The sequence below is a fragment of the Pelotomaculum sp. FP genome, assembly GCF_004369245.1.
In the GTDB taxonomy this organism is placed as follows: domain Bacteria; phylum Bacillota; class Desulfotomaculia; order Desulfotomaculales; family Pelotomaculaceae; genus Pelotomaculum_C; species Pelotomaculum_C schinkii.
Genome location: NZ_QFGB01000002.1, coordinates 1 through 115343 on the forward strand (window position 1 = coordinate 1; position 115343 = coordinate 115343).

Consider the following 115343-nt stretch of genomic DNA (forward strand, 5'->3'; position numbering starts at 1 on the left):
CGGTGATGCCGGCAGCATCTCCACCTGCCGCTGCCAGGATTTGGGCGCCCCTGCCGCAGGCAGCCAGCTCCCTGGCGTCCCGGGCAATAGCAGTACCGGAAGCCAGCGCCTCCAGGCAGCCTCTGTTACCGCAGCCGCACAGAGGCCCGTCGGGGAAAACGGTCATGTGGCCGATCTCTCCGGCCACGTCCGCAAAACCACGGTAGAGCCTGCCGCCAAAGATCAGTCCCCCGCCAATGCCGGTGCTGACTGTTATGTAAACCATGTTATCCTCCCCCCGTCCGGCGCCGTAGACATGCTCTCCCAGCGCGGCCAGGTTGGCGTCGTTGTCCAGCAATACCGGTATGGAAAGCTGCCGCTCCAAAACCTGGCGGATTGGCAGATCATGCCAGGCCAGGTTTGGTGCGAAGTGGATGATGCCCTTACAGCTATCAAGCGGGCCGGGAGCGCCCAGGGCCAGGGCCGGCACTTGTTCAGGCTTCACCCCGGCTTTCTTACGGACTTGTTCGACGCTTTGGACGATCTGAGCGACCACATGCTGCTGCCCTTTGGCGGCTTCGGTGGGGATTTTTTGTTCAGCAAGCACGTGACCCTCTCTATTGGCCAGCGCGGTCAGGATTTTCGTCCCACCCAGGTCGACACCGATGACAAACTGCTCGGGCACTTCGGCCCCCCCTCGCTAATTGCAGTTAGTTGACCATGCCGCTGTTGCGACGCCGGCAGAGTATGAAAACAAATTCGCACCAACATCTTAGCCCCCATATGCGACGATCACAGGTTAGCTGCCCACGCTGCCAGCGGCGCCGCGTATTATGGATATACGAGGTGCGATTTTAATCGCACACGCGCGCCGGCGCCGTACTTGTGTGGCCAATGTAACTTTTGTGCGAATGAATTCGCACCTGCATTTTCAGGTTAGTTTTCCCTTGAGCCAGTTCAATCATGTACGGGGCTATTCAGGACATACTTTTCAAGAGCTTCCACGACACCATCACCGTATGATTGGGAGGTTACATAATCAGCGATCAGCTTGACATCATCCCGGGCGTTGGCCACGGCTACCCCCACTCCGGCATATTGCAGCATCTCTATATCGTTATAGCTATCTCCTATGGCCATGACCTCTTCTTTTGGCACGCCAAAATAGCGGGCCAGGTACGCCAGGGCGTCCCCTTTAGTCGCCTGGATATGGGAAAATTCCAAGTATCCCGGCAGTGATTTGGACAGGTGCACCTTCCCCTGGTAGGTTGGAGCCAATACGGCCAGCAACTGGGTTACCTGCTGCTCTTCAGCAATGACCACCAGCTTGGTCGGGTCATCATGGAAGTACTCGTTAAAATCGCCCACTACCACCATTTCCACGCCATTGTTGGCGGCGTAGCGACGTCCCAACTCATCGTCCCTTTCGACCAGCAACCGGTCCTCCAGGTAACCGTTCATATGGTAGCCCAGCTGGTGTACCCGGGTGATCAGTTCCCTGGCATAAACCTGCGGCAGCGGGCGGTAGCGCAGGACCTCATCGGATAATGAATTCTTCACCAGCGCCCCCTGGTAGGTGATGAGGGGCAGTTCAATATCCAGTTGACGGGCAAAATGTGCCGCCGCAGAGAACATGCGGCCCGTGGAAACAGTGAAATGAACACCCGCCGCGCGCACTGCCGCAACAGCGTCTTTAACCCGGCGGGTGATGATTCTGTCCCTGGATAATATGGTATCATCCAGGTCTGCTGCAATAAGTTTAATTTTTGTCATAAGCCCTCCCACCGGAAGCAAAGGGAAGCAAGGGGACGGTTCTTTTGCTTCCTTTTTTGCTTTAAACTTTAAATAGTAAATTATCGGATACTCCTAATATCCTTGCAGCCTGTCTCTGTGAGACTCCCTTGATTCTCTTCACCGCTCTGATTATTTCTTTTCTGTCTTTTTTGGGGAGATCCTGTACTTTATCCAAACCCCGTCCAACAACTATTTTCATAATCTCATGTTTTGCTTCTTCATCAGTCATCCTTTTGTTTTCTTCATCCAAACAGGCATCCTCATTAACTTGCTCGTTATACTCCTTGAACCTGCTTACTGCTATTGATTCATCCTCAGAAAACATACCGAGAATCATTTCCCTATCTGCAAAATCCACCTGATAATCACATTCTCCGTAGTATACCCCGCAACTACTCCATGGCCAATCCTTAGAATCCTTCACTAGCCCTGCTTTAACTGGGTTTTGGTGTATATAGCGGATAACCGTTAGCAAATACTCGTCTGTTTCTACCTTCTCACTCCTGTAACGATCTTGAAATAAGTGCCCCGTGCGCTTGTACTTACCATTGTAATACCAAACAAAGCCTACGCCTATCCTTTTCATGGAGATAGATATATCTTCTTTTCCTTCTCCCAAAAGTAGGTGGATATGATTTTCCATCAGACACCAACCATAAACCTTTATTTGACTCTCTCTTTTATTGCGCTTCAATATATTAATAAACTTTTCCCTATCTCCATCATCATGGAATATCTTCTGTTTGTTGATACCCCGCAGCATGACATGATAAATCCCGGTTTTACTCTTGTCTCTTGCTTGTCGAGGCATGTACAACCCTCCCCTCATTGTTTGTATTATTTTACCACATTACAACATATGAGGGGAGATAAGGAAACAATCATAGCTCCTTCCCCTTGCCTCCTTAGCAAAAAAAGGAAGCAAAAGAACCGTCCCTCTGCTTCGTTAGTGGTGGAAGAAGTCGTAGACGGCGCGGGCGGCTTTTCTGTTCATGCCCTCCACAGCGGCCAGCTGCTCCGGTGTCGCCTCTTCAATGTCGGCCAGTGAGCCAAAGGCCTTCAAGAGCGCCCGGCGGCGCACCTCGCCGATACCTTCCACCTCGTCCAGCAAAGACTTGAGTCCCGCCTTGCCGCGCAGGTTGCGGTGGTAGGTCACGGCGAAGCGGTGGGCTTCGTCGCGCAGGCGCTGCACCAGGTGGAGAGATGGGGACTCTTTTGGCAGAACAACGGGGTCGGGCGCCCCTTCGATAAAGAGCAGTTCCTCCTGTTTGGCCAGGCCGCAGGCAGGGATATGGGCAAAGCCCAGTTCTCGCATCACATGGCGGGCCGCCGAAAGCTGCCCCTTGCCCCCGTCCACAATAACCAGATCCGGCAGGCGGTGGAATTTTGCCTCCTTGCTGGACATTTGACCGGTGTTCAGCAGTTCCCGTTCCTCCCTGGCCCTGGTAAAGCGCCTGCGCAGAGCCTCCTGCATCGAAGCGAAGTCATCCGGTCCCTCCACCGTACTGATTTTAAAGCGGCGGTACTGGTCTTTGGCCGGTCTGCCGCCTTCGAGGACTGCCATTGACGCCACGCTTGCACGGCCCTGGGTGTTGGAGATGTCATAACACTCCAGGCGCTGCGGCGGTTGTTCCAGGCCCAGCGCCGCGGCCAGTCCGGCCAACGCCGCTTTCGTGTCGTCGCGGCGCGCGGCTTCCTCCGAGTGAATCTGATCCAGGGTGAGAACAGCGTTTTTGGCCACCATCTCCACCAGCTTCTTCTTCTCACCGCGCCTGGGGGTTTTCAGGTGAACCCTGGCGCCCCGTTTTCCGGTTAGCCACTTTTCAATAACGCCCGCCTCTTCTTTTAACTCTTCCGCCAGGAGGATTTCCCCCGGGATGATATCAACAGAACTGTAATACTGCTTGATAAAGGCGCCTGTTACATCCGCCCGGCTCAAGCCTTCCGTTCCTTTCAACATGAAATGTTCGCGCCCGATAAGCTTGCCGCCCCGTATAAAAAAAACCATCACGCAGGTCTCGTCCCGGACGCCGGCCATAGCGACCACATCACGGTCCTCAAATCCTCCTGAGATGATCTTTTGCTTTTCAACTACTTCGCGTACAGCCTGAATCTGGTCCCGCAGGCGGGCAGCCTTTTCAAACTCAAGCTTCCGGGCTGCCTCCTCCATCCTGGTCAGCAGACTCTTCAAGAGGTCTTCCTGCCTTCCCTCCAGGAACATGCAGACCTCCTGGATCATGGCGCGGTATTTTTCCCTGTCCACCAGCCCGCAGCAGGGTCCCAGGCAGCGGCTGATGTGCTGGTTCAGGCATGGCCGCTGCCTGGGGGGTGGTTCCTTTTGATTGCAGGCACGGAAGGGGAATAGCTTTTTCAGCAGGCGCAATGTCTCATTGACGGCGCCCACCCTGGTATAGGGCCCGAAATACCTGGAACCGTCCTTGACATGGCGCCGGGTAATCATGACCCTGGGAAAGTCTTCCCCCAGGGTTACCTTGAGGTAAGGGTAGCTTTTGTCGTCCTTGAGCAGGATGTTGTAGTGGGGGCGATACTCCTTGATCAGGTTTTGCTCCAGGATTAAGGCCTCAACTTCCGAATCGGTCACAATGAAATCCAGGTCGGCGATTTTCTCCACCATCACACGGGTTTTGGGAGGATGGCTGGCGCCTGTCTGGAAATAGGAGCGGACCCTGTTTTTTAGGGAAACGGCCTTGCCCACGTATATAATTTTCCCCTCGGCGTTCCGGTAAAGATAGACACCGGGCCTGGCTGGAAGGTTTTTCAGCTTTTCTTCAATCTGCATGTTTAATCACCATTGTACACATAGCTGAATATACAACTAGGATGACCCAAAAGTAGACGAAATCCAAAATTGCACAAACAATTTTATGGCAGCCCTTAGCTGTTTTTTCATGTGGTTATTATCAGTTGCCCACGCCGCTATCCCGGCGCCAGGTATCATGAAAACACCAGCCGAGGTAGGCGCCATTTCAATCGCACAACGGCGCGCCAGCGCCGAACTTGGGCATCTAAGGTAGCCTTTGTGCGAATGAATTCGCACCTGCATTTTTCAAGCGCTTTGTGTATATTTTCAGGGCACAAGCACAGCTAAGACGCCATTCCTCTAACTACCCGTTCTTTGGATCGCTTCAACAAAGACACCGGCCTCTTTTTCCCACAGCTCCATACCCTGCCGGGCGCCTTTTTCCAAAACCTTTTTCAAATACTGCCCCGTATATGAGCCGGGCACAGCCGCTATCTGCTCCGGCGTGCCGGTGGCGATTACCTGTCCGCCTTTATCCCCGCCCTCCGGCCCCAGGTCGATGATATAATCGGCGGTCTTGATCACATCCAGGTTGTGCTCGATTACCACCACCGTGTCGCCCGCCTCAACCAGCCGGTGCAAAACCTTAAGCAGCTTGTCGATATCGGCGGTATGCAGCCCAGTGGTGGGCTCGTCGAGGATATAAAAGGTCTTGCCGTTCGAACGCCTGGAAAGCTCGGTGGCCAGTTTCACCCGCTGGGCCTCGCCGCCGGAAAGAGTTGTAGCCGGCTGGCCCAGGCGGATGTAGCCCAGCCCGACGTCCTGCAGGGTCTTCAGCTTGCGGTGGATCTTGGGGATATGACGAAAGAACTCGACCGCCTGCTCCACAGTCATGTCCAGCACATCCGCGATGTTGCTGCCCTTATAGCGGACCTCCAGCGTCTCCCGGTTGTAGCGCAGACCTTTGCAGACCTCGCAGGGGACGTACACATCCGGCAGGAAGTGCATTTCGATCTTGATAATGCCGTCCCCCTGGCAGGCTTCACAGCGGCCTCCCTTGACATTGAAGCTGAAGCGGCCAAGCTTGTAGCCACGCATCTTCGCTTCCGGGGTCTGTGAAAATAGGTCTCGGATATCATTAAACACACCGGTGTAGGTGGCCGGGTTGGAACGTGGTGTGCGCCCGATGGGGGATTGGTTGACGTCAATAACCTTGTCCAGAAACTCGATACCCCGTACAGCCCGGCAGCTGCCGGGCTGGGTCCTGGCCCCGTGCAGTTCCTGGGATAGCTTGCGGTATAATATATCGTTGACCAGGGTGCTTTTACCCGACCCGGATACCCCTGTTACACAGGTGAAGACCCCCAGAGGAAAAGCCACATCAATACGCTTCAAGTTGTTTTCCACGGCGCCCAGCGCCTCCACCGCCTTGCCATTGGGCCTGCGGCGGATAGACGGCACCGGGATGAATTTCTTGCCGCTTAAGTACTGGCCGGTAATAGAATCCGGGTTATCCGAAATCTCACGGTAATTGCCCGCTGCTACCACCCGTCCGCCATGCACGCCTGCCCCAGGTCCGATATCGATGATATGATCGGCGGCGAGCATGGTATCCTCGTCGTGCTCGACCACGATCAAGGTGTTGCCCAGATCCCGCAGCCGCTCCAGCGTCTGCAGCAGGCGGTGGTTATCCCGCTGGTGCAGCCCGATGCTGGGCTCATCCAAAATGTACAGCACTCCCATCAGGCCGGAGCCGATCTGGGTAGCCAGCCGGATACGCTGGGCCTCGCCCCCTGATAGCGTCCCCGCCGCCCGGTCTAAAGTCAGGTAGTCCAGCCCTACGTTGACCAGGAACCCCAGTCGCTCGTTAATTTCCTTTAAAATCTGCCTGGCGATGAGCTGTTCACGGCTGGACAGCTCCAGCCCTTCGAAAAAAGACAAAGCTTCCACAACGGATAAGCGCGTCACAGCCGTGATAGACCGGTCGCCAATTTTAACTGCCAGGGCTTCCGGCTTGAGCCTCGCCCCCTGACAGGCGGGACAGGGCTTGCTGCTCATATACATTTCAAGATCTTCCCGCTGGCTCTCGGAAGAGGTTTCCTTGTAACGCCTGGCCAGGTTGTTTATGACGCCCTCAAAGGGCACGTACATCTCGTGCCGGCGGTTGTATATTTCACTCTCCAGGACAAAATGAAACTTCTTGCCGCCCGTCCCGTATAAAATAACGTCCAGGTGCTCGGGAGCGAGCTCTGCCACGGGAGTATCAAGGCTAAAGCCATAGTACCCGGCCAATCCTTCAAGGAATTGGTAGTAGTATCCCCCCTTGTTCATCCCCCCGATAGCCCCGCCGGCTATTGACCGGCGACGATCCGGTATAACCAGGTCCGGGTCAATTTCTTTTTTAATCCCCAGTCCGGTGCACTCCGGGCAGGCCCCGTAGGGGCTGTTAAAGGAGAACAGGCGGGGTGTGATCTCAGTGATGCTGATACCGCAGTCAACGCAGGCAAAGTTTTGGCTGAAGGTGATTTCTTCCCCTTCCAGCGCCGCCATGGCCACACCGTCACCCTGCTTTAAGGCCGTCTCCAGTGAGTCGGCCAGCCTCCTTTCAGAGCCTGGGCGCAGGATGACGCGGTCCACCACCACCTCGATGGTGTGCTTTTTGTTCTTGTCCAAACTGATTTCTTCAAAGGCGTCCAGCACCTCGCCGTCCACCCGGACCCGGGCAAACCCGTTGCGGCGGATCTCCTCCAGGATTTTGGCGTGCTCGCCCTTCTTGCCCCGTACCACCGGCGCCAGGATCTGCAGCCTGGTACCTTCTGGCCGGGAGGCCAGAAGGTCCACCATCTGTTCCACGGCCTGCCGGGTGATTGGCTTGCCGCATTTGGGACAGTGCGGCCGTCCCACCCTGGCAAAAAGCAGGCGCAGGTAGTCGTAAATCTCGGTAACCGTACCGACGGTGGAACGCGGGTTATGGCTGGTTGTTTTCTGGTCGATGGAAATGGCGGGAGAGAGTCCCTCAATGTAGTCCACATCGGGCTTGTCCATCTGCCCCAAGAACTGGCGGGCGTAAGAGGACAAAGACTCCACATAGCGCCTCTGGCCCTCGGCGTAGATGGTGTCAAAGGCCAGGGAGGACTTGCCCGAACCGGACAGCCCGGTAATGACCACCAGCTTGTCACGGGGGATTTCAACATCAATATTTTTAAGGTTGTGGGCGCGGGCGCCCTTGACTAAAATCTTGTCCAACATAAATACTCCTCAGTCATTTGTAGATATTTTAAGTTGTCGCAGTCCGTAGGTCACAAAGCAAGTAAATTTTTTGTCGTAGGTCGTAAGGCGGGAAGCAGGGGGACGGTTCTTTTGCTTCCAAATTTGGAAGCAAAAGAACCGTCCCCCTGCTTCCTAATCTAGCTTGGCTCTTCCGCCCCGGGAATTCCCGGGCCAAGCCCGTGCTCGCCCCTCAGTTGGAGGCGCAGCTCAATGATCATGTCCCTGAGCTGGGCCGCCCGTTCGAAGGCCAGCTCGCGGGCCGCCTCCCTCATCTCTTTTTCCAGTGAGGCTATGTGCTGCTTCAACTTGGCCTTGGTCATTTTTTTACCTGTAGAAGCGACTTCATAAACAGCCTTGGGTTCTGCGGCACGGGTGGCCTCGATCACCTCACGCACCGATTTGCGGACTGTCTCAGGCGTTATCCCATGCTTTCGGTTGTACTCCATTTGGATCTTGCGGCGGCGTTCGGTCTCATCTATCGCCCTCTGCATGGAATCCGTAATTTGATCGGCATACATGATCACCCTGCCGTCAACATTACGGGCCGCCCGGCCGATGGTCTGCACCAGGGAACGCTCGGAGCGAAGGAAGCCTTCCTTGTCGGCGTCCAGTATAGCCACCAGGCTGACCTCAGGCAGATCCAGGCCTTCCCTTAACAGATTTATACCCACCAGCACATCAAAGGTCCCCAGGCGCAAGTCCCGTAAGATTTCCATGCGCTCAATCGTTTTGATATCCGAGTGCAGGTAGCGGACTTTGACCGCCACCTCACGGAAGTAATCAGTGAGGTCTTCTGCCATCTTCTTGGTCAGAGTAGTCACGAGCACTCTTTCCCCACGGCTGACCCTTAAACGGATTTCACCTAAAAGGTCGTCGATCTGGCCGCGTGTGGGGCGGACGCTGACAGCGGGATCGACCAGGCCGGTGGGCCGGATAATCTGCTCCACCACCTGGCTGCTGTGCTTTTGCTCGTAGGGGCCGGGGGTGGCCGAGGTGTAAATAACCTGTTTGATCCGCTCCGCAAATTCCGGAAAGGTCAGCGGCCGGTTGTCAAACGCCGAGGGCAGCCGGAAACCGTACTCCACCAGCGTCTGCTTGCGGGAACGGTCACCCTCGTACATACCGCCCACCTGGGGTACTGCCACATGAGACTCGTCAACGAACAAGATAAAGTCATCCGGAAAATAATCCAGCAGCGTATAGGGCGGCTGGCCGGGCTGCCGCCCCGTGAGGTGGCGGGAATAGTTTTCAATCCCGCTGCAAAAACCCATTTCCCGCATCATTTCCATATCGTAGTTGGTCCGCTGCTCCAGTCGCTGGGCCTCTAAAAGTTTTCCTTCGGCGTTAAGTTCAGCCAGTCGCTCCGCCAGTTCGGCCTCAATAGATGCAAGCGCCCGCTCCATTTTTTCACGGGAGGTGGCGTAATGGCTGGCCGGAAAGATTGAGACGTGGCTGCGCCTGCCCAGGATTTCCCCGGTCAACACGTCGAACTCCAGCATCCTTTCCACCGTATCGCCGTTAAAATCCACTCTGATCGCTCTTTCGGTGTTGGAAACCGGAAAGATCTCGACGACGTCGCCCCTTACCCGGAACTTACCCCTGGTAAAGTTGATGTCATTGCGATCATACTGGATACTCACCAGCTTGCGCAGTACAGCGTCCCGGTCGTAGTTCTCCCCCTGGCGCAGGGAAAGCACCAGGGTACTGTACTCCTCCGGGTCACCCAAACCGTATATACAGGATACGCTGGCCACAATAATGACGTCCCGGCGCTCAAAAAGGGCGCAGGTGGCGGAGTGGCGCAGCTTGTCGATTTCGTCGTTGATGGAGGAGTCCTTCTCAATATAAGTGTCCGTGTGGGCGATATATGCCTCCGGCTGGTAGTAGTCATAATAGCTGACAAAGTACTCAACCGCGTTGTCGGGAAAAAACTCCTTAAACTCGCCGCACAGCTGAGCGGCCAGGGTTTTATTTGGCGCCAGCACCAGCGCCGGCCGCTGCACGGCCTGGATCACATTGGCCATGGTAAAGGTTTTACCCGTACCGGTGGCGCCCAGGAGCACCTGACCCCGGTAATCCTTAGTCAAGCCTTCCACCAGGGCGGCGATAGCCTCCGGCTGATCGCCCCGGGGGGTGTATTCCGATTTCAGTTGAAAAGCTCGCATAGCTTGACCTTTCTGGAAAGACATTAATACTAATAGTATATCATAAAGGCAAAGAGACCAAAAGTATGTTTGGTCTTGAGCAAGGATCCTGGATTTAAGATAAAACACTCATTGAAAAAAAACCTGCGCATCACATGGTAACCTGATAGCGGCACGTGGAACTACCAGGACTCACTTAGCGATGAAAGCGTTTTTCCGCTTTCCCTTGAATTACTTTAAAAAGCAAGTACAGGACCGCAGCTGTACCCAGACTGCCGGCAATAGCGGCCAGGCGGTTATTGTACCAAATCAGCAGATAGCCCGTGGAGATTACAATGGACATCAGCATCAGAGGGAAGGCTATTTTCATAAAACCCAGAAAACTGATATGGTGTCCTTTTCTTTCAGCGATACCAACCACTATTAAGTTGGCGGAGGCCCCAACAATCGTTCCGTTACCCCCCAGGCAGGCCCCAAGGGCCAGGGACCACCAGAGGAAGTTGATGTCGGTGATGCCACCCAGGCGGCTCATTTCCTGCAATAGAGGAATCATAGTGGCCACAAAGGGAATGTTGTCCACAAAGGAGGACGCTATGGCGGAAAGCCAGAGAATCAATATACCGGTGGGCAAAAGGCTGCCGCTGGTCACATCCAGGGTCCATTTGGCCATCGCCTGGATAATCCCCACCTCTTCCAGCGCCCCTACCACCACAAACAGGCCGATAAAGAAGAATATTACCGGCCACTCCACAGACTGCAGAGCATGCTCCGGGTCTTCCCGGGTCAGCAAAAGCAACAGGCTGGCGCCGGACAGGGCAATCACAGCAGATTCCAGGTGAATAAACTGGTGCAGTACGAAGCCGAGGATGGTCAGGGCGAGCACCAGCAGACATTTTCGCAGCAGCGCCGGATCCTTGATCTCATCCTGTTCATCCAGATCCATTAATTGGGCCTTTAAATCCGGCCGTACTGTTAGTTGCCGGCCATAAATCAAGCGAATAATAAAAAAAGTGATAAGATAAATTACTGCTACTACTGGAGCCAGATTGATTACAAAGTCCATGAAGCCAAGCCGTGTGGCGCTGCCAATCATAATGTTCGGAGGGTCCCCGATTAAAGTAGCAGTACCACCAATATTGGAAGCGATAATCTCTGAAATCAAGAATGGCAGGGGGCTGATTTTCAGCATGCCGGCAATAACCAGTGTCACCGGCGCAATCAGCAGGACGGTGGTAACATTATCCAACAAGGCCGATAAAATGGCGGTAACCAAGGCTAATGCTGCAATCAACCTCACAGGTTCTCCCCCCGCCCCTTTAGCGGCCTTAATGGATAGGAATTCAAAAACACCTGTGTTTCTGGTGATGCCGACGATAAGCATCATCCCCACCAGCAGCCCGATGGTATTGTAATCGACGGCATGCGCCGCCGCTTCAAACTTAATTACCCCCAACAGCAACAGCAGTCCCGCTCCGATAAAGGCCGCCACCATGCGGTGGATCTTTTCGGATACGATTACCACATAAGTGGCAATAAACACTACAGCTGCAACTATTACCTGATACTGTTCAGACACTAGAATGTACCCCTTAAGTTAGTTTGTCATTTATGAATAATGGATAAACAAAAAACGAGTACGGTTCATAAAACCATACCCGCCCCAGGCGCCTTTTTTTGTTTAAATAAACAAACCTTAACTTCCGCCCCCACCGGAACCTGACTGGCCTCCGCCGCCGTTTTGACCGCCGCCTGCTTGGGCGCCTGTTCCGTCGACGGTTTCAATTTTTTTGATTTCCCCATTAATTTGCATCTCAACTGTCTTTCCATCCTGGGTGGTTACCCGCAGGGTTGTTGTGCGTCCGCTTGGCCCTTGCTGCCCTTGCTGCCCTTGCTGTTGCTGTCCCTGTTGCTGTCCCTGTTGTTGTCCCTGTTGTTGTCCCTGTTGTTGTCCTTGCTGCTGTCCCTGCTGTTGACCACCTTGCTGCCCCTGCTGTCCCTCCTGGCCTGTCAGTTTGCCCCAGCGCTGCTCCAGCAGGTATGACTCGTCCTTTGTCACCAAACGCACCGGGGTAATCTTGGCAGGCACGTCAAAATCTCCGTTCTTGACCTGTTTCTCATACTGCCAGTGCCCGGTGGTGGCCAGGCCTACCGCGGCGTCGAAAGCATGCTGAGCCATGACCTCGGGCATGAGGTCCACCTCTGCTTTGTGGTCACCCGCCGCCAGCGCGCGGGAGGCCTGCTGGTCGGCGCCCACGCCCACGGTAATTACCCGCTGGCTCAAACCCCTGCTTTTCAACATCTCGGCGGCGGCGGCAGCCATCTTGCCGTCGGTGGCTAACACAGCGTCAATTTGGTTGTTGCTGCTCACCAGCGCCTGGTCAAGGGTTGCCGTTGCAAGCTGCGGATCGCCGCCATCGTGGTTTTTAGCCAGGACCACCCTTACTTGAGCCTGGCCATTGAGGTTAGCAAGTACCGAGGAGGCTATTTCCTTCGATGTCTGGTCGTTTTTATCTCCCATGAGCAGGACAGTATTCATCGGTGTTGATTTACCTTGTGCCGCTGCCAGGAGGTAGCGTGCTTCAAGCTCCCCGGCCCTGGCGTGGTCTGAAGCAATATAGCCGTCTACAGGGGAATTTGTTGGGAGTGTCTCAAAAGCAATCACCTTGATATTGGACTGGGCCAGCTTGCGCACAAGCCTGGGAGCCGCCGCCGGATCAACCGCCTGGAGGATGACAGCCTTAATATTCTGGCCGGCCAGTTGGTCCAGGTCTTTTTCTTGCTGTATGGGGTCGTTCCTGGCATCCAACCAGGTGATGCTGATCTTTTGCTGACCGCCGCCTTGATTCCCCTGGGCGCCTCCACCTTGGGTCTGGACCGGTACTACATCCTGCTCGTTCTTGCTGCTTTGTGTGCTCTGCTGTCCACTTTGCTGACCGTTTTGCCCGCCCTGCTGATCGGTCTGACCCGTACGCCCGTTCATGGTCTTCTTTATAATCTGATTGCCATCCCTCTCCATGCTGGCCAGGCTTACCGCTATCTTGATTTCCTGGCCGCCGCCGTTACTGGCCGGCTTTCTCTGCGCCTCCTTTTTGCCACACGCGTGAAGAAAAGGGATGATGGCCATGATGATAAGAATTAAAATTAATTTTCTTTTACCGCCACTATGTGAAGAACTTTCCAAACCAATCACCCCATTGTTTTTCTTGCTGATATTATGCTTAAAATGCTGTCTAAATATTGAATGAATGGTCGGATGAAATATATGGGAATTATTGTATATTACTGTAGAAGGCCCTTCTATTTCCATCTAGTAAAAAATATAATATAGGGGAGGTGATTGGGATGAATTTAATGTCAATCTTAAAAACAATACCTATAACAGAAATGTCCCGCATAAGGGAAATAATGGTGGAAAAGACATCGACACTTCAACTGGACGCCGCCGTGCAAAACGCTCGTGAGGAATGGCGGCAGGCCTTAAAGGAACTGGACTACATCGATGGAGACCTGGCCGAATATGCCATTTTTAAAATCAACGCAGCTGAGCGGCGCTATATCGCCCTGCTGAACCAGGCCAGAAAAGAGGGCATTACTGCATGGCCGGATACAGAGTTTTCTCCTGTCCAGGAAATTTGTGAAGGAATCTGTTCTACTGAGATAAAAAATGCTACGGCTTTGTAGCTGGTGGCATTGGGACCGCAAGGAAAAAATAACCTCCTGATACAAGGCTTTAACCGCAACCTTTTTTGTACCGGGAGGTTAAAATTAATTTTATTTGTAAAATCTAGGATTCCGCGAGTCTCAGGAATTCGTCCCTTACTTTCTGGAAATCTTCCCATACCGGACGCTTCTTGCCGGAATCCCGCAGGAGGGCGGAAGGGTGAAAGGTAGGCATGATTTTAATGCCGCTTTTACTCACCAGCCACTGACCTCGCATTGGTGTAATGCTGGTGTCCGGATCAACCAGGTTCCGCAAAGCGCTGTTTCCTAAAAGGACAATAATACCGGGGGAAACCAGCTCAATCTGCCGGTAGAGCCAGGGCAGGCAAGCTTGCGCCTCTTCCGGCCGCGGCGCCCTGTTGCCGGGCGGACGACATTTAACCACATTGGCTATATAGGTATGGGCAAACCTTTCCAGGCTGATGGCTTCCAGGATTTTATCAAGCAGCTGGCCCGCCCTACCCACAAAAGGCCGCCCTAGCCGGTCTTCATCCGCCCCGGGTCCCTCACCGATCAGCATTAAGCGCGCATTCGGATTTCCCTCTCCGAAAACTACCCTGGAACAGCCGTCCCGCAGTGCGCAGCGAGCGCATCGCACGGTCAGGTCTTTTAGTTCAGCTAAACTATTAATTTCGCTCAAGTTGTGGTCCGGGCGGTAAATTACCGGGTTCATCGTCGCTTCTTCCACCCTTTCCCAAATAAAAACCACGGCGCCGGCAAAACCCGGTATTCCGTGGAATTAAAGTCCGCCTGTTATGCCCGCTCCAGGATGATCTTGTGGTCTACCAGAGCCAGCTCCACGATCTTGGCCTTGATCATTTTCCTTTTGCCAAAGATATCCTCCAGCATCAGGCCATCTTCGTGGGGAAGTACACGGTCAACCATCTCCAGGAACAGTTCATCTTCTTCGCCCTGCTTTCTCAGGTAAGCATTCGCCTCGCACATCAAAGCACACCTCCCTTGAAAAAAACCACCAAGGTATATCCCAGGTGGGACAGAGCCTTCGTGGCTTTGTTTTTCAACCTGATGTCAACCCTGTCCAGGCCTCCTTGGCCTGCCTCTGTGATGATTATATCCCCATCTTTTTAAATGTGTCAACTTCTAATTTTACCCCACCATTGCTGCAGCCACCGCCCCAACGGCCCGGTCGTCATCATTTCGACGTACTGGTCCTCATCCTCCCCTGGTACCGGAAGCAGACCCCAGTTCAACCCCTGAACGGGCGGCCGGATGGTGGCCCGCCGGGGTTCTCTTGACGTGTGGCTGAAGTAATCTACCGTTACGGGGCAAAATGTCCCTTTCAGGCGCTGGAATAAAGCGTCGCGGCCAGCCACCGTTTCGCCGTTCAAAGCCAGGATTACATCTCCGGAACGCAAACCCGCCTGCCAGGCGGCCCCCCCGGGTTGCACGTCAAGCAGCCTGACTCCCTTTTCAGGCGGCACGTACAAGGGGGGCTTCACGATTTCAATCCTCCGGCCGGCAAAAATAACCGCCTCGTGGCCCAAAAATGAGAATACTGCCGCAGCCAGCGCCAATGTCTCACTATGCTGGGCCAGTACCGCCAAGACCAGCAGGGTCAGGCTGTAGGCGCCAAGAAATAGAGCGGTGAGACGGCTTTTTTCCTGAGGGCTCCTGGCCGTGGCGATGTCACCGTAACCAAGGCCCGCCACCACAGGCAGCAGCGCATAGATCAGGTCCTGAGGATTGCCTGGCACACCCGTCTTGAGCAGCGGCCACCATTCCGGCATATTGATACCGTTTTCTACCGTGCCGCCGGTCACAACCGCCAGTACAACTATAGGAATAGGCCAGAATTTTTGCAGCGTAAACCCACCGGTAACCTTACCGCCATGCCCTTTGATGTATGCCGGAACCGCCCCCAGGTGCCCGCTGGCCAGGATTAAAAAACTCTCCACCATATGCAGCACGGCAACCAGGGCTATAATCTGCGGCACGTTAATATCAGGAAAACCCAGGGTCAGGTTGGACAGCGCCAACACCCCGCCGGCGTAGGAAAAGCACAAAAACCGCATATTGATCAGCATCAACAAAATTGCCACCGGCCACAGGTAAATCAGCCCGGATTCGGAAAGCGTCAGGCCAATTACAACCATCACTATGCTGCCGGCCAACCCCCCCAGCAGCCCAAAGCCGGCGGCAACCAGGGTACTGGGGAAGATCCGCCCGGCGCCCCGCCCGAAAAAGCTTTCCCGTACTTTTTCCATACGTCTGTACTGAACGGCGATTAAGACCATTACCACCAGGAAAATAGATAAAAACTGCGGGTCCATAAAGGCGCCGAGAAAAGCTTGCAGGATTAGCGGGATTATCAGCAGGAAGGGAAACAACTCCTTCACCTCATCCAAGCTCAGGCAAAAATATTCAACCCTGAAAATAAGTGCTCCTAAATTTATCACAAGCAGCGAGTACTGACTTCAGGTCATGTTAAAAAGCCGCGGGGAAACCCACGGCCGTAAAAGTATTTATCCCGCAATCTTTTGCTTCATTAATTCAACAGCCCGGTCAAGCTGTACGTCAAGGACACTATTCTCCTCCGGTTGCACCAGCACGTCCGGCTGGATGCCTATTTCATGGATGTCGTTGCGGTTGGGCGTGAGGTAGCGGGCTGTGGTAAGTTTCAACCCGGCCCCGTTATCGAGGGGAAATACGGTTTGCACAATCCCCTTGCCGAAAGTTTTGACGCCGACCAGAGTCCCCGCGCCGGTGTCTTTTACCGCCCCGGCCAGAATCTCCGCCGCGCTGGCGCTGCCCCCGTTAATTAACACGATCAGGGGAAGCTGGGCCGTCCGGCCCTCGGAAGAGAACTCCTGATCCCTGCCAAAACGGTAGTCGATAAAGACAATGGGGCCCTTCGGGATAAAATTCTTGGCTACGTTAACCGCGGCGATAAGCTCCCCGCCGGGGTTGTCCCTGAGATCCAAAATTAGTCCTTTAACCTGCTCTTTTTGCAGCTTGGCCAGGTTTTCCTTCATCTCATCGGAGGTGTGCTCGGTAAACTGGCTGACCACAGCATAGCCAATAGCCGTGCCGGGGAGTACCTGGCTCTCTACCGTGGGAACGCTGATTTCCTCCCGGATTAACTCTCTGGTGAACTGTAGGGGCTCAGTCGTTTCTTTCCGGTCAATGGTTAGAGTCACTTTAGAGCCCACTTCCCCGCGCATGAGGCTGATCGCTGTTTCCAAATCAATCCCTCTGGCGTCACGGTCATCGATTTTAGTGATGACGTCTCCGGCAACAATGCCTGCTTTAGCAGCCGGTGTACCCTTATAGGCTCTGACCACCGTCAGGTACTGATCTTTGATTCCCACCAGAATGCCCAACCCCCCAAAGGACCCCTTAATCTGCTCATGAAGCTGGGCATAAGTTTTAGGGTCCAGATAAACCGAGTAGGGGTCGTTTAAAGAACCCACCATCCCTTTAATGGCGCCGTCCACCAACTGGGTCGTGTCAACCGTCTGGAGGTACTGCGTCCGGACCAGGGTAACCACCTTCACCAGGTTGCCCAGGTGTTTGTAATTGGTGGCCAGAAGAATTCCCCCGGCCAGAAAAACGATCACTATCAAAACCGCCAGGACCGAAAAGAGCCTGCCGCCCCTGCCCCTGAAGAAGGATTGCTTAGATTCCAAATAGATGCACCGCCCTATCTTTGTACATACGTTATTATACTACTACAATCTGGTAAACATGTCCAATATCAAGCCCGCGCGCTTAATATTTTGTTCTTGCAAAATAAAAACCACCCTGGAAGCGGCGGCCTCATCCTGTCGGGCGGTAATCCGGCAGGGCATAACCGCCTGACATCCCGAGCATTATATTATGAAAGGGCCGGCTTTGGTCCGGCCCTCCCATTTCAACCTTACAAGGCTAATTTACACTAAAAATAATTGAGCGGGTTCACCGGGTTCCCGTTCACCCGCACTGAGAAATCCAGGTGCGGCCCGGTGGAAAGACCTGTGCTGCCTATCTTGGCGATAGTGTCGCCTTTCCTGACTTCCTGCCCGTAGCTCACCAGTTGGGCGGACAGGTGGGAATAAAGTGTGGTCAGGCCGCCGCCGTGGTCAATCATCACAACATTGCCGTAACCGTCCATGGAACCCACGTCGATGACGGTACCGTCCTGTGCCGCCACCACCGCGGCTCCGTAGTTGCCCGGGATATCAATTCCGTTGTGCATGCGGCTGGTCCCAAGGATGGGATGGACACGGGGCCCGAAATAGGAGGATATCGAGCTGCAACTGGGTACCGGCCACGCAAAAGGGCCCTCGGATTGCGGCCGGTCAGGATTGGATTGGTTTCGGGCTATCTCTCTCAGGATTTCTTGTTCCTGCGCCTCCAGCCGGGCGGCCTCTGCCTCGAGGTCCCACATATTATCCTTGGCCTGGCTCAAAAGAGCATTTTTCTCCCCCTGTTTCATGGCCAGTTCCTGGCGGGCGGATTCCTGTTCCGCTATCAGCGACTGGAGTTCTTTTTGCTGTTGATCCTGTTCTTCCTTTTTGGTGTTCAACTTTTCACGGTCTGCTTTGACCAGGTCAATAGTGGAGACGTCCTGCTGGATCACCCTTCTCAGCAGTTCAAAGCGGTTTACAAAGTCACTAAAGTCCTTGGACTCAAATAGTACCTCCATATAACTGACATTGCCCGCCTCATAAATGTTGCGCACACGTTTGTTAAGCAGTTCGGTACTCTGGTTGAGCCTAACCTCGGCCTCTTCGAGCTCTTTCTCGGTCCTGGCCAGGTTATTCCTGACCTGTTCCAGGCTTACCTCAAGCTCGTTGATTTTTAAGTTTTTTTCATTGATTGACTGGTTAAGATACGCTACCTGGCTGGTATAATCACTTACCACACCTCTGGCCTTATTGGTCTCGACTCTTTTCTGCTCCAACTGCGTCCTGGTTTGTTGCAGCCGGTCTTCCAGTTCGTCGCCAAAGGCGATACCGGCCCCCAGTAGAAAAACCAGCGCCAGCGCCATCGGCAATACCCTCTTCTTAATCAAACCCGCGGCCACATCAATCACTCCTGATTCTTTTTAGGCGTTTAAAAACTTACGCAAACTGATCATACTGCCGGCCACCCCGATCCCCAGGCCCAGGCCCAGCAAAGCCTCTACAAGGGGAACAAGCACGCTGCGGTCACTAACCAGTTGGAAAAAAGGCAGGGATATCTCAATTCTGTCGATCAATGAGAGATACCCAAAATATACGGCGATAACGGCCAGTAAAGAGCCGGTCAGTCCCAGAAACATTCCTTCCAGCAGAAAGGGGAAGCGCACAAACCAGTTGGTGGCCCCCAGCATCTTCATAATCCCTATTTCTTTGCGCCTGGCAAAAACAGAAAGGCGGATGGTGGTGGCAATCAGGAAAACCGCCGCAATCCCCAACAGGAGCATGGTCACCAAACCGGCGGTCCGCACCCACTTGCTGAGGGCCAGTAGCTTTTCCACTACCCCTTGCCCGTACCGCACCTGGTCCACCTGTTCGAAGGATTCCAGTTGGCGGGCCAGGGGCTCCACCTGTTCAACAGAGATGGTTTTGATGCGTAAAGCATCCGGCAAGGGGTTCTTTTCCTCCAGCCCGGCCAGGACATCCTGGTTGTCGCCAAGGTTTTTTTTCATTTCTTCCAGGGCTTGCGCCTTGGAGACAAAATGAACTTCAGCCACTTCAGGCTGGCCCTTGATCCGGTTTTCCAGTTCCTTGATCTGGTCGGAGCTCGTCTCATCTTTTAAAAATACGGATATTTCAACACTGGATTCCAAATTGGCTGCGATGTTGTTGGCGTTCAGCACCAGCAAAAGGGAACTGCCCAAAATTAACAGGGACACGGCAACGACCCCAATTGAGGCTAATGACAGCCAACTGTTGCGCAAAACCGACTGGAAGGCTTCGCGAAAATAATATTTTATTGTGCTAAGCCTCACAGCGGTAAGCACCTTCTTTCTCGTCCCGCACCAGCTTGCCGCCGGCCAGCTCAATTACCCGTTTTTTCAAGGAGTCTACGATATCCCAGGCATGGGTGGCCATAATGATGGTGGTGCCGCGAAGGTTGATGTCCAAAAGCAGGTTCATCAGCTCCCAGGAGGTTTCCGGGTCCAGGTTCCCCGTAGGCTCGTCGGCGATAATTAAAAAAGGGTTATTAACGATAGCCCGCGCGATGGAAACCCGCTGCTGTTCACCACCCGAGAGGTGCTGGGGGAAAACATCGGCCTTGGCGTCCAACCCCACCATGGAAAGCACCGTTGGAACCGACCTTTTAATGTCCCGCCGCGCGGCTCCTATTACCTCAAGGGCAAACGCCACGTTCTCGAATACGGTTTTCTGGGGGAGCAGGCGGAAGTCTTGAAATATCATCCCGATTTTGCGGCGCAGGTAGGGAACTTCACCCGGCCGCATGCGCACCAGGCTTTTGCCGTCTAAAATGATCTGGCCGCGGCTGGGCAGTACCTCCCGGTAAAGCAGTTTGGTAAGAGTCGATTTACCGGCCCCGCTGGGACCAACCAGAAAAACAAATTCACCCTTGTGTATACGCAGGGTCACGTCTGAAAGAGCCTTAACTCCATTGTCGTAAGTCTTGGTCACATTGTACAACTGGATCAACCGCCGCACCTCGCTTTTCATTCACTGGCTTTTTGCTCGTCTGTAAATGGCGGTGTTTACCAGCGCTAAAATTTTTATGATATAAGGCGCCTGATCTGTACGCTTGGCGACGGCGCTCTACATATCACATGGATATTCGACTTAGGTATTCGACGGATATTGTGATAATCCTTCTCAAAAAGGCAGAAAATGAAAAATCTCAAAGCTTACTTGTACTCCTTAAAACCCTCGCCGAGGACCTCGTGCACATCAGCCAGAATTACAAAGGCTCGCGGGTCCACCCCATGCACAATTTCCTTGAGACGGGTAACCTCCGCACGGTCGACTACCGAAAGCAGGACCTCCCTCCGGGCACCGGTATAGACACCTTGGGCGGGCCAGGCGGTTGCTCCCCGGTCCAGGCCGGCCAGGATCGCCTCAGCTATCTCGTCCGGACGTTCGGAGATAATCAGGAAGGCCTTGGCATAGCTGATCCCTTCCTGCACCACGTCAATCAGCCAGGCGGTGATAAATATTGTGATCAGGGCATACATGGCCAACTCTGCCGAACGAAAGGCAACCCCCGCTGCTAAAACCACGGCGCCGTCCACCAGGAACAGCAGTTGACCGATGTTTACCCCGGTATATGTGCGCAGGACCGCAGCTGCCAGGTCGGTGCCCCCGGTAGTCCCCCTGTGTCTGAATACAAGGCCCATACCTAACCCCGTCAGAACTCCCCCGAAAAGGCTGGCCAGCAGGATATCATTGGTTGGTACCGGCAAGGCCGGGGCCAGCAGGTCCACAGCCAGTGAAAGCGTGATTGTGCCATACAGGGAACGAAAGCCAAAACGAAGTCCCAGGCGGTAAATACCCATGGCAAAGAGAGGTATGTTCAGAGCGAGGATGGCGGCCCCCACCGGCGCCCCGACCAGATAATGAAGAATGGTGGCGATACCGCTGACACCCCCGGCCGCGATTTTGTTGGGGATCAGGAACATATCCAGTCCCAGGGCGACCAGCAGAACTCCTAGAGTTACTCCCGCAATCTCGTAGACTGTTTTCATCAAGGCTCCATCCCGCATAGATGAACTTACTGTCAGCAACCTAAACTTTATCATGTGGAGAAAAGCATATTTTTAGACAATGACTTGGGAGTCCTAACCCCAAGCCCACTACCTCAGAGGCTTTTCGAGAACGTCAGAACACAGAACTGCCTTTTTTACTTATCACAAAACCTGTTCCCGAAAAGACCTAACTTGCGGGTTTGGGGTTAAAAATAGTCGTAGGCCGTAAGGCATAAGGCGTAAAAAATAATAGCACGAGATCATCTACCTACCTTTTTTAATAACCTTACACCCTACGCCTGACCCAGATACAAGTCAGTATAAGCCTACGCCCTACGACTGACCGGTAAGAAATGCAGTATAAGCCTGCACCTGGGTGCGTTCCGTAGCGCGTGCGTTGCTTGCAGTAAAGCCTAAATAGCGCGTAGCCAGCGGATGGCTGTCTGTAGATGCGGTCGATATGACGCTCTTGTTGCTCAGTCGATATGACGCTCTTGTTGCTCAAATGTAGAATTGCGAAGAGAGCGGAGGATAACCCCAAACCCACTACCCCAGAGGCTTTTTGAGAACCAGTTGTTCTTTAAATTTCCCGTAAAAAAAAGAAGCTCCCGCAGGAGCTTCTTCCAACAGCTATATTTTATTACTCGCGCCGCGGGCCTTTTCCCTCAGGTAGGCGGAGATGAAGGAGTCTATTTCACCGTCCATTACCGCATTGACATTGCCCACTTCTTCCCCGGTACGGTGGTCCTTGACCAGGCTGTACGGGTGAAAAACATAGGACCTGATCTGGCTGCCCCAGGCTATTTCCTGCTGGTCACTGCGCAGGGCGGCAATTTCAGCCTCTTTCTTGCGCAGCTCAATATCGATCAGTTTGGCCCTGAGCATCTTCATGGCCGCCAGACGGTTGGAGATCTGGGAGCGTTCATTCTGGCAGTTCACCACTATCCCCGTAGGGAGATGGGTAATCCGTACCGCCGAATCAGTCTTGTTAACGTGCTGGCCTCCCGCTCCGCCGGAACGAAAGGTGTCAATCTTTAAATCTTCCGGGTTAATCTCTACCTCTACGTCATCTTCCGCCTCAGGCAGGACATCCACGGATGCGAAAGAGGTATGGCGGCGTCCGGCCGCGTCAAAGGGGGAAATCCGCACCAGCCGGTGCACTCCTTTTTCCGAACGGAGATAACCGTAGGCATTGGGACCGCTGACCTCGATGGTGGCGCTCTTGGTACCGGCCTCATCTCCCGGCAGCAGATCCAGGATTTCCACCTTGAAGCGGCGCCGCTCGGCCCACCGGCTGTACATGCGCAGGAGCATTTCAACCCAGTCCTGCGCCTCGGTGCCCCCGGCCCCCGCGTGCAGGGCCAGGATAGCATTGCCACGGTCGTAAGGCCCGTTCAGGAGCACGGCCAGTTCCAAATCCGCTACCCTTTGCTGGACAGCGTTAAGCCCCTCCTCTACTTCCGCGGCGATTTCCTGGTCATCAGCCTCCTCGCCGAGTTCACAAAGTATTTCCAATTCCTCAAAGTCTCTGGCCAGCGTCTCAAAGACAGCGACCTTATCCCGCAATGCCGACACCTGCTGGACCACCTTCTGGGCCTTTTCGGGTTCGTCCCAAAAACCCCCGTCCAGCATTTGCTTTTCCAAACGCTCGATTTCGTTCCCTTTTTCAGCTATGTCAAAGAGAAACCCTCAAATCTTCAACTCGTCTGCCAAGGGGCTCCAGGTCCCGTTTTAATTCTGAAAACATGGCACACCTACCTTTTTGCTATTTAAACCGCTGCCGCCCGGCCGCAGCACTTCTTGTACTTCTTACCGCTGCCGCAGGGGCACGGGTCATTCCTTCCCACTTTGTCTTCCCGGCGGGCCGGTTGTTTCTGTCCCTCTTCCGCATAGCGGTTTTCCACCACCTGGCGGGCTTTTTCCTGCTGGGGCCGAACCAGGTTCACCCGGAAAATGTAGCGGACCACCTCGTCCTGGATGGTATCGATCATGTTTTGGAACATCTCGTAGCCTTCAAACTTGTACTCAATGAGGGGGTCCTTCTGTCCGTAGGCACGGAGGTTGATACCCTCACGCAGCTGGTCCATGGCGTCCAGGTGGTCCATCCACTTTTCGTCAACAATGCGGAGCATGACCGCCCGCTCAATCTCCCGCATGGTTTCCGGACCAAGTTCCTCTTCCCTGGCCTCATAAGCCTCACGTGACTTTTCCACCAGGAATTCCTGCAGTTCGTTGCGGCCCATGTCTTCCAGGTCATCCGGGGTAAACGTGTGGCCGGGCAGGAAATACTGTTCGGCATATTCCAGGAGTCCTTTTAAATCCCATTCCTCGGGTATAACCCCCTCCGGGGCATAGTTTCCAACAGCCCGCTGGACGCAGCTTTCAATCATGTCCCGGATATTGTCTTTCAAATTCTCTCCGGTAAGGACTTGGCGCCGCTGGGCGTAGATCAGTTCCCGCTGCTGGTTCATTACGTCGTCGTACTCGAGTACGTGCTTGCGGGTGTCGAAGTTGCGGTTCTCCACACGCTTCTGGGCTGTCTCGATTGACTTGGTGATCATGCTGTGCTCGATCGGCACGTCCTCTTCAATGCCGAGACGGTCCATGATACCCGAAATATTATCCGAACCGAACAGGCGCATCAGGTCATCTTCCAGAGAGCTGTAGAACTGGGTGGAGCCGGGATCGCCCTGCCGCCCGCAACGGCCGCGCAGCTGGTTGTCAATCCGCCTGCTTTCATGGCGCTCGGTCCCAAAGATGTGCAGGCCGCCAAGCGCCACCACGCGCTGCCGTTCCTCTTCAGTCTGCCGCTGGTATTTCTCAAGCAAGGACTGATAAGCCTGTTCATCTGTTTCGGCCGGAGCGCCCGTGAGTTCACCCGCTGTTTCGAAATTATGTTCCTGCTTTCTTAGCTCCTGGCGGGCCAGAAACTCGGGGTTGCCGCCCAGCACGATGTCGGTACCGCGTCCGGCCATGTTGGTGGCAATGGTTACGGCGCCGAGCCGCCCGGCTTGGGCCACGATCTCGGCCTCTTTATCGTGGTACTTGGCGTTGAGGACCTGGTGGGGAATACCTTTTCGCTTCAGCATACCGCTTAAGACTTCTGATTTTTCAATCGAGATGGTGCCGACCAGGACCGGCTGGCCCTTGGCGTGACGCTCGGCGATCTCATCGACCACCGCGCGGAACTTGGCCTGCTCCGTTTTATAGATCACGTCGGACAAATCTTTACGGATCATCGGCTTATTGGTCGGAACGACCACCACGTCCAGGCCGTAAATCTTTTTAAACTCCTGTTCCTCGGTTTCCGCGGTACCGGTCATACCGGCCAGTTTATCGTACATCCTGAAGTAATTCTGGAAGGTGATCGTTGCCAGGGTCTGGGACTCCCGCTCGATCTTGACGCCCTCCTTCGCTTCAATAGCCTGGTGCAGTCCATCGCTGTAACGGCGCCCGAACATCAGCCGGCCGGTAAACTCGTCGACGATAATGACCTCGCCGTCCTTCACCACGTAGTCCTTATCCCTCTTCATCAGCCCGTGAGCCTTAAGAGCCTGGTTTAAATGGTGGGTCAGCTCGATATTTTTATCATCATACAGGTTTTCCACGCCGAGGATTTTCTCCACCTTGGCCACTCCGGACTCGGTGATCGTGGCGCTGTGGGCCTTTTCATCCACGTTGTAGTCTACATCACGGCTTAGCCGCGGCACAATCTTCGCAAAAGTATAGTACAGGTCGTTCGATTTCTCCGCCTGGCCGGAGATAATCAGAGGAGTCCTGGCCTCGTCGACGAGGATGCTGTCCACCTCGTCCACGATGGCGTAGTTGAGTTCCCGCTGGACCAGGTGGTCCGGGTGATGGGCCATATTGTCACGCAGGTAGTCAAAACCAAACTCGTTGTTGGTCCCGTAGGTGACATCGGAAAGGTAAGAACGCCTGCGCTCATTCCAGTCCAGCCCGTGTACGATCAGTCCCACACTTAAACCCAGGTAGCGGTAAATCTGGCCCATCCACTCGCTGTCGCGGCGGGCCAGGTAGTCGTTCACCGTAACCACGTGGACCCCTTTGCCGGTCAGGGCGTTCAAGTAAACCGGCAATGTGGCCACCAGGGTTTTTCCTTCACCGGTCCTCATTTCGGCGATGCGGCCCTGATGCAGCACCATGCCGCCCATCAGCTGGACGTCAAAATGCCTCATTCCCAGCACCCGCCGGGAAGCCTCCCGCACTACGGCAAAGGCCTCGGGCTGGATCTCGTCCAGCGTTTCCCCCCGCTCCAGCCTGGCCTTAAAAGCCGGGGTCATGGCCTTAAGCTCGTCCTCCGATAAACGCATCATGGCAGGTTCATGCTGATTGGTTTCATCCACGACCCGCTGCAGCTTTTTGACCTCGCGGGCATTATCATCAAGCCAGTTCTTTATAAACCCGAGCATTTAAACCACCTCTTTCCAGCAAATCCTGTCAAAGCATCTTTAGTTCATTCCTAATAAGAGAGTACGGCGCGCGGAGCAATTCAACAACAATTGTGGTGCGATTGAAATCGCGCCTGCACGTTATATCTTTATCCTTTGCCGGCGGCACACCAGCGTTATGTGAACTACCCTGAACGCCCCTCCATCCGGAAAACCAGCCATGTAGGAAGTTCCCGGAAACAGGAGGCAGGCACAAAACGTTTAACTATATTAACTATCCAAATATTATACTTCATCCAACTGGAAATCGTCAATGTTTGGGAGACCAAGAACGGCGCACCCCAGGGCGCGCCGAAAAGTCTTACTGATTCCAACAGGTTGTAAAGATATAATTTTCCGGTTAAAACTCAGGCTCGATCAGGCCGTAGTTACCGTCCTTGCGTTTGTAAACTACGTTCACCTGCTCTGTCTCAGCATTGGAGAACACAAAGAAATTATGGCCCAAGAGGTTCATCTGGAGAACGGCCTCATCCACCGGCATAGGTTTGATGGCAAAGCGCTTGGTCCTTACCATCCTCGGTGTATCTTCCTCAAGCGCTGCCGGAACCCGCTGGTCGTTGACATACCGGACGCCCCTCTTTTGCAGCTTGCCCTTGTATTTACCAATCTGCTTCTCAAGCTTTTCCACCACCAGGTCGATGGAGGCATACATATCGCCGGTTGATTCTTCCCCCCGCAAAATCATCCCGTTAATGGGAATGGTTACTTCAATCCGGTGCGAATCCTTTTCAACCGTCATGGTCACCTGGGCGTCCCCCAGATTGTCAATGTATTTATCCAGCTTGCCGACTCGCTTACCGACGTATTCCTTTAATGCGCTCGTGACTTCAATGTTCCGGCCGCGTACTTGTACGTTCATCCACCAACACTCCTTCCACTCTCTATTAGTATATTATTACCCAAACAAGTAAAAAATCCTGCTAAATAAGGGCGGAGAAGCAAAAACCCCAGGCTTTAGCTGGGGCGTAGCGAACATTTATAATTTAACAACGTTGGCCGCCTGCGGCCCCCGCGCGCCTTCGACGATATCAAATTCAACCTTTTGACCCTCGTTTAAGGTCTTAAAGCCTTCTTCATTAATCGCCGAGAAGTGGACAAAAACATCTCCACCATCCTCCCGCTCGATGAAACCATAACCCTTTTCCTGGTTGAACCACTTGACCTTACCTAACACAAACATACCTCCTAAAGCTTGTTACTGCGAGCATTCAACCTAACTAAGGAAATAGTATCACAGGGAAAATATCATTGTCAAGCGTTGCCACTATTGATCCTGGTTTCTAAAATCGACGGGATCACGGCGACGGTATCACACCAGGTTGAAGTAAAGCATGCCGGCCATGGAATGTCGAAAAATTCCTTGTTGATCAGTGTTTGTGAAGAAAAGCCTGTGGATAATGTGGATAAACGTGTTAATAACTTATAAAATCAACAGCTGAAGTGTTGAATACTTCCTTAACGAACAAAATGTTTTGTCATAATATGTAAATCGCTGGCACGTTTCTTGTAGAATATTTGAAACAAAAGAATGCCTCAAGGGCAACACCCAAACACCTGTGCCAGGAGGTCCTGGCGAAAAGGACACACCCCTTGGCGATTGGTTTTCTCTTAGTGGTGAAAAACTGCAGATTCGTAAAAAACCAGGTGTAGAAAGCCATTATTTATACTGAAACCTCAAATATAACGACCTGTTGCCGCGAGTCAAGCCCAGGACCTGCCAGGCCTCTACTGCCGTAAAGTTGCGGCAACTGCAGACATAGCGCTGCCGGTGGTGAATATTCCAAAACGTCTCAAAGGCAAGTTCCGCTTCCTCTATGATGGACTGCTCTCACCGGGCTAATCTTACTTCACCTCAAAGTACCTCCAATTTGCAGGGTCCGATGGTTTCAACCATTTTAAAACAAAGCTACTTTCATTTGCGGGTACATAGAAACAAATCCCACCGGTAATTTCTTTCCCGTTGTATATTTCTCCGTACAGCTCCTTGAAGCGCCCGCTGTCAGGTAATTCAACAGATGCTTGATAGGATCTAAATACTTCATTTTCATCTAGGCGCCCCTCTAATTGGAAGTCATAAGAATTAACAAGTGGCGATTTTTTGCCGGAAATATTTTTTACGTTTATGGAAATTAGAATATACTTTTTCCCATCCTCAGGCGGTTCGTTAGATGTATTTACATTTTTAACCATCTTCCAGGCCTCAGTACCCTGGATACACCCTTTGACGCTTATCTGTAAGCCGTCTTGCGTGATAAGACTCTGGCCGGCCGGTAACGGATTGGCCCGGCTAAGACCTGCCGGCCCTGCAGGTGTGGAAGATACAGGGGCCGATGAGGTTGTAATAAGTACCGAGTTCGCGGCTTCATCCCAACCAACATTTGCCCCCAACGCCTCAGCGACGAACCGGGCCGGTATCATAGTCCTGCCGTCTATCACCTGCGCTGGAACATCCAGGTGAACGGGTGCGCCGTTTTTAAATGCCTGACCACCTATAACCAATTTTAATTCAGTATGATCCTTTTTTGCTGTCACAGTCTGTGTAGTATCGTCCCAATTGACTTCCGCACCCAGGGCTTCAAATATAGTCCTGAGAGGGACCAATGTTCTGCCGTTTTCAATAGTTGGTTGGACATCGAAGCTGAGGGTTTGCCCATCAAGAACCACCTGGGGCGCAGCTTGGGCAAAGCCGGCAAAGGAAAACTGTATATACAGAATAATAACGACGAAAAAATATTTACGCAAATTGATCTTCTCCCTTATAATCTCACTTTTTATCATAATTGCTTGATTATTCTTAGGCTTTCACATTAAGCAAAACATGCCGTATGGATATCGTCTTTTTGCTCATATAGGCCGGCTCGCACACAGCGCGTACCTGAACCTGTGTTTATAGACATATCCATCGTTCACCGATTATTAAACTCCTTAAATATAACGGCCCGTGGCCGCAGTCAGGCCGAGCGCCTGCCTGGCCCCGGCCCGCCTTAGTGCTGCCGCAGCCGCAGACATGGTGCTGCCGGTGGTGAAAACGTCGTCAATGATTAAAACCACCTGATCCCGGATTACATCAGGCCTCTTCACGCTAAACGCGCCTTTAAGGTTAGATTCTCTGGCAACCCGGTTCAGCCCGGCCTGGGGAAGAGTATCAAAGTCCTTGACCAGGCAACTCCCGTTAACAGGCATACCCAGCGCCCTGCCCACCTCAACAGCCAGCAGCTCTGCCTGGTTGAACCCCCTTAAGCGCAGCTTTTCCCTGGACAGGGGCACCGGTACAATAAGGCCGGCCGTCTGGTAGCGGGGTTCCAACCTGTACGCATCAACCATCAGCGCCGCCAGGTGGATGGCCAGGCTGCGGCGCCCGGCATACTTGAAGCGGTGGATAGCTTCTTTTAATACCCCTTCATATGGTCCGCCGGCCCGGGCCAGGGTAAAGGGCCACTCCCTTTTACGGCAGTCGTAACAAAGGTGTCCGGCGCCGTTATGCCTTAGCGCCGCCCCCTTTTCAGCCAGCCGGCCACAGCGGGTGCAAGGCCGTTCCCCATGATAGCTCCCCATAGTAGCCAGGCAACCGCCGCAGAGCTCTCCTCTTGGGCTGGCTGCGCCGCAAAACGGACATTCCGGCCTGCGAGGGAAAATCAAATCCAGCAGGTCTTTCCAGATGGTCAGCAAATAGTGTCTCCCTCCATCTGCTTACTGCTGCTTGCTACGATTTACTCGACAATGGAGACGGCGGCTGCAACGACCCGGTTCCCGCCAGCCTCCTTGGCCTTGTCCAGGGCGCGCTGGCCGGCCAGCAGCAGGCCGGTCAGGTCCCCGGCGTCCCGGGGAAATTCAGCCAATCCGACACTGACGGTAATCCTCGTACTCACACCCCCCGCACGCCGGAAAGCATGCTCGCGAACTCTTACTCTCAAGTCTTCTGCTATACCCATCAACCGCGCCCCCTCCGCGCCGGGCAGGAGGAGAACAAACTCGTCCCCGCCGTAGCGGGCAATCAGGTCGTCCCTGCGGGCGTCCTCTTCAACCAGCGCGGCCAGTTCGGCCAGAACCCTTTCCCCGGCCTGGCGCCCGTAACGCAGGTTATAGTTTTTAAAACGGTCTATGTCCACCAGGACCATCCCCACCGGATACCCGGCCTCACCAGCGCTATCACACAGTTCTGCCGCCAGTTCGGCAAAACTGCTGAAATTGATCAGCCCGGTGAGGGTATCATGGGATAACACCTGTCCCAACCGGTCATGCAAAACGGAGTTTTCAACCGCCACGGCTGCCTGGCTGCACAGTACGGCCACGATATGCAGGTGGTTTTGATCAAAGGCCAGCGGCCGCTTATCGCCCAGCACCACTACTCCCAGGGTTTCCCCCCCCGCACACAGCGGCGCCACGATTAACGAACGCATCACCTGGCACAGGCCGGTATCACTCCTTGTACGGGGATCGAGCCTGGCATCGTAAATGATTTCCGGCTCCCTGTTGGCAACTACCGACCCGGTTATACCCTCCCCGGTGTAAACTGCCGTGGAACCAAGCTGTTTAGCGTATGGCCCGTCAATGGCCGCCGGAAGGTAAGTATCCCTTTCGCCGGACCGGAAGTAGGCTGCCGCGCTATGGTAGTGAATAGCCTTCCTGGCGTTGGTCAGGACTTGCTCGAGAATTTTAACCGAGCCGGGGTTTTCTTCCAGGTAACGCGCGGTTTCATAAAAAGCTGTAAGTTCCTTATTGGTAACCTGGAGCCGCACGTAGAAACGTAGAATAACCTGCAGTCCCAGTACGGAAAAAAAGAGCATCAGCGCGCCGGCCATGCCGACAAACGGGTAAATCATGGCGACCAACAGGCCCAGGGGCACGGTAAAGAGGTAGGTCAACCCGTCCCACTTGATCGTGTCAAGCCAGGCCAGATGCGGCATACACCGCCTTTGCGGCAGTAAATACAAATATACCAGCAGGTGGTTAACAACAATATAGGCGACCGTAAAAGCTATCAGGGGCAGGGCATTGGGCAGGCTGACCATGCCCGGAGCGCCGCCGCATAAGTAAAAAGCCCAGCCGGCGGACACCGCTGCCAGAACGTACTGTCCGGTATTGAAAAGTGTGGTACGCAGGGGGTTGCCCCGGTTGGCAATGCCCTGACCAAAAACCGTGGCAAGCCCGCTAACCCAGGCCGTGGCTGCCGGGCCGTAAATCAAAAATGTTGCTATGATCAAGGTAAAGGAACCCGAAAGCTGCCCGTGCGGAAAGGACACGGCCAGCAATTCGGCCAGCACTCCCAGAAAAACAATTACCAGCAGCTCACCGGTCTGGTCTAAATCCAGGGACGGGAAAAGGCGGCAGAGCTGCCACACCGCCAGGATCACTACCAGCCAGCTAGTTGTAAAATGGAAAAAACCCTCTTTAGGGCGCAAGAAAATCCACCTCGCCTGGTTATTTCGACAAACCGGAGGATTTACCTGCGTTTAAAGCTTTAAGTTGGCAAAATACAGGCGCGTTGAGCAGGGCGCTCCCGGTCAGCCCTCTGGTGTCAAAAAAATGATCGCCGGCAGGGTTCCTTTCCGCCTCCATAGCATTTCGTTCGTGGGTAAGGCCAAAGGGATAGACCCTTTGCAGGCGCGCCAGCACTTCCCGCGTTTGGTCGCTGGACCCGTCGTCAACCACCAGGATTTTCAGGTAGGGCATCCCCCTTGTGAAACGAATGAGTTTGCGCATAAAGCCCTCCACCCATGGCTCCTGGTCTTTCATCATGATTATGAGCCTGACCGCTTCATTACTCGACTTACGATATCGCTCCACCCGTTTGCTTAAGCAGCAAACGCCTATCAGCAACAGCATTGCCAGTGTCAGCAAAAAGACATGCACGGGCTTACCCCCCCCGATTTTTTTTACTGCACCTTATGCAGTACGGGGTCCGGGGGTGATTTCGGTGCAAGCAGGAAATAATTTGCACCGCGATGGCGGCATATGGAACGAACTTTTTTTCTCCCTCACACCGTGATTGTCACGTCCATATGCTAGGTAAAAAGGGATTGCTAAACATGTTTATCTTTAACCCCTTTAGAAGAAAAAAACAGCCGGAGAAAAACGTTAAGTCTTCTCATGCCGGAGACAGCCAGAACGGCAAAATTGAAAACCAACTGGAAATCACCATAGGGGGCATCCGGGTTAAAATAAACCGCTGCTCAACTTTCCCGCCTACCAATGAGCTTAGCGCGATCATCCCGCGGGCTGAAATTCGCCGCCGGTACTACAGCAACGGCAGGATAACCGCTGAAGAAGAAATTATTTTAAACAGCATTACCCTGGTTGACTCCCCCCGGCACTCAGAAAAAACCGGCGGCCCCCCCGCAGGCCCTGCGTCAAACCTGCCGGGGCAATCTTCAAGGGCGTGACACGACCTAAAATGCACTCACTATGGGTTAGTTGAAATGTCTATCTAAAATAAAAATGCAGGCGCTAATTCTCCACCTGCATTGAAAAATGCTACAGTCCGGCCCCATGCCGGAGAGCTTCCGCTTTGTCGGTCCGCTCCCAGGGTAAATCCAGGTCGTTGCGCCCGAAATGCCCGTACGCGGCAACCTGCCGGTAGATGGGGCGGCGCAGGTCCAGTTCCTTGATAATGCCGGCCGGTCTCAGATCAAAGTGCTCGCGGACCAGGTTGACCAGGGTCTGTTCATCTACTTTGCCAGTTCCAAAAGTTTCTACGGAAATAGATACCGGGCGGGCCACGCCGATGGCGTAAGCGACCTGGAATTCACACCTGTCGGCCAGTCCCGCGGCTACTATATTTTTGGCCACATAGCGGGCGGCATAGCTGGCTGAGCGGTCAACTTTGGTGGGATCCTTGCCTGAAAAGGCCCCGCCGCCATGGCGGGCCATGCCGCCGTAAGTATCCACAATAATTTTACGGCCGGTCAGGCCGGTGTCACCCTGGGGACCGCCAATGACGAAGCGTCCGCTCGGGTTAACCAGGAAACGGGTATTCCCGTCGACATATTCAGGTGGAATTACCGGCATGATTACATGTTCTATAATGTCTTTTTGAATTTCCTCCAGGGTCATCTTGGCATCATGCTGGGTCGATACTACGATGGTGTCGACGCGTACCGGACGGTTGTCCTCATACTCAACGGTCACCTGGGTTTTACCGTCGGGGCGCAGGTATGGCAGCAATTTCGCCTTGCGGACTACGGCCAGCCGCCTGGATAGTTGGTGCGCCAGTGATATCGGCATCGGCATCAACTCCGGCGTCTCATTTACAGCGTAGCCGAACATCATCCCCTGGTCGCCGGCCCCGGTGGCTTCCAAAATATCTTCAAGGTCCCGGCCGTCACGGACCTCAAGAGCACGGTCTACACCCTGGGCGATATCACTGGACTGCTCATCTATGGAAGTCAAGACCGCGCAGGTATCGCAATCGAAGCCATACTTGGCTCGCGTGTAGCCAATCTCCCGCACCGTCTCGCGGGCTATTTTGGGAATATCCACATAGCAGTTGCAGGTAATCTCACCGCTGACCAGGATCAGTCCGGTGGTAACCAGAGTCTCACAGGCTACTCTGGCTGACGGGTCCTTTTCAAATATGGAATCCAGCACTCCATCGGAAATCTGGTCGGCAATTTTGTCGGGGTGCCCCTCAGTTACCGACTCAGAGGTAAAAAGTCGTCTGCTCACTTTAACTCCCCCTTATGTAAGACTAGCCCATCCATAAAATAAACCCCCTGGGCAGAGGTTTCGAATGGGGGGCAGTAGACTCCCTCTTAACACAACATAACAGGAATCACAGTAATTCTAACAAAAACGGGTAAACATTGTCAACAAAACGGTTTAACCGGATCGCTTTGTTAAAAATAGACGCGCGACTGGGTGTCGACCTCAACCAGCACGGTGTGCACTCCAAATTTTCTGATGTTTTCCCACGGAACCACTACATCCCTGCCTGCGTTCATGAGCCCGAAATATTTTCTTTCACCTGAGCCCAGAACCAGGGCAAGCACCTGTCCTGTTTCCAGGTCGATTTGGACATCTTTTACAGCTCCTAATTTAGCACCATCGCTAAGGTTGACAATATCTCGCTGGACGAGTTCTGAAATTCTAAAAGCCATGACTGACACCTCCTCCCCACACCCTATGCCGGAAGGAGCATTTTGGCGCCTGTCACCTTAAATATTTTGAGCTGGTTTATCAGCCGTCCGCCCTACCCCCCCTGGCTGTACGCCAGAAATACCGGACCTCGCGAGCCCCCAGCAGCAGGACGGCGGCCAGGTAAACCGCCAGACCGGCCGCGCCGGCCAGCCCAACCTGGAGAATCAGCCCGGCAGTACCGGAGAGCCAACCATCCAGTGCGCGGTTTGCCGCATAGGTGGCGGCAGCCATCAATCCGGCGGAGACCAGCACGGCCAGACCGAATTTAAGCAGTCCATTATGGTAAAGACCAGGTAATTTTTTTCCAAGGAACACCACCAACAGGGTCATGTTGGCCAGGCTGTACAGAGAACTGGCCAGGGCCAGCCCTCCCAGTTGCAGGGGGCTGATCAGGATCAAACTCATAACCAGGTTGAGTAGAACCGCAACAACGGCAATCTTTACCGGTGTTCGGGTATCCTGGAGAGAGTAAAAGACCCGTGTCAGCAAGAAAACGCCTGCTTGACCCAGCAAGCCGATAGCGTAGAAAAAGACGGCTATTGAAGTTATTTCTGCTGACCCTTCATTAAAAGCCCCTCTTTCAAAGGCCAGAGACACGATAGGCTTACTTAGAACCATCAAACCAACACTGGCGGGAACAGTGATCAGCGCTACGGCTTTGAGTGATTTACTCAAAATATCGGCAACCCCGTCCCGGTCCCCTGCCGCAGCCCGCGCCGACAGCGTAGGGAAAACAGCTGTACTCAAAGCCATACCGAATAACCCCAGGGGAAACTGGTTCAACCTGTCGGCATAACTAAGCGCTGAGAGACTTCCTACCGGCAGCCAGGTACCCAGCACCACATTAATCAGGATAGGCGCCTGGTTGATGGCTATGCCCAGTACGGACGGCAAAGCCAGGTAATAAACCTGCCGTACTCCAGGATGTTTGAAGTCAATATTTAAACTCAGCCGGAAGCCGGACTTGAGCAAGGCCGGCAGCTGGACCAGGGCCATCCCGACAGCGGCCAATACCGTACCCAGAGCCAGACCTTGAATATCGTAAAAAACCCCCAGGGTAAGCGCAAATATAATAATTAAAATATTGTTGACCGAAGTGCTGAAAGCCGGCAACCCGAAGGTATTATTGGCATTTAGAAGACCTGTAAAGAGGGAAGCCAGTCCGGTAAAAACCATCAGCGGCATCATGATGCGAAGCAGTTCCACGATCAACGGCCACTCACTCTGATAACTGGGCCCTAGAAGCTTAACCAGGAGCGGTGCCCCCAGGATACCGATCAAAGAAGCCCCCAGGTAGAACAGGGAAACGATAACCATGACTGTATTGAATACCTTCCAGGCCTCGCCTTTCTTCCCCTGGCTGGCATACTCAACAAATACCGGCACGATCACCGTAGCCAGTGCCCCACTGACGATAGCTAACAGCATATTGGGCATTTTTATAGCTATTTGATAGCAGTCATAGGACATGGTGGTACCAAACTGATGGGCTATCACCATATCGCGCGCCAGGCCCAGCACCTTGGACATTAAGCTAAAAAAGGCGATGATTAACGTCGCCTTGAAAATGAATTTACCTGTCGTCATATTTCAACACCGCATACTTCTTTCTACAATGGTCCGGCAAATCCTTCTTTATTTAATCTACAGCCCCAGCAAACTTCTTGTTGCCGCCTGGATTTCTTTGATTTCTTCATGGCTTTCGGCTTCCACGTAAATTCTAAACAACGGTTCGGTCCCTGAGGCCCGGATCAACAACCATGCGCCTCCCTCAAGCAGCAGCTTAACCCCGTCGACGGAGGAACTCCCGGTCACTTTTCGACCGGCAACCTCCTCCGGCATGAAACTTTGCAGAACACCCAATACTCTCTCCTTATCGGCTGGGGAAGTATGCACATCCAGGCGTTCGCTGTAGAGGTGGCCGTATTCTCCGGCGATATCTTCCAGCAGATCGGTCAGGCTCTTGCCGTGCACAGCCACCATTTCCGCTGCCAGCAACCCCGCCAGGATGCCGTCTTTTTCCGGAACGTGACCCTGTATGGATAAACCGCCGCTCTCCTCACCGCCCACTATTACGCCTTGCTCCAATATGCACTGCCCGATGTACTTAAAGCCCACCGGGGTTTCAAACACTTTGAGCCCCTTCCGATCAGCCATGCGGTCCAGCAGGTGGGTGGTGGCTACGGTCCGCGCCACAGGACCCTCCAGCCCCCGGAAGGTGAGCAGGTGGTAATACAAAAGCGGCAGGAACTGGTTGGGGGTAATGAATTCTCCGTTGGCGTCAATAATTCCAAAACGGTCGGCGTCGCCGTCCAGCGCCAGGCCCAGCCGGGCGCCTCCCTCTACCACTATTCGCCGCAGTTCCTGGAGAGACTTGGCGGTTGGCTCCGGCAGGCTTCCTCCAAATAGCGGGTCACGGTGGCAGTGGATGGCCACTACTTCCGCCCCGGCCCTGGTTAATAGGTCTTCCAGGTACCCCACGCCCGCTCCGCACATGGGATCTACCGCGATCTTCAGCCCGGCCTTGCCGATAGCGTTCAAATCCACCAGACTGGCCAGGTGCTCGGCATAATCGCTATGCGGATCGATAGTAATGACGGAGGCTTTGGAGGATACCGTCCGGCCGTCTTCACCGGTTGTACCCGTGCCCTGCAGTTGCCTGATGTTGTCTTCGATTTCCGCGGTAATATGGGGCAGCGCAGGCCCGGCGTATTCCGGAATGAATTTAAAACCGTTGTATTCCGGCGGGTTGTGGCTGGCTGTAAGCATCACAGCGCCTCCCGCCTGCTGCAGCCACACTGCCAGGGCAACTACCGGGGTAGGAGTTGAACGCGCGGTCAGATAAACGGTTATGCCCTGTTCAGCCAATACTCTCGCTATCTCAGATGCAAACCGCTCAGACATAAAGCGGTTGTCGTAACCCACCACAATGCCCTTCGCCGCCAGGTTGTGGGCGTTTATATAGCGGGCTACGGCCCGCGCCACCAGCCTCACGTTGTCAAAAGTGAAATCCTCGGCAAGAATGCCGCGCCAGCCATCAGTGCCAAACGATATCCTCTTCATCACAATCCTCCCGGTAACTAAGTAATTGGAATCCCTGTTTTAATCACTATGCTTAAAGCCTTTTATACAGTTCGTTTCTTAAATATATGCTGCCCGGGTAAAATTTTCCAGACGATGATTCATATTCTGCCGCTCCTCCCAGTATAATCTATAAAATGGCGCCGATCAAACATGCTCATAACTTTCCTTCATCCCAAAGCTAAGTTTTCCGGGGGGAGTTGTGATTATGCACAGCCGCGCGTCTCTTTGCCTTAAGGCAAATTTGAAGCAGGAGGGGTAACTGTGCGAAAGCAGGAAGTTATACATAAACTGGGAGAACGCAAAAAAATGTTTGAAGACTACCTGGAACTAGTCAGACGGCAACCCCGGCTACCGGTCCATAAGGACCGCCCATATCGCGTCAACACACCCAGGAAAGCCTGGAAATAATATTCCGGGGCGCCCACATGAACCCATAGGAAGACAAAAAAGCTGCCGGATTTAAGTCCCGCAGCCTGAATTATGCAAGAGTTGCTATCGCTAATACTACACTCCTGTTTTACTTGTTTTCCACCCGGTAATATTCCAACGTCCGCCGCAGTCCAGCCTCCAGGCTGACGCGGGGAGCCCAGTTCAGAGCCTCCCGGGCCCGGTTGTTGGCCAGGTAACTATGAGTAATATCACCGGGACGGGGCGGGCAATACTCGGGCTCCAGCGGGCTATTGGTCAATTCCTTCATAATCTTGAACAAGTTGTTGACGGAGATCCTGGTACCCGTACTGACGTTCAGTATTTTTCCGTGGCCCTGGAATAGCGCGGCCAGATTGGCTGAAGCCACGTCCCCCACATAGATAAAATCCCTGGTCTGCTCGCCGTCTCCAAAAATCTTGGGGCGCTTGCCGTTTAAAAAACGATCCGCAAATACCGCCACCACGCCGCCTTCCCCGGAGGCGTCCTGGCGGGGGCCGCAAACGTTGGAATAGCGCAGGACGGTGGTTTTAATCCCGTAAATCTCACTGTAGATTTTCAGGTAATGCTCCACGGTATGCTTTGAAGCCCCATATGGAGATTGGGGTTCAATCACGTGGTCCTCATCAACAGGCAGGTAGGCCGGCCTGCCGTACACGGCTGCGGAAGAGGCGTAAATAACTTTGCCGACACGATTGCGGCGGCAGGCTTCGAGCAGGTTGATGGCGCCCAGAATATTAATTCTGGCGTCGGCGAGAGGCTCCTGCAAAGAGCGCTGGACGTCAATTTGCGCGGCCTGGTGGATTACGGCGTCCGGTTTGACCCTCGCCAATACCTCGCCCAATTCCGCGTCCTCAACCTTGACATGGTAAAAATCAACCGCCGGGTTTATATTTTCAAACCGGCCGGTGGAAAGGTCGTCCACAACCGCAACCTGCATACCCGATTCCAACAATGTGTCTACAATATGGGAACCGATAAACCCGGCGCCCCCGGTTACCACAACTTTCAATCGACAGCCCCCTCACTGGAGAGCCGGCTGCCCAAGGCCAGCAGGTACTTCCTGAATTCGCCGGCAAGGTCCGGCCGGGCCAAAGCAAACTCCACCGTTGCTTTGAGAAACCCAAGCTTATCACCAACATCATAGCGCCTGCCCTGGAAAGCCAGCCCATAAATGGGCTTCTCACGGCACAGGACCCGCAGGGCGTCGGTAAGCTGAATTTCTCCTCCGGCTCCGGGCCTGGTTTCAGCCAAAACCGGAAATATGCGAGGTTCAATCACATAGCGTCCCATCACGGCCAGGCGGGAAGGAGCTTTATCCACAGGAGGCTTCTCCACCAAATCCTTAATCCGGTAGACCCCGGGGCTTTCCTCAACCGCATCCAGGATCCCGTACTTGCTCACGTCCTCTAAAGGCACTTCCATCACCGCGATCACCGAGGACTGTACCTCGTCGTAAAGGTCCGTCAACTGCCGCAGGCAGGGTGTGTCGCTCTGCACGATATCGTCACCCAACAGCACGCCAAAGGGTTCTTCACCGATAAACTGCCTGGCGTAATAAACGGCGTGGCCCAGACCCAGCTGCTCTTTTTGGCGTATGTAATGGAGGTCTACCAGATCACTGATGTCCCGAACCAGTTCCAGAAGATCTTTTTTCCCTTTTTCTTTCAGATGCGCCTCCAGCTCGAGGGCTTTATCGAAGTGATCCTCAATAGCACGCTTGTTACTTCCTGTTATGATCAGGAGCTGGTCTATACCGGAGCCAACTGCCTCCTCAATAATGTACTGAATGGCAGGCTTATCTACTATGGGAAGCATTTCCTTCGGCTGGGCCTTGGTGGCGGGCAAAAAACGCAGGCCCCTGCCCGCAGCCGGGATGATCGCTTTTCTTACTTTTTTTATCATAAAACCACTCCTTTTACGCTAATAAATGAGATACTTCGAGCAATTTAACTCCTGATGACCAAACAGCGGTCCTACATGTGTGAGGACCGCTGCTGTTTATTCGGTTGAGTTGTATAGGCCGCCCGGCTTCTCGCTCCGGTGACGCCCAGCTTGTTCGCCAATATCAGCACGGCGGTCGATAAAACCACCAGGAAGATAATGGCCTGTTTGGGAGTAAGCAGAGTCAGCAATATGGCGCTCAGGCCCAGCACGATGTTTACCCCGTAGATGCACAAAACGGCCTGACGGTGGTTGAGTCCCATTTTCATCAGGCGGTGGTGCAGGTGTTGCTTATCCGGCTGAAAGATTGGCTTTTGCCCGTTGAAACGCCTGATAATAGCGCAGATAGTATCCAGCAGGGGTATCCCCAGAATAACCACAGGTATGATAACTGAAATGAAGGTTGCGCTTTTTGCCAGACCCATCACAGACAGGACGGCTACACTGAACCCGAGGTACATCGAACCCGTGTCCCCGAGAAAGATCTTGGCCGGATAAAAATTGTAGCGCAGGAAACCAAGCACCGCGGCAGCCAGGATCAGCGCCAGGGCTATGGCCTCGTACTGTCCCGGGGAAGCGCCTGCAGCGTTTCTGTTCGTCTCAATCCAAACCACCGCGGCCAGGGTCAGACTGGCAATGCAAACGGTGCCCCCGGCCAGACCGTCCAACCCGTCGATAAGGTTCACCGCGTTGGTGACTGAAACAATCCACAGCACGGTTACCGGGATACTCAGCAGGCCGAGCGCAAAATATTCCTCGGAAAAGGGGTTGGTCAAAATTTCCACCCTGAGTCCGAAGAATGGTATAACGGCAACGGCACACGCGGCAACCAGCTGACCGGCCAGCTTGACTCTGGGACTGATCCCCCGGGTGTCGTCAACAAAGCCCAGAAGTATAATCAGACCCCCGCCCAGCAGCAAGCCTATGATGTGGCCGGAGATCTGCTGCGTCAGCAGGACCGCCGTTGTAAAGGCGATAAAAACAGCCAGGCCGCCAAGCCTGGGCATTACCTGCTGGTGCACTTTTCTCTGATTCGGACGATCCAGGGCGCCCCATTTAAAAGCCCACTTCCTGACCAGGGGGGTAATCAACAGGACCACCCCTAATGCCAGCAGGATAGCCGTGACCGGTATCTGCACGCAGGCATCACTCCAAAACCCATAGTACAAGCACGATATCATACGTATTTTATCGTAATACGTCCCTTGGTGACAATAATGAAAAGGAAATCTTTACGGTTAAATAATCGATTAATAAACGAAATAGGACAATTAGCACTAAAATGCTCTTTATATTTCCCTATTTCGCAAGATCTTACGTTTTCTCCAAAGGTATCGCAAACATCAGCTCGGCCTCGGCAGCCATTTCCTCATCCACATAAGCAGCGGCGTAACTTTTACCGACCCGCCCGCGCAGTTTGCGGATTTCCACTTCAATTCTCAGCCGGTCGCCCGGTACCACCTGCCGGCGAAAGCGCGCTTTGTCAATCCCGGCAAAAAGAGGAATCTTCCCGGCAAATTCAGGCATTAATAAAAGGAGCGTCGCTCCCACCTGGGCCATGGCCTCTATAATCAATACCCCCGGCATAACCGGATAACCGGGGTAATGTCCTTGAAAGAACGGTTCATTGACGCTGACGTTCTTAATCCCCACCACCTTGCGCCCTTCCTCCACGGCAACGATCCTGTCAACAAGAAGAAAAGGGTAGCGGTGGGGCAATATTGACTGAATCTGGTTAATATCCAACAAAAATACAACCCCTCCTTGTCTATATTATAAACCCGGTTGTTACAAAATAAAACATTTGTTTTGCCAGCACGGTCAATGTCTCCTCACACCAACTTCAAGTTGATCTGCCGGGAGAATTGATTTATATTGTAATAAGAAAGTGGAAAGGGGACAGACATGAAACTAGTTGACGAAAAAGGAAAACTTTTTGGGTTGATTAATATTGTTGACTTCCTGGTTCTGTTAGCTGTACTGCTGGTCCTGGGCGGGGCCGCCTACAAATTAAAGGGGGGGACCGGCGGCGACACTGCCAGCAAGACGGTCAGGGTGACTGTTCTCGCCCCAGGCATCAGGCCTGAAATGCTGACCAGCATCAAAGTAGGTGACAGGATGGCGTCAGGCTCCAGCTTCACCAACGTGGTTATCAAGGACATCAAAATCCGGCCGGCTTACAGTATTACCACGGACAGCGCCGGGCGGCGGGTGGAAGCGACCGACCCGTATTTAAAGGATTTGATTGTCGTAGTTGAGGGGAAAACCAACATCTCCGGCGCCACCATCAACCTCGGGGATCAGGAAATCCGCAGGAGCAAGGATTACTATATCAAGTCCCTTGACTACGAATTCAAGGGCATGATCCTGGACGTGACTATTGAATAAAAAGAAGCAGGGGGACGGTTCTTTTGCTTCCTAATTAGGAATAAAAAGAACCGTCCCCCTGCTTCCTACGCTCTACGCCCAATTTGCGGGCAATCTCCTCTTCAATGACCGCGGCTCTGGCCTGCCAGGAATTCTCCTCAGCCAGCCGCAGCCGCCCGGCTGCTTTTTGCGGTGAATCTTTGGCCAGTTCCTCCTCCATCTTTTTCAAAAACTCCGGCTGATTACGGTAAACCGCAATAGCAGGCTGGAAAGGACGCACCTCGGGCAAATCTGAGGAAACCACGGGTTTGCCGGCAGCAAGGTATTCATAAAGCTTAACCGGGTTCACTCCTCGCGTCAGTTCGTTGATTTTAAACGGGATCAAGGCCAGGTCCAGGCCTTTCAGGTAGGAAGGAAGGGTCGCGTAACTCTTGCGGCCCAGGAGGTGGACGTTGGGCAACGCCTTTAGAATCGTCACGTCGGTATCGACAGGCCCGATCAACACCAGCGACCATTCCGGGTGCGTACGGGCCGCCGCTGCCAGCAGCTCCTGATCCAGCCACCGGCTCACCGCCCCAACATAACCGGCGACCGGACGGGGCAGGGAGGCTATTTCCGGCGGGATCTCCAGTTCGGGCTGCAGGGCTTTGTTGAAATGCGTGACATCGGCGCCGTTGGGAGCCAATAACAGGTCCGGCGCCTGGTCTTTCTTACTCTGGTACAACTCGCCGGCGCTGGTTAGCGTGACGTTGGCGCGGCCAAACAGTTCCCTTTCCATGCCCGCCACGGTTTCCCTCTTAATGAGTCCGGGAAAGGCCGTGTGTTCATCCGCGCAATCATATACCAGCAGGAGGTCCCGCGACAGCGGCAGGTCCACCGTGTTGGGCAGGTAGGTCCAGTATATGGTGGGCTGCCACCCCAGTTCACGGCAGACTCTTTTCAGGCCGGCGGCAAGTATCCGCTGGTTGAAACGGTTTACTACCCGGTAGATGTTGCCGAACGGCAATAATACCGGAGGACTGTAAACCCGGATCCGGTCATCAACACTGCGTACATGGTCATGGGGCTGTTTGCGCAGTTCAGGATTCTTCAGGGGGGAGAGATACGTGATGGGAGGGTCAACGTAGAGCACCCGGTTGCCCTGGCCGGCAAAGATAGACATGAATTGTTGCGCCCTGGCCCACATGCCTTCCCAGTCGGCGGCCGAAAGGCAGACAATCGTTTCTCCTCTCAATTTTCACACCCCGCTACCCGGCGATATAACTCCTCCGTACGGCGCGCCATGACCTGGGCTGTGAATTTTTCGCCAACGACTTGACTTGCTTTTTTAGCCATTTCCGCGGCTGCCTGCGGATGTTCCAGCATCCAGATGATATTTTTGGCCAGGGCCGCCGAATTGGCAGGCGGCGACAACAAGCCGGTTTCCCCGTGCAATACCACCTCAGGCAGCCCGCCGGCTTCGGTTGAAACTACGGGTATGCCCAGCGCCATAGCCTCAACCGCTGTCAGGCCGAAGCCCTCCCAGAGCGACGAGATCACCAGCAGGTCCAGGTCCGCCATCAGAGGACGCACCTCAGATACAAATCCGGTAAACGCGACCTGGCCTGCTATGCCAAGTTGACCGGCCATCTCCTCAAGGGCCGGCCGCTGGGGCCCCTCGCCCACCACTACAAAGCGGACCTCCGGATGCTGCTCCAGGACAATCCTGGCCGCCTCCAAAAAATATTGATGTCCCTTGACAGGATGCAGGCGGGCCACGATACCCACCAGCGGCACGGCAGGACCATAGCCGAGCATGGTCCTCACGCCGGCTGTTTCTGATGAAGGACTGAAGTCCTCAATGACAATGCCGTTATAGATCACCGTAACCCGGTCGGCCGGAACGCCGCCGGCAACCAGCTTTGCCTTGAGCCCCTGGGAAACCGCGATAAATTGGTCGGTCCAGCCTCGCGTGGCCCGTTCGGTAATGCTGTTGACCTGCCGCCTGAAGAAACCCGGGTAATCCCTTTCCAGAAGGCTGTGCACGGTCGTCACCACCGGTTTTCTGTTGGCCTGGCGGGCGGCCAGCCTGCCCAGCAGGTTGGCTCTAACACCATGGGTATGGACGATATCAAAATTATTTTTGCGGATGATAGAAGCCAGCTTGCCCACCACACTCAAATCAGTCCTGTTTCTCATGGTCACGTCAAAGGCATTTATCCCGGCTTGAGCGGCAATCCCTACAAAGGGATCGCTGAAGAGACAGCAAACGGTGACCTCCACCATTTGCGGATTCAGAGCCCCGGCCAGATTAATAATATGTCTTTCGGCGCCGCCGAATTCACCGCCGCCGATAATATGGACAACTTTGATCAAACCCACAAAAAATAGCTCCCTTACTTTGCTTTTCCCATTTTATCAATTAACAGGCCTTTCCACAAGAACCCTGCCCCCAATCCTTCTGGATTTCCCCGGCGCTTTGCTTTATAATAATAAGGATTATTGTTTAAGGAGGATCCTTGTGGCCAAAGCACAGGTATGGCAGGAAAGTTTGGTTGGCCGCTTGACTGCGGGGACAATGCGGGCATGGCAGCAGAGCGCGGTTTACGGGTGGACTTACGGCACGCCGGCCTATAGCCGTCAGGAAGCGGTACGCCTTTCACTGCTGGGACGGATAACAACTGCCGCTGCCGGGACTTTAGGTCGCCCGCTTGAGATAACCGGCGCAGCAATCAGGCGCGGTCTGGCCGAAAGCCTGTTTTTTAAAATCAAATTCCCGCCCGTGTTCAATAACAGCATGGCCTTGCGCAGCCTCGCCGGTATCCGTGTGGAGACACTGCTGTGGCTGGTCTTTTCATATATCCTGGTTGACTACGCATTGCGCGAGTCACTGGGAACTACCTCCTCTTTGGCAAGCTACTGGGATGAGCTGCTGCTCGTCGCCACTTTCCTGGCCTGGCCTGTGCAGATGGCCTTGCGGGGAAAGCTGACCTACCGTCTTACCCCGCTGGATTTACCAATACTGCTTTACCTGGCGGCAGCGGCCTTCCTTTTCCTGGTCCGCTCACCACAGCTCGAAATAGCCGTGGAGGGAGTGCGGGTTTATGTGGAGTACCTGTTCTGGTTCTTCGTGGCCAGCAACCTCCTGCTTAACAAGAGGCAGGTCCGGGCGCTGGTGAACTGGCTGGTACTGCTTGGCACGCTGGTGGCGCTGCACGGTGTCTACCAGTACATCATCGGGGTTGAAATACCGTCCACCTGGCTGGACAGCACGGAAAGCGTCAGGACCAGGGTCTTTTCCATCGTCGGCAGCCCCAATGTCCTGGGCAGCTTCCTGGTGCTGGTCATCCCCATCACGGTGAGCCAGGTCCTGTCCGCCAGAGGCAGGTTGCTGAAGTATTTTTACGCCCTTTGTCTGGCGCCGATGGTGCTGAGTCTCTTCTTTACCTATTCCCGCGGGGCCTGGCTGGCCATGGCCGGCGCCCTGGCTATTTACGGTCTGCTTTACAACTGGCGCATCCTGCTGGCCCTGGCGGCGGCCGCCTACACGGCGCCAAAGGTTATTCCGGGTATCGCCTCCCGCATCGGCTACATGCTGTCCCCCGCTTACCTGCTCAGCAGCGCCCGGGCGGGACGTGTAGCCCGCTGGAACATGGCTCTGAACAAGCTGCAAAACCACCCGCTGGTTGGCGAGGGGTTCGGCCGTTTCGGCGGAGCGGTCGCGGCCCGCCATATTCCCAGCAGTAATTACGTGGACAACTTTTACCTCAAGACAGCCGCCGAATCAGGCTTACTGGGCGTTGCCGCCCTGCTCTGGCTTCTTCTGTGCGGTATCCGGTGCGCCCTGAACTCCTACCGGAGGCTCACCGATACCTACCTGAAGGGGCTTGCCATGGGCTTGATATCCGGTCTATTGGGCGTCCTCCTGCACAACGGCGTGGAAAACATCTTCGAAGTCCCGATGATGACCGTCTACTTCTGGCTGCTTTTAGGCATGACCGCCGCGCTGCCCTGCCTGGAAGGACAGGAGACCCCACCGGTAGATTAGAGGTGCATAAAGCCGCCTGGTGGTCACACCATGGCGGCTTTTTTAATCATCTTTTGTTGCTGCAGCTTCTTCAGGCGCCAACCCTATCTCTTCATCAATAATGGAAATGATCTGTTCTAACCAAAATCTATCTCTTGGCCTCTTCATTTTAACATCAAAAGAAAAGCAGACATTTCTGTCTGCATGTCGTGTCTTATGGGGCGCTACTTAGCGACTCCATCCTTCCATAGGACTGCCTCTTGGGCAAATGTCAGGTTCTCCGGCACAAAGCCTAGAGGCTACAGGTAGAGCCGTAACCGTCAACCTGGTGAGTGTCACCCCAACCGCCTGACTCTTCTAAGACATCCTTAATGCTTTAAATATATACCATACAAAAAGCACCAATGTCAATACGATATTGTACTTGGATTACATACATAACCATTTTGCCCAGTTTTGACCTGAGAACTATACTTATGGTAGTTGATATGGCTTGCATCACTAGAGGATTAAGTTCGCCCTGAACTGCTGGTTTTCGTTGTTCCCGGGATGCCCGGGTTATATCCCTCTGCGCTGTCGCCCTGGGAAACGCCGCTCTGGCCGGTCTTGCCCGTTCGTGAGCCTGTGCGGGGGTCACTGCTGCTCTCTGTTTCGCCTGAAGTTTCTTCCTCATCCTCCCCGTCTTCGTCAACGGGCGTAATGGTAACCGCACCGTCTGAAGCAGAGGCGCCTGAGGCGCCGTTTTTAGTCCCCTGCCCCGGCTTGGCCGGGGTTGTCTCCTTGTCTTCGCTTTGGTCCGGCGGGGAGGTGGAAGATGCCTGCTCAGTGGCCGGTGAGGCTTCCTCATCCTCAGGCTGTTCAGCCCGCCCGGAGGACCCGGCGCTGGCCGGCAGGCCGCTCAACGGGGTGGTCAGGACAACGTTGGTCACGGTCTCCCCATTGAAAAGATTGGCCAACATCTGCTTGGCTTCAGCCGGTTCAACCCCCCAGTAACTGACCCCGTCAATATTTACGGGCCGCCCCGGCAGGGTCTGGGCCACAATGCTGCCGTTTTCCAATTTTTTGCCGGCTGAGGCCAGGGTCATCATATCGCCGAGACTCAGGTTGGTTTTAACACACTTATTTATTTCCGGGACCAGCGTCGGCAGCTTAAAAATAGTGCTGGGCTGCAGCATCTCTTTGGCCAGGGCCACCAGGAACTTCTGCTGGTGCGCGGTGCGATCAATGTCACCCATGGCATAGTCCCGGTAGCGAACATACTGCAGCGCCTTATCCCCATCCAGGCGCTGGACGCCCTTTTTGAGGTTAATCGAGTAAACGCCGCCATCATCCGGGTCATAGTGGTTCATATCCTGCTCGACATCGAGTGTTACTCCACCGAGCGCGTCCACGATATCCTTAAAGCCGTTGAAATTGACCTGGACATAGTACTTGACCGGTATCCCCAGCAGGTCCGAAACCACCTTCATGGACATATCGGTACCGCCATACACGGAGGCGCTGTTGATTTTGTCCCAACCGTGCCTGGGGATATTTACCCTGGTGTCCCGCGGGATGGACAACAGGGACATCTGCTTGCTTTTGGGATCCACGCTGGCCAGGATTATGGTGTCGGACCGGGCCATATTTTCGCCGCTGCGGGCGTCATTGCCCAAAAGAAGGACATTAAGCCTGTTTCCCTTGTTAAAATCTGGGCTGTTCGGATCATCCATTACAGGCGGAAGGATATCATTTTTGAACAGCTCGTAGCCCCCTGCCGCCAGCAGGGCCACCAGCAACAGGCAGCATATGATGAAAGGCGCCTTGCGCTTGAGCCTTCGCCTTCTAACTTTCAACACGATTCACCCCATTCCATCAGCAGGTCTATTGGATGCTGGCGCCGCCACGGTACATGACCACCGCGAAATCTATTGCTTTGATGCCGCGGCCGTCTTCCCGCGGAATAATCAGCAGGTGATTGAGAGCTACTTTATCATTGGCGGCAATATCCACACCGGCAGTCACATCGGGGATACCGTTCCCGGAACTGTCAACAACCACAGCCTGCCCGCGCCTGACCAGCAGTTCCGTCCCGGCCTTGCCCTTTAACACCTGACCGGCTTTGAGGTCGGCTACTTTCCACTGCACGTACTGATCCACGTAACTCTGCGTTACCAGCGGGTCCCCACTGCCGCCGGGGTCAGCGTCCCCTGCAAAGGCTGTAAATCCCCATAATGCAAGTACCAGCGCAGCTGTAACCACAACTACTGCCGGCAAAATGATTCTGTGTAATTTCATCGTCCACTCCCCCTAGGCATAGAGTTCCACATGTTTCTCCCAAATCCTGCAGGCACGAACTGGCAAAACGGCTCCCTACTTATTAGACGCCGCAGCCGCGTAAAAGTTCAGCTGCCAGTTCAGCATTTTTCAGGGCTTCTTTTTGCAAAGGCGCAACCCGCTCCCGTAACTGAGAACCAAGTTTTGCCCGTTCCGCCAGTACTTGCGTGAGCCTCGCCGACAATTCCTTATAATCAAGCTGTTCGGCGCTGAGGCCGGGCGGCAGGCCGACTGATTGAAGAAAACGGTTGACTTTGGGATCGTAAGGGATGCCGACCAGGGGAACGCCAAAGAGCGAGCTGAAGATGAGAAAATGCAGCCTCATCCCGATGGCCAGGTCCAGGTTGGCCGTCAATGCCAGGATGTCCATATAATCGGCGCTTTTCTCCAGGAGAAAGGCGGGCTCGGACATGCGGGCCGCCACCTCGCGGCAACAGTCCAGGTCGACGTTGCGGTGCATGGGCACCAGAAGGACCTGCCATCCTAAAGCCGCCAGATCATCGGCGCCCCGCGCCAAAACCTCAAGATAACCCTTCGCATTTTTCCACGGCCGCACGGAAATGCCGGCCACCGGACCACTGCCCAGACCAAGCGAGGAGAGAATTTCCTTCCCCCTGGCAATGTCAATCTGAGCAGGGTCCAGGCCAAGGACGGGGTCTGCGGTGACTTCGATGGCCGGACGCGTCACGCCAAGGGCTGTCAGTTCCTCCCTGGAGTCGGTGTCACGGACGGTTATTGCGTCAACCCGGTTGGCTACAATCCTGACCATGTTTTTGCCCAAGGCGGTATGAACCGGACCGATACCCTGCGCGTAAAAGAATACAGGTCTGCCCAGAAGCCTGGCCATGGCCACAATACTGAGGTAATAGATGATGCTTTTGGGCCCGGTCACATCCTGCAAAAGCCCGCCGCCCCCACTGATTAAAAGGTCTGCCTCCCTCAACGCCCGCCATACCTGCCCAAGGTTGTCGCGCAAAACCGAGCGCACGCTGAACTGCCTGGCTGTGCAAACCGGGTCCTTCGACAGGACGGTCGCCTCCAGGCCGGGAACAGCAGCCCGCAAAGCCTGCAGCATGGCATGCAATACGGCCTCGTCGCCGATGTTGTCAAAACCGTAGTATCCTGATATAACCACCCTGGGCATGTATAGTCTCCCGCAAGATTGTGCCTTGGACCGGTTCATTAGGCGTCCGCCGGCATTTTATATAGAATAATACCGTGTTAAAAGATGTCGTAAGCCGTAGGGCGTAGGGCGTAATATATACTGCATTCCTTTGAGGTCTTTATTAGACCGTCAGAATCCTGAAGAAACGTAAACAAACCTTTATTTTACGCCTTACGCCCTACGACCTGCGACCTCAATCCAAACAGCTTCCATAATCCGGCAGCAGTACCGGACGACACTGAAGTCCTTTAGAGCCTGTACCTTTTTATTACCATCCAGACAAACCTGGGCAGGATCAGCTGGCGGCGCCAGCGGGAAGGCTCCCGGAGCAGGCGGGCCAGCCATTCCAGGCGCAGGCGCTGCAGCCATCGAGGAGCCCGCCGTACCTTTCCGGCAATAACGTCAAAGCTGCCTCCTACCCCTACCGCAACGGACGCGCCTGTTTGCTCCAGATAACGATCAATCCACTGTTCCTGTTTCGGCGCGCCCAGCGCCACAAAGATCAACTGGGGCCGGGTTTGCCGTACTATTTCGGCCACGCCGGCAGCCTCTTCATCGCTGAAATAACCGTGGTGGGTACCTGCCACCTGCAAGCCCGGGTAGCCTTGACACAGCCTGCCTGCAGCCTCTTCGGACACACCGGGCGCCGCGCCCAACAGGTAAACCCGCCAGCCTTCATTAGCGGCCCGGTGGACTAAAGAGAGCATCAGGTCTATACCGGTGACCCGTTCAACCACCCGGCGACCTGCCATCCGGCAAGCCCATACTATACCTATTCCATCAGGCGTGACCAGAGCAGCCCGCCTGGCAAGTTCCATCAGCTCAGGCTCAAACTGGGCCCGGTATAAAAATTCAGGGTTCAGCGTCAATACCCGGTGCGGTTGGCCGCTCTTTATGAAGCCGGCTACCTTCTCGACGCTTTCTTCCATGGTGAGCGCATCTATCGGCGCCCCAAGAAGAGTCGTTTTCATCGCCAAAGTCCTTTTTTCTCATTTATCATCTCTATTACGCCAATGCTTTGACTATTCTACCACAGATTTGCTTAATTCTCCAGATTGCCGGCTGTTATGCTGCAGAAAAGGTACAAAATTCACCCCATCGCTAAACTTCGTCCCCTAATAAAGAACCCGCCTGCAGGGCGGGAAAAGGCTACAATAAGTCAGCCCGGCTTAGCTTATGAAAAGTATAAACTAATTATTTATTAATCATCGCTCCATCCTAAATAGCCATTTAGAATAATCTTGCTTAACCCTCAAGGTTTTTTCTTTTTTTCTTCCGCGCGCATCGAGGTTAAGACTTTTTCGTAGATTTCCACCAGCTTTTCCATATCCTCCACGGTCAGCTGGCCAAAATACTTGTTCGAAACTTTTCTCCTGGCTTCTATACAATTGGCCAGGATCTCCTTGCCCCTGGCTGTTGCTTCCAGCCAGACCAGCCTGCGGTCCTGTTCATCGCGGGAACGCGACACCAGCCCTGCTTTAACCAGGCGGTTTACCAGGGCGGTAATGGCGCTGAGGGACACGCCAAGTTTCTCCGCTACCTCAGAAACGGTCAGGCGACCTGGATCCTGAATTGTTTTTAAAACGAAAAACTGGCTGCCAGTAATACCCGAAATCATCTGATCGGCCAGTTCAACGTGCAGCCTGCGGACCATCTCCATAAAGACTGCCTCAAGGCGAGAGTGATATTTTTCCAGGTTTGAATCTTCCATCGTGGACCTCCTCGCAACTCTTAAACAGCTAAATATTTTATTGGATTAAGTATATGTCGCTATTTTATGCTTGTCAAGAAATCGCCGAACCCAACTTCAGGTTTTTAAAAGCAGAACCCACCTTACACCGTTATAGTAAACGCGCTGCGTGAGCCGAAAGGACGCAGCGCGTTGATGTTTGCTCATCCCATGGGGAACCCGCTTCCGGCATGGTTAACTTTGGGCTAGTCAGAAAAAAACTTTAATTTATAGGACGCATAGTCAGGTCCTTTTTCCAAAGTTATCTTAAACTCCCCGTACTTTCGCTGTTCAAAATCATCCACGTCTCTTTCACCAAAGTTGACTAATTTACCATTTTTGTCAAACAACGCCGCCTGCACCAGCGGGTGATTGTATTCTCTTTTAAGGTCATCGTCAGCCCTTTCGATTTCCCCTGTTACATAGATGAAATCATTGTAAATATCCGGATCTCTGGAGAACCTTACTTCACTAAAACTCACTTCGGCAGGAGTTATATCTATTTCGCCTTTTGCTGAAAAGTTGAATTTCACTGAACTGACCAGATTTCTTTTATCCGAGTCGGACCGCATCTTGAAATAAGCGGTTTCTCCGGGGGTTATCCCCGGCGGCAAGGTGGCCGTCAGCTTTTCAATGACGTTTCCACCGGCGTCCAGTACTTCAGCCTTGACCTTGCCTTCGCTGTAAGTTTTATTGGACTCGTTTTTAACCTCCCCCAGGATCACATAGCCATACTCATCGTTAAGTTTCTGATATGAGACCAGGCTGTAAGGAGGCATATTCTCGGGTGTGGTCATCACTACCGTCCGGTTATCAGCATCCCAGCTGACGTTAATCCCCAGCGACTCAGCCACAAACCGCAGCGGCACAAAGGTACGGCCGTCGATAATCTGAGGCGGCGTATCCGGTTGAACTTCCTTACCGTTGAGGACTATCTTTACCGGGTCATCCGCCCCTGCTGCCATACCCGCCGAAGTGAGGATAATTCCTACGATCAGGCCAATGATAAACTTTTTCATGAAAACCCTCCCAAGCATGAATATTAATAGAAATATTCCATAACTGCTCAAAAAAACCTCCTATATCATCAATATTTTTATATTTTCCTCTTCATGCTTATCGTAGCAACAGCACTCTCTGGAAAATACCCGCATCTAATTTGCTGCATTCATAACTCTCCTTGGGCCATATATGATAAAAAAAAAGGCTTTTCCGCACCCTGCTGGCAGGGTATGAAAAAGCCATCTTCGATTTTCTGTTTTTAGTCCAACTGGTCCTTCCGGTTAGATTTGACCATTTTAACTATATGCCCACGGCTTCTCGAAGGCCAAAGCTAAAATCTGGTGCTTGGTGCTGATATTCAGTAGAGACTGCCTGGCCTCGGCAAGAGCCAGGTCAGCACTCAAAAGGTCGCTTTTGGTGGCCATACCGGCGTCATATTTAACTTGAGCCACGCGCTGGTTTTCTTCGGCCAGGCGCACCGCTTCCTTCGCTCCGGCATATTGTTCCTCCAATTGGGTTGCGGAATAGTAGATGGTGCGCACCAATTCGGCCACCTGGTCCTTGGTATCGCTGGCGCTGATTTCTTTCTGCTCGACATCGATTTTTTTGGCTTCGTAAGGTTCTCCGTTGCTGGTGCTGGTGAAATCATACAGGCTCTTGGTCAGTTTGGCCACGTCAACCTCCTGCTGGCTCAGCCAGACGGACGGGCTTGCGTTTACTTTCCTGTTAACCTCGTGTTCCAGGTCTTTTACGTCCATCGGCACTATCTCCGGAACATCCACCAGCACCGGCCGGTCCTCTGCCGACAAGCCCACCAGCTGGTTCAGCTGCTGGTAGGCGTCATCCAGTGCTTTTTTGTCCGCTTCCAGGGTAGTCTCGGCCGCAGTGTAGTTCGTTTCAGCCTGCACCATGGCGACGGGATCGATGGTACCCACCCTTAGACCCACTGTTGCAACGTACCTCAGCCACTGCTTGTTCTGTAAGGTTAATTCGTCCACCCTCACCTTTTCCTGCGCGTCCAGGATACTGTTATAGGCCTTGTATACGGACATTACCACCTTGTCTTGCTCAACGGCTAAAGACCGCTTGGCCATATTGCGGGATATATCCGCTGAGGTCACTTTAAGATAGGAGCTTATTGCCCCGGAAGAAGCTGAGGACGAGCCTGGCACATAATCAATCCTGTCAGCAAGATAGTCCCTTACTTCCTTCGAGCGTTCCAGATCGTTTTCGGCTTGTTTAAGACCCTTGTTAATACTCAGCGCTTTATCCACCGCCGCCTGTAACGTAAGTTCCGGCTGGGCGGTTTCAGGCTCGTCGGCCCAGACCGAGGCCGGAAACAGACCGGCGAGCAACGCCAGGATTACCAGTAATATTAACGGACGCTGCATGGTTACACCTCGCTTGTAGACAAATTAGTTAAGCTGGTTAATTATAAACTATTATAAGTATATTTCCCTTGATATGGGCTGTCAAGCATAAAAAGGGGATTCAGAAAATGTTATTGTTATTTGGTATTTGCTATCTTTTCTACCGTTATCGTATTAGACGCCGGGTCCCATTGGGCTTCGGCCTCAAACGCCCCGGTTACCCAGCTCAGAGGGACCATGACGCGTCCCGGCGTTAACAATTCAGGCGGGGCGTCCATGGTGATGGTCCGGTCATCCACCGTCATAGTTCCGCTGCCGACAGTCATCTTGACCCTGCGGCCTTCACTGGTTATCGCCACACTCTGGTCAGCCTCGTCCCACTCGATGCCGGATTCTTCAATACCCAGGGCTTGGGCGGCATACCTGATGGGAAGATAGGTCCGCCCGTCTTTCAGGTAAGGCGCAACATCCATGGAGGTCTCCACGCCTTTGAGGGTGAAGGCGGACTTGCCGACGGTGAAGACTGCCTGGACCTCATTCTCAACGGGCGGCTCATTTACTACCGGTGTTGGGGTGACTTCTACTGCCGGTTCCGGAGTGACTTCAGGAACCGTTGTAACTGACGGTTGTGAGGTTGTCCCGCTGGTCCGGCCGGAAGAAACGTTCCCGGCGGCAAATCCTGAACTGGAGGGCGCGTCAAACGTCACCTGTATCTGCCCGGTGAAACCGCCCGGAACATACACCCGCCTTGCATAAAGGTAAAATACGCATTCCTGGCCCGGGGTTATATTGCCGGCAATCTCCATCCTGACCTCGTTGCCGCTGAGAAGTGAAAAGCTGAGAACCGGCGTCTCCCCTTGGAACAAACCATTCTCGTCGCCTGAAATCCTCTTCGGCACTTCAATGTAATTAGCCGTACCGTACCGCACGTAATCGGATGTCGCGGTCATGGTGTTCCAGTCAGCTGTACCCTGCCGGGAGGAACCGGCCGCAGTCTGGCCCGCTTTCAGCGGCGCGGTGGTCCAGATAAAATCCTGGGGCAAACGGAAAGTGAGCACATCATTGGACTGCAGCTGCCCGGCTGTAAACCTGGCCATAATGGTCCCCAGTTCGTATACCGCATTGTCTTTAACCACGGGTGACTGGAGAACCTGGTAGGTACCATCCGAAGCCAGGGCGGTACCCGCCCCCGCAACCAGAAATACCGTGCAGCACAGCAGAGCGATAAGGAAAGTAATCCTGCGCCTGTTCTTAATGAACATAGACAATCCCCCTTTCTTAGCCTGGAATCTCCCGCACGCAGTTGTTCCGGGCTCTTACAAACATCATTATCCGGCCTTAAATGCTTCACTGGGTAAAGTATATCCTGGTGTTTTTTACTGTGTCAAGAACTAACTGGCACAACACCAAATACTCCGTAAAAAATGCCATGCCAAGTTGCAATCCCGTATACTAAAAAAGCTGTCAACAACTGTTCGTGCAGCTGGCTAAACCTGCACTATTTTACCAAGGGGAGGTAGATTTTTCTACTCATAGCTAAAACTTTTTGGAACCACCTGCATAGCAGGTAGTTTTCGTTATACAAAAAAACCGGGCTCTTCATGAGCCCGGTTTTTTGGTCAAGCTATATGGTGGTAACGGTCACGGTCTGGGTTGCAGCATCCCACTGGACGTCTGCACCTAAGGCCTGGGCAACCGCACGCAGGGGCAGCATGGTGCGGCCCGGGTCAACCAGCTCGGGAGCAACGTCCATGGTGAACGGCACGCCGTTAATCAGCATGATGTTGCTGTTCATGACGAGTTTGATCACACGGTCACCCTTGATGATAACCACGCTCTGCTCGTCTTGGTTCCACATAATGTTGGCATCCGCAACGCCCAGGGCGTTGGCTACGTACCGAACGGGCAGGAAGGTCCGGTCGTTCTTCAGGTACGGGGCCACGTCCATGGTTGCCTCATTGCCGTTGACTGTGTAGGTGGCGGCGCCAATCGTAAAGGTGGCAACAGCTGATGTACCCTCGGGGGCCGGGGTGACGACCTTGGCGTTGACGCAACTGGCGTTGGTGCCGCTCCTTGAGAAGATCGCATAACCACCGGTAACAGAGTCCGCTTTGAAAGCTTCCTGGGAGTCAATTGAAATGACGCCGGCAGCACTAATGTCAGCACTACCATAGTAGTCTTCAACTTCCTCCGGATCGTTTACATCCGCTACGGCGCTTCCCTTGACCTTGAAGACGATGTCTCCTTCGGCCACGGTCCGGTCAACAATGTAGTTGATATTGCTGACCTTGATTTTGCTGGCTTCGGAGCTTTCGCCGTCAATGTAGAAGGTCATCTGGTTGTCGTCTTCCTGGCTCTTCATGCTGCCGGTGTCGACGTTGAGGTCGCCCTCAACCACTTCTACCTTGGGTTTGTTGGCAAAGCGCACGCCCGTAGGCAGGTCGAGGACCACCCACTCGTCCTTGTTAATGGCGCCTGCTTCGGTTTCGCTTATGGTCACTTCGCCAATTTCGTTCACTGTGCCGATTTTCACTTCAGGCTTGCCGGTGGCTTCAACAGTAATCGGCGTGACGATTTTGGCCACGGTCAGTTCGTCGCTCAGGCCGGCGGTGCCGCCCACTTTAACTACCAGGTCGCCGGTAACGCCCGGCTCCAGAACCACTTCCAGGTCGTCCAAGACCAGTTCGGCGGCGTCCGTGGAACCAGTACCATTACTAGCTTTAAATTCAAACTTGACAGTTTTGCCGTCCTTCCCGGGGAAGTTCACGAGGTCTATCCTTAGACCGCTGTCATTATCATCGTCCAACGCGCCCCAGCGGGCGTTTTCCGGCAGTTCCAGGGTCAGGGTGCGGCCATTGATAAGGCTCTCTGCAACGGATTCACTGATGGTGATCGGCGCAATTGCCTGTTCGAGCATACCTGCGTACACGGTCGGGACGTCGCCGGCAGTAATCTCGACATCATAGGTCCCGTAGGCGCCGACTACTAATTCGGACGGCGTGACGTCGCTGTCACCGCTCAGCTTGGCCGTGATCTCGCCGGTCTTGGCATCGGTCTCGTCGTCCACGTTAATTTTAACATCGAACTCAAAGCTGGTAGCCTCATTGGATTCATTTTCAATGCCTATTGTCAGCTCATCTTCATCGCAGGTAATTGTAATGCCATCTAGGAAAGCAGCTCTCTCATCACCCCAGATGATATTATCAGCACTCACAGTTATATCATCGCCGCCGCCGGTGGCCGCCCATGTAAAGCCGCTGGGCAGCTTGATAATCAAGGATTCATCATCCTCACTCAGGGAGCCGGCGGTGTCCTCAGTAACGCGGAAAGTGATTTCATCGCTGTCGGTAAAGGAATCTTCACCGCTAACGGATACGGCAACCTCGCCACCGGTGACGTTACCGATGGTAACGGTGCCTTTCGGGAAGCCGGAATTGTTAGGCCTTGTTGCAACCAAGTCGATAGTTCCATCGTAGCCGTCTTCCACCCAGATTTTCTTGGGATAAACATACAGGAAATATTCATCTCCAGATGAAGGTTCGCCGTCAACGGTCACACTGATTTCTTTGTCGCTGATCTGTTTTACCTTCAAATCAACGCCATACAGGCCGTTATTATCGCCCGCGTATTTTTCGGGGATCTCAATGTAGTTACCGTTTTGTGCTTTTTGGCCGTAACTGTAAGTGCTGCCGCTTACAGTCCCACTCCAGTCACTACCTGTCATCACATCGTCACTGTCAGTGCCCGATGCTTTGACCCAGACAAAATCACTGGGCAGGCTAAAGTTAATGCTGTGACCCTCCTGCAGGGAGCCTGCAGTAATCTTGACCAAAACCCCGCCCAGAGCGGTAACGACGCCGTCGTCGACGTTAGGAGCCGATAGAGGCGTAAAATCACCGGACGCGAAGGCCGGTGTCGCGGTCGGCACGATCATTGCCGCCAGGAAGCATAGTGTCATCAGGATCGATAATGCTTTTCTTTTCAGCTTCAAACTAAATTCCCTCCTAAAAACCAAATATTTTACGATAACCCGTACCGCTTGCCAGCGGAGCCGTTATAAGACTCTTAATCATCTCCCTTCATATGGTAATCAACAAGTTCCTTGCTGTAGACCGGCTGAGAATACTAACTGGTTGATTGTAAGCAGCAATATGGACGTATTCAACCGGGAAGCCGGTTTTACGGGTCGGGTTTCTTCCCCGGCCTGTTTTTTCTCCCCTCGTTTGCCACCTGACTAATTAGACAGCCAGTCAGGCCCAAAAGTTCCACCGCCGGTGAAATTTTTCAAAAAACATTTTAAAACGGCAAAATTTTGCTCCAAAGACTCCGGCCTTAACGTCCGGCCATGCTGCCGGTCTTAGCGCGGGAACAATAAAAGCCGGCGCTTCAACCGGCTTTTGAACAGCTTGGCGTATGCGGTTATTTTCAGTTAGTTGCTTTCCAGCCGGACCATGACGACCCTCTTGCCCGCCTCTTCTTTCCAGCCGGCAAGCTGCTGCTCGTACGAAGCGGCCTGGGTTTCCATCTTTTGCTGTTCCGCGGGATCCTGTACCGTACTCTGACGAGCCAGTAAATCATTGTATTCAATTAGCGTCTTATTATAAAGAGGCGTTAAATCCGAGCTTTCGTCCTGCCGGTCAACCACCGCCCCCACCTGGCCAAGATTAGAGATCAACCCGGGAGCCTGATCGGAGGCGACCGTCATCCTCATCACCAACACCGGCCGGCCATTGTTCTGCTCCGAAAAAACCTGGCTGGCGGCGCCGGAAGCATCTGCTATTGAAACAGCTTTACCCCTGGCGGAATCCATGTCGTTGACTGTCAACATCAAAGACGTTTTGGTTACTTTCATGCTTTCATGGCAAAATTCGAATTCTCCGCCAGGCGCGGATTGAGCCACCTCGGTTTTGCCGGGAGCGCCTGCCGGCGGGCCGGCTTCTGTGCCGCCGGCTTCACTCTCGTGAATGTCGCCGGGCGAACTTCCTGAAGCGCCTCCATCCTGGAGAACTCCGGGACTGTCAACGGCGCCGCCCGGCCCTGCGCCGGCGGCTTCGTCAGGGTTGCCGGGAACCACGTGCTCACCACCGTCATCAGCCGAAACAGCAGGGGGAGATGGTTCCAGAACTACCGTTTTACCGCCATCGCCGGCCATTCTCCAAATCCCCGCCGTGACTCCCGCGGAGCTGCCTGCAATGAACAGCAGCGCCGCCGCTGCCGCCACAGACTTCCGCCAGGCGGCGGGAATATATTTCAACAGACTCCGGCGCTCCTGCTTGAGCCTGTTCATAACCGAACTGCGCAGCTCGACCGGGGCCTCGATCTCGGCCCGGCCAATTTCCCGCAGGGTTCTGGAAAGCCGCTCTTGCAGCAAATGTTCATATGCGCAAGCCCGGCAATTCGCAATATGCGCGGCCAACTCAAAACTCTCCGCTTGGGTAAGCTGGCCGTCCGGCTGCAGTGATATCAATCTTTCAGCCGTGCGGCAATCCATACGCCCTCACCTTCTCTCCCTGGCGGCAGCCACGTCTAAGTCGACATGCCGCCCCAATTCCGTCATCTCCCGTCGCAGCACCTCGCGTGCCCGGCTGAGGCGGGACTTTACGGTTCCCAGCGAACAGCCAAGCAGACACGCGACCTCTTCATAACTGTATCCCTCTATTTCCCGCAGCACCAGCACCGCCCGGTGCTCCTCGGTCAATTTATACAAAGCTGCTCGGACCAGCCCGCGAAATTCCTTCTCCTCAAGAGCCTCCAGCGGGTCGCCGTCCAAAGCGGCCACCTCGCGCTGCATATTGCCGCCGTCTCCGGACTCGTAGGGTTCATCCAGCGACACTATTTTGCGGCTGTTCTTTCGTTTAATATTCAACCAAATATTTAATGTAATCCGGTGCAACCAAGTACCGAAATCAGCCTCGTTGCGGAAACTGCCCAATGCCTTATAAGCCCTGATAAAGACTTCCTGAGACAAATCCTGAGCGTCATCCTGGTTCCCGGCAAGATGGTAGCACAGCTTATAAACCCTGTTCTGGTAAAAGCCCACCAACTCTTCGAAGGCACGGGGGTCATTTGATTGTGCTTTTCTTACCAGGGTACTGGTATCGTGCACGGAAGCCACTCCTGATAATGCAGAACCTCCCGCTTACCTTATTAGACACAGGCATACCGGAAAAGTTCCGGCCGCGCAGAGGCTCTGCAAAATTTTTTATATTCCCAAAAACAAAGAGGAACACTAATAGTTCCTCCTTGTGATTCTACCATATGCCTTCCCGTGGCGCAATCCTGCTCCGCGCCGGCATGGGGGATCCTGGAAAACCGATTGGTTTGAATTGAAGCGCCTCAAACCATGACCAAGCCGCGCATGGCCCGGAAGCTCAGGATTTCCGTAGAGGAAGCAAGGCCTGCCCGGCCTTGCTTATCTATATATTTTTAGTAATAGAATGAATTGGAAGATTGCAGCTGTTGTCAAATACCGCCAAAAACGATGGGCGAACTCTTCCAACTTAATGTAGACCGGGACAGACTTAGCCTCGTTGTATTTTTGTCCCAGGCTGCCGGACCTCTTGATATGCTGTCCGTTCCTGCGGCTGACGTCCTGCAAAGTATTCCAACAGGCGGTCCATTACCTTTGCCATCTCACCGGCTGTCACCGGAGCGTCCGGCTCAAAGGCGCCGTCCGTACGGCCCCGCATCAGCCCCGTGGCGGCCATTTCGCCAACGGCCTGGAGGGCCCAGGACGGGATGCTCCCGGCATCCTTATAGGACAGAACACCGGGTCCGGACGGCTGAACACCCAGGTCACGCAGCAAGGCAGCCAGCACCAAGGCGGATTCAGCGCGGGTAAGGCTTTTCTGGGGTAGAAAGCTGCCATCAGGCCCGCCCCTGAAGATCCCTCTCAGCTTGGCTTCAGCTGCTGCGGCACGGCAGTTGGACGGGATATCTGCGGCATCTTTGAAGTCAAGCGGCCTGTCACCGGCTTTGGGCCAGTTTAAAAGCATCGAAATGGCGGCAACGACCTGTGCGCGGGTCATCGCGACTTCGTCCAGAGAGCCTGTATACCCGTCTTGTCCCATTACTTCAGCAATAATCTTAGCCGCATCAAAGCCGCCGTTCCAAAGCCCCCCCGGCAAGTTTACTTTTCTGCCGGCGACGTTACCCGTGCCGCAATCTACCGCCACCAAAGTAAAATCGTATCCGTCCTTATCATTACGCGGCAGGGAGAAGCTGAACCTTCCTGAACTGTCTACAGCTATGTCCTGGCTGGAACCATCCTCACCCCACAGGCAAACGGTATTACCCGCTCCCGTACTGCCGGTCACCGCCAGCCCCTCCGGCAGGGGAAGCATGGAAGAAAAAAGCGGCGGCGAAGCGCCGGCGCCAGCGGCATCCACTGAAACTAGGACGTAACAGCCGGTCGAGAGCTCTGCGGTATACTCAAGCGTAACTTTGTCACCCGGCCGCAAGTCTCCCGGGTGTACAGAGAAACCGTTTTTTCTATAGCGGGTGGCGCCGGAAACCAGGTAGGCGCTTTCACCTGCCGTGATCGTGCCGGCCGCGGCATCGTAGTCTGAGAAGATCCCGTTGGCGAAAAAGGTGTCCGCTATGTCCAACTGCCAGATTTCTTTGGCGCCAGGGTCAGTGGTGATCCTGACCCTGCCGCCGGGCGCTATGGACACCTCGTTGGTCCTGGTTCCCCAGCGATAAATTACTGCCTCCGGGGTGAGGTAAAGCGAATGATACTGATCGTCGTCACCCAAAAAATAGAGTGTCCTGTTTTTCTTGGTGAATTCAATGGCCTTACCATAAATAACATTGCTGTAAGCCGCCAACCCGATAGCTTCACCGGTATCAGGCAAAACAATCAGAGCCACGTGGTCGCCGGGGCTGATATCGTTAAAGGACGCGTCCGCCTTGTCCTTCTTGATCGGCGCTCCGGTCAGCAGCCTGAAAAAAGCCCCGTTTTCCAGCCGGACTTCGCCCCTGGCCGCAACCGTTTCACGGACCGTGCCAAGTGCGACCTGCCGCTTGACGGCCAGATACTCCACCTGACCGCTGGAAGGAGCAATCTCTATACGGACGGGCATACCGGGCAGAACTTCCACCAGCTCTTCCAGGGCACCGGTCCCGAAAGGGAGGTCCTCCGTTTGCGAGTTGATATAGCTGTCCTCGAAAGAATAGACCGCCTTCGACGAAATGGGATAGGATTTCTTTGAACCCTCCAGCAACAACTTTTTCTCGCCTTTTTCAGTAAGAACAGCCGCAACGATCCCTTCCTGTTCATTGTAGGAAACCCTTACCTGCCGAATTTTTTGGTCAAAAGGGTTTACTGTAGCGCTGACTTCCACACTGTTCGGCAGCTCTACAGGCGAACCGGCTTTCCCGTTCACCAGCACTTCCTGCCCATCGGCCAGATTATAGCCGCCAGTCCTTATGTCCTGGTTCGCTTCTGTGAAAATGATCCCGTTCGCTGTCCTCAGCACCATTGCGCCGGGCGCCCGCCAGAGCCGTACTGTAAGATAGACCTTCCCTGGAGTACGGTAAACCAAAGCCCCCGGAAGCAGGTGGGCCTGGTCGGAGACAGCAATCTGGTCGTCGATCAGGTTTACCAGCGGCAGCTGAGAGGTGCTGAACGAGCCGCCCTGTTCCAGAACCACGTAACCTTCATTAACCTTACTCACCACTCCCTGTGCCGGGGCTTGCCCCCAGACCAGCGCAAAATCCTGTAAAGCCACGGAACTACCGCTTATGACACTGCGATTGACGTCGGCCCCTACCACCCGGACAGTATATTCGCCGGGCGCCGGCGAGGGAAGGTAAACCTGCTCCACATTGTTAATCCGATCCGGGCTGTTTCGCCCGAGGAAATGGTTGCCATAGTACATTCTCCCGTCGGGAGTCTGCACAATAAGATCCAGGTCATTGACCAGCGTATGGGTGCTGCCGGCTTCCGCCGCCGGGTCGGTCCAGGCCAAAGTGGCTTTAAAAGGAGCCGTGGTGTCGGTAACCGTGAATTTGTAAGACAGTCCTTCTCCCTGGGCCACCCCCATCCATTCATCTTTAATCTGGAAGGCGCCCTCTTTCAGGGCGATGGTTGTCCCGGCCATATCGATTATACCGAAGCCATCTTGAGAGGAACCTTCCGGAAGGGAGCGGGCGCCGTTAATGAGCGCTGCCTTTAACAGCGCCGCCGAGGGTGACTGCATCTTCATTTCTTTATTAAAGTATTCCCGCAAAAGGGCCGCACTGCCGCCGGCTACCGCGGCGGCCATGCTTGTTCCCTGCATGCGGGTATAGTCCGGGTACCCAGGCATGTTCCCATCAACCAGCCGGGAACGGGCGGATATTACAGCTGTGGCCGGAGCCAGCAGTTCCGGCTTAATCCTGCCGTCCCCGGCGGGTCCGCGGGAAGAAAAATCAGCTGGCGACATGGAATCATCGGCGCCCGCTACAAAAGCCGGCCGTGGCAGTTCGGAAGCGCCGACCGCCAGGGCGTTCTTACTGTTAGCCTCGGTAGTAATGGTTGATGCCGCAGGTCCGCTGTTCCCCGCGCCAAAGGCGACAAGAAAATCGGGATTGCTGCGCACAAATTTATCAACCTGGGCGGCAGTATTACCGTAGGTGTCCGCCCCACTACCCCAAGCGTCCACATGGACGCGCGCCCCGGCGGAATAGGCCGGCCAAAACAAATCCTCAAGGTTGTCCGGCGGCTGCGGTTGGCCTTCACTGTTCAGGATGCCCTGGAAATAAATACTTGCGCCGGGCGCGACGCCCCGAAATTTCCCATTGGAAGCGGCTCCCGTGCCTGCAATGGTAGCGGCCATATGGGTCCCGTGCCCGTCGGGATCATCCGGGGTATCCCGCCCGGCCCAGGACTTTAACATAACGACCTTGGGCATTTTCCCCGGTACGCTCTGTAAATCCGGGTGGATATCATCCAGGCGTCCGGTGTCCAGGCCGCTATCGGCTATGGCCACTATCTGGCCTTCTCCTGTAAGGCCGCCAGGTACAACAAAGTCCGGGACGTTTACGGCCGTAGCGCCGGTTATATCCCTGGCGCGATCATTGAGAAAAGAAACCGGGTTTGCGTTATGTACAGGCGCCGAAAAACCGGAAAGAGTTATCAAGGTCAGGCAGGCCGCCAAAGCCAAAAGCACAGCCAGGGCCTTTCCCCTGACAGAAGTCAAAAAACGCATAAAAAACCCCCAAAGCTTCTATGTAAAGGTCCGTTGCTTCACAAAACAACTACCCTAATACTTTCGACGGACTTTGGGGATCTCCTGGTTCACGAAAAAATTTAGTTAATTTAGTTAACCATTATTCGGCTGCTATACAATCTTTTTGTAGCCCTTGCCTTTGCCGGCAGCGCTGAGCACACCCAGGGTGTTGAGGGCCAGGCCGGTGCCTTTGGCCACGCAGGACAGGGGGTCCTCGGCGATGTTGACGGGAAGGCCTGTTTCCCGGCTGATCAGGCGGTCTATGCCGTCGAGCAGGGAACCACCGCCGGTCATGATAATGCCGCTGTTTATAATATCCGCAGCCAATTCGGGGGAAGTCCGTTCCAGCACCTCTTTGACCCCGGCCACCACCAGATCCAGGGTCTCTCTGATTGCTTCATGCACCTGGCGGCGGGTGACCACAACCCCCTGGGGCAGCCCGGAAAGCATGTCACGGCCCCTGATCTCCATCTGTTTGTCGGCTGCGTCAGAGAGGTGGGCCGTGCCGACTTCCATTTTCAGTTCCTCGGCCGTCCGCTCACCGATGGCCAGGTTATATTCTTTGCGGATATACCGCACGATAGCTTCGTCGAATTTGTCTCCGCCTACCCGGAGTGATTTACTGCAGACAATGCCCCCCAGTGAGAGCACGGCAATATCGGTGGTCCCGCCGCCTATATCAATAACCATGGAACCACTGGGTTGTGAAATATCCACCCCCGCCCCGAGCGCCGCTGCAAGGGGTTCTTCAATCAGGTGGGCCTCCTTGGCTCCAGCCTGGACAGCAGCCTGACGCACGGCCCGTTCCTCAACACCGGTTACACCCGAGGGGATGCAGACCATGATCCGCGGCCGGAAAAATAGTTTGCGGCTTCCATCGGACCTGCTGATGAAGTAACGGAGCATCTTTTCGGTGACGTCATAGTCGGCAATTACCCCGTCACGTAGGGGCCGGATGGCGATAATGTTGCCGGGCGTCCTTCCCAACATCCTCCGGGCTTCGGCGCCCACTGCGATGATCCGCCCGCTGTCCCTGTCCATAGCTACAACGGACGGCTCCTGCAGCACAATTCCCTTCCCTCTAACGTAAACCAGCACATTTGCCGTACCCAGGTCAACCCCAATATCTGTTCCGCCGATCATAAGCCTGTCCCCTTTCGCTTTACAAAGAAATGAGCCCGTCCTCCAGACCAAATCCAAAGCAGCAGCCTGGATTGCCTGTCTAAAGGTTCCACGGCTCAGCAAAAGGTAATATTCTACTCCAATATACAAAATTCCTGTGCTAGACTATGCCAAATCTTTATATTTTCTCCGGGTCGCCTCGCCGCCCCGCAGGTGACGCTCGGCTTTATTGTACTCCAGGATTGTTTTGACCTCCTGGGCAAGCTGTTTATTGAGCGAAGGCAGCCTCTCGGTCATGTCCTTGTGCACAGTGCTTTTGCTGACCTGAAATACTTGAGCTGCCTGCCTGACCGTGGCCTGGGTCTCCAAAATATAGACACAGATATCCAGTACCCGCTTTTGTATGTATTCCTGCACTGGCCCAACCTCCTGCATTATGGAAGTTGGAAGTTGGAGGTTGTAAATAATGGAAAATCTTGAGTGAGATCCTTAGTACCAACTTCCTTCTAGATATATATGCGCCGGCCGGGAAGAAATGCGCCGCTGGAAAAAGAACCTGCCTAGAAGGTATTTCCTGAAAGAGCTGTTAGATATAGATGCCTCTATCGCGGCGTGGGCAACGGAAGCAGGGGGGAAGCAGGGGACGGTTCTTTTGCTTCCTGTACTGAAAACAACTGTACAGATGTTCAGCCCACAGAGTGAATCCCTAAAAATATAGGTGCGAATAAATTCGCACCTGCGTTTGTTGGGTACATTGTGTGTGCTAATTGTTATTCTTCGGGTATCAGCCTACTTCAATTGACCCCTTTTGAAAGTTTTGATCTTGACTTTATGCCAGGTTTGGAATATTTTTAAATATAACTGACTGGTCAGTCAGAGATACAGGAGGATACATCACATGGGCCAGCTGCCATTTACTGAGATCTTTAAAGGGGGAAAGGAAGGTAGACAGTATATATTTGAGTCGGCGGCAGGGGTTTTCACCAAAAAGGGCTATCACAAAACCACCGTCGAGGAAATTGCCGCAGCCATCGGCGTATCCAAGGGAACTATTTATTATTACTTTAAGAACAAAGAGGAGCTATACCTGGCCATTATCCGGGAGGGCATCGACCTTTTCCACGAGCAGCTCGCCAAAGCTGCCCAAAGCCCTGCCGGCCCGCAGGATAAAATTAGAAAACTAATCCGCGGTCACTTCATTTTCTGCGAAAAAGAAAAAGACCTGGTCTTTCTTTTTCTAAAAGAATTGGGCAGCACCGACTTTAGCAGGGAAATTCTCGCCGACATGCTGGCCAAGTGCCTGCAGGTGTTCCGCAACGTACTCGAGGAAGGGATTGCAAAGAAAGTTTTTCGGCCCGTAAACCCGGAAATAATCACCTCCGCCCTTTTCGGCATGCTTACCATTACTGCATTTCACTACCTCAGCTACTCCCGCGGGATCCCGCTCGAACTGGCCAGCCTTGCCCTCGAAGACATTTTCTTCAACGGAATCTGCCGCTGAAAATGGGCGTAAGGCATAAGGCGTAAGGCGTAAGGCGTAAAAACATCTTTTTACGTTATGGTAACATATGGCAAACTAAAGACCCAAAAGGAATACCATAACTACGCCCTACGCCCTATGCCTTACGACATCCCGAATTCCTTACTACATATAAGATGGAGGAGTATTCGAATGTTACCGGACGCGTTTGCCAAAATCACACGGGAGAAAGCCGCCGTCTCCGTTATATTTTTGTTTATCATCACAGCAACAATATTTCTCTTCATTTCCCAGGCCAAACATCAAGCCGCTGTCAACAGCAACCATGACAGCCTGACAGCCACCGGTACTGTTGAAGCAAAGAAGGTCATGGCTTCTTTCAAAGTCCCCGGCAAAATAGCCGCCCTGCTGGTTGACGAGGGCGGCAGGGTCGAACAGGGGCAGGAACTGGCCTCCCTCGACAGCCGCGAATTAACGGCCAAACTGCTCCAGGCCAAAGGAGCTTTTGAGGCTGCCAGCGCGCAGGCCAGACAGGCCGGCAGTTCCGTGCCTCTGACCAGCCAGCAGGTGGAGACCGCCATAGAGCAGGCCAGGGCCAAGGTCGCGCAGGCGGAAGTGGGCGTGACCGACGCCGGGCAGCAGCTTGAACGGGCGCAGGCATTGCACGACAGCGGCGCTATATCCAATAAAAGTTTTGATGACGCCAAAAACAACTTTGACCTGGCCCAAAACAAGCTGCGCGAGGCACAAAGCGGCCTCGATCAGGCGCTGTCCGCGCGTTTGAAGGTAGAAGCCGCCCAGTCCCAGTATGAAGCCAGCGTAGCCCAGAGCAACCAGGCCGGGGGAGCTGTTGAGGAGGCCCAGGCTTATCTGGACAACACCCTTTTAAAGGCGCCTATATCAGGCTATATTACCCAAAAGCTGCTTGAACAGGGCGAGATGGTCAATGCCGGGACTCCGGTCCTGGAAATCACCGATGTTGAGCATACATACGTTAAGATCTTCATCACCGAGAACAAAATAGGGCGTGTCCAACTAGGCCAGGCTGCGGAAGTGACGGTGGATTCATTGCCCGGCCAGGTGATACCGGGGAAGGTGGTCTGGATTAACAACGCCGGGGATTTTGCCGTGCACAGGGCGGTCAACGACCAGTACGAGCACGATGTCCGCAGCTTTGAAGTAAAGGTGGACGTCCCCAACCCGGACCTGGTCTTAAAGACCGGCATGACCGCCCGGGTGAGGCTGGTCGAGGAGGGCGAATAGCGTGGAACCAATAGTAAAAGTAAAAGACCTGGTCCAGAAAAGCAGAAAAAAAATCCTGCTGAACGGCCTTAACCTGGAAGTTTACAGAGGGGAGCTGTTTGGCCTTTTTGGCCCCAGGGGAGCCGGGAAAACAGCCCTGCTGCATATTTTGGCCGGCGTTGACCGGTTCAGTTCGGGAAGTGTGGAAATTCTCGGCCAGGACATCCGCCGTGGAGAAAGCTTCAAAAAAGCTTTGGGCCTGGTAACCCAGCAGCCCAGCCTGTTTGAAGACCTGAACGCGGCGGAAAACCTTGATTTCATCGCCACCCTTAAAGGCTGCCGGCGTGAGAGTGCCCTTGACCTCATCCGGCGCCTTGAGCTGCAGGATTTCTTAAGCGAGCCCTTGCACGACCTGAAACCGGGCCCTTACCAGCGCCTGGCTTTGGCCTGCGCCCTCCTCAACAGCCCGTCGTTATTAATTGCCGATGATTTAAGCAACTGCCTTGATCCCTTTTCCACCGCTGTTATCGCCAATGAGCTGGGGGGTTTTCTGGCAGGCGGCGGTACTTGCATCTGGGCCTTCAACAATATCAGCCTCTGCGCTTCCATGAGCCGGATCGGCTGGCTGGAGGACGGCGCGTTGTCTTTCTACCAACCGGAAGAAGCCCGCAGGGTTTGGGAGAACCAACGGCCGGACAATTTTGCGCAGCCGGGTGGAAGCCATGCCTAAAAAGTGCCTGGCCATCATGCGGCGTGAGTTTTTCTATATGTGGCGCGATCGCAGCCTCCGTTACATACTGTTAATCGGCCCCTTGCTGGGGCTAATCCTGTTTTACGCCACCTACAGCGCCCCGGTGATCAAGGCGATTCCCACAGCGGTCGTCGACCTCGACCGGACCATGGCCAGCCGGGAGCTGAGCGACCAATTCAGAAACACGGAGTATTTTAAAGTTGTAGCTTTCCCGGAAAATTTTGCCGAGGCTGAAAAGCTGCTCCAGGCGGGAAGCGTAACTGTCGGCATCGTTATCCCCGAAGATTTTGCCAGAAACACTTCCCTGGGCCGCCAGAGCAATATCGCCATTATGATTGACGGCAGCAATATCGCCTATGCCACCAACGCCACCAACGCCGTACTGTTGGTCACCCGCGCCATCAGCGCCAAGATCGGCGTTAAAACCCTGGTGGCCCGCGGCATTCAACTGACCGAGGCCCAGGAGGCCTACCAGTCAATCACCTTTCGTGAAGAGAGATGGTTCAACCCCGCTTTAAACTATGCCTACTTTCTGGTACTGGCGCTGGCTCTCAATTTTTGGCAGCAATGCTGCATGCTGGCCGCTTGCATGAACGTAATCGGTGAAACCGGCATGAATAGCCGGCTTCAGCTAAAAGCGATGGGAGTGTCAAAACTGCAGTTGTTCGCCGGCAAGTCGGTGGCGCACATCGCAGCTTTTATGATCATGGCGCTCCCCATTTACGCCCTGTCCTTTTACATCTTTAAGCTTCCCCTGCAATGCAGTTTCCGGCTGCTTTTCCTGTTCACCCTGGTTTTTGCCGTCTCGCTGCACAGCATCGGGACCCTGATGTCGAGTTTTTCCAACAGCGCCGTCAACGCTTCCAGGTTCGGCATGATTATTGCGTTGCCGTCATTTGTCCTGTGCGGCTATACCTGGCCCCTTGAGGCTATGCCGCACTACCTCCAGCAGCTGGTCAAGGTCCTGCCGCAGACATGGTTTTTTCAAGGACTTAATTACCTGACCTTTAAAAATCCCGGCTGGGGCTTTATATCTCATTATTTTCTGGCAATGATCGTGATCGCCCTGGTATGCTACGGTACAGCAGCCATAATAACTTCCAGGAACTAGGGGGCCTTTTGGTTTGAGGCAGATATTAAACATCGCTATATTTGAAATGAGACAGGTCTTCAAAGACAAAATCCTCGCCTTGATGGTATTCGCCGTACCTCTGCTGTACGCCGTCCTGTTCGGGATCGTTTACGCTTCGGCCGTTCTAACCGATATTCCTTTGGGCATTGTGGACCTGGACCAATCCCCCTTAAGCCGCGAGGTAGCCGACGCCTTTGCCAACAGCCCACGGTTTAAGGTGATCCATGAGGTAGACAGCTATGCCCGGTTGGAAGAAGGGATGAAAACCGGGACCGTACGGGCCGGCGTGGTGATCCCTGAGGATTTTGCGGCAGATGTAGCCCAGCACAGGCAAACAGCGATCCTCACAGTATATGACGCCTCCAACCTGATCTGGGGCTTTAATATCCGCAAGTACACGATGGAAGTGGTGAACAGTTTCAGCGCCGCCCACACCGCAGCCTTCCTGGCCGGGCTGGGACTTCCCGCGCGGGAAATCAACAATATTCTAAACACCGTATCCTGCAATATCGAGGTTTGGTACAACCCCACCTACAGCTATACCACCTATATGTTAATCGGGCTGGTGGTGTTAATCATTCACCAGATCTGTCTTTTATGCGTCAGCCTTACCGTTACCAGGGAAAAGGAGCGCAATACCTGGGTACAGTATCTGGCCGCCCCGGTTCCTCCCTGGAAAATCTTTTTGGGCAAGTCGCTCCCATACTTTTTAAGCAGCATGTTGAACTTTGGCCTGTTGATATGGTTTATCTACCGCCTGCTGCACGTAAAAGTCGAGGGCTCTATGCCGCTGGTGGGGGCTATGGGTTTAATCTTTGCTGCGCTCATTATCTCAGCAGGATTTTACCTGTCCGTCCGGGCTGCTAACTCATTGCAGGTGACCAGGTACATCATGCTCCTTTCCGTTCCCTTTTTCATCATCTCCGGCTACGTCTGGCCCAAGACCCAAATCCCGTCTCTGGTGAACGGACTGACCGCAATTCTGCCTTACAGCTGGATGGCGGAAGCCATGCGACTGGTAACCGTGAAAAATCTGGGTTTAGAGGCCATCCAGGTCCACGCCCTGGCGCTCTCCGCCATGGCGATACTTTGCGCGCTGCTGGCCGCAACCTTTAAAAAACGGATAAAACCACCGGATGACGGCGGCCCGGTGGTCAACAACGGCGCTTATACTCCCCGGAGAAGCTAGAGGAAATAAGGTCATTATCGAAATGGATTAAATAAATGGATTTTGCGCCTTAACGCCTTCATAAAATTGGCCATTGTTGAGATCTTCGGTCAAAAGCACGGTACAGCCCAATTGCAAAAGGCAGCGCAGCATGTTGTTTTCATGAGGGCGCCGGTTAGCGGCGGCGCCTAGTTTTCAAGGCCGGTTATTTCCACCCCGCTGTAGTAATGCCCCAGGATGGCCCGGTAAGTGTAGCCGTGCTCGGCCATCCCCTTGGCTCCGTACTGGCACATACCTACTCCATGGCCATAGCCGGTGGTGGTAAAGGTTATAGAACCGTCCTGCAGCTTCCAGGTGAAATTGGTTGAGCGCAAGCCCAGGAGATCCCTCACCGCTACGGCCGGGAATTGCTGGCCGTCGACAACCAGGGTTTTCGGCCTGCCGGAAGACGTCCTTTCGATCACCTTCATCTCACCCGCGGCTTTGTTACCTGAAACCGGTACGGCTGCCAGTGTTGTACCCAGCGCCTGGTCTACCTGTTCCAAACTGATGGATACCGCTTGCACCGATTGCGGGTCGTCTTCGTAAGGACAGGGGACACTGCGCAGGTAGGGGACCTGGAACTTCCAGACATCTTCCGAGTTCTCAGTTTTACCCCCGCAGGCAGCATGATAAGCCGGGTCGATTAACTGCTCCTGATAAGTCAGGACCTCCCCCCTGGTTTCATCCACCGCTGTTTTCACTTTGTAGAAATATTTGTAGTAATACAAGGTACCCCAGCGCTCTTTCAGCTCCTCCCTGGACAGCCAGGCCTGACCGTGACGGTGGTCATCGCAGAGATCAGCGCCCGGGTGCAGGGGATTGGCCACACCCCCGGCGCCCATGCGTTTAACGGCGTAGGTCCTGGCTGCAACGGCCTGGGCCTTTAAGGCTTCGAGAGGGAACTCAGCCGGCATCTCCGCAGCCACCACGCCAATCAGATACTCTTCCAACTGTATCTTCTTGATCTTATTTTCCTGGTGCAGGTACAACCTGACCGTACTTGTTGCGTAGCCGAACTTGGCAGGCGACTGCCTGTTCATGAAATGAGGAAGAATAAACAGCAGGGCGGCTGCCAGCAGCAGGGAACCTATTGTCAACCGGCGCATAGGGGACACCCCGTTACCTAACTTATTAGTAATAAATGTATATTTTACGGACTGGCATATTATACCACAAATTGGTTAATCAACTGACAAAATCATTACGCCTTTTGCAGGAAGCAGGGGGACGGTTCTTTGGAAGCAGGGGGACGGTTCTTTTGCTTCCTTTTTTTGCTTCCTTAGAAAATTACTATTCAGCTGCTTAAGCCCACAGAGCGAATCCTTAAAAATGCAGGTGTGAATCCTTCGTACAGAAATTACGTTAGTTACCCAAGTCCGGCGCCGGCGCGCCGTGTGCGATTGATCGCACCTGCATCGTTTGGTGCTTTCACGATTATGTGGCGCCGCCGGCTGGTATGGGCGGCTACCTTGGGAACGGTTCAGGAAACCACTGCCGACCTCTGGATATCAGCGCCCAAGCCCCTCAGCTTTTCCTCCAGGCGGTCATAGCCACGGTCGATATGGAATATATTGCCGATTTCCGTGCGGCCTTCCGCGGCCAGACCCGCCAACACCAGCGCCGCTCCTGCCCGCAGGTCGGTGGCTTTAACGGGGGCGCCGGTCAGCCGGGGCACCCCCTGCACGACCGCGGTGCGGCCTTCTATTTTTATCCTGGCCCCCATTCTCTTGAGTTCATTGGCGTGCATAAACCGGTTCTCAAAGACAGTTTCGGTGATCATACTGGTTCCCCTGGCCAGGCAAAGGACAGCCATCAACTGGGCCTGCATATCGGTGGGAAAGCCCGGATAGGGCATGGTCTTGATGTCAACGGGCTGCAGTTCGCTGTCGCTCGAAACCCTGATGGAGTTTTCATTCTCTTCCACCCTTACCCCCGCCTCCCTTAACTTGGCGGTAACAGGTTTGAGGTGGTCGCAGATGACGTTGTCGACCAGCACGTCTCCTCCGGTTATGGCCACCGCCGTCAGAAAAGAACCTGCCTCGATCCGGTCCGGGATTACGGTATGCACGGCGCCGCTGAGGCTGGGTACTCCTTCCACCTTGATTATTTTGGTGCCCGCCCCTTTGATGCGGGCGCCCATAGCGTTTAAAAAATTAACCAGGTCCACAATCTCAGGTTCTTCCGCGGCATTTTCTATCACTGTGGCGCCTCTGGCCAGGCTGGCGGCCATGATCAGGTTTTCTGTGGCGCCGACACTTGGAAAATCAAGATATATCCGGCTTCCCTTGAGTCTTTCCGCTACCGCTTCGATACAGCCATGGCCATATATTATTTTAGCCCCCAGCGCTTTAAAACCCTTCAAGTGCAGGTCGATTGGCCTGGTACCGATGGCGCAGCCACCCGGCAAGGGCATTACCGCCCTGCCGGCCCGGGCCAAAAGCGGCCCCATCACCAGAAAAGACGCGCGCATCAGGCGTACGTACTCATACGGGGCTTCAACTTCTTTCAGGTCCGGGACAGAAATGTTTATTTCCTTATCACCGCGGCATACTCGCGCGCCCAATTTTTCAATAACCCTGCAGATGCTGGCTACATCTGCGAGATTGGGGATATCTTGCAGCGTACAGGCGCCCTCCGACAATAGAGACGCTGCAATAATGGGCAGGACTGCGTTTTTGGCGCCGCTTACCTTCACGGTTCCTCTAAGGCCGGCCCCGCCGCGTACGATCAGCTTTTCCAAAATACTCTCCGCCTTAATATTCCGTATAAATTACCGGTGAAGCCACGTATACATAGGTAGCCTGTTCCTGGATATTGCTGCGAAAGGCCACGTTAAGATTGACCTCTTTGCCGTCGTAGCGCAAACCGTCAGGCAGGTTATCGCTGTGTCCGGTAAGGCTGACCAGGTTATCTTTGACCGTCTTTTCCTGAATAGCGGCGCCGGCCCCGGCCATGACTTCCTCAGCCCTGGTCAACAATTCCTCCTGGTTTAACGCCCGGTTGATTTTCCCGGTGTAAGTCAGGGCCACGTACTCGTCAGCGCTCTGCGTTATTAAAGCCTGCCGGATTTTTTCCTTATAGTAGCCGGCTTTACCGGCCTCCGTTCCAAGGCTGATCATTAAGTGAGTAACTTTTTGGCCTTGCAAGAGTTCCATGGTCTGGCCAAGAACTGCTCCAGTGGCGCCTCCGGGCATGGTCCCCTGGACTTTGACACCTCTGGCGTATGCGTTCTCCCACGTTTCCATGGGCCGTCCTTCCTCAAGTGTTAACAACCCAGCGGTATGATTGACCAAAACTTCCAAGGCCATTTCCTCCGGAGCATCAACTCTTGCCCAGCCGGTTACGTTAACAGACTGCAATTCGGCGCCGCTAAGTCTCATCATATCCATCAGGGAACGCTCTTCCCGGTATGACGCCAACATCTTCAGGCCCGCCGGAGCCAGCGCCAGGGCAATCACTATAAGGACAATCAGCATGGCGAGTATATACTTCTTTTTTGGGGGACAGTCCCTGAGAAATGCCCTCAGCATAAGTGGTAACCTCCAAAAGTGCAGCATTATATTTATGTTCTATTATTTCCAATTATTTCTACTGCAATACGAAATAAAAAAATACCCGGGGCGAATTGCTCCGGGTCCGGTAGGGTAAATCTTCTTTTTTAGTAGTAATCTACTTGTCGTTTGCAGCTCTCAAGCGCATTATCGCCCGCTTAAGAGCCAGCTCTGCCCGCAGCACGTCCAGGTCGGCGGCTTTTGCGGCCAGCCTGTCCTCGGCCCGCTTCTTGGCCCTTTCGGCCCGGGCTACGTCGATCTCGTCAGCCCTCTCAGCCGAGGTGGCCAGGACCGTAACCCTGCTGTTGCGGACTTCCATAAATCCGCCGCTTACGACAACCTTGATAAAGTCGCGGTCCTGCTGAATTCTCAGGACGCCGATGTTAAGAGATGTGATAAGCGGGGCGTGCTCCGGCAAGATACCCAATTCGCCGTCAGTCCCGGGCGCAACCAGAAATTTCACGTCCTCGCTGAATACCTTCCTCTGAGGAGTTACGATTTCCAGTCGTTGGCTTTTTTCCGACATATTGCGCACTCCCCTCTCTTATCCAGCTAATTCTTTGGCTCTTTCCACAACATCTTCTATACTGCCCGCCCAGAAAAAGGCGTCCTCCGGCAAATCGTCATGTTTGCCATCAAGGATCTCCTTGAAGCTGCGAATAGTATCTTTAATTGAAACAAATACCCCGGACCTGCCGGTAAAGGCTTCGGCTACGTGGAACGGCTGCGACAGGAACCTCTGCATTTTCCGGGCGCGGGCCACCAACAGCTTGTCATCATCTGAAAGTTCTTCCATACCAAGAATAGCGATAATATCCTGAAGTTCCTTGTAACGCTGGAGCACCTTCTGAACACCCCTGGCAACAGCATAGTGGTCATTTCCCACGATCAGCGGGTCAAGGATCCTTGATGTCGAGTCGAGCGGATCCACTGCCGGATAAATGCCGAGCTCGGAAATTTGGCGGGAAAGAACAACCGTGCCGTCCAGGTGGGCAAACGTGGTTGCCGGGGCCGGGTCGGTCAGGTCATCGGCTGGCACGTAAACGGCCTGCACCGAGGTAACCGAACCTTTCTGGGTCGAGGTAATCCGCTCCTGCATCTGTCCCATCTCAGTGGCCAGGGTCGGCTGGTAACCCACCGCAGAAGGCATCCGGCCAAGCAGCGCCGAAACCTCGGAGCCGGCCTGGGTAAAACGGAAGATATTGTCAATAAAGATCAGCGTGTCGGCGCCTTCTTCATCACGGAAGTACTCTGCCAGGCACAGGCCGGTCAGAGCGACCCGGAGACGGGCGCCCGGCGGTTCGTTCATCTGGCCGAACACCATCGTGGTTTTGTCCAGAACGCCGGATTCAGTCATTTCATTATAAAGGTCGTTCCCTTCACGAGTACGCTCGCCAACACCGGCAAACACCGAGATACCGCCGTGTTGTTTTGCAATATTATTGATTAACTCCTGAACAATAACGGTCTTGCCTACGCCTGCGCCGCCAAACAGTCCAATCTTACCGCCCTTTAAGAAGGGGACCAGCAAGTCAATAACCTTGATACCGGTTTCAAGCTGCTCCACCTTGGTTGACTGCTCCACCAGAGGAGGCGCCGGACGGTGGATAGGATATTTCATGTCACTGTTTACAGGTCCCTTACCATCAATAGGTTCACCCAGAACGTCGACAAGCCGGCCCAAAGCCGCCCTACCTACCGGAACTGTAATAGGTGCGCCTGTATCTACAGCCTCCATGCCCCGTACCAGACCGTCGGTAGCGGACATGGCCACGGTACGGACCATGTTGTTTCCCAGGTGTGAGGCCACTTCCAGGGTAAGGTCGATCTTCCTGCCGAACATGTCTTCCTTGTCGCTCTTAATTTTGATAGCATTATAAATTTCAGGCACCTGGCCGGGTGGAAAGCTGATGTCCACCACAACGCCGATAACCTGCACAACTTTACCAACGTTCATTCGCTTCTCTTACCTCCTTCACAACAACTTAAACCACGATCCGAATTTACAGGAATTAATATCTTGGGTGAATACATTCACACTTACGTCGATCCATTCACTGTTAATCCCGTAATTTCGCAACAATTGTGTTACTCTAAAGCCGCAACGCCGCCGACAATCTCGGAAATTTCCTTGGTGATCTGGGCCTGGCGGGCTCGGTTCATGGACAATGTAAGGTTGTCGATCATTTCTGAAGCACTCTTTGTGGCGTTTTCCATGGCTGTCATTTGAGCGCTGTAAAAACCGGCTTTCGTCTCTAAAAGCCCCTGGTAAATAGCGTTCTCAATGTATTTGGGCAGCAACTCGGCCAGTACCGCCTCAGGCGAGGGCTCAAAAATATAAGAGACCTTCTTCGCTTCGTCGGCACCCTCTGCTTCTGTTGGCGGCTCGGCCGGCAACAGCTTTACGACAACCGGCTTTTGTACCAGCACATTGACAAACTGGCTGTAAATTAGGTACACCACATCATAGTCCTGGTTCGAGTACTTATCAATCACATAGGAAGCGATTTCCCTTACCGTGCCGTATTTGATGTCGTCGCCCAACCCAATGTACTGCTTGGCGATATTGAATCCACGCCGCACAAAAAAGTCACGGCTTTTACGGCCGATGGTAACAAGGCTTACTTCTGCGCTCGCTGCCTTAAGTTCCTGGGTCGCACGCTTAATTACATTGCTGTTGAAGCCGCCGCAAAGTCCACGGTCGGCTGATATAACGATATATGCTGCTTTCTTCGGCTCGCGCACCTCCAACAGCGGGTTATTAACCCCAGCGGAGGCCACGGCTACCCGCCCAAGAACACTCTTAATCCGCTTGGAATACGGTCTGGCAAGTGTCACAGCTTCCTGTGCCTTGCGCATTTTAGCAGCCGAAACGGCTTTCATGGCCTTGGTAATCTGCTGCATGTTTTGGGTGCTTTTGATACGGCGCCGAAGATCTCGCAAATTTGGCATCTACTTTTTCACCACCTTTTACATTCGGCAGTAGGTACCGGCAACAGGTCTAAAACTTGATGCCCCAAAGCCGCTACCTTAAAATCGGTCGTCAGTCGTCAGATGTCAGACGTCGGATTTAAGTTGGAATTCGCTTTGCGAATTCTTTTTATTCTGACTTCTGATTTCTGACCTCCGACTTCTGTTACTACAGGCCACGTGCAGTTTTGAAACCACTCTTGAATTCTTCTACGGCTGCACGCAGTTCTTTTTCAACAGCTGCAAATTCTCCGGTTTTTCTGATGGTTTCACCTATACTGGGCTTGTTAGCCTTCATGAATTTCAACAATTCCGCTTCAAAAGGTTGTACCGCTTCTATCGGCATATCGTCCAGATAACCATTGGCAGCGGCATAAATGCTCATGATCTGCTCTTCAACCGGCATAGGTACGTACTGTCCCTGTTTTAACAATTCCGTCATACGCTCGCCGCGGGTCAGCCTGGCCTGGGTAGATTTATCCAGGTCGGAACCGAACTGGGCAAAGGCGGCCAGTTCACGATACTGGGCCAGGTCAAGGCGGAGGCTGCCGGCAATCTTTTTCATGCCTTTCACCTGTGCGGAGCCACCCACACGGGATACCGAGATACCCACGTTAACAGCGGGCCGTACACCGGCGTAGAAAAGGTCGGGCTCAAGGAAGATCTGGCCGTCGGTGATGGAGATAACGTTAGTTGGAATATATGCGGAAACGTCGCCAGCCTGGGTCTCGATAATGGGCAGAGCCGTCATGGAGCCTGCGCCAAGGTCGTCGGACAGCTTGCAGGCACGCTCCAACAACCGGCTGTGCAGGTTGAATACGTCTCCTGGATAGGCCTCACGTCCGGGCGGCCGGCGCAATAGAAGTGACATTTCACGATAAGCGGTAGCCTGCTTGGACAGGTCGTCATAAACAATCAGGACATGTTTGCCCTGAGCCATGAACTCTTCACCAATAGCTGCCCCGGCGAATGGAGCGATATAGAGCATCGGGGATGGGTCAGATGCAGTGGCGGAAACGATGATGGTATAGTCCATAGCCCCTGTATCCTGCAGTTTTTGCATTACGTTAGCCACAGTAGACTGTTTCTGTCCAATAGCCACATAAATACAAATGACATCCCCGCCTTTTTGATTGATGATAGCGTCAACGGCGATGGCGGTCTTACCGGTCTGGCGGTCACCGAGGATAAGTTCCCGCTGGCCGCGGCCGATAGGAATCATAGAGTCGATAGCCTTGATCCCGGTCTGCAGAGGCTGGTGCACCGATTTACGGAACATAACACCGGGGGCGATTTTCTCTACCGGGTTAAATTTGTCGCTGTTAATGGGTCCTTTGCCATCCAGCGGCTGGCCCAGGGGGTTGACTACACGGCCGATCAGGGCGTCACCTACAGGTACGGATATAATCCGGCCGGTGCGCTTGACCGTGTCCCCCTCCTTAATATGCTTATAAGGCCCGAGAATAACGCAGCCGATGTTGTCCTGCTCCAGGTTGAGGGCCATCCCCAGCACACCGCCGGGGAATTCCAGCAGCTCCATGGACATACAGTCCATCAAGCCGTATACACGGGCGATACCGTCACCGACATTGATTACGGTACCGACATCCGTCATCTCGATCTGGGCCTGGTACTTATCTATCTGCTGCCGAATAATCGAGCTGATTTCTTCAGGTCGCAAATTCATTCACTGGTTCACCCCTATCTAGTTAACTTATTGCCTTCAGGCGATCTTTCAGGGTAGTCAATCTGGTCTTAACACTGCCGTCTATAATTTTATCCCCCATACGCACTATAACCCCGCCTATGATAGACGGGTCAACAGCATAAGAGGTCTGTACTTTTTTACCGGTCAGCCTGGCCAGGATGCTGCTCAGTTCGCCCTTTTCCGCATCGTTCAACTCAACCGCCGTGGTTACCCTGGCATCAATGATGCCCCGGTCAGCATTGGCCAATGCCACAAACTCATCGACAATGTCGCCAAAATAAGTCTCCCGCCGGCGATCTACCAACAAGGCAAGAAAGTTACCCGTGACTTCAGATATTTTCCCTTTAAAAAGCTGGTCTAATAATTCCTTCTTGGCTGCAGCGGTGATTTGCGGGTGGTAAAGCAGCCTCTGCAGTTCAATGTTTTCGTCCAGGATGCCTCTGACCTCTTTAAGTTCGGACTCAATCCTGTCGACCATGCTCTTGTACTTCGGTAAGGTTTTCTCCTCAGATGCAATATCATATAAAGCTTGCGCGTAACGTCCCGCTACAGGGCCCCTCATTGCAGTTCCCCTGCCTCTTTAATAAAGTTATCAATCAAACTGCGCTGGATCTGGTCATCCATATTTTTATCAATGATCTTACCAGCAACCAGTACGGACAGGGAAGCAACCTGGTCACGCAGTTCTGCAATCGCCTTTTGCTTTTCACGTTCAATTTCCGCCAGGGCGGCGTCTTTAATCTTGGCAGCCTCTTTTTTGCTGTTTTCAATGATTTCCAAAGCCTGGTCTTCACCGGCCTTGGTAGCCTTCTGGATAATTTCCTGGGCCTGCTCGCGGGAGCGGCGCATTTCAGCCTCGTAGCCCGCTTTCAATTGTTCCGCCTGCTGCCTTTCCTGTTCGGCAGCGGCGATGTTGCTGGCAATATGTTCCGACCGGTCAGCCAAAAGCTTAGCCAGCGGCTTATAAGCAACTAAGCGCAAGAAAACTAATAAAATTATAAAATCAAATATCTGCGCCAGTACTGTAGCGTTAAATTCTAACACTCGTTCCCCTCCTTCCATCTCCCGGTGGACAAAAGGAAGGCGATAGCATTTTGGTCGTGGGTCGTGAGCCGTGGGGTCGTTGGTCATTGATTAAAGATGAAAGATTTCAGAAAGACAACATCTTTCCCAACGACTCACTTCCAACCACACACGACCATTATGCTATGCCTTTTTTGCCTTGACACATGCCTTCTTAGGCAGCTTTGCCCAAAAGTATAAAGGCGATAACGACCGCAATAATGGGCATAGCTTCGATCAGACCCACTGAAATAAACATGGTGGTCATAATGGAACCCTTAGCCTCCGGCTGACGGGCAAGACCTTGTACGGCGTTGCCGGTAACCATACCGTCACCAATACCTGCGCCAAGGGCGGCCAGGCCTACTGCGAGAGCCGCTCCTAGAGCAGCGCCAGCTCCTAATTCCATGCATTTCCCCTCCTTTCCAAGGTAAATTTAATCCATTGTTAACTAAGTAGTTGGATCATAAAGCAAATCCAAGCTCGTAAATCAATCTATTAAATTCTAGTGCTCATCAGATACAGCCTGCCCTACATACGCTATGCTGAGCATGGTGAAAATAAAGGCCTGTATACAACCCACGAAGATACTAAAAGCAAGCCATACTACGGAAGCGATAAAACCCCCAAAGACATGGATCCACCCTCCCAGCATGCCCAGCAGGACGGCAATCAGCACTTCCCCGGCGTATATGTTCCCATAAAGACGGAAAGTCAGCGTAACGGGCTTGGCTAAGTCTTCAATGATTGTAATGGGAAGGAAGAATACGAATGGCTTCAGATAGTGTTTAAAGTAACCAAGACCTTTGTACCGGATACCAAAGATATAAATCAGTATGAAGGTACACAGGGCGAGGCCAAACGTCGTATTATAATCTGCTGTCGGAGAACTGAGGGTAGGTACGAGACCAATTAAGTTGGCGAACAAAATAAAAATAAAATAGGTTATTACAATTGGGAGCAGGGCTAAGCCTATCTTGGGGTTCATATTATCATTGACCAGACCTCTGATAAACTCCCACATCATCTCCATGATGTTCTGCGCCCCTCTGGGTCTGCGCATGTCCATGCCTCTAGTCGCAGCCACAACAAAAAGAATTACCAGGAGCATGGTAATCCAGGTCAGGATCAAGGTTTTTGGATTGAAAGCCAGGGTGGTGTTGCCTACCACTAGATCCCATGTATCGTGCGGCCATCCCCATATGTTTAGCTCGTGTTCAACTTCTTCGAAACTCAACATAACTCTTTTCTCACCCCTTTCTATATTAAATTTTGATGCCCATATGTTTAAGAATTGGGCCCCTCCGATTTCCTGTTGGGTAGGCCCATCAGCATCAAGACAGTACTAAAAGTAAAGATGCAGGGAGCTACAAAAATACCCGCCGCAGCCGCGTAAAGGTTAATGGAATCAGTGCGCGACACGAAATAAAGTACCGCGATGCTGGTTGAGATACGCATGGCGTAACCGGCCTTCATATGAGCGTAGGCATTGGGAACAGCCATGCTGACGATGGCGAGAAGCCTTTTACCCAGAAAAAAAGCATTCCACATGCCCGTTGCAATACCGATACCAAGACCCAATAAAACCGGATCTTGGGGCCGGATAAGCAAAGCCAGGCAAAAGAACACCAAAAGACAAGCCAATATCCTCAATGTCCTGGCAAGCTGGCCGTCAAAGTCCCAATCCCGCATATTCTTACTCCCTTACTCCCCTAAAAACCCTTTGAGGGTTTTATATACACCCAGCATCCCGGCGGCAAGCCCGCCCAGGACCCCTACCAGAAGCAGCCACGGCCCGGTGCCGAGCATCTGGTCCAGATACCTGCCGCCAAAGTATCCCAAAACCACCGTTATAGCCATTTCCATACCTATCGTGGTGGTCAGGGCAAGTGCCTGCAGTACGCCTCCCCGGCCTTCTCTTTTTTCTTCTATTTTTTTATCTTTTTTTTCGGCCATCACTGACCGCAACCTGACTGGCTCATGCTTCTACGAGGCCTATAACAGTATTTAACCTTATTTGTTCTACAAAAATAATGGTATTCCTCCATTTGAATAATAAATTTTAAATAAAATTTTTCTAATCTTACAAAATATATGCCATTGAAGATAAATATTGGATTTATGTTAAATATTACAGGTTATAGTACATTTAAACCGGCCTGAATTCCCCGGGACGTTTTCCGGAAAGGCCAAAACGGTACCTGATGGCCTGCACAATACGCCGGGAAGCATGGCCATCCCCGTACGGGTTGACGGCGTTGGCCATCCTGTCATAGTGAGCGCCGTCCTCCAACAGCTTTCTGGCGGCGGCAGCCACCGCTTCCCGGCCGGTTCCCACCAGCAGCACCGTGCCGGCATCCACCGCTTCCGGACGTTCGGTGGTATCGCGCAGCACCAGGACAGGCTTGCCCAGGGAAGGCGCCTCCTCCTGAAGGCCGCCGGAATCACTCAAAACCAGATAACTGCGTCCAATAAGGTTGGCAAACGGCTGGTAATCCATAGGCTCCGTGAGGTGAACCCTGTCCAGTCCACCCAGCTCATCATCCACGACCCTTCTTACGGCAGGGTTTTTGTGGACCGGGAAGACCACTTGCACATCGGGATAGGACTCTACCACCTCCCGCAGCGCCTGGTATATTTCACGCATGGGTTCCCCCAGATTTTCCCGGCGGTGCGTGGTGACTAAAAACACCCTGTGTTTATGATAATCCAGTGCGTTCAGCACCGGGTCATCGAACCGGTAGCCGGGCCGCACTGTGGCCAGCAGGGCGTCTATAACCGTATTGCCGGTCACAAATATGGTTTCCGGCTCTGCCCCTTCCGCCAGCAGGTTTTGCCTCGCCGTGGCTGTGGGGGCAAAATTCAGATCTGCCAGAACGCCCGTCAGGTGGCGGTTTATTTCTTCCGGAAACGGGGAAAATTTTTTCCGGGTGCGCAAACCGGCCTCAACATGACCTACCGGTATTTGCAGATAAAAGGCGGCCAGAGCAGCCACAAAAGTGGTGGTGGTATCACCATGCACCAGGATCAGGTCAGGCTTTTCCGTCTCAAAGACCCGCTTTAACCCGGACAGTGCCCGATTGGTTATATCAAAGAGGGTTTGTCCCTGCTGCATGATATTAAGGTCGTAAGCAGGGGTGATCTCGAATAGCTGCAAAACCTGGTCCAGCATTTCGCGGTGTTGAGCGGTAACCGCAACTTTGCATTCGATTTCCGCCTGGTGTTTTTCCAACTCCTTAACCAGGGGCGCCATTTTTATGGCCTCCGGCCTGGTTCCGAATACTGCCAGTACTTTAAGCAAAAACACATCTCCTTGATAACGAATAATGTAAGGTTATCCATACCGGCCAGTCCACTGGAAATAGTCTATGCGCTAGACAACCTTTAGATAACCTTTTTCAATCAGCTTGCCGATATGCTCATTACGGGCTTTTTCCAAATCTATCCCGTACTGCTCCTCCAGCACAAACATCATCGATACAGCCGTCTGGGCAACATCGAGCAGCTCATAGGTTATCTTCATCATCGCCTCTTTTTCACTGAGCCTTTTGGCTTCACCCGAGAGGCCGCGCAGTTTCCCGATGGCCTGGGCCAGTTCCCCCGCTTCCTCCATCAGCTTCAGGGCTGTGGATTCAATAGTGGGGGAAAGATTATTCAACTTCGGCAAAAGGATATTTTTCTTCTGCACTTGTACACCTCACGTCCGCCTTATAGGATGACAGGCTAGCAAAATTATACCATAATTGTCTAAATCATCAGCCAGTCTTTTTGCTCCGGCGACCACTTGCAGATGACCATTTCGCCATTTTCATTCAAGTAAACGATTCTGTCAATCAAGGCATTCCTGATCATTCGCCTGCAGAGCAGGCAGGGGGCGCCCGAGGCCAAGGAGCCGTCCGAGTTGAAACCCGTCACGTAGATAGACGAGCCTATCATCTTCACCGGATCGCCGTTGATGATAGCGTTTTGTTCCGCGTGGACGGCAACGCACAGTTCGTATCTTTCTCCTTTGGGGATCTTGAGTTCTTCCCGGATACACCTGCCCGTGTCAATGCAGTTAGCCTCACCCCTGGGTGAACCATTGAAACCGGTGCTGATAATGATGTTGTTGCGGACGATAACAGCCCCGTAAAAACGTCTCAGGCAGGTGGACCTGGTAGATACCACCTTGGCTATTTCGATAAAGTACTCGTCCCAGGTCGGCCTCTGCTTGCTTTCTCCGGTCAAGTTATCCTCCCCGCTTGGCCAAGCGCTTACAATTTTATTTCGCTGCCGCCCCGGCAGTTGCATGTGCTGACAGCCCAACTCAGGTTATCGCTAACACACTCACAATTTTGGACATGGGACGTGGGTCGTGAGTCGTGGGGTCCGGGTATTGCTAACGGGTTTAAACATATGTGATCCTGTTTACTCCCGCTTCTCACGTCTCAATACAGAGGGTACCTCCGGCAGATTTCAGCAACCCGTTCTCTGGCCTGGTCCAACCTGGCTGAATCAGCGCGGTTGGCAATAGTATAGTCCATAATTTCAGCGATTAACGCCATATCCTGCGCTTTCAGGCCGCGGGTGGTGACTGCGGGGACGCCGATGCGGATCCCGCTGGAAATATTGGGCGGCTGCGGGTCAAAGGGTATGGCGTTCTTGTTGATAGTAATACCGACACGGTCAAACAGAATCTGGGCTTCACTGCCGGTAATGTTTTTACCTCTCAGGTCAACCAATACCAGGTGTGTATCGGTACCGCCCGAAACCAGCTCAAATTTCCGCTCCAGCAAAGCCTCGGCCAGAGCCCGGGCATTGGTGACAATATTCTGCTGGTATTCTTTGAAACCAGGCTCAAGCGCTTCTTTCAGCGCCACGGCCTTGGCAGCTATTACATGCATCAGAGGACCGCCCTGAATGCCGGGAAAGACCGCCCGGTTGATTTTAGCCGCGTACCTTTCGCCATCCTTGCTCAGGATCAGGCCGCCCCTGGGGCCGCGCAGGGTCTTGTGGGTGGTGGTGGTAACGATGTCGGCATACGGCGCCGGACTCATATGCAGCCCGGCCGCGACCAGGCCGGCGATATGGGCCATATCAACCATCAGGTAGGCTCCAACCTCATCCGCTATTTCCTTCATTTTGCGAAAATCAATGGCGCGCGGATAGGCGCTGGCGCCCGCAACAATCATCTTGGGTTTATGCTCACAGGCGGTGGCGAGGACCTTTTCATAATCAATAAGGCCGGTGTCTTGATCCACCCCGTAAAATACGAAATTAAAGTATTTGCCGGAAATGTTGATGGGACTGCCGTGGGTAAGGTGCCCTCCGTGGGCCAGGTCCATGCCCAGGATGGTATCGCCCGGTTTCAGCAGGGCAAAGTACACCGCGGTGTTGGCCTGGCTGCCGGAGTGGGGCTGGACGTTGGCATAATCAACTCCGAACAATTCCTTGGCCCTGGCAATGGCCGTGCTTTCAGCCATGTCGACGTACTCGCAACCCCCATAATAGCGGCGCCCGGGGTAGCCTTCCGCATATTTATTGGTCAGGACAGTGCCCTGCGCCTCCATCACCGCTTTGCTGGCTACGTTTTCAGAGGCGATTAATTCCAGGGTAAACTCCTGCCGTTTGGTTTCGAGTTCAATAATACGGGAAATTTCCGGGTCAACTTCAGCAAGGGGCCGTTTCAACATAAAAAATCCTCCCTACAACCGGTTGTAAACTTACCGGCTTGAACAATTGTATTTGCTTTCAATAACTCCTATTTTATCTACCCTGCGGCTGTGGCGCCCCCCCTGGAACTCTGCCTGCAACCAGGTTGTAACAATATCCCTGGCCAGTCCGGGTCCAATCACACGCTCACCCATGGTCAGGATGTTGGCGTCATTGTGCTCGCGCGCAGCCCGGGCTGAAAAGGTATCGTGGCACTGCCCCGCCCTGATCCCCGGTACTTTATTGGCCGCGATCGCTACTCCGATCCCCGTGCCGCAACATAGTATGCCTCGCTCATAGGCGCCGCCGCTTACAGCTTCGGCTACCGCCAGGGCGATGTCCGGATAGTCAACCGGATCAGCTGAAAATGTTCCAAAATCCTTGTATGCTATGGAGGATTCCTCCAGAAGCGCGATTACCGTCTTTTTTAATATGTAACCGCCGTGATCGCTGGCCACGGCAATTTTCATAAAAGCATCACCGTTCTTTTAAATATAGTTGTGCCATAACAAAAGTTCTACAGCAATTCCAATTTTCCCTTTAATCTTGTCGAACAAATGCTGCTTGTAACACTTTTGGTTAAGTCCCCCCGGAGCTTTGGCTTGCCACCCCCAGCCTGTCCAGCGCTTTGCCGATTAAATCCACCAATCTGCGGGCACAGTTGCGGTAGGCTTCGAGCGGCTGCCCGATGGGGTCGGCAATATCTCCAACAGCCTTGGCGTACCCTGCGAGAGTGAACACTTTCTCCGCTTGCGAGGGAACCAGTGTCTGAACATGCCGCTGGTGGGCCATGGTCATGGTTAACACGAGATCGGCCTGTCTCACAGCTTCCGGGGTCAGCAGCACAGCTCTGTGCCGGTCCAAATCGATACCCATTTCAGCCAGGGCGGTGACTGCCTCAGGTGAAGCCGGTTCCCCTGCTATAGCCGCCACCCCGGCCGAGGCAAACACAATATCCATTTGGCAGCCCGGACGGTCTTCCAGCAGCCTCTTGGCTATGGCTCCGGCCATGCTGCTGCGGCAGGTGTTACCCGTACAGACAAAAATTATTTTCATATCATAACACCTCAAAAAATCATTTTGGCGCCGATACCCACCAGAACCAATCCTCCCAGCAACTGTGCCCTCTCACCGACCCACCCGCCCAGAAAACGGCCAAAAACCAGACCGGTAAAGGTCATTATACCTGCCACAACTCCGATTAGTCCCGCCACCAGCAGCAGGTTGACCTGGCGGGTCCCCAGGGTAAAGCCGACACTTAAGGCGTCCATGCTTACGCTGGCCCCCAGCAGGAGCAACCCGCCAACACTGAAATTAACCCGGACAGGCGCCTGCTCCAAGCGATGCCGCCAGGTTTCCCAAACCATTTTAATGCCAAGATAGACCAGCAGCAGGGCGCCTGCAATTGCAGCCGCGCGACCCAGCAGGTTGCCGGCGAATTCACCCGCCAACCAGCCGGTCAGAGGCATGGCAATGTGGAAAATAAGCACGGTCAAACTCACCAGGATGATTTGGCGCCGGTTGACTCCGGCCAGGCCGATGCCGACACAAAGCGAAAAGGCGTCTGTTCCCAGGGCAACGGCTAAAACTATCAAGGTAATAAGGCTCATGGCACACTCCTATTGGCCCTTCATGAACAACTTATATAATCGCTGTCGCGGAAGCGGCAGCGGATGAAAACTTGTTTATGCTCAGGATAATTATTCCCAACTGAGAAGTTTATTCATCATGCATTTTATCAAGGTTGTCAGCATCCTGGTCGACAACGTGCAAAATTCTGCCTCCGGCAGCCTTTCTCAGGCGATTCATGACAGCCAGTCCTACCCCGCTTTCCGGCAGGCCTTCAGCCAGGATATAGTCGACCTCCAAATCGTTGAAACGCCGCAAAGCTGCATATAAGCCAGCGGCTACAGTTTCCGGTTTACTCCTCTGTCCGGCCAGGACCACCTGCCCTGTCCCGGCATAATCCTCGCCGTCTGAGTAGGCAAGGATTCCCACCTGCTTACCCTTGGAGCGGTACTCTGTGGCTATTTCCCTGATTTTTGCCGCGATGGCCCGCGGGTCGCCTTCCAGCAGCAGGAGCGGAGCTCTGGGGGCATAATGAGTATATTTCATCCCAGGAGACCGCGGTTTGGCTGCCTGCAGGCTGCTTAACGCAGCCGGATCAACCATCACCTTACCCAGTATCCCCGTCAAAGCCTCCGGAGTAACCCCTCCCGGCCTTAAAATCGTGGGAACCGGACCGGTCAGATCGAGAACGGTCGACTCCACACCTACCCCGGCCGGACCCCCGTCAAGGATCATATCAATTCGTCCGTTCAAATCCTGCATTACGTGAGCAGCCACGGTAGGACTCGGGCGGCCTGAAAGGTTGGCGCTGGGCGCCGCCACCGGCGACCCGGCCGCTCTGATTAAGGCCAGCGCCACTGCGTGTCCGGGCATGCGGATGGCTACGGACGGCAGTCCCGCCGTCACCTCCGGCGGCACCACCCCGCCAGCCGGCAGGACCAGGGTCAGCGGCCCAGGCCAGAAGGCTTGCATCAACTCTTGCGCCGAGCTGGAGAGACTTTCCACTAAATCTTTGACCTGGTCTAAATCCGCCACGTGGACAATCATGGGGTTGTCGGAAGGGCGTCCCTTGACCTCAAAAATCCGCATTACCGCCCTGCCGTCCAGGGCATTTGCGCCAAGTCCATAAACGGTTTCTGTTGGGAAGGCCACGAGCCCTCCCTGCGCCAGGATATCCCCTGACGCCTGGATCACACTGGGGTCAGGATGAAGCGGGTCAACTTTTATGTACCTTGTGGCCAATATCTTTTGAGTCATCTAAAGTTACCTCATATTTTGCCCCGTCAAAGAAGAGCAAGTTCTCATCCGGTTCGCCAGAGTCATGCGGGTTTACATTCTGCGCCGTCGCATAACCTGGCCACTACCAGCCTGTCCAAACCGGCCAGGTCTTTGACAATATCGGCTTCCCAACTGGTTTCTAACAGCCCCAGCATATCCCGGGCCTGGTCGAAACCGATTTCCAGCAAGAGCAAACCGCCCTTTTTTAATAATATTGCGGCTGTGGGGATAAGCCGCCTGTAAAGTTCCAGGCCACCCTTTCCCCCGTCCAGAGCCAGCACGGGTTCAAATTGCCGGACGCTGCGGGGGAGACCGGCAAGTTCGTCTGAGGATATATAGGGCAGGTTGGCCGCGATTAAGTCCACCCCGTTGGCAGGGACAACGCCTGCCAACGGCTCTAAAAGTTCACCACGGAAAAACCTCACACGCGATCCAACACCATGCCTGGCAGCATTATTCCTGGCCACTTCCAGAGCTTCTCCCGAACAGTCGGTGGCATAAACGATACTCTCCGGTAAAAAAGAAGCCAGGCTCACCGCTATCGCCCCGCTGCCGGTACCGACATCGATCACCAGCGGCGCCGGCGGGAGCAGCGCCAGGGCTGTTTCAACCAGCAGTTCGGTCTCGGGCCTGGGTATTAGAACGGAAGGGTTGACCTTAAAGTCCAGGCCCATGAATTCTTTGCAGCCTGTAAGATAAGCCACGGGTTCTCCAAGAAGCCGCCGCATGACCATTTCCCAAAAATATTTTTCCTCATGCGCCGGGAGAGTGCATTCCCATTCCCGGTATAAACCGGCCCGGTCGAGGCCGGTGACATGGGATAACAGCACTTCGGAATCCAGAGCCGGCGCGGCCCCCTCCACCTTTTGCAATTTTCTTCTGGCTTCCTGGAGGATCTGTCTTATTGTTTGGGACAAATTACATTCCTCAACTGTGTGTATATTTAGGTTCGTTCCACACGCCGCGATCGCGGCGCCACGTATCATGGAAAATACCAAGCGATGCAGGCGCCATTTCAATCGCACATCGCCCGCCAGCGCCGGATTTGTGTAACGAATGTAACGTTTGTGCGAATGAATTCGCACCTGCATTTTTTTGGATTCGCTCTGTGAGCTGAACAGATGTACCGTTATTTTCAGAGAAGAGGAACAAATCGTGTTTAAGCCTGGCCTGCCGTATCAGTTATCCTGTTTTAAACGCTCAGCCTGGTCGGTGGTAACCAGGGTGTCGATAATCTCATCCAGGTCACCCAGCAAAACCGTATCAAGACGGTGCAGGGTCAACCCAACCCGGTGGTCGGTCACCCTGTTTTGCGGAAAATTATAGGTGCGGATGCGCTCGCTGCGATCTCCGGAGCCCACCATGGATTTTCTGGTTGTGGACATCTTTTGCTGGCGCTCTTCCTCAGCACGGTCAAGTAAGCGCGCCATGAGTACCTTCATAGCTTTATCCTTGTTTTTATGCTGTGACTTTTCGTCCTGCATGGAGACGACAATACCGCTCGGCAGGTGGGTAATGCGTACTGCGGACTGGGTGGTATTGACAGACTGGCCGCCGTGCCCGGACGCGCAGAAAACATCGATGCGCAGGTCGTTGGGATCAATATCAAGATCGACTTCCTCGGCCTCAGGCAATACGGCCACAGTGGCGGCAGACGTGTGAATACGCCCCCCGGACTCGGTGCTGGGGATCCGCTGCACGCGGTGCACACCGCTTTCAAACTTGAGGCGACTGTATGCGCCTTTTCCGTTAATAAGAAAAATAATTTCCTTAAAACCCCCGATGTCGGTGGGATTGTTGTCAAGCACCTCGGTGTGCCATCCCTGCCGCTCGGCATAGCGGGAGTACATGCGGAACAAGTCTGCGGCAAATAGTCCCGCCTCTTCCCCACCGGTACCAGCGCGTACCTCAACAATCACGTTTTTATCGTCATTAGGGTCTTTGGGCAGCAGCAGCAATTTGAGGCGCTGTTCCAGCTCATCTTTTTTAGGCGCCAGTTCTTCCAGTTCAAGCTGGGCCATTTCCCGCATTTCGGCGTCTGCATCCTCGGCCAGGAGGGCCTTCGCCTCCTGCATTTCCCTGTTTATTTTCATATATTCCCGGTAAACGTTAACCACGCCGGTCAGGTCGGCATGGCTTTTTACGTACTGCTGCCAGAGAGGAAGGTCTGCCATTACTTCAGGGTCCCCGATCAGGTTACCCAATTCTTCATACCTTTCCTCCAGGCTGGCCAATTTACTTAACATTCTTATCGCTCTCCTTCAGCACTGCCCCGAAAGCAGCAATGGCCACCTCTACCTGACCATCGTCCGGTTGGCTGGTAGTCAGTTTTTGCAACCACAGTCCGGGCGCTATTAAAAAGCGGCATAACGGTGTAGAAGCATACTTACCGGATAATTTAAGCGCTTCGTATGAAATTCCGGCTACAACCGGCAGCAAGAGAACGCGGGATAGTATCCTCCACCACAATACCTGCTCGCCTAACATGGAGAAAATCAGTATGCTGATGACCATTACAATCAGCAGGAAACTCGTGCCACAACGAGGATGCAAAGTGGAATACCGCTGTACACGGTCAGGTTGGAGCAGGTCTCCGGCCTCATAGGCGTTGATGACCTTGTGCTCGGCTCCATGGTACTGGAATACACGCTGGATGTCGGCCATCCGTCCGATCGCCACCACATAAGCCAGAAAAATAGCAATACGGAAGAAACCTTCGATAAGGTTCTGGACCAAGCTGCCCGGGGCTATTCTGTTCAACATATGGGCCGCAGCAGTAGGCAGAACCGCAAAAAGCAGGACGGCAAGTCCGAGAGCAACAGCAATCGTAATGAAAATCTGGCCGGGGGTTAGCTCTTCTTCTTCTCCGGTGGCCTGACCGGCTGAGAAGGTAAGCGCCTCGATACCCATAACCAGGGACTCGATTAGCATAACCACCCCGCGCACCATGGGCCACTTTAAAAACTTCACCCGCTTGGTCAGGGAGCCTACCGTCTTTTCGTCCACAATAATGGTCTGGTCCGGCTTACGGACAGCTACGGCGCGGGAATCCGGGCCACGCATCATTACTCCTTCAATGACCGCCTGACCGCCGTATTGGAATGAAGACATTTATTTCACTTCCTTTTAAACAGGCGCCTGCTGCTACCCCAACTTAAAACAACCGGACGGCGCCGCATAGTAAAAGTAGCAGAGCTCGTGCTCTGCTACCTGCCCTACTTCGTCGTCAGGCCGTATTTTTTACGGAAACGCTCGGCCCTGCCGCCGGTTTCAATGGTCCGCTGTGATCCGGTATAGAAGGGGTGGCACTTGGAGCAAATCTCCACGCGCATATCTTTTTGGGTTGAGCCGGTTTCAAAGGTCGCACCGCACACACAGGAAACTGTTATTTTCCCGTACTTCGGATGAATGTTTTCTTTCATTTTATTCACCTCTTTCCTGACATAGCAAAGGGACACACTTCCTAATTATAGCATACGTTTTATTGCCCCGCAACACAAACAGGGTTCCGGGCAAGAAGAGTTGCTGCACTCGCCGTCCTTTCGCCTGCCATAAACTTTTGCAGCATATTTACACCATAAAATCACAATGCTAAGATTAAGTTGAAATTCATAAATGAAGGAGTGTTATTATGCCCGTTATCACAGTTGAAGCAGGTAAAATGGACAGAAACAAAAAGGCGCTGCTGGTTAAGGAACTTACTCAAAAAGCAAGCGAGATTTTAAGTATACCTGAACAGGCTTTTGTTACGCTGATTAAAGAAAATGATATGGACAATATCGGAACCGGCGGCCGGCTCTTGTCTGACAAAATGGCCAAGTAAAATGCAGCGAATTCATGCCCGCAAAAGCTACTTTGGATACCCGAGGACAAACATTATTAAGATTTCGCCCCCTCCCGGCTCCCGCTTGAGGTACGGACAATTACGCTAACGGGTGGCTGTAACTGCCAACGGTCAAGCCGGGCAATTCTCTCAACGCATCCACCAACTCCGGGACACCCATAGTGGAACCACTGTATAAGGGCACATGCCGCCAGAGCAGGTTGGGGTCTATATTAAGGTTTCTCAACTGGACCATATTGACCCCGGTGTCGCGGATTAGCTCGATAAGAGCAGCCGCCTCCTCCTCCCGATCGGTAAGACCGGGAAAAACGAGCAGGTTCAAAGAAGCCTGAACCCCGCCGGAAACTGCCTTTGCAATGGAATTGCGGACCTCTGCCAAGCCGAAGCCGGCAGGGCGGTAGTATGCGTTGTAAGTCTCCGGTCTGGCGCTGATCAGGCTGATACGGATGGCGTCCAGACCGGCCCGGCAAATTTCTGCTATCCCTGCGGCATGCCCGCCGTTGGTGTTCATATTGATGGTGCCAGAACTGGTCTCAGCTCTGATCATGCCGATGGCTTCGGAAATAACTGACGAGGCCAGAGCAGGTTCGCCCTCGCAGCCCTGCCCGAAACTGACGATGGCGCCGTTCCCCGGTTCCAGGTGAGGGATCGCCACCTCAGCCACCTCCCGCGGTGTTGGGTTGAAATTGATGCGCGACTGGGGTGACGGGCAGCATTCAGCCGGCTGCAGTGATATGCACCCGAGACAGTTGGCGTTGCACCTTGGCGAAACAGGGATCCCGCCCTCCCAGCGGCCATAAAAAATGTTTTGGGCGGTAAAACAGTGGTAATTCAGGGCGCAATGAGCCAGCTGGCGAATGATCCGGTTGGCCGGATAATCTTTTTGTTTTTGTTTAACCCGGAACGGCAGGTCCCCGCTGTCGTATGCCGAGGGATCCCAGGGCCCGGGGTCGTCAGTGGGCAGGGCAGCCGCATATAGTTCGCCATCCCGGCAGGCTACAGCTGTATAACCCATTAGAGGCAGCGGTTTTTCTTGTTTGCCGCGCTGAAAAGAAGGCAACAGCGTACGGGTATAGCCCTGGGGCAAGAGTGCCCCCACCGCCCAGGCACGGCCGGATTTCCACGGGTTTTGCTCCAGCAGGGTGAAACGACCGGACCGCGTTACGCCGAGCGGGACGCCGGCCGGCACAAGTACCAGGGAAGCCCCTTGCGGCAGCTTAATCAGGTCCTCCTCCGCTATCTCCACAAACCTGTCCCCGGTGCGGCCGGTAGCCCCCAGGCTGTGGTGGTCATAAAGGCGACCGTCTTCCCCTGCAAAAACCAGGCGGTACACTGGCCATTCCCCCTAAAGACAACCTATTGCAATATTATAATTGATACTCCTATTCCTGGCAAACACTTGGCTCATTGCTGTTGAAATCCTTCTGCACCCATAATCAGGCAGTTATTGTTCCATCCATAAACTTTAACAGGAAACGAGCTTCAAGAAGATTTGGCGGCTTCTTCTTTGTAATAAAATAAGCTCCACCTTAGGGTGAAGCTCATTTTAGCCGTAGTAATGCTCCTGTTCCAGGTAGTTCAGCGGGTCTAAGGGTGTGCCGTTCATGAGCACTTCCAGGTGCAGGTGAGGTCCTGTGGACTTGCCCGTATTACCGGCAAGGGCAAGGACTGTGGTTGTGTCCACCGGATCTCCTTCAGCAACCAAGATTTTTGAGCAGTGGGCGTACAGTGTGCGTAATCCATCGCCGTGGTCGATAATCACTGCCAGGCCGTAAGTGCCTCTCGAACCGGTAAATACCACACGGCCGGGCGCTGCGGCCCTGATTGGTGTGCCTTCTTCCACGGCAATGTCAATTCCCTCGTGGGGCTTCCCATCCCGCAAACCGAAAGGTGAGCTGATGGCGCCATATAGCGGCCAGGACAACCATCCCGCGGCAAGACCTCTGGAAGGAGGGGGGCCAAGGGCGGGGAAACTGCGGGGAATCATCAATTTCTGCCCCGCCAGGATGGTGTTTGGGTCCGCCTGCCCGTTTCTGGCGGCTATCACATTTACATTAACGTGGTAGAGCTTAGAGATATCCAGCAGCGTTTCCCCCGGCTGCACCAGATGGACGATGCAATCTGAGGGGATCTTTAAGCGCTGGCCAGCCTTAATGTGATCCCGGTCAGGCAGCCTGTTTGCTAAGGCCAGTGTCTCGAGGGAAATACCGTTGAGTCTGGCAATATCCGTGAGGGTGTCGCCCGGCTTGACCTCGTACAGGCTCTGGTTGTCATCCTCCACCAGGGCCACAGGGGGTGAGATATATTTATTCCCAACAATCAACTCATCCAGACGGGCCATAGCCGGACTGGTACCCAATAGGATAACAGCAGCCAGAAACATCGCCGTAAGAGCTCTAATCAAATTTATATGCAGATTAAAAAATTGCTTTGTCAAAAAAACACACCTCTTCTAAGCAAAATCAATAGCTAGTTTTGCCAGAAGAGGTATTTATTATACTTTGTTATCCCTTACTTGCTGTCAGCGCCTACCGTATAGGAGCCCCGGCGCCCGCTTTCGGGACGGCTCACGGAACCCCCCTCGGCCCTTCGCAGGTGTAGAAAGGCGCCCACCAGGTCCTTGTTGGTCCTGGTCCGCTTCATCTGTTCGACCAGCATATCCATGGCTTCCCAGGGGGTTGCCCCGTTGGTGGATTTACGGAACTGCCAGATCATTTCCAGCTCTTCCCTGGATAAGAGCAGCTCTTCCTTGCGCGTACCGGAACGCTGTACATCAACAGCCGGGAAAAGCCTCCTTTCGGCCAGCCGCCGGTCCAGAATCAGCTCCATATTGCCCGTTCCTTTAAACTCCTCGAAAATAACATCGTCCATCCTGCTCCCCGTTTCAACCAGGGCAGTGGCCAGGATAGTCAGGCTGCCGCCCTCTTCCAGTTTCCTCGCCGCGCCAAAAAACCTTTTGGGCTTATGCAGGGCGGCCGGGTCGACTCCGCCGGAAAGAGTGCGCCCGCTTGGCGGGACCACCAGGTTGTGCGCTCTGGCCAGGCGGGTGATGCTGTCCAGCAGGACAACCACATCCTGACCGTGCTCTACCAGCCGTTTGGCTCTCTCCAAAACCATATCAGCAACTTTGACGTGATTTTCCGGCGGTTCGTCAAAGGTTGAGCTGACAACCTCGCCGTCCACGGAACGTTCTATATCAGTTACTTCTTCCGGCCGTTCATCAATAAGAAGGACCATCAAAGTAATTTCCGGGTTATTGCGGGTGATACTGTTGGCAATTTCCTTAAGAAGAATGGTCTTGCCGGCTTTGGGCGGGGAAACAATCAGGCCGCGCTGGCCCTTGCCGATGGGGGCAAGCAGGTCGATAATCCGGGTTGAAAATTTATCCGGTTCAGTTTCCAGGTTAATCCGCTCCATGGGATAAAGGGGGGTGAGTCCGTCAAAATGCAGCCTGCTTTCGGCTTGCTGCGGGTCAATGCCGTTCACCTGCTCTACCCGCAGCAGGGCAAAGTATCGTTCGCTTTCTTTAGGCCGGCGCACCTGACCCGCCACCATGTCACCCGTACGAAGGTCAAAACGCCTGATTTGTGATGAGGATACGTAAATATCGTCATAACTGGGAAGGTATTGGAAGGGTCTTAAGAAACCGTAACCGTCAGGCAGGATATCCAGTACTCCTTTGGCATATAAAAGGCCATTCTTCTCGGTCTGAGTTTTTAAGATTTCAAAAATCAGTTCCTTTTTGCGGTACTTATAGTAGCCCGGTAGCTCAAGGTCCTTGGCGATTTTGTAAAGTTCAACCAGTGTTTTACTCTCTAAGTCTGCATAATTCAAAGGCAACCCCCCCAGCGATTATTTTGATAGTTTTTAACAACGGTGAGCGGTTTTATGTATTCCGCTTGCGTCTGCGACGCTCCAAAAGAATTAGCAGGAGAAAATAAACCGCCAGGGAGAACAGTGTGGCATTCACCAGGCTGCCCACCAGAAAAGGATAACCGTGTTCAATCACTTTTTCCAGATAAGGGCCCACGAATGACAAGCCACTGATGGAAACGTCGGTTTCGGGGGCACCCCCGCACAGAAACTTGCCGACCAGGATATCAAAGGTGAAGAATACAGGGACCATCGCCTTAAACACACAAACCGTAGCGACGGCTGCCAGCGGGCTGCAGCGGATGAGGCGGGCCACCAGGTAGGAAAGCGGTATGCTGATAATAGGTATGGGCAAAAAGTCAAAGGCAATTCCTAAAGCTACTCCTCTGGCAATCTTTTTGGGTGAATCAGGCAGGCTCATGACCTTATCGTAGTAATTTTTCAGGTACTCCAGCACACGTGTGGCAATTTTCTTTTTCAAACACAAAATCCCTTCGGCTAACATGTCCTACCCCTTTAGTCCTTGTTATCAATATTATTATTCCCATCAAAAAACCTTACAAAAATCATTTTACTTCATTTGCTTGATAGAGGCAAAATCTCCTGACATATACTCTCTATGGCAGTTTACCATGCCGCTATCGCGGTACCGGTAAAGAATGAAAATCTGCGATGCGGGTGCGATTTCAATCGCACCCGGCGCACTGGCGCCGAACTTGTGGCAGCCAATGTTGCATTTGTGGGAATGAATTCGCACCCACATTTTTAAGAAGTCCAGAACATTTGTTTTCAGGGTAGTGTGTTTTCTACTTATTTTTCACAGTTTCCCAGTCTTCAAGGAATTTTTTAATGCCGGCATCGGTGAGGGGGTGCTGGATCATCTGCATCAGCACCCTGTAAGGTATGGTGGCAATATGGGCGCCGGCCTTGGCCGCGGTGATGACATGGATGGGGTGGCGAATACTGGCGGCAATCACCTCGGTGGGCAGCTGGTAGCGGTTAAAGATTTCCATTATGTCATAAATCAATTCCATCCCATCCAGGCTGATGTCGTCCAGCCTCCCGACGAAGGGACTGACGTAAGAGGCTCCGGCACGGGCGGCCAACAGGGCCTGGTTGGCTGAAAAAACCAGGGTTACATTGGTACGGATGCCCGCATTAGACAAGCTGTTCGTGGCTTGTAAACCCTCGGCTGTCATCGGAATTTTCACCACGATGTTCGGGTGTATGGCGGCCAATGCTTTCGCCTCGTCAATCATCCCGGGCGCATCAAGGCTAACAGCCTCTGCGCTGATGGGCCCGTCTACAATAGAAGCAATGGTTCGCACCACTTCGGCAAAATTGCGCCCTTCTTTGGCAATAAGAGAAGGGTTGGTAGTCACGCCGCAAATCACACCAAGGGCATAGGCCTTGCGAATCTCATCAATGTTGGCCGTATCAAGAAAAAGCTTCAATTTTCTTTTAACACCTCCTGGCCTGCTAAGAATTAAGCCTTATGCGAGCTGCCAAAAACCCTGATTTTCTCCCGGATCAGCCCGATCGCGGCTTCCCTCGCCGGTCCCAGCATTTTGCGCGGGTCGATTTCTTTAGGGTTGTCTGCCAGCACCTGGCGGGCCGCGGCAACAAAGGCCTCGCGGATGTTGGTGTCGATATTGACTTTGCACACTCCCAGGCCGATAGCTTTGCGGACGTCTTCATCCGGGACCCCGGATGACCCATGCAGGACGATGGGGATCTTGACAAGAGATCTGATTTTGGCCAGGCGGGCGAAATCCAGCTCCGGTTTTCCCTTATATTGACCGTGGGCAGTGCCAATGGCCACGGCCAGGGCATCCACTCCGGTTTCCCGGACAAATCTGGCGGCCTCCTCGGGGTCGGTGAAAAGGGCGTCGCGGTCACTAACACTGATATCATCTTCGGTGCCGCCTATTTTTCCCAGTTCCGCCTCTACCGAAACGCCTACGGCCCTTGCTACATCCAGCACCCGCCTGGTCAGGGCGATATTATCTTCCAGGGGCAACTTGGAGCCGTCGATCATAACCGAGGAAAACCCGGCCCTGACACACTGTATAACCTGCTCAAAACTGGTGCCGTGGTCTAAGTGCAGGGCCACCGGAATGGTAGTGCGCTCCGCGGCCAGTCTGGCCAGGGCCACGATATAGTCTATCCCCGCGTATTTGATGGCCCCCTGACTGGCCTGCATGATTACCGGGGCATTTTCCGCCTCGGCGGCTGCAACTATGGCCTGGACAATTTCCATGTTGTTGCAGTTAAATGCCCCCACAGCATAACCGCCGGCTTCGGCATGTTTCAATAATTCACTAACAGGTACGAGAGACAAAGCATTTCCTCCTTTTCGGTAGATACCCGCGACTGGAGCGGTTCTGTTTGCGAACAACGCAACAAAACTCGAATATTGGCTTTTCCCGCCGGAAGGATAAAATTACGCAAACTGACATTTGACCAAGTCAAATGCCAGTGAAATTAAGCCAACTTTTTGGTCCGGTAATAACAGTATGACCGGAAGCAAGCAGTATTATGTTTTACTCCTTTTACGGCGGGCTTTTTTGGACTTACCGGTGTTGGCCAGACTGTCCAGGCATTTAAAGCCGTGCCGGGCCAATTCGATCATGTCGACCTGCTGGATTACTTTTAAATCCTCTTCCGTTTCAGCATATATGATGTTGAGGCTATCGCAATTTTTACATTGGAGTTCCAGCCGATCCGGAAAGATATCCACCTCGATTTTATAATTACCGCACTGGCAGTAAAGTTCCCCCCGCTCGGCGATCTCGTGGAGACAACTCAGTACTTCATACATTATCTTGGAGTTGTTAAAGTAACTGTCACAGCCAAATTCATTGACCAGGGCTTCCAATTCCTGCTCATAACTGGCAGTCATCTCTTTCACTTTTGATGCGGGTCCAATATGTCCCAATTCCATATCGGTATCGTCACAGGAAAGGGTTACCACCTCTCCCGACCATAGCCTTTTCCCGGATATCTCCCGGAGGTGTTTGGTTTCGCATACCACACAGGGAACCTGGAGCCAGTAGCAGCTTAAGTTTTTTGTACTGACGGTCAGCTTGGTGGCGCCGCAGGAGCAGGTAACATGGAAAGCATGCCCCCTGGCAATGGAAAACCGGGAAAATTCATGAAACTCCATTTTCCCGCAATCAGGGCATCGCATGGCCAGCACGGTGTTTATGTCAATACCCATTGCTAAACCCTCCTACAACAATAGGGGATAGATTCCAGGCAAGATATCCGGGGCTTTCTTGAAAATCGAAACCGGCTTTCCCCAAAAGATCATGTCCCCAATCTGTTATATAATACTTCGCCACTGCTCCTAAAAGTCCTTTTTCATTCTGACCATACAAATAAAAACAGCCGGAGTTTTAGCGCCGCAATTACAAACCGGACGCGATTTCCAGCCAAAGCTAAAGCCGCATCTAAGAAACCAACCAAGGACGGCCCCTTAAATAAGCAGAGTGCAATCAGCCAATTTCTTTAATCATCGCAAGCCTGTCCTTTTCCTCCAAAAGCAATCCCTTGATCAGGTAGCGAATTTCATCAAGGTCAAAAGGTTTATTGATATAGTGCTTTACCCCTCTCCTTTTAGCCTCCGCCACTATATCAAGTTCACCATAGGCAGTCATCATCACCACCGGCGTTTGAGGAATGATCTTAAGCAGCTCATCAAGTGTTTCCAGGCCGCTCATGCCCGGCATTTTAATATCAAGGAGGACTAATAAAGGGGATTTATCGCTTACCTTCATGATGGCTTCCAGCCCGCTGGAAGCTGTTTCAACAAGGTATCCTTCATCAGAAAAAGCTTCATATAGGAGACGGCGCACACCTGCCTGATCATCCACAATGAGCAAATCGCAAGCTACCCCGGCATATATATTCCACTCCAGCCCTGTAATAGCTATATTTATTAATTAATGTAAACGTAAATATTCGTCGGACTTTCCTAAAAACCTCCTGTGTACAATAAAATATCTCCTTAATTCAGTCAAAAATAACCCGGCAGGTTCATCCCTGAAAATATGCTCACTGCGACAGCCACCAATCCGGCTAAAAGTAAGCCCGTGAATACGGCCAGAACCAACACCGGGCTAAGTACGGCAAGCAATGCCCGGCCTGTAGAGAGTCTGTGGACCTCCCTGACCCCGATTACCATAAGTGCGGCTACCCAGATCCATACAACCAAAATCGTGGTACATATAAATGCCGCGGAAGCCAGGTAGTAGTTGAGCATCTGAGCAGGAATCATTAAAATAGTCGGGATTAAGGAGAGGCCAACGACAGCGGCAACATTTCTGGCGCTCCCCAACCCGCCCAGCATTTCGGCGGCAAGGCTGATAAAGGCGCTATAGCTAAACCATTTTATATAACCCCACAGGAAAATTAAAACCGCGCCCAAAACCAAAAGCGGCGCTGTTGACGGTAAAGGAACCATGGCGGAAGGCTCGGCGGCCTGGTTTAAAACTCTTGAGATGGTTAACAGCCACATCAACACCCCGGCCAATCCGAGGATGGTCACCAGCAATAGAGCATTGGCCAGCGGCGGACGCCGGGCAGCCTTTTTCAGGGTTTTGACCGGTTCAAAAAGCACCCCGTAAACAAGTTCCAGAAAGCTCTGGACAGGTTCATCCTCGTCACAGCCAACATTTGGATCCTCGGTATTGTTGAAACAGGGAGCGCATGATGGTTTTTCTTGCGGCTCCAACCCGCTCCTGTCAGCGCCACCTGAGCTGGATGCCTCACCCGAAGAGTTTTGATCGATCTTATAAGTGTTATCGTTCATGGCAACTTTCTCCTTTTACGGCTCTTTAGCGAGGGTTAAGGGAATTTGCATTTTCTTCCAGCAAATCCGTCCAGCCCAGCCCCGGCAAAAGGTTCCCCTTCACCCCGGCAAACAACCCCTGCCAAAAGCTCTTTTCACCTATTTCAACAATCGCCGGTTCTCCGGCTATCCCCGCCATTTTTCCGGCGAGGAGAACCGCGTCATGGAAATCTCCCAATTGGTCTACAAGTCCGAGCTCTTTAGCCTGGCGCCCGGTGTAAACCCTCCCGTCCGCCAGGGCTTTGACCTCAGCGACATCCTTGTGCCTGCCGCGGGCCACCACATCTACAAACTGGTTGTAAATATCGTCAACCATGGACTGGAAGATAGCCCGTTCCTCGGGTGTTACCGGGCGATCCGGCGACCCCATGTCCTTGTACGGGCCGCTCTTGTAAATTTCCCTGTCCATACCGATTTTACCATACAACTCCTCTAAATTTGTAGTCTGCATAAACACGCCGATGCTTCCAGTAATGGTGCCGGGATTAGCGACAATTTGATCGGCGCCGGCGGCGATCCAGTACGCGCCCGAAGCTGCCACATCACCCATGGAAGCCACCACTATCTTGCCTGAATTTCTTAACCTCTGCAGTTCGGCGTCAATTTCCTGGGATGCCGCGGGGGTGCCACCGGGGCTGTTCAACCTGACCACCACGGCCTTGAGTCCCGGCTTTCTGGCTGCCTCTCTGAGAGAAGAGGCAATGGCCTCCGCGCCCGATTGGGCTTCAAAAGGAGAGACGCTCCGGCCGCTGGCGATAGTTCCTTCTATGTAAATTACGCCGACCTCTCCCCTGCCCGCGCTCGAATTTTCAGCAGTCCGGCCAACCGGCTTCATGGCTATGGCCAACACCAGGGAGATCGCGGCAACTCCCAGAATAAGCCCGGCAATAATTTGTTTCTTCAAAAGCGATCAACCTCCTAATTTGCTAATAGCTTGTTATATTCACCACCAAATCATACACACCTGCCTCTCCCGATGGAAGCAAGCATGGAACGATTCTCCTGCTTGGAAGCAAGGGGGCGGTTCTCCTGCTTCCGTCAAGGTGCAAAAAAAGCTTTGGGTTTTATCCAAAGCTTATACACGTGGTTAAAGGTACCTGGCCTCTTTATATTTTCTGGCCGCCCCGATAAATTCCCGGAACAGTGGGTGCGCCCGGTTGGGACGGGACTTGAATTCCGGATGAAACTGGGTGGCGACAAACCACGGGTGTTCGGGCAACTCAATGATTTCCACCAGGTAGCCGTCCGGCAGCGTCCCGCTGAAAACCATTCCCCGACCCGCTATGTCAGAACGGAAGTCATTGTTCATTTCATAGCGGTGGCGGTGTCTTTCCACGATAAGCTCCTGTTTGTAGGCCTGGTGGGCCTTTGACCCGGTCAGCAGCTTGCAGGGGTATCCCCCCAGACGCATCGTGCCTCCTTTGATATCGAGGTCTTTTTGTTCCGGCAGCAAATCAATCACCGGGTAACGTGTTCCAGGATTAAATTCCGTGCTGTTGGCATCCCGCCAGCCCAACACATTGCGGCAAAACTCAATCACTGCCAGCTGCATACCCAGGCAGAGGCCAAGGTATGGCAGACCGTTCTCACGCGCATAGCGGATTGCTTCAATTTTACCCTCGATACCGCGATCACCAAAACCACCCGGCACAAGGATCCCGTCCACGTCCTGCAGCAATTCATGGACATTGTCCGGTGTGACGCCTTCAGAATCAACCCATATTATCTCGACGGCCGATTCATGGTAAAACCCTGCATGACGCAAGGCTTCCGCCACACTGAGGTAGGCGTCGTGCAGGGAAACATACTTCCCAACCAATGCTATTTTGGTTAAATAACGCAGGTTCTTGAGCCTGTAAACCATTTCGGACCATTCGGATAAATCAGGCGTTCCGGTTTGCATACCCAGCTTTCTTAAAACGATATCGGCCAGTCCCTCTTGTTCCAGCGCCAGAGGCACTTCGTAAATAGACGGTGCATCCAATGCCTGGATCACCGCCTCTTTGTCTATGTCGCAGAATAAGGCCAGCTTTTCTTCCATTTCTTTTGAAAGGGGCAATTCACTGCGGCAGACGATTACGTCGGGCTGAATGCCGATGCCCCGGAGTTCTTTGACACTGTGCTGGGTGGGCTTGGTTTTCAACTCGTTCGCCGCCCGCAGGTAAGGCACCAGGGTCACATGAATATAGACCACGTTTCCCCGCCCGAGATCCGATTTTAACTGGCGTATCGCTTCCAGAAAGGGCTGTGATTCGATGTCACCCACCGTACCCCCGATTTCGGTAATAATCACATCCGCGTTGGATTCGGCAGCCACACGCCGGACCTGTTCCTTTATTTCGTTGGTAATATGGGGGATAACCTGCACCGTGCCGCCAAGATAGTCGCCCCTTCGCTCCTTACTGATGACAGAACTATAAATCCCACCCGTAGTTACATTGCAGCTGCGGGAAATATTAATGTCGATGAATCGCTCATAGTGACCCAGGTCCAGGTCTGTCTCAGCGCCGTCCTCGGTCACAAAAACCTCCCCGTGCTGGTAAGGGCTCATGGTTCCAGGGTCGACGTTGATATAAGGATCGAGCTTCTGAATAGCGACATGCAAGCCGCGGCTTTTTAAAAGCCGCCCCAGGGAGGCGGCTGTAATTCCTTTTCCCAAAGATGAAACGACCCCACCGGTAACAAACACGAACTTGCCCATGGCCAGCCTCCTGTGATTTCCTGTAAAAGCTGATTAAACTCCTTTAACATTTTATATGTGCCCACTTGACATGTCAATAGATTGTCAAAAATGTAGAGGCCCATATGAGACCAGTGGAGAACATTATTTACAGTGTCCTACATTCTTTCCGGAGCCGTCAAACCCAGGAGGCCCAACGCGTTTTTCAAAGTGATGCGGGTGGCGTCCATCAGTACCAGGCGGGCTGCTGTAAGCGCCTGATCCGAGGTGATCACACGGTGGCTGTTGTAAAAACTGTGCAGCAACCCGGCCAGCTCGTGGAGATAGCGGGCAATCCGCTGCGGCGCCAGCCCTACTGCCGCTGAAGCAACTTCACCGGGAAAGTCCGCCAATTTGCGGGCAAGCGCCAGCTCGGCTTCTTCTTTTAGCAGACTGTAATCGATCTGATCCGGCTGTGGCCGCGCCCCGCCCTGCTCGGTGAGCTGCCGGAAAATGCTGCAGATACGGGCATAAGCATACTGGATGTAATATACCGGATTTTCATTGGTCTCCGCCTTTGCTAAATCCAGGTCAAAGTCCAGGTGGCTGTCGGCGCCGCGCATGACGAAGAAGTAGCGGGCAGCATCCCTTCCTACTTCCTCCACCAGCTCCTCAAGGGTTACAAACTGGCCCGATCGCTTGGACATCCGGACAAGTTCTCCCCCCTTGTACAGACGGACCAGTTGCATAATTACCACATCAAGCGCTGCCGGGTCATACCCCAGGGCCGCGACCGCTCCCTTCATCCTGGGGACATGGCCATGGTGGTCTGCTCCCCAAATGTTAATAACCCAGTCAAACCCCCGCTGAAACTTGTTCCAGTGATAAGCGATATCTGCTGCAAAATAGGTGGGCACACCGTTGGAGCGCACCACCACCTCGTCCTTTTCGACCCCGAATTCCGTGGCCTTAAACCAGAGGGCTTCCTCATTTTCATAAATAAAACCCCGGCCTTTTAAAAATTCCAGGGTTTTCTGAACCGCCCCCGCATCGTGCAGGGACTGCTCGGAAAACCAGACATCATACTTGACGCCGAAATCGCTTAAGACCCTTTTAATGTGCCCCAGTTTTTCCTCAAGCGCAAATTGCACCAGGGCGGCACGACGTTCAGCCGGGTCACGTTCGAGGTAAGAGTCTCCGTTCAAGTCCCGGAACGAGCAGGCGGACGCAAGGATATCCTCCCCGTGGTAGCCACCCTCGGGCACAGGTATGTCGCGGCCGAACAACTGGAGGTAGCGGGCTTCCAGGGAAAGGCCGAAATTTTCAATCTGGTTGCCGGCATCGTTGATATAGTACTCGCGGCTAACCTCATACCCAGCAAAATCCAGGATGGCGGCGATGCTGTCCCCCAGGGCCGCCCCGCGAGCGTTTCCCATATGTAAGAGGCCGGTGGGGTTGGCGCTGACAAATTCTACCTGGACCTTTTTATTGTGGCCCAGATCCAGCCGGCCATAGTCCCTGCCGGCGTGCAAGATGTCCGGGATGACCTGGTAAACCCAGGCCGGATCAAGGTAAAAGTTGATAAAACCCGGACCGGCAATTTCCACCCGCTCCACCCATGAGTCAACCGGGGAAAAATGCTGGGTTAAAATCTCTGCTGCTTTACGCGGCGCCATGCGGGCCGGTTTTGCCAGCAGCATGGCCAGGTTGGTGGCAAAATCCCCATGGTCTTTTTCCCGCGGCACTTCCACCGTAAAGTCAGGTACTTCGTCGACCCGGATTGCCCCGCTACGGCGGGCTGCCTGCAAGGAGCCTTTTAGGGCTTCCGCCAGCTTGGAACGAACCTCCTCTACCAAACCGCTCATTTATTAGTTACCCTCCTTGGGTTTTTACCATCCCAAATCAATTCATAGACCTTCGCCCGGTAGGGCGACAAGCATCTTTACAAACAGGCGTTCCCAATGGTATAATATTCCTGTGCTCTTTAACAATCAGTTCGGGGTTGCAGCAGGTCAAATGGGTTGCTGCGTAAAACTAATTCCCGAAAGAGATTGTGGTGCTTTTGAAGAAAGCACGTATCTACGTAGCCATTTGGCAAAGTAGTAGATGCCCATGGACCGGGCCAAGGCTGTGGCGACACAGTGCTGTTGCTCACGAGAGAGCGTAAGACCTTGACTTGACAGGGTAGCTCTCGTTAAAATGAGAAACTTCCGCGAGAAGCCTCCGGGCTTGTCCCGGAGGAGGTTCACACTTTAGATTAATACTTCCGCCCAAGCCTGTCAAGTAAACCCAGACAGTCTTGCGAAAGGCTTTCCCCGCATACACCACAGCCTTTCAATCAACCCTTTTTCCAGATATTTGAACAAATTCGGTTGGTTAAACAAACCAAAGAAAAAGCTGCCGGGGTTTACCTGCAGCTTTTTTAACATCGTCCTTATCGTCCTTAATGATAATTGTTGTCCGAATCTAACCAAGCTCATAACCAGCCGCAAAAGCAGCTTGGTTGACTTCCAAAAGTTTGGCCGGCACCCGCTCAGCCAGCGCTTTTTCCCATATCGCCCGTTCAATCGGCAGGCGGCGGGCCATCGCGCCCAGCAGCACCACATTGGCAGCCTTGGCAGTCCCGCAGCGGCCCGCTATTTCCGTAGCGTCGAATACCAGCGTCCCGGGTACTGTGGTACACAGGTACTCCGGAATATCAGGCGGATACTCCGCCGCCCCCACCAGGACCGGCACAGGGTCAATGGCCTGGTCGTTGACAATTAATACGCCATCCTTTTTAAGGTAAGAGAGAAGGCGCAAGGCCTCTAATTTTTCAAAAGCCAGAAGAACATCAGCGCCACCTTTGACAATCAGAGGTGAATATACTTTTTCGCCGAGGCGGACCTGGGTGACCACGCTGCCGCCCCGCTGCGCCATGCCGTGGATTTCCGAAACTTTAATGTCGTAGCCGGCCGCCTGGGCCGCCTGGGCCAGCACCCTGCTGGCCAAAATGGTTCCCTGGCCACCGACACCGACCATCAAGACGTCGATAGACTTAAGCATGTTTCTCTTCCCCCTTTACCAGTGCGCCTTCCCGGCATACCTGCAGGCACAGGTTGCAGCCGGTACAGACAGCGGCATCCACCAGCGCCCGCTTATCCTTAATAGATATGGCCGGACAGCCGATGCGGGTACAGATTCTGCAGCCGGTGCATTTTTCAGCCTGCACCCTGACAGCCGGCCGGGTTGCTTTGGTTAAAAGAGCGCATGGCTTGTCCGCAATAATAACCGAGGGTTCGCTCGCCGCAAGCTCTTCTGCGATGGCGGCCTCTGTCTCGGCCAAATTCAGCGGGTCGATTACCCGCACCCTGTTGACGCCCAGAACCCGGACCAGCGCTTCCATGTTCACGGCCGGGGCCTGCTCGCCCGCCAGGGTGCGGCCGGTGCCGGGGTGATGCTGGTGACCGGTCATGGCGGTGGTGCGGTTATCCAGAATAATAACGGTAGCGTGGCCTTTATTGTATACCACGTCCAACAGGCCGGTAATGCCGGAGTGCAGGAAAGTTGAATCCCCGATTACGGCCACCGTCCGGGCGTCCAGCGCGGGGTTGGCCTTCCCGATGCCGTGGGCCACGCCGATACTGGCGCCCATGCAGATGTTGCTGTCCATAGCCTCCAGGGGGGGCAGCCCGCCCAGGGTATAGCAGCCTATATCACCGCTGACGTTAAGTTTCAGCCGGCGCAGGGCGTAGAAAACCCCCCGGTGCGAGCAACCCGGGCACAAAACCGGCGGCCGCGCGGGAACCGGCGGCGCCTCCTCAAGGTTGTACCCGTTCTGTGCTATACCTTCTCTGGAGGTGATAATTCCCGCATTGATCAGCGCTGCGGCAAGTATGCCGGGGTCAAGTTCCCCGGTGTAGGGGATAAAGCCTTCGGCGGCAAGCGCAAGACCCATCGCCCTGACCTGTTCCTCGATAAAGGGCTCCAGCTCTTCCACCACGATCAACTTTTGTACACCTGCGGCAAAACTGCGGATCAATTGCTCAGGGAGCGGGTTGGTAAAGCCCAGCTTTAACACCGAGGCGTTGGGCAGCACATCGCGCACATACTGATAGCTGATCCCGCTGGTTATTACGCCGAGGGAGCGGTCCCGCCACTCAATGCGGTTCACCGGACTCTCTTCCGAGTATTCTTTCAAACCGGTAAGACTTTTTTCCAGCGCGACACGGCGCGGGCGGGCATAAGTTGGCAGCATCAGGTTCTTTTTGATGTCCTTGAGGTAGTTTTTAAGCTTGCGCGGCTGCGGTTCCTGAATTTCCACCAGGCTCTGTGAGTGCGACACCCTGGTTGTAGTCCTGAGCATCACCGGGGTATCAAAGCGTTCACTGAGGTCAAGAGCCAATCCCACCATGTCCTTTGCCTCCTGGCTGTCGCTTGGCTCCAGAAGGGGCATCTTGGCAAAGCGGGCGTAATGGCGGTTGTCCTGTTCGTTCTGTGAGCTGTGCATACCCGGGTCATCAGTTGAAACCAGGACAAAGCCTGCGTTGACCCCGGTATAGGAAAAGGTCATAAGGGGATCGGCGGCCACGTTGACTCCCACGTGCTTCATGGCTACCAGGGCGCGCGCCCCGCCCAGGGAAGCGCCGATACCTACTTCCATGGCCACTTTTTCATTGGGCGCCCACTCCGCGTAAACTCCCGGGTATAAAACCAGGTTTTCCAAAATTTCCGTGCTTGGGGTACCCGGGTAAGCGGCAGCCACCGTCACGCCAAACTCATAAGCACCCCTGGCAATGGCGGCGTTGCCGGACAGCAGTTCCTTCATTACATTCCCTCCGTTGTCATAATCCGTATAAAAAAAGCCCGGTGCGAAACCGTTTTTCCACTCCGACCGGCAGCTTTTAATATTCTGGAACGCTTTAATGCAGGTGCGATTTCCACTCGCAACATGCGAATGAACGCAAACTCCCAATAAAATATGCACATTGGGACTTTATTAGCTGGTTTTCATGTGGTACGATTTTCAATCGCACAAAAACTGCTTAACAGTTTAAAATTCATACTGCATTCCCCTGAGGCCATGTACGAATGAATTCGCACTTATATCGGGAACCATGCTTATGAATACATGTTCTTCTTAGTTTATAAACCGTTCTTGGGGCGGTTGTCAATAACCCGTTTGGCCTTGCCCGTGCTCCGCTCAAGTGATTTGGGCTCCAGCAGCCTGACTTTAGCCGACAGGGAAAGGACACTGTAAAGCTTTCTGCGTAGTTTATCCTCCAGTTCCTCCAGGTCACGGAAATTGCCGGTGAATTTTTCGGGGGTAAGCTCCACCTGCACTTCCAGATAATCCAGTAGCCCCTTTTTGCCGACAATGATCTGGTAATGGGGCGCAATCCCTTCAACACCCATCAACACACTTTCAATCTGCGAGGGAAATACGTTTACCCCGGAAATAATGAGCATGTCGTCGGTGCGGCCGGTTACCTTGCGCATTCTGACCGTGGTCCTGCCACAGTCACACGGCGCCGGGTTTAAGACTGATATATCGCGGGTACGGTAGCGCACCATGGGGATAGCTTCCTTGGTCAGAGTGGTGATTACCACCTCACCTTTTTGCCCGTAGTCAAGGGGATCCCCTGTCCCGGGGTCGATAATCTCTACCAGGAAATGGTCCTCGGCAATATGCATGCCGCTGAAGCGCTCGCAGTCGCCTGAAACACCCGGGCCCATAAGTTCACTTAGACCGTAATTGTCGGTGGCTTTGATACCCCAGGCACGTTCCAGTTCGCCGCGCATTTTCTCGCTCCAGGCCTCTGAACCGAAAAGTCCCACGCGCAAAGGCAGGCTCACCGGGTCTATACCCATTTCCATCGCTACCTCGGCCAGATGCAGGCAGTAGGACGGCGTGCCAATGAGGGCGGTGGCGCCGAAATCCTTCATTAACATAATCGTTTTTTCCGAGTTGCCGGAAGAGGACGGCACTACTGTGGCGCCCACCTTTTCCAGACCGTAATGCAGCCCGAAGGCTCCGGTGAAAAGGCCGTAGCCAAAAGTCACCTGGGCTACGTCACTGGCCGTAACACCGGCCATGGTCACTATCCTGGCAATACACTCGGCCCAGGTCTCCAGATCATTTTTGGTGTAGCCCACCACGATCGGCTTGCCGGTAGTGCCCGACGAGGCGTGCAGGCGCACCACCTCTTTCATAAGTACGGCAAACAGTCCGTACGGGTAGTGGTCTCTCAGGTCGGTTTTAACAGTAAAGGGAAACTTTCGTATGTCTTCCAGCGTTTCCAGGTCAGCGGGCTTCACCCCGGCCCGGTCAAAAGATTCACGGTAAAATGGCACCCGGTCATATACCCGCGCCAACGTCTCTCTTAACCGAGCCAACTGCAGGGCGCGCATTTCTTCCCTGTCCATGCACTCAAAGCGAGGGTTCCAAATCATTTTAAGACACTTCCTCTAAATATAATAGAATCCGGCCCACTACTGACCAGCAAAGGCTGCGTCGTGACAACCACAACATGACTGAGCAAGATGGAAGAATATTTTTTACTATGCTTAGGCTAAAAATTGGGCATAACTTATGGCAATAGCCGTCCCCCGTTGGTGAGGCCGGCTATAACGCGCAAAGGTTCATGATTTTAAATTCTATAACGTCTGAAAAATTCCTTCTTTCAGTGGTTCCGGCTTCCCGAACGACCCTGTTAAAACTTTTCCCCGGCCCAGCCGGCGCCTGACAAACCGGCGCATGCGCTGGAAAGCCTCGCTGAGTTCCTCCACTGAAGTTGCGTAAGCACAACGCACAAACCCTTCGCCCTGTTCCCCAAAAGCATTGCCGGGGACAACAGCCACTTTGGCTTCTTTTAAAAGCTCTCCAGCAAATTCCTCGGAAGTAAGGCCCGTACCCGTGATATCAGGGAAGGCGTAAAAGGCTCCGCCCGGCTCAAAACAGGGCAGGCCCATTTCCTCAAAGGCCTGCAGAGCCAGACGCCGGCGCCGGTTGTAATGCTCAACCATATTGTTCATCTGGGACCGGCCGTTTTTCAAAGCTTCCAGCGCCGCGGACTGGCCCGTGATGGGGGCGCAAAGCGCGGTGTACTGGTGGATTTTTTTCATCGCCTCAATAAAATCAGGATTTCCAGCCGCGTACCCCACCCGCCACCCGGTCATGGCGTAGGATTTGGAAAAACCGTTCAGCAAAATGGTCCTCTCGCGCATACCGGGCAGGGAAGGTATACAGGTGTGTTTGCCGGTGTAGGTCAATTTATCGTAAATCTCATCAGAGATCACGATCAGGTCGTGCTGCTTGACAACCTCCATAATTTCCAGAAGCTGCCCCCGGCCAATGGTGGCCCCGGTAGGATTGTTGGGATAACACAGGAGCAACACCTTAGTCGCAGGAGTAATTGCCTTTTCCACCATTTCCGGAGTTACCTGGAAACCGTTCTCAACCGAGGTCTTGAGGTATACCGGGCGGGCGCCGGACAAAGTGGCGCAGGGCGCGTAGGAGACGTAAGATGGTTCCGGGATCAGGATTTCGTCACCGGGACACAGGAGGGCGCGCATGGCCAGGTCCAGCGCTTCGCTCACCCCGACGGTAATCAAGATTTCATTTAAGGGGTTATAGGAAACTTTATAGTTTCCCTCCATGTCCCGGACAATTTCCTCCCTCAGCTCCAGCAGACCATGGTTGGAAGTATAGTGCGTGTAGCCTTTCTCCAGAGAATAGACACAGGACTCACGGATATGCCAGGGGGTGACAAAGTCCGGTTCCCCCACGCCAAGCGAAATAACACCCTTCATTTCGCTAACCAGGTCAAAAAAACGCCTGATCCCGGAAGGCGGAATATCCCGGACCACCGGGTTAAGCTTTCTGCGCCAGTCAGTGGTTACGGTCATGGAGTTACCACCAGCCTTCTGTCTTCCTCGGCGTCATCCAGGATAGTCCCGTGGTACTTGTAGGTTTTGAGTACAAAATGAGTACAGGTGCTGATTACATTTTCAATGGTGGCCAGTTTATTAGATACAAAATAGGCTACCTCTTGCAGCGTGCGCCCGTTGATCATCACCGACAGGTCGTATGAGCCGGACATCAGGCGGACACTGCCAACTTCCGGAAAACGGTAAATGCGCTCGGCAATTGCGTCAAACCCCACCTCGCGCTGGGGAGAAAGCTTTACTTCGATGATAGCGGAAACCCTTTCCCCCTTCACCTTATCCCAGTTAATCAAAGTGAAGTACCCCAGGATAATCTTTTTTTCTTCCATATCCTTAATGGTGGCGGCAACTTCCGCTTCGTCCCTGTTCAGCATTGTCGCAATCTGCCTGGGGGTAAGTCGTCCATCAGCCTGTAAAATCTCCAGGATTTCCTTCAAGTGACAGCCTCCTTGCTTCGTTAGCGTCCTTTTTTAAAGCCAAGTTTGCAATAAAAAAACCCGTCCTCACAGCAAAGGGACGGGAATACTCTCGCGGTACCACCCTAATTAACCGAAAAGCTTAAACGATCTAATCGATTCTCTTTTGCCCGTTAACGGAGGCATTCCGGCAAAGCTTACTTCCCACTAAAGGTTTTTCGCCCGCGGTTCAAGGGCGGCCCGGACGCTTTCCTCAACCGGGCTTGCACCAAACCCCGGCTCGCTAATGAATACAGCGCCATTCTTCCCTGTCATCACCCTGTCATAAAATTGAAACAATTATAGCACGCGCGCCGGGAGGTGTCAACCTGCAATGTTTTTCAGTTGTGTTTGTTCTGTGATCATGTCACCCTGTAAGCGGACTGAGAAAATGTCACCCTTTTAAGTCCTAACGTTTTAGAGGGGGGTGACATTTTCTCAGTCCTTGACACCTGCAATGTTTTTCAGCTGGGCTACATGGTCAAGGTACCCCCTGGAGTGTCGATCAGCTTCAATATGTTTTCCTCTCTCCCGTTGAGCGCGTTCACGTAGATCAAGTAGGACTCCTGCCCCAGCTTTCCCTGAAACTCATAAGTCAGTTTTTCCTCCTTGGTCCCGACAGGGATCAGGGCCAATTTGCCCCCGGACACCTCAAAACGAGGATTAATGGCTGCCCTGGCCTGCTCCTGAGATATTGAAGGCTTTGGTAAATCCCGCTTCCGGTGTGACATCAGGTAGCCGGAGGTCTCTAACCCTGTAACTTCACCATTATCCAGGGCAACCGTAACTTTCACCAGGTCGGGATAAATAGTCACTCCGTCCTGCAACGCTGCGCAGTTGAAGGTGGCAAAATTGCCATGGAGCAGGTGATAGGTAGAGCGCATTTCCCCGAAACCCCGGTCTTTTAAAAAGCCTAAGGCCTTCCGGCGCGCCTGCTCAATATCCACCACTGGTTGGCCGGCCTTCCGGCCCTGCAGCATCCAAATAACCTGTCCCCCAATCCTTGAAACATCCAACTGTGTGGTATCCCCACCATCCTGTCCGGGGTTTACCTCCACCCGGTAGGCCGGTATACGCCCGTTGGCGTCCCCGGTTACCGTAGCCTGATAGTGAACGCCGGCCCTCTTATCGATGTAAGCCAGCGCCCGGTTTTTTGCTTCTTCCGCGCTGACTTCACCTTCCCCGCCAAGCGCCGCGGGCTCAGTCTTCTCAAGGTGTTCCGAGAACGGTCCGTCGTAAATAAGGGTAGGATACTGCTGCATCTGTTTATCCATAGCCTGGAAATTGGTTACAGCCAGGTTGTCCGGCTGCTTTTGCAGGTTATTGCGTACCTGGGAGAGCAGTTCCCCAAAATAAAGGTTATTCTGGGTCACCTGGTACTGCATACCTTGCAGCTCCCGGTTTAAATCTGTCGACTGTTGGTACAAACTGTTCAGCGTATCCCAGTTGGAACCGTCTATAGCCTGGCCCTGGTTGATCTGCCTGACCATACTGTCGGCATAATCCCCAACCTGGGTCAAAAATTTAGACGTCCGGCCGGCCAGGGCATCGTTTAAGGGCAGCTGCCCCAGGTTGGATTGGGCAAAGTTGGCCTGCATGCGGATATCATTCAAGAGCGAGCTTTCCAGTCGCGGATCGGCGGCCACCAGGCTTTTGGACAAAAGCACCTCCACGTTCTGGACCTGGCCGGCCATGTCGAAAAAAGCCCGCCGGTACTTATTGCCCAGATAGTTTTCCAGATCGCGCCTGGCCAGTTGCTGGTTGTACCCCCAGACACCTACGGCTGCAAGCGCCAGTAACCCTATTACAACAGGGATTATCCACCTTCTCAAAGCTTACCCTCCTATCGTGCAAAAACGTGTTCTCCAATCTGGGTTATAATGTTCCTGGACCAAATCCAGGGGTTGACCGGTTTGGACGGGTTCCAGAAAAACAGCGCTCCGCCTGTCGGATCGTACCCTGCCAAGGCCGCCTGGGCTGCCTCAATCGACTCACTGGTCACCGGCCGGTAAGCCTGACCGTTGCTGATGGATTCAAAGGCAAAATCCTGAAAGATCACTCCGCTGATGGTATGTGGGAAAGAAGCGCTCTTGGTGCGGTTGGCGATGACAGCCCCAACAGCGACCTTACCCAGGTAGGGTTCATTAGCGGCCTCTCCTTCAATGACCTGGGCCAGCAAGGATACGTCGCCCTGATCGGTGGCAGCGCCTCTCGAAACCGCCGGTGCGGCTACGGGAGAGCTCAGACCCATGGCCTCCAAGGTAGCATCTCCAACAATACCGTCCGGTTCAATGGCGTTGTTGCGCTGAAAGTTCTGCACGGCCCGGTAGGTGTCGTAGCCGTAATAGCCGTCCAGCGATCCGGTATAATAGCCCCACTGGCTCAGCCTATTCTGGACACTGGTGACCTCATCACCGCTGTTTCCCCAGCTTACACCCTGGGTCTGGGCGGCGGCCTGGCGGTAATACAGTGTGACTACCGCTACAGCAAGGACCAGCGCGCAGCAAGAATACAGGATAATCATTTTTGAAACGCTGAGTTTTTTGAAGATAGTTCCTCACCCCCTGGCAATATGTTAATATTTTCTCTTGTAATCCTTTTTTTATGTAAGTGTCCTAAAAAAAGAAAACCCGCCAACAACGGGCAGGTTATCATATGGTAATTTCATAACGGCTCTTAATCCCTACATCTTGTCTGGCGCTTTTCAAGGCGTCCGGGGGAACGATCCGCCAGTTTAAACACAGCCCGCCGGTTTGGGAAGTCCCGCTATTTTGCAGGCGCCCCTGGCCGGACCAGATGGAAACAGGCTGTAGATCTGCTTCAAACTCAACCCCGTATCCTTGCAAAGCTTCCTGATCATGGGAGCTATCTGAAACTCTTTATAGTAGTCCCGCAGGTATTTCATAACCTGCCAGTGCCTTTCAGTTAATTCATCGATCCCCTCTTTAGAAGCCAAAATACCGGCCACATCTTCTGTCCAGTCCTCAAAATCAACAAGAAAGCCGTCCTCATCCAATTCAATCTCCCGGCCGCCAACAGCTAAGTTTGACATATAAAAAAACACCTCCGTAGCGTTAGTTCATAGCTCTTGTTCAAGGAAACAATCATTTCCTGCAGACACTACAAAAGGGGGTCAACCCCTTGTTTAAAAATACCATGCCGAGGGGATTACAGTCAATAAAGATCCACTGCGTCATATCTCGGTATCTTTTTGATTTTATTCCAGCTACATGGAGAGAATTTCTATTTATAAAGAGCATTGACAGCCATAGTGATTTAGTGTACTATTTATCTAATACACATTCATAGTATATTTGAGGAGGAAAAACCATGAGCGCCTGGTGGAATCTGTTGCACAAGGAATTCCGCATGACCCGCACTTCTGCTCTCTTAGCCCTGGCCATCCTGTTAATCGGAGGGC

106 protein-coding genes and 1 other annotated feature (1 of these 107 running past the window's edge) are annotated in these 115343 nt (G+C 53.5%); of the genes, 13 read left to right on the forward strand and 93 right to left on the reverse strand.

Features of this window, described 5'->3' with window-relative positions; translation table 11 throughout:
• The 4 genes from Psfp_RS00820 to uvrC all read right to left on the reverse strand — a co-directional run.
• The coding region (locus Psfp_RS00820; RefSeq protein WP_134216658.1) for an ROK family protein at positions 1-664 on the reverse strand (664 nt) is incomplete at its 3' end.
• A gap of 272 nt (positions 665-936) precedes the next feature.
• The gene (locus tag Psfp_RS00825) at positions 937-1752 is read right to left on the reverse strand and encodes a Cof-type HAD-IIB family hydrolase (RefSeq protein WP_134216659.1); all 816 of its coding nucleotides are present in this window, start codon (positions 1750-1752) and stop codon (positions 937-939) included.
• Positions 1753-1813: 61 nt separating this feature from the next.
• Complete coding sequence (locus tag Psfp_RS00830) at positions 1814-2584, reverse strand: transposase (protein ID WP_134216660.1); 771 nt, start codon at positions 2582-2584, stop codon at positions 1814-1816.
• A gap of 135 nt (positions 2585-2719) precedes the next feature.
• Positions 2720-4573, reverse strand: coding sequence for an excinuclease ABC subunit UvrC (uvrC, locus tag Psfp_RS00835; RefSeq protein WP_134216661.1), 1854 nt, complete (start codon positions 4571-4573; stop codon positions 2720-2722).
• Between the two features lie 109 nt (positions 4574-4682).
• Here uvrC and Psfp_RS22420 point away from each other — a divergent pair, with 109 nt between their 5' ends.
• Positions 4683-4808: a hypothetical protein gene (locus Psfp_RS22420; RefSeq protein ID WP_282434312.1), complete on the forward strand. Its 126-nt coding sequence runs from the start codon at positions 4683-4685 to the stop codon at positions 4806-4808.
• Between the two features lie 86 nt (positions 4809-4894).
• Here the strand turns inward: Psfp_RS22420 and uvrA are convergent, their stop codons facing one another.
• From uvrA to Psfp_RS00855, 4 genes are all read right to left on the reverse strand, one after another.
• On the reverse strand, positions 4895-7783 hold the full coding sequence (uvrA, locus tag Psfp_RS00840) for an excinuclease ABC subunit UvrA (protein WP_134216662.1): 2889 nt from the start codon (positions 7781-7783) through the stop codon (positions 4895-4897).
• A 158-nt stretch (positions 7784-7941) separates the two neighbouring features.
• A complete protein-coding gene (gene uvrB, locus Psfp_RS00845) occupies positions 7942-9969 on the reverse strand; it encodes an excinuclease ABC subunit UvrB (RefSeq protein WP_134216663.1) in 2028 nt (675 codons plus the stop codon).
• Positions 9970-10144: 175 nt separating this feature from the next.
• Positions 10145-11524, reverse strand: a complete 1380-nt coding sequence (locus Psfp_RS00850) for an ArsB/NhaD family transporter (protein WP_134216664.1) — start codon at positions 11522-11524, stop codon at positions 10145-10147.
• A gap of 117 nt (positions 11525-11641) precedes the next feature.
• Positions 11642-13129 carry a substrate-binding domain-containing protein gene (locus tag Psfp_RS00855; protein WP_192895218.1) on the reverse strand — a complete coding sequence of 496 codons (1488 nt, stop codon included), beginning with the start codon at positions 13127-13129 and terminating at the stop codon, positions 11642-11644.
• Between the two features lie 161 nt (positions 13130-13290).
• On the opposite strand from Psfp_RS00855, the gene Psfp_RS00860 reads away from it, so the two are divergent.
• Complete coding sequence (locus Psfp_RS00860) at positions 13291-13629, forward strand: DUF2508 family protein (protein WP_134216666.1); 339 nt, start codon at positions 13291-13293, stop codon at positions 13627-13629.
• Between the two features lie 103 nt (positions 13630-13732).
• Here the strand turns inward: Psfp_RS00860 and Psfp_RS00865 are convergent, their stop codons facing one another.
• The 16 genes from Psfp_RS00865 to Psfp_RS00940 form a co-directional block, all read right to left on the reverse strand.
• Entirely contained in the window at positions 13733-14341 is a 609-nt protein-coding gene (locus tag Psfp_RS00865; protein ID WP_134216667.1) for a uracil-DNA glycosylase, read from the reverse strand.
• An 80-nt stretch (positions 14342-14421) separates the two neighbouring features.
• Positions 14422-14613, reverse strand: coding sequence for a CooT family nickel-binding protein (locus Psfp_RS00870; RefSeq protein ID WP_134216668.1), 192 nt, complete (start codon positions 14611-14613; stop codon positions 14422-14424).
• A 149-nt stretch (positions 14614-14762) separates the two neighbouring features.
• A complete protein-coding gene (locus tag Psfp_RS00875; RefSeq protein WP_243120420.1) occupies positions 14763-16025 on the reverse strand; it encodes a PDZ domain-containing protein in 1263 nt (420 codons plus the stop codon).
• 126 nt (positions 16026-16151) lie between these two features.
• A complete protein-coding gene (locus tag Psfp_RS00880) occupies positions 16152-17315 on the reverse strand; it encodes a S41 family peptidase (RefSeq protein WP_134216670.1) in 1164 nt (387 codons plus the stop codon).
• Positions 17316-17563: 248 nt separating this feature from the next.
• On the reverse strand, positions 17564-18694 hold the full coding sequence (locus Psfp_RS00885) for a M23 family metallopeptidase (RefSeq protein WP_243120409.1): 1131 nt from the start codon (positions 18692-18694) through the stop codon (positions 17564-17566).
• A 21-nt stretch (positions 18695-18715) separates the two neighbouring features.
• Positions 18716-19615, reverse strand: coding sequence for a permease-like cell division protein FtsX (gene ftsX, locus Psfp_RS00890; protein WP_348981094.1), 900 nt, complete (start codon positions 19613-19615; stop codon positions 18716-18718).
• On the reverse strand, positions 19593-20279 hold the full coding sequence (gene ftsE, locus Psfp_RS00895) for a cell division ATP-binding protein FtsE (RefSeq protein WP_134216824.1): 687 nt from the start codon (positions 20277-20279) through the stop codon (positions 19593-19595). The genes ftsX and ftsE overlap by 23 nt, the downstream gene beginning before the upstream one ends.
• 206 nt (positions 20280-20485) lie before the next feature.
• Entirely contained in the window at positions 20486-21322 is an 837-nt protein-coding gene (locus tag Psfp_RS00900) for a YitT family protein (RefSeq protein ID WP_134216672.1), read from the reverse strand.
• A gap of 630 nt (positions 21323-21952) precedes the next feature.
• Positions 21953-23069, reverse strand: a protein-coding gene (prfB, locus tag Psfp_RS00905; protein ID WP_134216673.1) for a peptide chain release factor 2 whose coding sequence is annotated in 2 segments (ribosomal slippage) — positions 21953-22999 and positions 23001-23069 — 1116 coding nt in all. Because the reading frame shifts where the segments join, the coding sequence is not laid out codon by codon here.
• A 22-nt stretch (positions 23070-23091) separates the two neighbouring features.
• The gene (gene secA / locus Psfp_RS00910) at positions 23092-25752 is read right to left on the reverse strand and encodes a preprotein translocase subunit SecA (RefSeq protein ID WP_134216674.1); all 2661 of its coding nucleotides are present in this window, start codon (positions 25750-25752) and stop codon (positions 23092-23094) included.
• Between the two features lie 379 nt (positions 25753-26131).
• The gene (gene raiA, locus Psfp_RS00915; protein WP_134216675.1) at positions 26132-26650 is read right to left on the reverse strand and encodes a ribosome-associated translation inhibitor RaiA; all 519 of its coding nucleotides are present in this window, start codon (positions 26648-26650) and stop codon (positions 26132-26134) included.
• Positions 26651-26767: 117 nt separating this feature from the next.
• Complete coding sequence (locus tag Psfp_RS00920) at positions 26768-26971, reverse strand: cold-shock protein (protein WP_190259465.1); 204 nt, start codon at positions 26969-26971, stop codon at positions 26768-26770.
• Between the two features lie 662 nt (positions 26972-27633).
• Entirely contained in the window at positions 27634-28533 is a 900-nt protein-coding gene (locus Psfp_RS00925) for a stalk domain-containing protein (RefSeq protein ID WP_192895219.1), read from the reverse strand.
• A gap of 183 nt (positions 28534-28716) precedes the next feature.
• Entirely contained in the window at positions 28717-29460 is a 744-nt protein-coding gene (locus Psfp_RS00930; protein WP_134216678.1) for a ComF family protein, read from the reverse strand.
• Between the two features lie 41 nt (positions 29461-29501).
• Positions 29502-31193, reverse strand: a complete 1692-nt coding sequence (locus Psfp_RS00935; protein ID WP_134216679.1) for a sensor domain-containing diguanylate cyclase — start codon at positions 31191-31193, stop codon at positions 29502-29504.
• 19 nt (positions 31194-31212) lie between these two features.
• The gene (locus Psfp_RS00940) at positions 31213-31644 is read right to left on the reverse strand and encodes a hypothetical protein (RefSeq protein ID WP_134216680.1); all 432 of its coding nucleotides are present in this window, start codon (positions 31642-31644) and stop codon (positions 31213-31215) included.
• Positions 31645-31820: 176 nt separating this feature from the next.
• On the opposite strand from Psfp_RS00940, the gene Psfp_RS00945 reads away from it, so the two are divergent.
• Positions 31821-32174 carry a hypothetical protein gene (locus tag Psfp_RS00945; protein ID WP_134216681.1) on the forward strand — a complete coding sequence of 118 codons (354 nt, stop codon included), beginning with the start codon at positions 31821-31823 and terminating at the stop codon, positions 32172-32174.
• Positions 32175-32265: 91 nt separating this feature from the next.
• On the opposite strand, the gene metK is transcribed toward Psfp_RS00945, so the two are convergent.
• The 4 genes from metK to Psfp_RS00965 form a co-directional block, all read right to left on the reverse strand.
• Positions 32266-33456, reverse strand: a complete 1191-nt coding sequence (gene metK, locus Psfp_RS00950; protein ID WP_134216682.1) for a methionine adenosyltransferase — start codon at positions 33454-33456, stop codon at positions 32266-32268.
• A gap of 170 nt (positions 33457-33626) precedes the next feature.
• A complete protein-coding gene (locus tag Psfp_RS00955; protein ID WP_134216683.1) occupies positions 33627-33887 on the reverse strand; it encodes a YlmC/YmxH family sporulation protein in 261 nt (86 codons plus the stop codon).
• A gap of 79 nt (positions 33888-33966) precedes the next feature.
• On the reverse strand, positions 33967-35514 hold the full coding sequence (gene murJ / locus Psfp_RS00960; protein WP_134216684.1) for a murein biosynthesis integral membrane protein MurJ: 1548 nt from the start codon (positions 35512-35514) through the stop codon (positions 33967-33969).
• Positions 35515-35571: 57 nt separating this feature from the next.
• The gene (locus tag Psfp_RS00965) at positions 35572-36990 is read right to left on the reverse strand and encodes a phosphoglucomutase/phosphomannomutase family protein (protein ID WP_192895220.1); all 1419 of its coding nucleotides are present in this window, start codon (positions 36988-36990) and stop codon (positions 35572-35574) included.
• 282 nt (positions 36991-37272) lie between these two features.
• Here Psfp_RS00965 and Psfp_RS21415 point away from each other — a divergent pair, with 282 nt between their 5' ends.
• On the forward strand, positions 37273-37419 hold the full coding sequence (locus Psfp_RS21415; RefSeq protein ID WP_190259446.1) for a hypothetical protein: 147 nt from the start codon (positions 37273-37275) through the stop codon (positions 37417-37419).
• 109 nt (positions 37420-37528) lie between these two features.
• Here Psfp_RS21415 and Psfp_RS00970 read toward each other — a convergent pair whose 3' ends face one another.
• The 4 genes from Psfp_RS00970 to fabZ all read right to left on the reverse strand — a co-directional run bounded on the left by Psfp_RS00970 (position 37529) and on the right by fabZ (position 41130).
• The gene (locus Psfp_RS00970) at positions 37529-38449 is read right to left on the reverse strand and encodes an SDR family oxidoreductase (protein ID WP_134216686.1); all 921 of its coding nucleotides are present in this window, start codon (positions 38447-38449) and stop codon (positions 37529-37531) included.
• On the reverse strand, positions 38446-39342 hold the full coding sequence (gene galU / locus Psfp_RS00975; protein ID WP_134216687.1) for a UTP--glucose-1-phosphate uridylyltransferase GalU: 897 nt from the start codon (positions 39340-39342) through the stop codon (positions 38446-38448). Before galU ends, Psfp_RS00970 begins: the two co-directional genes overlap by 4 nt.
• 71 nt (positions 39343-39413) lie before the next feature.
• Positions 39414-40520 carry an MraY family glycosyltransferase gene (locus Psfp_RS00980; protein WP_134216688.1) on the reverse strand — a complete coding sequence of 369 codons (1107 nt, stop codon included), beginning with the start codon at positions 40518-40520 and terminating at the stop codon, positions 39414-39416.
• Positions 40521-40695: 175 nt separating this feature from the next.
• Positions 40696-41130, reverse strand: a complete 435-nt coding sequence (fabZ, locus tag Psfp_RS00985) for a 3-hydroxyacyl-ACP dehydratase FabZ (protein WP_134216689.1) — start codon at positions 41128-41130, stop codon at positions 40696-40698.
• A 156-nt stretch (positions 41131-41286) separates the two neighbouring features.
• On the opposite strand from fabZ, the gene Psfp_RS00990 reads away from it, so the two are divergent.
• Entirely contained in the window at positions 41287-41769 is a 483-nt protein-coding gene (locus Psfp_RS00990; RefSeq protein ID WP_134216690.1) for a DUF4330 domain-containing protein, read from the forward strand.
• 34 nt (positions 41770-41803) lie between these two features.
• Here Psfp_RS00990 and Psfp_RS00995 read toward each other — a convergent pair whose 3' ends face one another.
• Both Psfp_RS00995 and Psfp_RS01000 read right to left on the reverse strand, forming a co-directional pair.
• Positions 41804-42982: a glycosyltransferase gene (locus Psfp_RS00995; protein WP_243120410.1), complete on the reverse strand. Its 1179-nt coding sequence runs from the start codon at positions 42980-42982 to the stop codon at positions 41804-41806.
• Positions 42979-44109, reverse strand: coding sequence for a glycosyltransferase family 4 protein (locus tag Psfp_RS01000; protein WP_134216691.1), 1131 nt, complete (start codon positions 44107-44109; stop codon positions 42979-42981). The genes Psfp_RS00995 and Psfp_RS01000 overlap by 4 nt, the downstream gene beginning before the upstream one ends.
• A gap of 139 nt (positions 44110-44248) precedes the next feature.
• Between Psfp_RS01000 and Psfp_RS01005 the strand changes: the two genes are divergently transcribed.
• Entirely contained in the window at positions 44249-45775 is a 1527-nt protein-coding gene (locus Psfp_RS01005; RefSeq protein ID WP_134216692.1) for an O-antigen ligase family protein, read from the forward strand.
• Positions 45776-46263: 488 nt separating this feature from the next.
• On the opposite strand, the gene Psfp_RS01010 is transcribed toward Psfp_RS01005, so the two are convergent.
• From Psfp_RS01010 to spoIIID, 14 genes are all read right to left on the reverse strand, one after another.
• Entirely contained in the window at positions 46264-47592 is a 1329-nt protein-coding gene (locus Psfp_RS01010) for an LCP family protein (protein WP_134216693.1), read from the reverse strand.
• Between the two features lie 25 nt (positions 47593-47617).
• The gene (locus Psfp_RS01015; protein ID WP_134216694.1) at positions 47618-48031 is read right to left on the reverse strand and encodes a hypothetical protein; all 414 of its coding nucleotides are present in this window, start codon (positions 48029-48031) and stop codon (positions 47618-47620) included.
• A gap of 82 nt (positions 48032-48113) precedes the next feature.
• A complete protein-coding gene (gene csaB / locus Psfp_RS01020; RefSeq protein WP_134216695.1) occupies positions 48114-49214 on the reverse strand; it encodes a polysaccharide pyruvyl transferase CsaB in 1101 nt (366 codons plus the stop codon).
• A gap of 269 nt (positions 49215-49483) precedes the next feature.
• Entirely contained in the window at positions 49484-50206 is a 723-nt protein-coding gene (locus Psfp_RS01025) for a WecB/TagA/CpsF family glycosyltransferase (RefSeq protein WP_134216696.1), read from the reverse strand.
• 281 nt (positions 50207-50487) lie between these two features.
• Entirely contained in the window at positions 50488-50946 is a 459-nt protein-coding gene (locus tag Psfp_RS01030; protein ID WP_134216697.1) for a MarR family transcriptional regulator, read from the reverse strand.
• Between the two features lie 224 nt (positions 50947-51170).
• On the reverse strand, positions 51171-51983 hold the full coding sequence (locus Psfp_RS01035; protein WP_192895221.1) for a stalk domain-containing protein: 813 nt from the start codon (positions 51981-51983) through the stop codon (positions 51171-51173).
• A 279-nt stretch (positions 51984-52262) separates the two neighbouring features.
• Complete coding sequence (locus Psfp_RS01040; RefSeq protein WP_134216699.1) at positions 52263-53357, reverse strand: TolC family protein; 1095 nt, start codon at positions 53355-53357, stop codon at positions 52263-52265.
• A 116-nt stretch (positions 53358-53473) separates the two neighbouring features.
• The gene (locus Psfp_RS01045; protein WP_134216700.1) at positions 53474-54598 is read right to left on the reverse strand and encodes a copper amine oxidase N-terminal domain-containing protein; all 1125 of its coding nucleotides are present in this window, start codon (positions 54596-54598) and stop codon (positions 53474-53476) included.
• 362 nt (positions 54599-54960) lie between these two features.
• Complete coding sequence (locus tag Psfp_RS01050) at positions 54961-57327, reverse strand: copper amine oxidase N-terminal domain-containing protein (protein WP_243120411.1); 2367 nt, start codon at positions 57325-57327, stop codon at positions 54961-54963.
• A 438-nt stretch (positions 57328-57765) separates the two neighbouring features.
• Positions 57766-58827 carry a zf-HC2 domain-containing protein gene (locus Psfp_RS01055; protein WP_134216701.1) on the reverse strand — a complete coding sequence of 354 codons (1062 nt, stop codon included), beginning with the start codon at positions 58825-58827 and terminating at the stop codon, positions 57766-57768.
• Positions 58828-58833: 6 nt separating this feature from the next.
• A complete protein-coding gene (locus tag Psfp_RS01060) occupies positions 58834-59442 on the reverse strand; it encodes a sigma-70 family RNA polymerase sigma factor (RefSeq protein WP_134216702.1) in 609 nt (202 codons plus the stop codon).
• Between the two features lie 415 nt (positions 59443-59857).
• Positions 59858-63526: a S8 family serine peptidase gene (locus Psfp_RS01065; protein ID WP_134216703.1), complete on the reverse strand. Its 3669-nt coding sequence runs from the start codon at positions 63524-63526 to the stop codon at positions 59858-59860.
• Between the two features lie 132 nt (positions 63527-63658).
• On the reverse strand, positions 63659-64690 hold the full coding sequence (locus Psfp_RS01070; RefSeq protein WP_134216704.1) for a rod shape-determining protein: 1032 nt from the start codon (positions 64688-64690) through the stop codon (positions 63659-63661).
• Between the two features lie 144 nt (positions 64691-64834).
• Entirely contained in the window at positions 64835-65086 is a 252-nt protein-coding gene (gene spoIIID / locus Psfp_RS01075; protein ID WP_134216705.1) for a sporulation transcriptional regulator SpoIIID, read from the reverse strand.
• 481 nt (positions 65087-65567) lie between these two features.
• Between spoIIID and Psfp_RS01080 the strand changes: the two genes are divergently transcribed.
• The 5 genes from Psfp_RS01080 to Psfp_RS01100 all read left to right on the forward strand — a co-directional run bounded on the left by Psfp_RS01080 (position 65568) and on the right by Psfp_RS01100 (position 70463).
• A complete protein-coding gene (locus tag Psfp_RS01080; protein ID WP_134216706.1) occupies positions 65568-66170 on the forward strand; it encodes a TetR/AcrR family transcriptional regulator in 603 nt (200 codons plus the stop codon).
• Between the two features lie 171 nt (positions 66171-66341).
• Positions 66342-67412, forward strand: a complete 1071-nt coding sequence (locus tag Psfp_RS01085; RefSeq protein ID WP_134216707.1) for an efflux RND transporter periplasmic adaptor subunit — start codon at positions 66342-66344, stop codon at positions 67410-67412.
• 1 nt (position 67413) lies between these two features.
• Positions 67414-68121 (forward strand): ABC transporter ATP-binding protein, encoded by a 708-nt coding sequence (locus Psfp_RS01090; protein ID WP_134216708.1) that lies wholly within the window; start codon positions 67414-67416, stop codon positions 68119-68121.
• Entirely contained in the window at positions 68093-69253 is a 1161-nt protein-coding gene (locus Psfp_RS01095) for an ABC transporter permease (RefSeq protein ID WP_348981095.1), read from the forward strand. The genes Psfp_RS01090 and Psfp_RS01095 overlap by 29 nt, the downstream gene beginning before the upstream one ends.
• Before the next feature lie 13 nt (positions 69254-69266).
• Positions 69267-70463: an ABC transporter permease gene (locus Psfp_RS01100; RefSeq protein ID WP_134216710.1), complete on the forward strand. Its 1197-nt coding sequence runs from the start codon at positions 69267-69269 to the stop codon at positions 70461-70463.
• Positions 70464-70630: 167 nt separating this feature from the next.
• Here the strand turns inward: Psfp_RS01100 and spoIID are convergent, their stop codons facing one another.
• The 25 genes from spoIID to rpmE form a co-directional block, all read right to left on the reverse strand.
• The gene (gene spoIID / locus Psfp_RS01105; protein ID WP_134216711.1) at positions 70631-71590 is read right to left on the reverse strand and encodes a stage II sporulation protein D; all 960 of its coding nucleotides are present in this window, start codon (positions 71588-71590) and stop codon (positions 70631-70633) included.
• Between the two features lie 374 nt (positions 71591-71964).
• Positions 71965-73224 (reverse strand): UDP-N-acetylglucosamine 1-carboxyvinyltransferase, encoded by a 1260-nt coding sequence (gene murA, locus Psfp_RS01110; protein WP_134216712.1) that lies wholly within the window; start codon positions 73222-73224, stop codon positions 71965-71967.
• Between the two features lie 13 nt (positions 73225-73237).
• Positions 73238-74014, reverse strand: coding sequence for a YwmB family TATA-box binding protein (locus Psfp_RS01115; protein WP_192895222.1), 777 nt, complete (start codon positions 74012-74014; stop codon positions 73238-73240).
• A gap of 139 nt (positions 74015-74153) precedes the next feature.
• Positions 74154-74561 carry a F0F1 ATP synthase subunit epsilon gene (locus Psfp_RS01120; protein WP_134216714.1) on the reverse strand — a complete coding sequence of 136 codons (408 nt, stop codon included), beginning with the start codon at positions 74559-74561 and terminating at the stop codon, positions 74154-74156.
• An 18-nt stretch (positions 74562-74579) separates the two neighbouring features.
• Entirely contained in the window at positions 74580-75992 is a 1413-nt protein-coding gene (gene atpD / locus Psfp_RS01125; protein WP_134216715.1) for a F0F1 ATP synthase subunit beta, read from the reverse strand.
• 131 nt (positions 75993-76123) lie between these two features.
• Entirely contained in the window at positions 76124-76987 is an 864-nt protein-coding gene (gene atpG / locus Psfp_RS01130; protein WP_134216716.1) for an ATP synthase F1 subunit gamma, read from the reverse strand.
• A 187-nt stretch (positions 76988-77174) separates the two neighbouring features.
• Positions 77175-78692: a F0F1 ATP synthase subunit alpha gene (atpA, locus tag Psfp_RS01135; protein ID WP_134216717.1), complete on the reverse strand. Its 1518-nt coding sequence runs from the start codon at positions 78690-78692 to the stop codon at positions 77175-77177.
• A gap of 22 nt (positions 78693-78714) precedes the next feature.
• Positions 78715-79275, reverse strand: coding sequence for a F0F1 ATP synthase subunit delta (locus Psfp_RS01140; protein WP_134216718.1), 561 nt, complete (start codon positions 79273-79275; stop codon positions 78715-78717).
• Positions 79272-79757 carry a F0F1 ATP synthase subunit B gene (gene atpF, locus Psfp_RS01145; protein ID WP_243120412.1) on the reverse strand — a complete coding sequence of 162 codons (486 nt, stop codon included), beginning with the start codon at positions 79755-79757 and terminating at the stop codon, positions 79272-79274. The genes Psfp_RS01140 and atpF overlap by 4 nt, the downstream gene beginning before the upstream one ends.
• A 193-nt stretch (positions 79758-79950) precedes the next feature.
• The gene (gene atpE, locus Psfp_RS01150; protein WP_134216720.1) at positions 79951-80184 is read right to left on the reverse strand and encodes a F0F1 ATP synthase subunit C; all 234 of its coding nucleotides are present in this window, start codon (positions 80182-80184) and stop codon (positions 79951-79953) included.
• Between the two features lie 96 nt (positions 80185-80280).
• Entirely contained in the window at positions 80281-81015 is a 735-nt protein-coding gene (gene atpB / locus Psfp_RS01155; protein WP_134216721.1) for a F0F1 ATP synthase subunit A, read from the reverse strand.
• A gap of 47 nt (positions 81016-81062) precedes the next feature.
• A complete protein-coding gene (locus Psfp_RS01160) occupies positions 81063-81467 on the reverse strand; it encodes an ATP synthase subunit I (protein ID WP_134216722.1) in 405 nt (134 codons plus the stop codon).
• Between the two features lie 12 nt (positions 81468-81479).
• A complete protein-coding gene (locus tag Psfp_RS01165) occupies positions 81480-81731 on the reverse strand; it encodes an AtpZ/AtpI family protein (RefSeq protein WP_134216723.1) in 252 nt (83 codons plus the stop codon).
• Positions 81732-81924: 193 nt separating this feature from the next.
• Complete coding sequence (wecB, locus tag Psfp_RS01170; protein WP_134216724.1) at positions 81925-83076, reverse strand: UDP-N-acetylglucosamine 2-epimerase (non-hydrolyzing); 1152 nt, start codon at positions 83074-83076, stop codon at positions 81925-81927.
• 72 nt (positions 83077-83148) lie between these two features.
• Complete coding sequence (locus Psfp_RS01175; RefSeq protein ID WP_134216725.1) at positions 83149-83463, reverse strand: MazG-like family protein; 315 nt, start codon at positions 83461-83463, stop codon at positions 83149-83151.
• Between the two features lie 59 nt (positions 83464-83522).
• Positions 83523-84002 (reverse strand): cytidine/deoxycytidylate deaminase family protein, encoded by a 480-nt coding sequence (locus tag Psfp_RS01180; protein ID WP_243120413.1) that lies wholly within the window; start codon positions 84000-84002, stop codon positions 83523-83525.
• A gap of 200 nt (positions 84003-84202) precedes the next feature.
• Complete coding sequence (gene glyA, locus Psfp_RS01185; RefSeq protein ID WP_134216727.1) at positions 84203-85447, reverse strand: serine hydroxymethyltransferase; 1245 nt, start codon at positions 85445-85447, stop codon at positions 84203-84205.
• A 30-nt stretch (positions 85448-85477) separates the two neighbouring features.
• Positions 85478-85936, reverse strand: coding sequence for a ribose 5-phosphate isomerase B (gene rpiB / locus Psfp_RS01190; RefSeq protein WP_134216728.1), 459 nt, complete (start codon positions 85934-85936; stop codon positions 85478-85480).
• Positions 85937-86045: 109 nt separating this feature from the next.
• Positions 86046-86522, reverse strand: a complete 477-nt coding sequence (locus tag Psfp_RS01195) for a low molecular weight protein arginine phosphatase (RefSeq protein ID WP_134216729.1) — start codon at positions 86520-86522, stop codon at positions 86046-86048.
• 11 nt (positions 86523-86533) lie between these two features.
• Positions 86534-87076, reverse strand: coding sequence for a manganese efflux pump MntP family protein (locus tag Psfp_RS01200; RefSeq protein WP_134216730.1), 543 nt, complete (start codon positions 87074-87076; stop codon positions 86534-86536).
• A gap of 109 nt (positions 87077-87185) precedes the next feature.
• Entirely contained in the window at positions 87186-88292 is a 1107-nt protein-coding gene (locus Psfp_RS01205; RefSeq protein WP_134216731.1) for an L-threonylcarbamoyladenylate synthase, read from the reverse strand.
• A 62-nt stretch (positions 88293-88354) separates the two neighbouring features.
• The gene (prmC, locus tag Psfp_RS01210; RefSeq protein ID WP_243120414.1) at positions 88355-89230 is read right to left on the reverse strand and encodes a peptide chain release factor N(5)-glutamine methyltransferase; all 876 of its coding nucleotides are present in this window, start codon (positions 89228-89230) and stop codon (positions 88355-88357) included.
• Between the two features lie 261 nt (positions 89231-89491).
• Complete coding sequence (gene prfA / locus Psfp_RS01215; RefSeq protein WP_134216732.1) at positions 89492-90559, reverse strand: peptide chain release factor 1; 1068 nt, start codon at positions 90557-90559, stop codon at positions 89492-89494.
• Positions 90549-91424, reverse strand: a complete 876-nt coding sequence (locus tag Psfp_RS01220) for a DUF1385 domain-containing protein (protein WP_134216733.1) — start codon at positions 91422-91424, stop codon at positions 90549-90551. Before Psfp_RS01220 ends, prfA begins: the two co-directional genes overlap by 11 nt.
• 104 nt (positions 91425-91528) lie before the next feature.
• The gene (rpmE, locus tag Psfp_RS01225; protein WP_134216734.1) at positions 91529-91735 is read right to left on the reverse strand and encodes a 50S ribosomal protein L31; all 207 of its coding nucleotides are present in this window, start codon (positions 91733-91735) and stop codon (positions 91529-91531) included.
• 209 nt (positions 91736-91944) lie between these two features.
• Between rpmE and dmpI the strand changes: the two genes are divergently transcribed.
• The gene (dmpI, locus tag Psfp_RS01230; protein ID WP_134216735.1) at positions 91945-92136 is read left to right on the forward strand and encodes a 4-oxalocrotonate tautomerase DmpI; all 192 of its coding nucleotides are present in this window, start codon (positions 91945-91947) and stop codon (positions 92134-92136) included.
• Positions 92137-92236: 100 nt separating this feature from the next.
• On the opposite strand, the gene Psfp_RS01235 is transcribed toward dmpI, so the two are convergent.
• The 20 genes from Psfp_RS01235 to Psfp_RS01330 form a co-directional block, all read right to left on the reverse strand.
• Complete coding sequence (locus tag Psfp_RS01235) at positions 92237-93490, reverse strand: radical SAM protein (protein WP_134216736.1); 1254 nt, start codon at positions 93488-93490, stop codon at positions 92237-92239.
• 213 nt (positions 93491-93703) lie between these two features.
• On the reverse strand, positions 93704-94594 hold the full coding sequence (locus Psfp_RS01240) for a M23 family metallopeptidase (RefSeq protein ID WP_134216737.1): 891 nt from the start codon (positions 94592-94594) through the stop codon (positions 93704-93706).
• Positions 94595-94668: 74 nt separating this feature from the next.
• The gene (gene rho / locus Psfp_RS01245) at positions 94669-95991 is read right to left on the reverse strand and encodes a transcription termination factor Rho (protein WP_190259400.1); all 1323 of its coding nucleotides are present in this window, start codon (positions 95989-95991) and stop codon (positions 94669-94671) included.
• Positions 95992-96043: 52 nt separating this feature from the next.
• Entirely contained in the window at positions 96044-96511 is a 468-nt protein-coding gene (locus Psfp_RS01250; RefSeq protein ID WP_243120415.1) for a DUF2062 domain-containing protein, read from the reverse strand.
• Positions 96512-96836: 325 nt separating this feature from the next.
• The gene (fsa, locus tag Psfp_RS01255; RefSeq protein WP_134216740.1) at positions 96837-97484 is read right to left on the reverse strand and encodes a fructose-6-phosphate aldolase; all 648 of its coding nucleotides are present in this window, start codon (positions 97482-97484) and stop codon (positions 96837-96839) included.
• A 32-nt stretch (positions 97485-97516) separates the two neighbouring features.
• Positions 97517-98371, reverse strand: a complete 855-nt coding sequence (locus Psfp_RS01260) for a class II fructose-1,6-bisphosphate aldolase (protein ID WP_134216741.1) — start codon at positions 98369-98371, stop codon at positions 97517-97519.
• 195 nt (positions 98372-98566) lie between these two features.
• Positions 98567-99250, reverse strand: coding sequence for a hypothetical protein (locus Psfp_RS01265; RefSeq protein ID WP_190259399.1), 684 nt, complete (start codon positions 99248-99250; stop codon positions 98567-98569).
• A gap of 277 nt (positions 99251-99527) precedes the next feature.
• Positions 99528-99905 carry a response regulator gene (locus Psfp_RS01270; protein ID WP_345789110.1) on the reverse strand — a complete coding sequence of 126 codons (378 nt, stop codon included), beginning with the start codon at positions 99903-99905 and terminating at the stop codon, positions 99528-99530.
• A gap of 143 nt (positions 99906-100048) precedes the next feature.
• The gene (locus Psfp_RS01275; protein WP_134216743.1) at positions 100049-100843 is read right to left on the reverse strand and encodes a Yip1 family protein; all 795 of its coding nucleotides are present in this window, start codon (positions 100841-100843) and stop codon (positions 100049-100051) included.
• Between the two features lie 25 nt (positions 100844-100868).
• Entirely contained in the window at positions 100869-101786 is a 918-nt protein-coding gene (gene sppA / locus Psfp_RS01280; RefSeq protein ID WP_134216744.1) for a signal peptide peptidase SppA, read from the reverse strand.
• Between the two features lie 183 nt (positions 101787-101969).
• Complete coding sequence (locus Psfp_RS01285; RefSeq protein ID WP_134216745.1) at positions 101970-103583, reverse strand: CTP synthase; 1614 nt, start codon at positions 103581-103583, stop codon at positions 101970-101972.
• A gap of 137 nt (positions 103584-103720) precedes the next feature.
• Positions 103721-105406: an arginine--tRNA ligase gene (gene argS, locus Psfp_RS01290; RefSeq protein WP_134216746.1), complete on the reverse strand. Its 1686-nt coding sequence runs from the start codon at positions 105404-105406 to the stop codon at positions 103721-103723.
• 601 nt (positions 105407-106007) lie between these two features.
• Entirely contained in the window at positions 106008-106586 is a 579-nt protein-coding gene (locus Psfp_RS01295; protein WP_134216747.1) for an indolepyruvate oxidoreductase subunit beta, read from the reverse strand.
• Positions 106579-108348, reverse strand: a complete 1770-nt coding sequence (iorA, locus tag Psfp_RS01300) for an indolepyruvate ferredoxin oxidoreductase subunit alpha (protein WP_134216748.1) — start codon at positions 108346-108348, stop codon at positions 106579-106581. The genes Psfp_RS01295 and iorA overlap by 8 nt, the downstream gene beginning before the upstream one ends.
• 317 nt (positions 108349-108665) lie before the next feature.
• A complete protein-coding gene (locus tag Psfp_RS01305) occupies positions 108666-109973 on the reverse strand; it encodes a phenylacetate--CoA ligase (protein ID WP_134216749.1) in 1308 nt (435 codons plus the stop codon).
• Positions 109974-110177: 204 nt separating this feature from the next.
• The gene (locus tag Psfp_RS01310) at positions 110178-111428 is read right to left on the reverse strand and encodes an aminotransferase class I/II-fold pyridoxal phosphate-dependent enzyme (RefSeq protein WP_134216750.1); all 1251 of its coding nucleotides are present in this window, start codon (positions 111426-111428) and stop codon (positions 110178-110180) included.
• The gene (locus tag Psfp_RS01315) at positions 111425-111904 is read right to left on the reverse strand and encodes an Lrp/AsnC family transcriptional regulator (RefSeq protein ID WP_134216751.1); all 480 of its coding nucleotides are present in this window, start codon (positions 111902-111904) and stop codon (positions 111425-111427) included. The genes Psfp_RS01310 and Psfp_RS01315 overlap by 4 nt, the downstream gene beginning before the upstream one ends.
• A 72-nt stretch (positions 111905-111976) precedes the next feature.
• Positions 111977-112207 (reverse strand) — a binding site (T-box leader).
• A 188-nt stretch (positions 112208-112395) separates the two neighbouring features.
• A complete protein-coding gene (gene ypeB, locus Psfp_RS01320) occupies positions 112396-113754 on the reverse strand; it encodes a germination protein YpeB (RefSeq protein ID WP_134216752.1) in 1359 nt (452 codons plus the stop codon).
• A gap of 11 nt (positions 113755-113765) precedes the next feature.
• Positions 113766-114446, reverse strand: a complete 681-nt coding sequence (sleB, locus tag Psfp_RS01325) for a spore cortex-lytic enzyme (RefSeq protein WP_134216753.1) — start codon at positions 114444-114446, stop codon at positions 113766-113768.
• Between the two features lie 210 nt (positions 114447-114656).
• Positions 114657-114974: a TusE/DsrC/DsvC family sulfur relay protein gene (locus Psfp_RS01330; protein WP_134216754.1), complete on the reverse strand. Its 318-nt coding sequence runs from the start codon at positions 114972-114974 to the stop codon at positions 114657-114659.
• Between the two features lie 278 nt (positions 114975-115252).
• On the opposite strand from Psfp_RS01330, the gene Psfp_RS01335 reads away from it, so the two are divergent.
• A protein-coding gene (locus Psfp_RS01335; protein WP_134216755.1) for a hypothetical protein crosses the window boundary here: on the forward strand, positions 115253-115343 show its 5' portion. The gene runs 707 nt beyond the window's last position; only the first 91 of its 798 coding nucleotides appear in the window; the start codon lies at positions 115253-115255; its stop codon lies beyond the right edge, outside the window.

Bases quoted from the DNA above. Each gene is read 5' to 3' on its own strand.
- Psfp_RS00825 (WP_134216659.1), bottom strand. From the start codon at position 1,752: ATGACAAAAATTAAACTTATTGCAGCAGACCTGGATGATACCATATTA.
- Psfp_RS00830 (WP_134216660.1), bottom strand. From the start codon at position 2,584: ATGCCTCGACAAGCAAGAGACAAGAGTAAAACCGGGATTTATCATGTC.
- uvrC (WP_134216661.1), bottom strand. From the start codon at position 4,573: ATGCAGATTGAAGAAAAGCTGAAAAACCTTCCAGCCAGGCCCGGTGTC.
- Psfp_RS22420 (WP_282434312.1), top strand. From the start codon at position 4,683: ATGTGGTTATTATCAGTTGCCCACGCCGCTATCCCGGCGCCAGGTATC.
- uvrA (WP_134216662.1), bottom strand. From the start codon at position 7,783: ATGTTGGACAAGATTTTAGTCAAGGGCGCCCGCGCCCACAACCTTAAA.
- uvrB (WP_134216663.1), bottom strand. From the start codon at position 9,969: ATGCGAGCTTTTCAACTGAAATCGGAATACACCCCCCGGGGCGATCAG.
- Psfp_RS00860 (WP_134216666.1), top strand. From the start codon at position 13,291: ATGAATTTAATGTCAATCTTAAAAACAATACCTATAACAGAAATGTCC.
- Psfp_RS00865 (WP_134216667.1), bottom strand. From the start codon at position 14,341: ATGAACCCGGTAATTTACCGCCCGGACCACAACTTGAGCGAAATTAAT.
- Psfp_RS00870 (WP_134216668.1), bottom strand. From the start codon at position 14,613: ATGTGCGAGGCGAATGCTTACCTGAGAAAGCAGGGCGAAGAAGATGAA.
- Psfp_RS00900 (WP_134216672.1), bottom strand. From the start codon at position 21,322: ATGAAAACAGTCTACGAGATTGCGGGAGTAACTCTAGGAGTTCTGCTG.
- secA (WP_134216674.1), bottom strand. From the start codon at position 25,752: ATGCTCGGGTTTATAAAGAACTGGCTTGATGATAATGCCCGCGAGGTC.
- raiA (WP_134216675.1), bottom strand. From the start codon at position 26,650: ATGAACGTACAAGTACGCGGCCGGAACATTGAAGTCACGAGCGCATTA.
- Psfp_RS00920 (WP_190259465.1), bottom strand. From the start codon at position 26,971: ATGTTTGTGTTAGGTAAGGTCAAGTGGTTCAACCAGGAAAAGGGTTAT.
- Psfp_RS00945 (WP_134216681.1), top strand. From the start codon at position 31,821: ATGTTTATCTTTAACCCCTTTAGAAGAAAAAAACAGCCGGAGAAAAAC.
- Psfp_RS00955 (WP_134216683.1), bottom strand. From the start codon at position 33,887: ATGGCTTTTAGAATTTCAGAACTCGTCCAGCGAGATATTGTCAACCTT.
- murJ (WP_134216684.1), bottom strand. From the start codon at position 35,514: ATGACGACAGGTAAATTCATTTTCAAGGCGACGTTAATCATCGCCTTT.
- Psfp_RS00965 (WP_192895220.1), bottom strand. From the start codon at position 36,990: ATGAAGAGGATATCGTTTGGCACTGATGGCTGGCGCGGCATTCTTGCC.
- galU (WP_134216687.1), bottom strand. From the start codon at position 39,342: ATGATAAAAAAAGTAAGAAAAGCGATCATCCCGGCTGCGGGCAGGGGC.
- Psfp_RS00990 (WP_134216690.1), top strand. From the start codon at position 41,287: ATGAAACTAGTTGACGAAAAAGGAAAACTTTTTGGGTTGATTAATATT.
- Psfp_RS01015 (WP_134216694.1), bottom strand. From the start codon at position 48,031: ATGAAATTACACAGAATCATTTTGCCGGCAGTAGTTGTGGTTACAGCT.
- csaB (WP_134216695.1), bottom strand. From the start codon at position 49,214: ATGCCCAGGGTGGTTATATCAGGATACTACGGTTTTGACAACATCGGC.
- Psfp_RS01025 (WP_134216696.1), bottom strand. From the start codon at position 50,206: ATGAAAACGACTCTTCTTGGGGCGCCGATAGATGCGCTCACCATGGAA.
- Psfp_RS01030 (WP_134216697.1), bottom strand. From the start codon at position 50,946: ATGGAAGATTCAAACCTGGAAAAATATCACTCTCGCCTTGAGGCAGTC.
- Psfp_RS01035 (WP_192895221.1), bottom strand. From the start codon at position 51,983: ATGAAAAAGTTTATCATTGGCCTGATCGTAGGAATTATCCTCACTTCG.
- Psfp_RS01040 (WP_134216699.1), bottom strand. From the start codon at position 53,357: ATGCAGCGTCCGTTAATATTACTGGTAATCCTGGCGTTGCTCGCCGGT.
- Psfp_RS01045 (WP_134216700.1), bottom strand. From the start codon at position 54,598: ATGTTCATTAAGAACAGGCGCAGGATTACTTTCCTTATCGCTCTGCTG.
- Psfp_RS01055 (WP_134216701.1), bottom strand. From the start codon at position 58,827: ATGGATTGCCGCACGGCTGAAAGATTGATATCACTGCAGCCGGACGGC.
- Psfp_RS01065 (WP_134216703.1), bottom strand. From the start codon at position 63,526: ATGCGTTTTTTGACTTCTGTCAGGGGAAAGGCCCTGGCTGTGCTTTTG.
- Psfp_RS01070 (WP_134216704.1), bottom strand. From the start codon at position 64,690: ATGATCGGCGGAACAGATATTGGGGTTGACCTGGGTACGGCAAATGTG.
- Psfp_RS01080 (WP_134216706.1), top strand. From the start codon at position 65,568: ATGGGCCAGCTGCCATTTACTGAGATCTTTAAAGGGGGAAAGGAAGGT.
- Psfp_RS01085 (WP_134216707.1), top strand. From the start codon at position 66,342: ATGTTACCGGACGCGTTTGCCAAAATCACACGGGAGAAAGCCGCCGTC.
- spoIID (WP_134216711.1), bottom strand. From the start codon at position 71,590: ATGCGCCGGTTGACAATAGGTTCCCTGCTGCTGGCAGCCGCCCTGCTG.
- Psfp_RS01115 (WP_192895222.1), bottom strand. From the start codon at position 74,014: ATGCTGAGGGCATTTCTCAGGGACTGTCCCCCAAAAAAGAAGTATATA.
- Psfp_RS01120 (WP_134216714.1), bottom strand. From the start codon at position 74,561: ATGTCGGAAAAAAGCCAACGACTGGAAATCGTAACTCCTCAGAGGAAG.
- atpD (WP_134216715.1), bottom strand. From the start codon at position 75,992: ATGAACGTTGGTAAAGTTGTGCAGGTTATCGGCGTTGTGGTGGACATC.
- atpG (WP_134216716.1), bottom strand. From the start codon at position 76,987: ATGCCAAATTTGCGAGATCTTCGGCGCCGTATCAAAAGCACCCAAAAC.
- atpA (WP_134216717.1), bottom strand. From the start codon at position 78,692: ATGAATTTGCGACCTGAAGAAATCAGCTCGATTATTCGGCAGCAGATA.
- Psfp_RS01140 (WP_134216718.1), bottom strand. From the start codon at position 79,275: ATGAGGGGCCCTGTAGCGGGACGTTACGCGCAAGCTTTATATGATATT.
- atpE (WP_134216720.1), bottom strand. From the start codon at position 80,184: ATGGAATTAGGAGCTGGCGCTGCTCTAGGAGCGGCTCTCGCAGTAGGC.
- atpB (WP_134216721.1), bottom strand. From the start codon at position 81,015: ATGTTGAGTTTCGAAGAAGTTGAACACGAGCTAAACATATGGGGATGG.
- Psfp_RS01160 (WP_134216722.1), bottom strand. From the start codon at position 81,467: ATGCGGGATTGGGACTTTGACGGCCAGCTTGCCAGGACATTGAGGATA.
- Psfp_RS01165 (WP_134216723.1), bottom strand. From the start codon at position 81,731: ATGGCCGAAAAAAAAGATAAAAAAATAGAAGAAAAAAGAGAAGGCCGG.
- glyA (WP_134216727.1), bottom strand. From the start codon at position 85,447: ATGTTGAAACGGCCCCTTGCTGAAGTTGACCCGGAAATTTCCCGTATT.
- rpiB (WP_134216728.1), bottom strand. From the start codon at position 85,936: ATGAAAATTGCCGTGGCCAGCGATCACGGCGGTTACATATTAAAAAAG.
- Psfp_RS01195 (WP_134216729.1), bottom strand. From the start codon at position 86,522: ATGAAAATAATTTTTGTCTGTACGGGTAACACCTGCCGCAGCAGCATG.
- Psfp_RS01200 (WP_134216730.1), bottom strand. From the start codon at position 87,076: ATGAGCCTTATTACCTTGATAGTTTTAGCCGTTGCCCTGGGAACAGAC.
- Psfp_RS01205 (WP_134216731.1), bottom strand. From the start codon at position 88,292: ATGACTCAAAAGATATTGGCCACAAGGTACATAAAAGTTGACCCGCTT.
- prfA (WP_134216732.1), bottom strand. From the start codon at position 90,559: ATGTTAAGTAAATTGGCCAGCCTGGAGGAAAGGTATGAAGAATTGGGT.
- Psfp_RS01220 (WP_134216733.1), bottom strand. From the start codon at position 91,424: ATGTCTTCATTCCAATACGGCGGTCAGGCGGTCATTGAAGGAGTAATG.
- rpmE (WP_134216734.1), bottom strand. From the start codon at position 91,735: ATGAAAGAAAACATTCATCCGAAGTACGGGAAAATAACAGTTTCCTGT.
- dmpI (WP_134216735.1), top strand. From the start codon at position 91,945: ATGCCCGTTATCACAGTTGAAGCAGGTAAAATGGACAGAAACAAAAAG.
- Psfp_RS01265 (WP_190259399.1), bottom strand. From the start codon at position 99,250: ATGGGTATTGACATAAACACCGTGCTGGCCATGCGATGCCCTGATTGC.
- Psfp_RS01275 (WP_134216743.1), bottom strand. From the start codon at position 100,843: ATGAACGATAACACTTATAAGATCGATCAAAACTCTTCGGGTGAGGCA.
- Psfp_RS01285 (WP_134216745.1), bottom strand. From the start codon at position 103,583: ATGGGCAAGTTCGTGTTTGTTACCGGTGGGGTCGTTTCATCTTTGGGA.
- argS (WP_134216746.1), bottom strand. From the start codon at position 105,406: ATGAGCGGTTTGGTAGAGGAGGTTCGTTCCAAGCTGGCGGAAGCCCTA.
- Psfp_RS01295 (WP_134216747.1), bottom strand. From the start codon at position 106,586: ATGCTTAAGTCTATCGACGTCTTGATGGTCGGTGTCGGTGGCCAGGGA.
- iorA (WP_134216748.1), bottom strand. From the start codon at position 108,348: ATGAAGGAACTGCTGTCCGGCAACGCCGCCATTGCCAGGGGTGCTTAT.
- Psfp_RS01305 (WP_134216749.1), bottom strand. From the start codon at position 109,973: ATGATTTGGAACCCTCGCTTTGAGTGCATGGACAGGGAAGAAATGCGC.
- Psfp_RS01310 (WP_134216750.1), bottom strand. From the start codon at position 111,428: ATGACCGTAACCACTGACTGGCGCAGAAAGCTTAACCCGGTGGTCCGG.
- sleB (WP_134216753.1), bottom strand. From the start codon at position 114,446: ATGATTATCCTGTATTCTTGCTGCGCGCTGGTCCTTGCTGTAGCGGTA.
- Psfp_RS01330 (WP_134216754.1), bottom strand. From the start codon at position 114,974: ATGTCAAACTTAGCTGTTGGCGGCCGGGAGATTGAATTGGATGAGGAC.